The sequence below is a fragment of the Dietzia maris genome, from assembly GCF_036287335.1.
In the GTDB taxonomy this organism is placed as follows: Bacteria; Actinomycetota; Actinomycetes; order Mycobacteriales; family Mycobacteriaceae; genus Dietzia; species Dietzia cinnamea.
In genome coordinates this window covers 1,651,461-1,764,901 of the sequence record NZ_CP143053.1, presented here as the reverse complement: position 1 = coordinate 1,764,901, position 113,441 = coordinate 1,651,461, and the positions used below count along the sequence as shown (strand labels likewise).

At 71.2% G+C, this 113,441-nt stretch carries 105 protein-coding genes and 1 tRNA gene (2 of these 106 cut by a window edge); 67 read left to right on the top strand and 39 right to left on the bottom strand.

Annotated elements, in window-relative coordinates; all coding sequences use genetic code 11:
- The 8 genes from VYL96_RS08095 to VYL96_RS08060 all read left to right on the top strand — a co-directional run.
- A protein-coding gene (locus VYL96_RS08095) for a helix-turn-helix transcriptional regulator (protein ID WP_063973580.1) crosses the window boundary here: on the top strand, nt 1-695 show its 3' portion. It extends 43 nt beyond the left edge of the window; 695 of the gene's 738 nt are visible here — the last part of the coding sequence; its start codon lies off the left edge, out of view; the stop codon is at nt 693-695.
- On the top strand, nt 692-2,143 hold the full coding sequence (gene sufB / locus VYL96_RS08090) for a Fe-S cluster assembly protein SufB (protein WP_061915168.1): 1,452 nt from the start codon (nt 692-694) through the stop codon (nt 2,141-2,143). Before VYL96_RS08095 ends, sufB begins: the two co-directional genes overlap by 4 nt.
- Nucleotides 2,144-2,147: 4 nt before the next feature.
- Nucleotides 2,148-3,356: a Fe-S cluster assembly protein SufD gene (sufD, locus tag VYL96_RS08085; protein ID WP_131885015.1), complete on the top strand. Its 1,209-nt coding sequence runs from the start codon at nt 2,148-2,150 to the stop codon at nt 3,354-3,356.
- Nucleotides 3,357-3,417: 61 nt separating this feature from the next.
- Nucleotides 3,418-4,188 (top strand): Fe-S cluster assembly ATPase SufC, encoded by a 771-nt coding sequence (sufC, locus tag VYL96_RS08080; protein ID WP_131885014.1) that lies wholly within the window; start codon nt 3,418-3,420, stop codon nt 4,186-4,188.
- Between the two features lie 19 nt (nt 4,189-4,207).
- The gene (locus VYL96_RS08075; protein ID WP_063973583.1) at nt 4,208-5,470 is read left to right on the top strand and encodes a cysteine desulfurase; all 1,263 of its coding nucleotides are present in this window, start codon (nt 4,208-4,210) and stop codon (nt 5,468-5,470) included.
- A complete protein-coding gene (gene sufU, locus VYL96_RS08070; RefSeq protein WP_063935169.1) occupies nt 5,467-5,919 on the top strand; it encodes a Fe-S cluster assembly sulfur transfer protein SufU in 453 nt (150 codons plus the stop codon). The genes VYL96_RS08075 and sufU overlap by 4 nt, the downstream gene beginning before the upstream one ends.
- Nucleotides 5,920-5,925: 6 nt before the next feature.
- Entirely contained in the window at nt 5,926-6,396 is a 471-nt protein-coding gene (locus VYL96_RS08065) for a metal-sulfur cluster assembly factor (protein ID WP_007626475.1), read from the top strand.
- A 134-nt stretch (nt 6,397-6,530) separates the two neighbouring features.
- The gene (locus VYL96_RS08060) at nt 6,531-7,316 is read left to right on the top strand and encodes a DUF8692 domain-containing protein (RefSeq protein ID WP_243699576.1); all 786 of its coding nucleotides are present in this window, start codon (nt 6,531-6,533) and stop codon (nt 7,314-7,316) included.
- Here VYL96_RS08060 and VYL96_RS08055 read toward each other — a convergent pair.
- Entirely contained in the window at nt 7,278-8,486 is a 1,209-nt protein-coding gene (locus tag VYL96_RS08055; protein ID WP_131885013.1) for a lycopene cyclase family protein, read from the bottom strand. The two genes, VYL96_RS08060 and VYL96_RS08055, sit on opposite strands and share 39 nt — an antisense overlap.
- 34 nt (nt 8,487-8,520) lie before the next feature.
- Here VYL96_RS08055 and VYL96_RS08050 point away from each other — a divergent pair, with 34 nt between their 5' ends.
- The 3 genes from VYL96_RS08050 (at nt 8,521) to VYL96_RS08040 (ending at nt 11,948) form a co-directional block, all read left to right on the top strand.
- Nucleotides 8,521-9,303 carry a thioesterase family protein gene (locus VYL96_RS08050; RefSeq protein WP_131885012.1) on the top strand — a complete coding sequence of 261 codons (783 nt, stop codon included), beginning with the start codon at nt 8,521-8,523 and terminating at the stop codon, nt 9,301-9,303.
- A gap of 427 nt (nt 9,304-9,730) precedes the next feature.
- Nucleotides 9,731-11,362 carry an ABC-F family ATP-binding cassette domain-containing protein gene (locus VYL96_RS08045; protein WP_063973642.1) on the top strand — a complete coding sequence of 544 codons (1,632 nt, stop codon included), beginning with the start codon at nt 9,731-9,733 and terminating at the stop codon, nt 11,360-11,362.
- A 151-nt stretch (nt 11,363-11,513) separates the two neighbouring features.
- The gene (locus VYL96_RS08040) at nt 11,514-11,948 is read left to right on the top strand and encodes a universal stress protein (RefSeq protein WP_131885011.1); all 435 of its coding nucleotides are present in this window, start codon (nt 11,514-11,516) and stop codon (nt 11,946-11,948) included.
- A 41-nt stretch (nt 11,949-11,989) separates the two neighbouring features.
- Here the strand turns inward: VYL96_RS08040 and VYL96_RS08035 are convergent, their stop codons facing one another.
- Nucleotides 11,990-13,132: an IS630 family transposase gene (locus tag VYL96_RS08035; protein ID WP_061917901.1), complete on the bottom strand. Its 1,143-nt coding sequence runs from the start codon at nt 13,130-13,132 to the stop codon at nt 11,990-11,992.
- Here VYL96_RS08035 and VYL96_RS08030 point away from each other — a divergent pair.
- Both VYL96_RS08030 and VYL96_RS08025 read left to right on the top strand, forming a co-directional pair.
- Nucleotides 13,131-13,595, top strand: a complete 465-nt coding sequence (locus VYL96_RS08030) for a hypothetical protein (RefSeq protein ID WP_254425955.1) — start codon at nt 13,131-13,133, stop codon at nt 13,593-13,595. The two genes, VYL96_RS08035 and VYL96_RS08030, sit on opposite strands and share 2 nt — an antisense overlap.
- A gap of 100 nt (nt 13,596-13,695) precedes the next feature.
- Entirely contained in the window at nt 13,696-14,043 is a 348-nt protein-coding gene (locus VYL96_RS08025) for a hypothetical protein (RefSeq protein WP_131885935.1), read from the top strand.
- A gap of 58 nt (nt 14,044-14,101) precedes the next feature.
- Here VYL96_RS08025 and VYL96_RS08020 read toward each other — a convergent pair whose 3' ends face one another.
- The 5 genes from VYL96_RS08020 to acnA form a co-directional block, all read right to left on the bottom strand.
- Nucleotides 14,102-15,700 carry a pyridoxal phosphate-dependent decarboxylase family protein gene (locus tag VYL96_RS08020; RefSeq protein WP_131885936.1) on the bottom strand — a complete coding sequence of 533 codons (1,599 nt, stop codon included), beginning with the start codon at nt 15,698-15,700 and terminating at the stop codon, nt 14,102-14,104.
- Complete coding sequence (locus tag VYL96_RS08015; RefSeq protein WP_131885937.1) at nt 15,697-17,070, bottom strand: MFS transporter; 1,374 nt, start codon at nt 17,068-17,070, stop codon at nt 15,697-15,699. Before VYL96_RS08015 ends, VYL96_RS08020 begins: the two co-directional genes overlap by 4 nt.
- 62 nt (nt 17,071-17,132) lie before the next feature.
- Complete coding sequence (locus VYL96_RS08010; protein WP_070722531.1) at nt 17,133-17,975, bottom strand: aldo/keto reductase; 843 nt, start codon at nt 17,973-17,975, stop codon at nt 17,133-17,135.
- A gap of 30 nt (nt 17,976-18,005) precedes the next feature.
- The gene (locus VYL96_RS08005) at nt 18,006-18,575 is read right to left on the bottom strand and encodes a TetR/AcrR family transcriptional regulator (protein WP_070722533.1); all 570 of its coding nucleotides are present in this window, start codon (nt 18,573-18,575) and stop codon (nt 18,006-18,008) included.
- A 92-nt stretch (nt 18,576-18,667) separates the two neighbouring features.
- A complete protein-coding gene (gene acnA, locus VYL96_RS08000; RefSeq protein WP_131885938.1) occupies nt 18,668-21,469 on the bottom strand; it encodes an aconitate hydratase AcnA in 2,802 nt (933 codons plus the stop codon).
- Nucleotides 21,470-21,722: 253 nt separating this feature from the next.
- Between acnA and VYL96_RS07995 the strand changes: the two genes are divergently transcribed.
- The 8 genes from VYL96_RS07995 (at nt 21,723) to VYL96_RS07960 (ending at nt 29,911) form a co-directional block, all read left to right on the top strand.
- Nucleotides 21,723-22,253, top strand: coding sequence for an Rv1476 family membrane protein (locus VYL96_RS07995; protein ID WP_131885939.1), 531 nt, complete (start codon nt 21,723-21,725; stop codon nt 22,251-22,253).
- A 294-nt stretch (nt 22,254-22,547) separates the two neighbouring features.
- A complete protein-coding gene (locus tag VYL96_RS07990; protein WP_243699718.1) occupies nt 22,548-24,074 on the top strand; it encodes an NlpC/P60 family protein in 1,527 nt (508 codons plus the stop codon).
- 89 nt (nt 24,075-24,163) lie between these two features.
- Nucleotides 24,164-25,228, top strand: coding sequence for an AAA family ATPase (locus VYL96_RS07985; RefSeq protein WP_207913574.1), 1,065 nt, complete (start codon nt 24,164-24,166; stop codon nt 25,226-25,228).
- Nucleotides 25,225-26,208 carry a DUF58 domain-containing protein gene (locus tag VYL96_RS07980; protein WP_061915130.1) on the top strand — a complete coding sequence of 328 codons (984 nt, stop codon included), beginning with the start codon at nt 25,225-25,227 and terminating at the stop codon, nt 26,206-26,208. The genes VYL96_RS07985 and VYL96_RS07980 overlap by 4 nt, the downstream gene beginning before the upstream one ends.
- Nucleotides 26,205-27,185: a VWA domain-containing protein gene (locus VYL96_RS07975; RefSeq protein WP_131885940.1), complete on the top strand. Its 981-nt coding sequence runs from the start codon at nt 26,205-26,207 to the stop codon at nt 27,183-27,185. Before VYL96_RS07980 ends, VYL96_RS07975 begins: the two co-directional genes overlap by 4 nt.
- 65 nt (nt 27,186-27,250) lie before the next feature.
- Nucleotides 27,251-27,982 (top strand): 3-oxoacyl-ACP reductase FabG1, encoded by a 732-nt coding sequence (gene fabG1 / locus VYL96_RS07970; RefSeq protein ID WP_131885941.1) that lies wholly within the window; start codon nt 27,251-27,253, stop codon nt 27,980-27,982.
- A gap of 1 nt (nt 27,983) precedes the next feature.
- Nucleotides 27,984-28,841 (top strand): NADH-dependent enoyl-ACP reductase InhA, encoded by an 858-nt coding sequence (gene inhA, locus VYL96_RS07965; RefSeq protein WP_131885942.1) that lies wholly within the window; start codon nt 27,984-27,986, stop codon nt 28,839-28,841.
- 5 nt (nt 28,842-28,846) lie between these two features.
- Nucleotides 28,847-29,911, top strand: coding sequence for a ferrochelatase (locus VYL96_RS07960; RefSeq protein ID WP_131885943.1), 1,065 nt, complete (start codon nt 28,847-28,849; stop codon nt 29,909-29,911).
- A 10-nt stretch (nt 29,912-29,921) separates the two neighbouring features.
- On the opposite strand, the gene VYL96_RS07955 is transcribed toward VYL96_RS07960, so the two are convergent.
- Nucleotides 29,922-30,734 (bottom strand): Rv1486c family protein, encoded by an 813-nt coding sequence (locus tag VYL96_RS07955; RefSeq protein ID WP_131885944.1) that lies wholly within the window; start codon nt 30,732-30,734, stop codon nt 29,922-29,924.
- Nucleotides 30,735-30,810: 76 nt separating this feature from the next.
- Here VYL96_RS07955 and VYL96_RS07950 point away from each other — a divergent pair, with 76 nt between their 5' ends.
- A complete protein-coding gene (locus VYL96_RS07950; protein ID WP_131885985.1) occupies nt 30,811-31,623 on the top strand; it encodes a DUF3097 domain-containing protein in 813 nt (270 codons plus the stop codon).
- Here the strand turns inward: VYL96_RS07950 and VYL96_RS07945 are convergent.
- On the bottom strand, nt 31,607-32,242 hold the full coding sequence (locus VYL96_RS07945) for a TVP38/TMEM64 family protein (protein ID WP_243699719.1): 636 nt from the start codon (nt 32,240-32,242) through the stop codon (nt 31,607-31,609). The two genes, VYL96_RS07950 and VYL96_RS07945, sit on opposite strands and share 17 nt — an antisense overlap.
- Nucleotides 32,243-32,498: 256 nt before the next feature.
- On the opposite strand from VYL96_RS07945, the gene VYL96_RS07940 reads away from it, so the two are divergent.
- The 3 genes from VYL96_RS07940 (at nt 32,499) to meaB (ending at nt 37,629) form a co-directional block, all read left to right on the top strand.
- Nucleotides 32,499-34,244, top strand: coding sequence for a methylmalonyl-CoA mutase family protein (locus VYL96_RS07940; protein ID WP_243699724.1), 1,746 nt, complete (start codon nt 32,499-32,501; stop codon nt 34,242-34,244).
- Nucleotide 34,245: 1 nt separating this feature from the next.
- Nucleotides 34,246-36,519, top strand: coding sequence for a methylmalonyl-CoA mutase (gene scpA, locus VYL96_RS07935; protein WP_131885946.1), 2,274 nt, complete (start codon nt 34,246-34,248; stop codon nt 36,517-36,519).
- Nucleotides 36,520-36,582: 63 nt separating this feature from the next.
- Nucleotides 36,583-37,629 (top strand): methylmalonyl Co-A mutase-associated GTPase MeaB, encoded by a 1,047-nt coding sequence (gene meaB, locus VYL96_RS07930; RefSeq protein ID WP_243699720.1) that lies wholly within the window; start codon nt 36,583-36,585, stop codon nt 37,627-37,629.
- Nucleotides 37,630-37,696: 67 nt separating this feature from the next.
- Here the strand turns inward: meaB and VYL96_RS07925 are convergent, their stop codons facing one another.
- Both VYL96_RS07925 and VYL96_RS07920 read right to left on the bottom strand, forming a co-directional pair.
- A complete protein-coding gene (locus VYL96_RS07925; RefSeq protein WP_131885947.1) occupies nt 37,697-38,488 on the bottom strand; it encodes a class I SAM-dependent methyltransferase in 792 nt (263 codons plus the stop codon).
- Between the two features lie 148 nt (nt 38,489-38,636).
- Nucleotides 38,637-39,998 carry an acyltransferase family protein gene (locus tag VYL96_RS07920; RefSeq protein ID WP_131885948.1) on the bottom strand — a complete coding sequence of 454 codons (1,362 nt, stop codon included), beginning with the start codon at nt 39,996-39,998 and terminating at the stop codon, nt 38,637-38,639.
- A 169-nt stretch (nt 39,999-40,167) separates the two neighbouring features.
- Between VYL96_RS07920 and VYL96_RS07915 the strand changes: the two genes are divergently transcribed.
- Nucleotides 40,168-41,214: an NAD(P)/FAD-dependent oxidoreductase gene (locus VYL96_RS07915; protein WP_131885949.1), complete on the top strand. Its 1,047-nt coding sequence runs from the start codon at nt 40,168-40,170 to the stop codon at nt 41,212-41,214.
- A gap of 23 nt (nt 41,215-41,237) precedes the next feature.
- Here VYL96_RS07915 and VYL96_RS07910 read toward each other — a convergent pair whose 3' ends face one another.
- From VYL96_RS07910 to VYL96_RS07890, 5 genes are all read right to left on the bottom strand, one after another.
- Nucleotides 41,238-42,245, bottom strand: coding sequence for a nucleoside hydrolase (locus VYL96_RS07910; protein ID WP_131885950.1), 1,008 nt, complete (start codon nt 42,243-42,245; stop codon nt 41,238-41,240).
- Nucleotides 42,242-42,751 (bottom strand): mycothiol transferase, encoded by a 510-nt coding sequence (locus VYL96_RS07905; RefSeq protein ID WP_165928494.1) that lies wholly within the window; start codon nt 42,749-42,751, stop codon nt 42,242-42,244. The genes VYL96_RS07910 and VYL96_RS07905 overlap by 4 nt, the downstream gene beginning before the upstream one ends.
- Nucleotides 42,745-44,223, bottom strand: coding sequence for an SDR family NAD(P)-dependent oxidoreductase (locus VYL96_RS07900; protein WP_207913575.1), 1,479 nt, complete (start codon nt 44,221-44,223; stop codon nt 42,745-42,747). The genes VYL96_RS07905 and VYL96_RS07900 overlap by 7 nt, the downstream gene beginning before the upstream one ends.
- A 34-nt stretch (nt 44,224-44,257) precedes the next feature.
- Nucleotides 44,258-44,902: a hypothetical protein gene (locus VYL96_RS07895; protein ID WP_109148806.1), complete on the bottom strand. Its 645-nt coding sequence runs from the start codon at nt 44,900-44,902 to the stop codon at nt 44,258-44,260.
- Nucleotides 44,903-44,982: 80 nt separating this feature from the next.
- Nucleotides 44,983-45,068: transfer RNA gene (locus tag VYL96_RS07890), tRNA-Leu, on the bottom strand.
- A 187-nt stretch (nt 45,069-45,255) separates the two neighbouring features.
- On the opposite strand from VYL96_RS07890, the gene VYL96_RS07885 reads away from it, so the two are divergent.
- Nucleotides 45,256-45,798, top strand: a complete 543-nt coding sequence (locus tag VYL96_RS07885) for a YbhB/YbcL family Raf kinase inhibitor-like protein (protein WP_131885952.1) — start codon at nt 45,256-45,258, stop codon at nt 45,796-45,798.
- A gap of 35 nt (nt 45,799-45,833) precedes the next feature.
- Here VYL96_RS07885 and VYL96_RS07880 read toward each other — a convergent pair whose 3' ends face one another.
- Entirely contained in the window at nt 45,834-46,901 is a 1,068-nt protein-coding gene (locus VYL96_RS07880) for a quinone-dependent dihydroorotate dehydrogenase (RefSeq protein ID WP_131885953.1), read from the bottom strand.
- A 35-nt stretch (nt 46,902-46,936) separates the two neighbouring features.
- On the bottom strand, nt 46,937-47,968 hold the full coding sequence (locus tag VYL96_RS07875; protein WP_131885954.1) for a YncE family protein: 1,032 nt from the start codon (nt 47,966-47,968) through the stop codon (nt 46,937-46,939).
- Between the two features lie 171 nt (nt 47,969-48,139).
- On the opposite strand from VYL96_RS07875, the gene VYL96_RS07870 reads away from it, so the two are divergent.
- From VYL96_RS07870 to mshC, 5 genes are read left to right on the top strand one after another with little or no spacing between them, the layout of a single operon-like run.
- The gene (locus VYL96_RS07870) at nt 48,140-48,985 is read left to right on the top strand and encodes an undecaprenyl-diphosphate phosphatase (protein ID WP_131885989.1); all 846 of its coding nucleotides are present in this window, start codon (nt 48,140-48,142) and stop codon (nt 48,983-48,985) included.
- 33 nt (nt 48,986-49,018) lie between these two features.
- Complete coding sequence (locus VYL96_RS07865) at nt 49,019-49,723, top strand: histidine phosphatase family protein (protein WP_131885955.1); 705 nt, start codon at nt 49,019-49,021, stop codon at nt 49,721-49,723.
- A gap of 40 nt (nt 49,724-49,763) precedes the next feature.
- Entirely contained in the window at nt 49,764-50,351 is a 588-nt protein-coding gene (locus VYL96_RS07860) for an Rv2134c family protein (protein ID WP_061228711.1), read from the top strand.
- The gene (locus VYL96_RS07855) at nt 50,348-51,130 is read left to right on the top strand and encodes an Rv2133c family protein (protein ID WP_131885956.1); all 783 of its coding nucleotides are present in this window, start codon (nt 50,348-50,350) and stop codon (nt 51,128-51,130) included. Before VYL96_RS07860 ends, VYL96_RS07855 begins: the two co-directional genes overlap by 4 nt.
- 25 nt (nt 51,131-51,155) lie before the next feature.
- The gene (mshC, locus tag VYL96_RS07850; protein WP_131885957.1) at nt 51,156-52,409 is read left to right on the top strand and encodes a cysteine--1-D-myo-inosityl 2-amino-2-deoxy-alpha-D-glucopyranoside ligase; all 1,254 of its coding nucleotides are present in this window, start codon (nt 51,156-51,158) and stop codon (nt 52,407-52,409) included.
- A gap of 6 nt (nt 52,410-52,415) precedes the next feature.
- On the opposite strand, the gene VYL96_RS07845 is transcribed toward mshC, so the two are convergent.
- Entirely contained in the window at nt 52,416-53,342 is a 927-nt protein-coding gene (locus VYL96_RS07845) for a PAC2 family protein (protein WP_007629264.1), read from the bottom strand.
- A 49-nt stretch (nt 53,343-53,391) separates the two neighbouring features.
- Between VYL96_RS07845 and metH the strand changes: the two genes are divergently transcribed.
- The 5 genes from metH (at nt 53,392) to hisG (ending at nt 59,496) form a co-directional block, all read left to right on the top strand.
- The gene (gene metH, locus VYL96_RS07840) at nt 53,392-56,952 is read left to right on the top strand and encodes a methionine synthase (RefSeq protein WP_131885958.1); all 3,561 of its coding nucleotides are present in this window, start codon (nt 53,392-53,394) and stop codon (nt 56,950-56,952) included.
- Between the two features lie 31 nt (nt 56,953-56,983).
- A complete protein-coding gene (locus tag VYL96_RS07835; protein ID WP_131885959.1) occupies nt 56,984-57,547 on the top strand; it encodes a hypothetical protein in 564 nt (187 codons plus the stop codon).
- Between the two features lie 70 nt (nt 57,548-57,617).
- On the top strand, nt 57,618-58,325 hold the full coding sequence (locus tag VYL96_RS07830; protein WP_131885960.1) for an HAD family hydrolase: 708 nt from the start codon (nt 57,618-57,620) through the stop codon (nt 58,323-58,325).
- Nucleotides 58,326-58,330: 5 nt separating this feature from the next.
- The gene (locus tag VYL96_RS07825) at nt 58,331-58,594 is read left to right on the top strand and encodes a phosphoribosyl-ATP diphosphatase (protein WP_007629271.1); all 264 of its coding nucleotides are present in this window, start codon (nt 58,331-58,333) and stop codon (nt 58,592-58,594) included.
- Between the two features lie 50 nt (nt 58,595-58,644).
- The gene (gene hisG, locus VYL96_RS07820; protein ID WP_007629272.1) at nt 58,645-59,496 is read left to right on the top strand and encodes an ATP phosphoribosyltransferase; all 852 of its coding nucleotides are present in this window, start codon (nt 58,645-58,647) and stop codon (nt 59,494-59,496) included.
- A gap of 70 nt (nt 59,497-59,566) precedes the next feature.
- Here hisG and VYL96_RS07815 read toward each other — a convergent pair whose 3' ends face one another.
- Together VYL96_RS07815 and VYL96_RS07810 are read right to left on the bottom strand one after the other, a co-directional pair.
- A complete protein-coding gene (locus VYL96_RS07815; protein WP_131885961.1) occupies nt 59,567-60,334 on the bottom strand; it encodes a thioesterase family protein in 768 nt (255 codons plus the stop codon).
- Nucleotides 60,334-61,245 carry a RecB family exonuclease gene (locus tag VYL96_RS07810; protein ID WP_061915041.1) on the bottom strand — a complete coding sequence of 304 codons (912 nt, stop codon included), beginning with the start codon at nt 61,243-61,245 and terminating at the stop codon, nt 60,334-60,336. Before VYL96_RS07810 ends, VYL96_RS07815 begins: the two co-directional genes overlap by 1 nt.
- Before the next feature lie 56 nt (nt 61,246-61,301).
- Here VYL96_RS07810 and VYL96_RS07805 point away from each other — a divergent pair, with 56 nt between their 5' ends.
- From VYL96_RS07805 to VYL96_RS07760, 10 genes are all read left to right on the top strand, one after another.
- Nucleotides 61,302-62,141, top strand: coding sequence for a tRNA (adenine-N1)-methyltransferase (locus VYL96_RS07805; RefSeq protein ID WP_061228722.1), 840 nt, complete (start codon nt 61,302-61,304; stop codon nt 62,139-62,141).
- A 94-nt stretch (nt 62,142-62,235) separates the two neighbouring features.
- Nucleotides 62,236-63,936 (top strand): proteasome ATPase, encoded by a 1,701-nt coding sequence (arc, locus tag VYL96_RS07800; RefSeq protein WP_131885962.1) that lies wholly within the window; start codon nt 62,236-62,238, stop codon nt 63,934-63,936.
- Complete coding sequence (dop, locus tag VYL96_RS07795; RefSeq protein WP_131885963.1) at nt 63,933-65,420, top strand: depupylase/deamidase Dop; 1,488 nt, start codon at nt 63,933-63,935, stop codon at nt 65,418-65,420. The genes arc and dop overlap by 4 nt, the downstream gene beginning before the upstream one ends.
- A 44-nt stretch (nt 65,421-65,464) precedes the next feature.
- The gene (locus VYL96_RS07790; protein WP_131885964.1) at nt 65,465-65,641 is read left to right on the top strand and encodes a ubiquitin-like protein Pup; all 177 of its coding nucleotides are present in this window, start codon (nt 65,465-65,467) and stop codon (nt 65,639-65,641) included.
- A 6-nt stretch (nt 65,642-65,647) separates the two neighbouring features.
- Complete coding sequence (gene pafA, locus VYL96_RS07785; protein WP_131885965.1) at nt 65,648-67,054, top strand: Pup--protein ligase; 1,407 nt, start codon at nt 65,648-65,650, stop codon at nt 67,052-67,054.
- A 10-nt stretch (nt 67,055-67,064) separates the two neighbouring features.
- Nucleotides 67,065-68,033, top strand: coding sequence for a helix-turn-helix transcriptional regulator (locus tag VYL96_RS07780; RefSeq protein ID WP_131885966.1), 969 nt, complete (start codon nt 67,065-67,067; stop codon nt 68,031-68,033).
- Nucleotides 68,030-69,004: a helix-turn-helix transcriptional regulator gene (locus tag VYL96_RS07775; RefSeq protein WP_131885967.1), complete on the top strand. Its 975-nt coding sequence runs from the start codon at nt 68,030-68,032 to the stop codon at nt 69,002-69,004. Before VYL96_RS07780 ends, VYL96_RS07775 begins: the two co-directional genes overlap by 4 nt.
- A 97-nt stretch (nt 69,005-69,101) precedes the next feature.
- On the top strand, nt 69,102-69,542 hold the full coding sequence (gene tatA, locus VYL96_RS07770; protein ID WP_007629290.1) for a Sec-independent protein translocase subunit TatA: 441 nt from the start codon (nt 69,102-69,104) through the stop codon (nt 69,540-69,542).
- A gap of 114 nt (nt 69,543-69,656) precedes the next feature.
- Nucleotides 69,657-70,631: a twin-arginine translocase subunit TatC gene (gene tatC / locus VYL96_RS07765; RefSeq protein ID WP_083324392.1), complete on the top strand. Its 975-nt coding sequence runs from the start codon at nt 69,657-69,659 to the stop codon at nt 70,629-70,631.
- On the top strand, nt 70,615-73,275 hold the full coding sequence (locus tag VYL96_RS07760; protein WP_131885968.1) for a DEAD/DEAH box helicase: 2,661 nt from the start codon (nt 70,615-70,617) through the stop codon (nt 73,273-73,275). The genes tatC and VYL96_RS07760 overlap by 17 nt, the downstream gene beginning before the upstream one ends.
- 217 nt (nt 73,276-73,492) lie before the next feature.
- Here VYL96_RS07760 and VYL96_RS07755 read toward each other — a convergent pair whose 3' ends face one another.
- Complete coding sequence (locus VYL96_RS07755) at nt 73,493-74,422, bottom strand: 5'-3' exonuclease (protein ID WP_131885969.1); 930 nt, start codon at nt 74,420-74,422, stop codon at nt 73,493-73,495.
- Nucleotides 74,423-74,633: 211 nt separating this feature from the next.
- Between VYL96_RS07755 and VYL96_RS07750 the strand changes: the two genes are divergently transcribed.
- Nucleotides 74,634-75,740 (top strand): M24 family metallopeptidase, encoded by a 1,107-nt coding sequence (locus VYL96_RS07750; protein ID WP_131885970.1) that lies wholly within the window; start codon nt 74,634-74,636, stop codon nt 75,738-75,740.
- A 355-nt stretch (nt 75,741-76,095) separates the two neighbouring features.
- On the opposite strand, the gene VYL96_RS07745 is transcribed toward VYL96_RS07750, so the two are convergent.
- Nucleotides 76,096-76,503 (bottom strand): pyridoxamine 5'-phosphate oxidase family protein, encoded by a 408-nt coding sequence (locus VYL96_RS07745; protein WP_061228734.1) that lies wholly within the window; start codon nt 76,501-76,503, stop codon nt 76,096-76,098.
- A gap of 63 nt (nt 76,504-76,566) precedes the next feature.
- Between VYL96_RS07745 and VYL96_RS07740 the strand changes: the two genes are divergently transcribed.
- Both VYL96_RS07740 and VYL96_RS07735 read left to right on the top strand, forming a co-directional pair.
- On the top strand, nt 76,567-77,346 hold the full coding sequence (locus VYL96_RS07740; protein WP_131885971.1) for an SDR family NAD(P)-dependent oxidoreductase: 780 nt from the start codon (nt 76,567-76,569) through the stop codon (nt 77,344-77,346).
- A complete protein-coding gene (locus VYL96_RS07735; protein ID WP_243699721.1) occupies nt 77,343-78,554 on the top strand; it encodes a cobalt-precorrin-6A reductase in 1,212 nt (403 codons plus the stop codon). The genes VYL96_RS07740 and VYL96_RS07735 overlap by 4 nt, the downstream gene beginning before the upstream one ends.
- Here the strand turns inward: VYL96_RS07735 and VYL96_RS07730 are convergent.
- Nucleotides 78,546-79,568 carry a hypothetical protein gene (locus VYL96_RS07730; protein ID WP_165928497.1) on the bottom strand — a complete coding sequence of 341 codons (1,023 nt, stop codon included), beginning with the start codon at nt 79,566-79,568 and terminating at the stop codon, nt 78,546-78,548. The two genes, VYL96_RS07735 and VYL96_RS07730, sit on opposite strands and share 9 nt — an antisense overlap.
- A 118-nt stretch (nt 79,569-79,686) precedes the next feature.
- On the opposite strand from VYL96_RS07730, the gene VYL96_RS07725 reads away from it, so the two are divergent.
- From VYL96_RS07725 to VYL96_RS07715, 3 genes are read left to right on the top strand one after another with little or no spacing between them, the layout of a single operon-like run.
- Nucleotides 79,687-80,616 carry an amidohydrolase gene (locus VYL96_RS07725; RefSeq protein ID WP_131885973.1) on the top strand — a complete coding sequence of 310 codons (930 nt, stop codon included), beginning with the start codon at nt 79,687-79,689 and terminating at the stop codon, nt 80,614-80,616.
- A gap of 8 nt (nt 80,617-80,624) precedes the next feature.
- Nucleotides 80,625-82,232, top strand: coding sequence for an apolipoprotein N-acyltransferase (lnt, locus tag VYL96_RS07720; protein ID WP_243699722.1), 1,608 nt, complete (start codon nt 80,625-80,627; stop codon nt 82,230-82,232).
- On the top strand, nt 82,233-83,012 hold the full coding sequence (locus tag VYL96_RS07715) for a polyprenol monophosphomannose synthase (protein ID WP_061916832.1): 780 nt from the start codon (nt 82,233-82,235) through the stop codon (nt 83,010-83,012).
- A gap of 92 nt (nt 83,013-83,104) precedes the next feature.
- On the opposite strand, the gene VYL96_RS07710 is transcribed toward VYL96_RS07715, so the two are convergent.
- Complete coding sequence (locus VYL96_RS07710) at nt 83,105-83,449, bottom strand: RNA polymerase-binding protein RbpA (protein WP_007633930.1); 345 nt, start codon at nt 83,447-83,449, stop codon at nt 83,105-83,107.
- Nucleotides 83,450-83,577: 128 nt separating this feature from the next.
- On the opposite strand from VYL96_RS07710, the gene VYL96_RS07705 reads away from it, so the two are divergent.
- The 4 genes from VYL96_RS07705 (at nt 83,578) to VYL96_RS07690 (ending at nt 88,653) form a co-directional block, all read left to right on the top strand.
- The gene (locus VYL96_RS07705) at nt 83,578-83,994 is read left to right on the top strand and encodes a hypothetical protein (protein WP_007633928.1); all 417 of its coding nucleotides are present in this window, start codon (nt 83,578-83,580) and stop codon (nt 83,992-83,994) included.
- Nucleotides 83,991-85,721 carry an alpha/beta hydrolase gene (locus tag VYL96_RS07700; RefSeq protein ID WP_243699723.1) on the top strand — a complete coding sequence of 577 codons (1,731 nt, stop codon included), beginning with the start codon at nt 83,991-83,993 and terminating at the stop codon, nt 85,719-85,721. The genes VYL96_RS07705 and VYL96_RS07700 overlap by 4 nt, the downstream gene beginning before the upstream one ends.
- 67 nt (nt 85,722-85,788) lie before the next feature.
- A complete protein-coding gene (locus VYL96_RS07695) occupies nt 85,789-88,137 on the top strand; it encodes an ATP-binding cassette domain-containing protein (protein WP_131885975.1) in 2,349 nt (782 codons plus the stop codon).
- A 57-nt stretch (nt 88,138-88,194) separates the two neighbouring features.
- Nucleotides 88,195-88,653 (top strand): PaaI family thioesterase, encoded by a 459-nt coding sequence (locus VYL96_RS07690; protein ID WP_131885976.1) that lies wholly within the window; start codon nt 88,195-88,197, stop codon nt 88,651-88,653.
- A 597-nt stretch (nt 88,654-89,250) separates the two neighbouring features.
- Here VYL96_RS07690 and VYL96_RS07685 read toward each other — a convergent pair.
- Both VYL96_RS07685 and VYL96_RS07680 read right to left on the bottom strand, forming a co-directional pair.
- Nucleotides 89,251-89,718: a hypothetical protein gene (locus tag VYL96_RS07685; RefSeq protein WP_131885977.1), complete on the bottom strand. Its 468-nt coding sequence runs from the start codon at nt 89,716-89,718 to the stop codon at nt 89,251-89,253.
- 7 nt (nt 89,719-89,725) lie between these two features.
- A complete protein-coding gene (locus VYL96_RS07680; RefSeq protein ID WP_007633914.1) occupies nt 89,726-89,929 on the bottom strand; it encodes a sigma factor-like helix-turn-helix DNA-binding protein in 204 nt (67 codons plus the stop codon).
- Between the two features lie 255 nt (nt 89,930-90,184).
- Here VYL96_RS07680 and VYL96_RS07675 point away from each other — a divergent pair, with 255 nt between their 5' ends.
- Together VYL96_RS07675 and VYL96_RS07670 are read left to right on the top strand one after the other, a co-directional pair.
- Nucleotides 90,185-91,843, top strand: a complete 1,659-nt coding sequence (locus VYL96_RS07675; protein ID WP_198150779.1) for an ABC-F family ATP-binding cassette domain-containing protein — start codon at nt 90,185-90,187, stop codon at nt 91,841-91,843.
- On the top strand, nt 91,833-92,468 hold the full coding sequence (locus VYL96_RS07670) for a GyrI-like domain-containing protein (RefSeq protein ID WP_061916850.1): 636 nt from the start codon (nt 91,833-91,835) through the stop codon (nt 92,466-92,468). The genes VYL96_RS07675 and VYL96_RS07670 overlap by 11 nt, the downstream gene beginning before the upstream one ends.
- Nucleotides 92,469-92,489: 21 nt before the next feature.
- On the opposite strand, the gene VYL96_RS07665 is transcribed toward VYL96_RS07670, so the two are convergent.
- The gene (locus VYL96_RS07665; RefSeq protein ID WP_007633908.1) at nt 92,490-92,924 is read right to left on the bottom strand and encodes a MarR family winged helix-turn-helix transcriptional regulator; all 435 of its coding nucleotides are present in this window, start codon (nt 92,922-92,924) and stop codon (nt 92,490-92,492) included.
- Between the two features lie 61 nt (nt 92,925-92,985).
- On the opposite strand from VYL96_RS07665, the gene VYL96_RS07660 reads away from it, so the two are divergent.
- The 5 genes from VYL96_RS07660 (at nt 92,986) to VYL96_RS07640 (ending at nt 98,613) form a co-directional block, all read left to right on the top strand.
- Nucleotides 92,986-93,465, top strand: a complete 480-nt coding sequence (locus tag VYL96_RS07660; protein ID WP_131885978.1) for a DoxX family protein — start codon at nt 92,986-92,988, stop codon at nt 93,463-93,465.
- A gap of 57 nt (nt 93,466-93,522) precedes the next feature.
- Complete coding sequence (locus VYL96_RS07655) at nt 93,523-95,037, top strand: amidase (RefSeq protein WP_131885979.1); 1,515 nt, start codon at nt 93,523-93,525, stop codon at nt 95,035-95,037.
- 792 nt (nt 95,038-95,829) lie between these two features.
- Nucleotides 95,830-96,939 carry a tyrosine-type recombinase/integrase gene (locus VYL96_RS07650; protein WP_131885980.1) on the top strand — a complete coding sequence of 370 codons (1,110 nt, stop codon included), beginning with the start codon at nt 95,830-95,832 and terminating at the stop codon, nt 96,937-96,939.
- Complete coding sequence (locus VYL96_RS07645) at nt 96,936-97,286, top strand: helix-turn-helix domain-containing protein (RefSeq protein WP_131885981.1); 351 nt, start codon at nt 96,936-96,938, stop codon at nt 97,284-97,286. The genes VYL96_RS07650 and VYL96_RS07645 overlap by 4 nt, the downstream gene beginning before the upstream one ends.
- A gap of 40 nt (nt 97,287-97,326) precedes the next feature.
- Nucleotides 97,327-98,613 carry a hypothetical protein gene (locus VYL96_RS07640; RefSeq protein WP_165928498.1) on the top strand — a complete coding sequence of 429 codons (1,287 nt, stop codon included), beginning with the start codon at nt 97,327-97,329 and terminating at the stop codon, nt 98,611-98,613.
- Between the two features lie 11 nt (nt 98,614-98,624).
- Here the strand turns inward: VYL96_RS07640 and VYL96_RS07635 are convergent.
- Both VYL96_RS07635 and VYL96_RS07630 read right to left on the bottom strand, forming a co-directional pair.
- Nucleotides 98,625-99,823, bottom strand: a protein-coding gene (locus tag VYL96_RS07635) for an IS3 family transposase (RefSeq protein ID WP_407935076.1) whose coding sequence is annotated in 2 segments (ribosomal slippage) — nt 98,625-99,571 and nt 99,571-99,823 — 1,200 coding nt in all. Because the reading frame shifts where the segments join, the coding sequence is not laid out codon by codon here.
- 185 nt (nt 99,824-100,008) lie between these two features.
- The gene (locus VYL96_RS07630; protein ID WP_407935065.1) at nt 100,009-101,394 is read right to left on the bottom strand and encodes an IS1380 family transposase; all 1,386 of its coding nucleotides are present in this window, start codon (nt 101,392-101,394) and stop codon (nt 100,009-100,011) included.
- Nucleotides 101,395-101,850: 456 nt separating this feature from the next.
- Here VYL96_RS07630 and VYL96_RS07625 point away from each other — a divergent pair, with 456 nt between their 5' ends.
- On the top strand, nt 101,851-103,587 hold the full coding sequence (locus VYL96_RS07625) for an IS1634 family transposase (protein WP_207913617.1): 1,737 nt from the start codon (nt 101,851-101,853) through the stop codon (nt 103,585-103,587).
- 271 nt (nt 103,588-103,858) lie between these two features.
- Here the strand turns inward: VYL96_RS07625 and VYL96_RS07620 are convergent, their stop codons facing one another.
- Together VYL96_RS07620 and VYL96_RS07615 are read right to left on the bottom strand one after the other, a co-directional pair.
- Nucleotides 103,859-104,446: a hypothetical protein gene (locus tag VYL96_RS07620; protein WP_131886682.1), complete on the bottom strand. Its 588-nt coding sequence runs from the start codon at nt 104,444-104,446 to the stop codon at nt 103,859-103,861.
- Between the two features lie 299 nt (nt 104,447-104,745).
- Entirely contained in the window at nt 104,746-105,921 is a 1,176-nt protein-coding gene (locus VYL96_RS07615; protein ID WP_131886681.1) for an RtcB family protein, read from the bottom strand.
- Nucleotides 105,922-105,991: 70 nt separating this feature from the next.
- Between VYL96_RS07615 and VYL96_RS07610 the strand changes: the two genes are divergently transcribed.
- Nucleotides 105,992-106,516, top strand: coding sequence for a DUF309 domain-containing protein (locus tag VYL96_RS07610; RefSeq protein WP_007632270.1), 525 nt, complete (start codon nt 105,992-105,994; stop codon nt 106,514-106,516).
- A 61-nt stretch (nt 106,517-106,577) separates the two neighbouring features.
- Here VYL96_RS07610 and VYL96_RS07605 read toward each other — a convergent pair whose 3' ends face one another.
- Both VYL96_RS07605 and VYL96_RS07600 read right to left on the bottom strand, forming a co-directional pair.
- The gene (locus tag VYL96_RS07605) at nt 106,578-107,066 is read right to left on the bottom strand and encodes a pyridoxamine 5'-phosphate oxidase family protein (protein WP_007632272.1); all 489 of its coding nucleotides are present in this window, start codon (nt 107,064-107,066) and stop codon (nt 106,578-106,580) included.
- Nucleotides 107,067-107,171: 105 nt separating this feature from the next.
- Entirely contained in the window at nt 107,172-107,792 is a 621-nt protein-coding gene (locus VYL96_RS07600; RefSeq protein WP_279432752.1) for a DUF2071 domain-containing protein, read from the bottom strand.
- A gap of 373 nt (nt 107,793-108,165) precedes the next feature.
- On the opposite strand from VYL96_RS07600, the gene VYL96_RS07595 reads away from it, so the two are divergent.
- On the top strand, nt 108,166-108,663 hold the full coding sequence (locus VYL96_RS07595) for a hypothetical protein (protein WP_131886677.1): 498 nt from the start codon (nt 108,166-108,168) through the stop codon (nt 108,661-108,663).
- Between the two features lie 164 nt (nt 108,664-108,827).
- Here the strand turns inward: VYL96_RS07595 and VYL96_RS07590 are convergent, their stop codons facing one another.
- The 5 genes from VYL96_RS07590 to VYL96_RS07570 form a co-directional block, all read right to left on the bottom strand.
- Entirely contained in the window at nt 108,828-110,303 is a 1,476-nt protein-coding gene (locus VYL96_RS07590; RefSeq protein ID WP_329438638.1) for an IS1182 family transposase, read from the bottom strand.
- An 85-nt stretch (nt 110,304-110,388) separates the two neighbouring features.
- Nucleotides 110,389-110,955 (bottom strand): hypothetical protein, encoded by a 567-nt coding sequence (locus VYL96_RS07585; protein WP_131886331.1) that lies wholly within the window; start codon nt 110,953-110,955, stop codon nt 110,389-110,391.
- Nucleotides 110,956-111,019: 64 nt separating this feature from the next.
- Nucleotides 111,020-112,168 carry a zinc-dependent alcohol dehydrogenase gene (locus VYL96_RS07580; protein ID WP_131886330.1) on the bottom strand — a complete coding sequence of 383 codons (1,149 nt, stop codon included), beginning with the start codon at nt 112,166-112,168 and terminating at the stop codon, nt 111,020-111,022.
- A gap of 28 nt (nt 112,169-112,196) precedes the next feature.
- Nucleotides 112,197-112,940: an MBL fold metallo-hydrolase gene (locus tag VYL96_RS07575; RefSeq protein WP_131886329.1), complete on the bottom strand. Its 744-nt coding sequence runs from the start codon at nt 112,938-112,940 to the stop codon at nt 112,197-112,199.
- Nucleotides 112,941-113,441, bottom strand: partial view of a hemerythrin domain-containing protein gene (locus tag VYL96_RS07570; protein WP_131886328.1) — the 3' portion only. It continues 210 nt past the right edge of the window; 501 of the gene's 711 nt are visible here — the last part of the coding sequence; its start codon lies beyond the right edge, outside the window; the stop codon is at nt 112,941-112,943.

Here is a 113,441-nt window from a genome sequence, read left to right as displayed (position 1 = left end):
CCCGCTCGACGATCCGGGAACTCCTGCTGGAGCGCGGAGCGCTGACCGCGGCCGAGATCGGACAGGAACTGGGGCTCACCGCCGCAGGGGTCCGACGCCATCTGGACCACCTCGTCGAGGCCGGCGAGGTGGAGGCCGCACGCACCCGTCCGGCGGGAACCCGCGGTCGCCCGGCCAGGGCGTTCCAGGTGACGGCCACGGGTCGGAGCACCGCACGGCACGGGTACGATCACCTGGCGGTCGAGGCCATGGCGGCACTGCGTCGCATCGGCGGCGCGGAGGCTGTCTCGGAGTTCGCCCGCGAGCGGGTGCGCTCGGTCATCGGACACGTCCGACCGGCCGAGGGTGCCCACGACGTCGAGCGCGCCGCGACCGACATCGCCGTGGCCCTGTCGAAGGCGGGCTACGCGTCCTCCGTGGAGGACGCCGGGACGGGGCTGCAGATCTGTCAGCACCACTGCCCGGTGTGGAACGTCGCCTCCCGATTCCCCGAACTCTGCGAGGCCGAGCAGGAGGTGGTGTCCGAGATAGTGGGCACCCACGTCCAGCGTCTCGCGACCATCGCGGGCGGTAACTGCGCCTGCACCACGAACATCCCGACAGGGACCGTGACCGCGGAGGATCTCGCGGCCACGATCCCCGCACCGGCCGGCGCACCCGCGTCGGCACCGACCGCCGAAAGGACAGTGCGATGACCCTCACCCCCGACCAGGTGACGGCCGACGTCACCGAGCCGACCACCGATGAGGAGCGGATCGCCTCCATCGGCCAGTACAACTACGGCTGGCACGACTCGGACGATGCCGGTGCCGCCGCGCAGCGAGGCCTGTCCGAGGCGGTCGTGCGTGACATCTCCGCCAAGAAGAACGAGTCCGAGTGGATGCTCGACAAGCGGCTCAAGGCTCTGAAGATCTTCGACAAGAAGCCGATGCCGAAGTGGGGCTCGGACCTGTCCGGGATCGACTTCGACAACATCAAGTACTTCGTCCGGTCCACGGAGAAGCAGGCCACCAGCTGGGAGGACCTGCCCGAGGACATCAAGAACACCTACGACAAGCTCGGCATCCCCGAGGCCGAGAAGCAGCGGCTCGTGGCCGGCGTGGCCGCGCAGTACGAGTCCGAGGTGGTCTACCACCAGATCCGCGAGGACCTGGAGAGCCAGGGTGTCATCTTCATGGACACCGACACCGCGCTCAAGGAGCATCCGGAGTTCTTCGAGGAGTACTTCGGCTCGGTCATCCCCTCGGGTGACAACAAGTTCTCCGCCCTGAACACGGCGGTGTGGTCCGGCGGCTCGTTCATCTACGTCCCCAAGGGCGTCCACGTGGACATCCCGCTGCAGGCCTACTTCCGCATCAACACGGAGAACATGGGCCAGTTCGAGCGGACGCTGATCATCGTCGACGAGGACGCCTACGTCCACTACGTCGAGGGCTGCACGGCGCCGATCTACAAGTCGGACTCCCTGCACTCCGCGGTGGTCGAGATCATCGTCAAGAAGGGCGGCCGTTGCCGCTACACGACCATCCAGAACTGGTCGAACAACGTATACAACCTCGTGACCAAGCGCGCCCGCGCCGAAGAGGGCGCGACCATGGAGTGGATCGACGGCAACATCGGCTCCAAGGTCACCATGAAGTACCCGGCCGTGTGGCTGACCGGTGAGCACGCCAAGGGCGAGGTGCTCTCGGTGGCGTTCGCCGGCGAGGGCCAGCACCAGGACACCGGCTCCAAGATGCTGCACCTGGCCCCCAACACCTCGTCGAACATCGTCTCCAAGTCGGTGGCGCGTGGTGGCGGACGCTCGGCGTACCGCGGGCTGATCCAGATCAACCCCGGCGCCAAGGGCTCCAAGTCCAACGTCGAGTGCGACGCCCTGCTGGTGGACAACATCAGCCGGTCCGACACCTACCCCTACATCGACATCCGCGAGGACGACGTCACGCTGGGGCACGAGGCCACGGTCTCCAAGGTGAGCCAGGACCAGCTGTTCTACCTCATGAGCCGCGGGCTGGCCGAAGAGGAGGCGATGGCCATGATCGTGCGTGGCTTCGTCGAGCCGATCGCCAAGGAGCTCCCCATGGAGTACGCGCTCGAGCTCAACCGCCTGATCGAACTGCAGATGGAAGGATCGGTGGGCTGACCCCATGACCGACACGACCACCCCCGAGACCGGGTCCGCCCCGGCCCCCCTCACGGATCGCTACGGCGTCCCCGTCGACGCGACGAAGGGTGACCAGTTCACCTCGTACGACGTGGGCGCGTTCGAGGTCCCCAGCCACAAGGACGAGATCTGGCGGTTCACCCCGCTGCGTCGTCTGCGCGGTCTCCACGACGGCTCCAACGTCACCGCGACCGGTCGCCTGACGGCGTCCGTCGGCGAGCGCGAAGGCCTCACCGTCGAGACCGTCGCGATGGACGACAAGCGCGTCGGCGAGGCCGGGGCCCCCCGCGACCGCGTGGCCGCGCAGGCGTTCAGTTCGGCCGCCGAGGCCTCGGTGATCACCGTGGCCAAGGAGGTCGTGCTCGACGAGCCCGTGTACGTCACCGTCGACGGTCCGGGCGAGGGCCAGCTCGCCTACGGCCACACCCAGGTCCGCCTCGAGCCGTTCGCCAACGCGACCTTCGTCGTGGACCAGCGCGGTGGCGGCACGATCGCCGAGAACGTCGAGTTCATCGTCGGCGACTCCGCCCACCTCGAGGTCGTCCTCATTCAGGACTGGGACGACGACGCCCTGCACATGGCCGGGCACCACCTGCAGGTCGGCCGCGACGCGACGCTGACCTACACCGCGGTGACGTTCGGCGGCGAGGTCGTGCGTATCTCCCCGTTCGCGCGGTTCACCGCGCCCGGCGGCACGGTCACGCTCAACGGCCTGTACTACGCCGACGACGGGCAGCACCTCGAGCACCGCCTGCTGGTCGACCACTCGGTGCCCAACTGCACCTCGCGCATCCTGTACAAGGGCGCGCTGCAGGGGGACGCCTCGTCGAACCTTCCGGACGCGCACACCGTCTGGATCGGCGACGTCCTCATCCGGGCGGCGGCACTGGGCACCGACACGTACGAGATGAACCGCAACCTCGTGCTCACCGACGGCGCCCGCGCCGACTCGGTGCCGAACCTTGAGATCGAGACCGGCGAGATCGCCGGTGCCGGCCACGCCAGCGCCGTCGGCCGGTTCGACGAGGAGCACCTGTTCTACCTCATGTCGCGGGGCATCCCCGAGGACGTCGCCCGACGCCTCGTCGTCCGCGGGTTCTTCGGCGAGGTGATCAACCGCATCGGCGTGCCCGAGGTGCGCGAGCGGGTCACCGAGGCCGTCGAGCTGGAGCTGCAGTCCTCCGGCATCTGACCGAGCCCGCAGGCCCCCGATCATCCCCCGAAGACTTCTCACACAGATTGCGAGCACACCAATGACCACTCTCGAGATCAAGGGCCTGACGGCCCGCGTCGCCGCGACCGAGGACTCACCCGAGACCGTCGAGATCCTCAAGGGCGTCGACCTGACCATCGAGTCCGGGCAGACCCACGCCATCATGGGTCCGAACGGCTCCGGCAAGTCGACCCTGGCCTACGTCATCGCCGGCCACCCCAAGTACGAGGTCACCGGCGGCACCGTGACCCTGGACGGCGAGGACGTCCTGTCCATGGAGGTCGACGAGCGGGCCCGCGCGGGCCTGTTCCTGGCCATGCAGTACCCCACCGAGATCCCCGGCGTCTCCACCGCCAACTTCCTGCGCACCGCGGCCACCGCGGTCCGTGGCGAGGCGCCCAAGCTGCGCCACTGGGTCAAGGAGGTCAAGGAGGCCATGTCCGACCTCGACTTCGACCCCGCGTTCTCCGAGCGCAGCGTCAACGAGGGCTTCTCCGGTGGCGAGAAGAAGCGCCACGAGATCCTCCAGCTCGACCTGCTCAAGCCGAAGATCGCCGTGCTCGACGAGACCGACTCCGGCCTCGACGTCGACGCGCTGCGCGTGGTCTCCGAGGGTGTCAACCGCTACAAGGCGGAGGAGAACGGCGGCATCCTGCTCATCACGCACTACACCCGGATCCTCCAGTACATCAAGCCCGATACCGTCCACGTGTTCGTCGACGGCCGCATCGCCGCCTCCGGTGGCGCCGAGCTGGCCGACGAGCTCGAGGCGAACGGGTACGAGAAGTACCTGGCGCCCGCCACCGCCTGATCGGAACAGCTGGGAGAACATGACCTCGACCCTCGACCTGACAGCAGTCCGCGCGGATTTCCCGATCCTGTCGCGGACGGTCCGTGACGGAAAGCCCCTGGTCTACCTCGACTCCGGGGCGACGTCGCAGCGCCCGACCCCGGTGCTCGACGCCGAGCGGGACTTCCTCCTGCACTCCAACGCCGCGGTCCACCGTGGCGCGCACCAGCTCGCGGAGGAGGCCACGGACGCCTACGAGGGCGCCCGCGCGGACATCGCGCGGTTCGTCGGGGCCGACGTGGACGAGCTGGTCTTCACCAAGAACGCGACCGAGGGGCTCAACCTCGTGGCGTTCGCCCTGGGGGACCAGCGGTTCGGCGACCACGCCGTCGGCCCCGGCGACGAGGTCGTCATCAGCGAGCTCGAGCACCACGCGAACCTGGTGCCGTGGCAGGAGCTGTGCCGGCGCACCGGCGCGACCCTGCGCTGGTACGGCGTGACCGACGACGGGCGTATCGACCTCGACTCGCTCGAGCTCACCGACGCCGTCAAGGTCGTCGCCGTGACGCACCAGTCCAACGTGACCGGCGCGGTCACCGACGTGACCCGCGTGGTCGAGTCGGCCCGGAAGGTCGGCGCGCTGGTCGTGCTGGACGCCTGCCAGTCCGTCCCGCACATGGCCGTCAACTTCCACGATCTGGGCGTCGACTTCGCCGCCTTCTCCGGACACAAGATGCTCGGCCCCACCGGTATCGGCGTCCTCTACGGTCGTCGCGAGCTGCTCCACGCGATGCCGCCCGTGCTCACGGGGGGATCGATGATCTCCACCGTCACGATGGAGGAGTCGACGTTCGCCGAGCCGCCGCAGCGGTTCGAGGCCGGCGTGCCGATGGTGTCGCAGGCCGTCGGCCTGGCCGCGGCCGTGCGCTACCTCGAATCGGTGGGGATGGAGACCATCGCCCGCCACGAGGAGGCGCTCACCGTGGCCGCGCTCGAGGCGCTGCAGCAGATCCCGGGCGTCCGCATCGTCGGACCGGAGAACATGGTCTCCCGTGGCGGCGCGGTCTCCTTCGTCGTGGACGGCATCCACGCGCACGACGTGAGCCAGGTGCTCGACGACGACGGCGTCGCCGTGCGGGTGGGCCACCACTGCGCGTGGCCGCTGCACCGGCGTCTCGGCGTCCAGTCCACGGTGCGGGCATCGTTCGCGCTGTACAACACGCTCGACGAGGTCGAGACGTTGGCCCGGTCCCTGCGCCGTGCCCAGGAGTTCTTCGGAGTCGACGGGGGTGGTCTGAAGTGAAACTCGAGCAGATGTACCAGGAGGTCATCCTCGACCACTACCGCCACCCGCACCACAGCGGGCTGCGGGAGCCCTTCGGCGCCGAGGTGCACCACGTCAACCCGACGTGCGGTGACGAGCTGACGCTGCGGTTGCGCTTGTCCGAGGATCTGGCCACGGTGGAGGATGTGTCCTACGACGCACAGGGATGCTCGATCAGCCAGGCGTCGACCTCGATGATGGCCGACCTCCTGGTGGGCCGTCGGGTCGAGGAGTCACTGGAGGTCGTCGACGCCTTCCAGGCGATGATCTCCTCCCGCGGCCAGGACGAGGGCGACGAAGAGGTCCTCGACGACGCGGTGGCCCTGGCCGGGGTGTCGCGGTACCCCGCGCGCGTCAAATGCGCCCTGCTGGGCTGGATGGCGTTCAAGGACGCCCTCGGCCGACAGACCGAACACCATCAGGAGTGATGTGACATGACCGAGCAGATGACACCTGCCAACGATCCGACGGTCGACGACCCCATGTCGGCCGCCGAGAACGACACGCCCGCGGGCACCGCCTACAACGGGGAGTTCCGCCCGGACCCCAACCGGCCCGAGCAGTCGGAGGAGGACCTCGCACTGGTCGCCGACATCGAGGAGGCCATGCGTGACGTGGTCGACCCCGAGCTCGGCATCAACGTCGTAGACCTCGGTCTGGTCTACGACATCTGGGTCCGCCCCGGCGAGACGGAGGGTTCGACGATCGCGCGCATCGACATGACGCTGACGTCGGCCGCCTGCCCGCTCACCGACGTGATCGAGGACCAGGCCCGCTCCGCGACCATCGGCTCCGACCTGGTCAACGAGCTCGAGCTCAACTGGGTCTGGATGCCGCCGTGGGGACCCCAGATGATCACCGACGAGGGACGCGAGCAGCTGAGGGCCATCGGCTTCACCGTGTAGCCCTCCTCGCGGCGCCGCCGCCGCGATCCGCGTGCCCGCTGCTAGAGCGCCCGCCCCGTTCCGGACGGGGCGGGCGTCTCCGTGTCGTCGCCGGCGATTACGGTTCCGTTCGGCCGACATTTACGCTGGGGGACATGTCCGCATCCGCTGATCACATTGTTGGCGACCGGTCTGAGGCCGAGAGTGGGGGCGGGCGTGTCATCGAAGGAATCCGCCTCACCCGGGCGACGGCGTGGCTGGTGTTCCCCCCGTCGCTTCTGCTAGCCCCGCTGTCGGGTTTCCTGCTCTACATGGTGCACGCCACTGGCAGCGATCAGCCGTGGCACGTCTGGAACCTGCTGTGGACCGCCTTCGACATCGGTGCCGAGGGCAACGCGGCCGTGTGGTTCGCCTCGGCGGTCTGGCTCCTCGTGGGCGCCTTCGCGGCCCTCGCCGCCGTCACCACCGCCCGTTTCCGCTCGTCGTGGTGGCTCTTCTCCGCGGTCGCCGTGACCGCCTCCGTGGACGAGGCGGGCGCCCTCCACGAGCGGCTCTTCGTGGTGGGGGACCGGCTGGCCCCGTACCTGCCGTTCGACACCTACTACAACTGGGTGATCCCCGGCGCCGTGATCGCCCTGATCGTGGGCGGTCTGCTCATCAGGCTGGTCCTCGCTCTCCACCGCCGCGTCGCCGTCTCGTTGATCGCGGCGGCCGTGGTCTTCCTGTCCGGCTCGCTCGTGATCGAGAGCCTCACCGGGCTCGTCGACCGCGAGATCGGCGCGTCGTCGACTCTCTACCTCACACTGATGTACGTCGAGGAGACCTTCGAACTCCTCGGCGTTGCGGGGGCCGCGGTCGCGCTGTCGTCGATGTTCCGCGTCGCTCGCCGCCCGGGCGGCCTGTTACTCACGTTCGACGGGTTTCGGTCCCGCGACGCCTGACAGCGCCGCGGGACCGCGGGCAGAGCGCCGCAGGACCGCGGCCACCATCCCGGCCTTGTCGCGCACGGACATGGTCACCCACATGTCCCACATCGCGGCAGCGACCTGGTACGAGGGGCTCGCCCCGTCGAGGAACCACCGCTGGCGGCGGCCGTCGAGGCGCCCGAACGCCGCGAACAGCGCCCGGAGGGTCCGGTCGTCCGTACGGAGCAGCGCCCGCAGGCCAACACCGTGAAGGGTCGTGCTCAGGGGGGACCGCGGCTCGGGAAGCGGGTAGCCGGCCCCGAGCGCGAGGACGGCCGCGGGGACGGCCGCGAGCATCGCGGCCACCGAATACCCCGTCGCCGCGTGTCCGTGCCCGCCCGCGGTGCCGAACGCCTCGACCAGCGGGTTCCCGGGCCCGCCCGGCCGCGGCAGGAGCGGGATGTGCACCCGCTCGACCGATAGCGGGTCGTCGATCGCCGCGCTGGGCACCCCCCGGCCCGTCAGGCGCGAGCGCAGTCGGCTCGCCAGGACGGCGGGATCCGGGGCGGGCAGCCCCGCCAGACACGTCTCCTCCAGCAGAACCCGATCCGCGGACAGGGGGATGGCGTACAGGAAGCTGGGGCCGATCTCGTCGTCGTCGTTCCCGTCACGCGCGTAGTCGGTGCGCCAGTCCATGAACAGGGCCGCCTCCCCACCCAGCGCGGGGGCGGCATCGGCGGCGTCCAGCACGATGCCGTAGGCCGTCTGCAGCGGGCCCGAGTTGAGCCGGCCCCCCGCGCCGCGGCAGTCCACCACGCGGTGGGCCCGGGCGGTCAGGGCAGGCAGTGCCTCGTCGTCGATCGCCTTCCGCTCCACGGTGACCCCCGCCCCGAGCGGGAGGGCGCGCCGCAGTGCGTCGTTGTCGAGCACCGCGTACTCGCGGTGGAGCACCGCGCGCCCGGGCGCGTACAGGGCGGGGGAGGAGACCCGGTGCGCGAGCACGTCGATCCCACACACTTTCGGACGCAGCCACGGCGGCACCTGGTCGGTCCACACCGACAAGGTCTGATGCCACGGCGCGTCGGGCCGCGGGTCGAGAGCCAGGACCGTGAGACCGTCTGCGGCGCAGCGGGAGGCGAGCGCGCGGCCGGCGGGGCCGAGCCCGACGACGGCCACGTCGAACAACCCGCCACCCGTAGCCTTCATACGAACTGACACTACCGTCGCGCGAGAGGAACCCATGTCCGGCGCCTTCTACCAGCAGATGGACCACGGTCGCTTCGGGTCGACCGCGCTCACCGCGGGCCCGTGGTCCGCCGAATCCCAGCACGCCGGGCCGCCGAGCGCGCTGCTGGTGAGGGCGATGGAGAGGTTCGAGGCGGACGCGACGCTGCGGCTGGCGCGGATCTCGGTGGACGTGCTGGGCCCCATTCCCATCGCTCCGCTCGACATCGAGGTCCGCACCGTGCGCCCGGGACGCAGCGTCGAACTGCTCGAGGCCAGCGCCTCCGTGGCCGGCCGGCCCGCGCTCGTCGCCCGCGGGTGGCGCATGCGCCGGACACCCGACGACTTCCCGACGGTCGGGCCCCACGACGGGCCGCCCGTGCCCGCCACACGCGAACGCGGACCGATGATGAGCTTCGCCCACGCCGACGGCTACCTGTCCGTCGTGGACTTCTCCTTCGTCTCCGGCGGCGGCGACGAGCTCGGGCCCGCGCGGGCCTGGGGGCGTGCGCGCGTCGATCTCGTCGAGGGGGAGCGGATGACCGGGTGGCAGCACGCCGTGGTGGTGGCCGACTCCGCCAGCGGGGTGTCCCTGGCCAGCGATCCGCTGAGTCACCCGGCGGTCAACTGCGACCTCGTGGTCTCGCTGCACCGCGACCCCGAGCCCGGCTGGGTGCACCTGGACAGCGAGACCGTCGGCGGGCCCGGTCAGGGAGTGCTCACCGACACGCTGATCTCGGACGATCGAGGGCGGCTCGGCCGCTGTGTGCAGAACCTCTACGGGCGACGCGCGGGCTGAGCTTTCGCAGCCGCCCCTCACGATGGCGCCTGGCCTGCCCCGATGCGCGGGCGAGACGCCATCGTGAGGGGCGAGGAGGGCTGTCGTGGACATCTGCACGAGCGAGACGCCAGGCAGACGAGCGGCTGTGCGGAATCGCGACGCGGCCGCGCCGGGCGGGAATGCACGGGCGGGAGCGATGAGCCAGGGCCGGGAGCAGCTGCACACAGTGGACGCCTGGAAGGCCGCCCACAGACCGCAGCGAACGAAGCGCGGCGGGAGAATCCGCTCGAACGCCGACCCGGCGTGGTCGCTCTGCTCGCGGAGACCCACGTCACCGGACTCGTCGGCTCACTCGCGCCGCAGGTAGAGTGGCAGGTCGGCCCGGACCCGTCAGCGGGCGGGCCGCCGACTCTTCCCCGAAAGCTACAGCGAGGTACCCGCGCACGTGATCACCATCGACGACCTGGAGGTGCGCGCCGGTGTGCGCACCCTGCTCCACATGGACGGGTCCTCGTTGCGGGTCCAGCCCGGCGACCGGATCGGCCTGGTGGGACGGAACGGCGCGGGTAAGACGACGACGATGAGGATCCTCGCCGGCGAGGGTGAGCCGTACGCCGGGAAGGTCGTGCGGACCGGGGATCTGGGGTACCTGCCGCAGGACCCGCGTGAGGGCAACATGGACCAGCTGGCCCGGTCCCGCGTTCTCTCGGCCCGCGGGCTCGATGTCCTCATGGCGGACATGACCGCGGCCCAGCAGCAGATGGTCGACGCCCCCGACGACAAGGCGATGGACAAGGCCGTGCGCCGGTACGGCCGGCTCGAGGACGAGTTCTCCGCCCGCGGCGGGTACGAGGCCGAGAGCGAGGCGGCCCGCATCTGCAGCAGCCTGGGTCTGGAGGACCGGATCCTCACGCAGAATCTCGGCACGCTCTCGGGCGGTCAGCGCCGCCGCGTGGAGCTGGCCCGGATCCTCTTCGCCGCCTCCGACGGCGCCGGCAAGTCGCAGACCATGCTCCTGCTCGACGAGCCCACCAACCACCTCGACGCCGACTCCATCACGTGGCTGCGCCAGTTCCTGGAGAAGCACGAGGGCGGGCTCATCATCATCTCCCACGATGTGGAGCTGCTCGAGGCCGTGGTGAACAAGGTGTGGTTTCTCGACGCCGTGCGCGGGGAGATCGACGCCTACAACATGGGCTGGAAGAAGTACCTCGACGCGCGCGCCACCGACGAGGCGCGTCGCCGCCGCGAGCGCGCGAACGCAGAGAAGAAGGCCTCTGCGCTCAAGCAGCAGGCCGCCAAGCTCGGCGCCAAGGCCACCAAGGCCGCCGCCGCCAAGCAGATGATCCGCCGCGCCGAGACCATGATGAACGAACTCGACGAGGTGCGCGTGGCCGACAAGGTCGCGCACATCAAGTTCCCCACGCCGGCCGCGTGCGGCAAGACGCCGCTGTTCGCCAAGGGTCTGACCAAGATGTACGGCTCGCTCGAGGTGTTCGCCGGTGTCGACCTGGCGATCGACAAGGGCAGCCGCGTGGTCGTGCTGGGCTACAACGGTGCCGGCAAGACAACCCTGCTCAAGCTGCTCGCCGGCGTGGAGCGCACCGACGGCGAGGGCGGCGTGGTGACCGGCCACGGGCTCAAGATCGGCTACTTCGCCCAGGAGCACGACACCCTGGACATGGACGCGACCGTGTGGGAGAACATCCGCCACGCCGCGCCGGACGCGGGGGAGCAGGACCTGCGCGGCCTGCTGGGCGCGTTCATGTTCTCCGGCCCGCAACTGGAGCAGCCCACCGGCACCCTGTCCGGCGGTGAGCGCACGCGTCTGGCGCTGGCGGGCCTGGTGTCGTCCGCGGCCAATGTGCTGCTGCTGGACGAGCCCACCAACAACCTCGACCCGATCTCTCGTGAGCAGGTCCTCGACGCCCTGCGCACCTACGAGGGTGCGGTCGTCCTGGTCACCCACGATCCGGGCGCCGTGGAGGCGCTGGAGCCGGAGCGGGTCATCATCCTGCCGGACGGCACGGAGGACTTGTGGAGTCAGGAGTACATGGAGATCGTCGAACTCGCGTAACCGAGCGCAGCGAGGGCACGCGACGTTCGCGCATGCGACCGTCGAACTCGCGTAACTCCGCCCGTCCCTTCAATCCCGTCTACGGTGGGAGGTGTCGTCGGTGCACGACATGTCCAGCGCCGGCGACGAACTCGTCGAAGGAGGAGCGCTCATGGATACAGGACCAGTCGTCGTCGGAGTGGACGGCGGCCCCGATTCCCGGCGGGCACTGATCTGGGCGGCCGACTACGCCCGCACGGTCGATGCGCCGTTGATCGCGCTGACCGCGTTCGACGTCGCGCCGGTGTTCGGCCCGTACGCGATGTCCGGGGCGGAGTCGCCCAAGAAACTGGAGGAGCAGGCGCGGCAGGTGCTGGCCGACACCGTGCGTGACACGCTCGGGCCGGACGCCGTCGTGCAGCAGCTCGTCATGCGCGGCCACCCGGCCGAGTCGATCGTCGCGGCGTCGCGGGATGCCCGGCTCGTCGTCGTGGGGTCGCGCGGGCGCGGCGGCTTCGCGGGCATGTTGCTGGGATCGGTGAGCCAGCACGTCGTGCCGCACGCGCATTGTCCGGTGGTGGTTCTGCCGCGACGGGACGCCGACTGACCCTGGCCCGCTAGTGGGCATCTCCGTTAGTTCGTCGGGGGTCATGCTGCGCGGAGGGTGCCGTCGTTGTTGAGGCGGTCGAGGTGGCGGTTGAGGTCGTCGCGGGTGTACTTCCAGCCGAACGGTTCGGCGCTTCGGTTGTAGCGATCCTGGAACGCGAGGATGCGTGCGGCGAGATCGTCGAGGTCTGCGAAGTCGCCGGTGGCGATGGCTTTGCGCTGCAGGATCGAGAAGTAGATTTCGACCTGGTTGAGCCACGAGGCGTGCACCGGAAGGTGCACCAGGACCGCGTTGGGAAACGCATGACGCATCCGGTCTTTCGAGGCCTGACCTGCGTGGGATGAGCCGTTGTCGACGACCCAGAACACTCGCTTCGCGGATGCGTATGGCTCTTGGGTCATCACCTGCTCGACCAGTTCGGTGAACGGGGCGATCCCTGTCTTGGGTGCGGTCATCCCCATCACGCGGGCCTGGTGGACGTCGTAGGCGGCGAAGTAGGCCAACGTCCCACCGCGGCGGTACTCGAACTCCACGCGCCGCGGCTGACCGGGCCTGGCGGGAGTCTCGGCGTGACGGCGTTTGAGGGCTTGGAGCTGTGATTTTTCGTCCGCACTGATGACGTACTCATCGTCGCCGAGAGCAACGCCGTTCCAGCGCCGGTGGTACAGGTCCAGCACCCGGGCGGCCTTGACGGCGAAGTCGGGGTCGCGGGGAAAAATCCACGACCGGTGCTGCCACGGCTTGATCGCATCTGCGGCCAGCCAGCGCCCGATCGTCGCCGACGCCACGGGGCGCACCAGCCCTGTGGCCACGGCGTGGGCTCTCAACTCGGCGGCCGACCATCTGGTCAGTGGCAGACCGTGGTCAGCCGGGCGCGTACACGCCAACGCTTTGACCTGGGCGACCTCGACGGGGGTGAACACTCGCGGTCGTCCCGAGCGGGGCCGATCTTTGAGACCCTCCAGGCGCTCGGTGCAGAACCGATGCCGCCACTGGCGCACCGTGTCTTCGCACACCCCGACCTCGCGGGCGATCGCAGCGTTGGCATCACCGGCAGCGGCCGCCAGGACGATCCGGGCTCGCAGTACATCGCGGTGCGCACAACGAGCAGCGTGCGCGCGGCGGGTCAGCACGTCGCGTTCTTTGCCGGACAGGATGACGATAACGGCGCTGGTGGGAGGCATGTTCATTTCTGACGCACCCAGCGGCGCCCGCCAAGCCGCCACGCCGGAACAAGCCGAAAGTCGAGGGCGAGAAACGGCGGCGGCGATGATGGAGACCATGGCCAAGATCCCCGACTCGACACAGACCTCACTGCGACAGAAACTCCTGGCCCGCGCTGCCGAACGGTGGCCCCAGATCCAGGCCCTGCACACCCGCTACCGGGCCGGATTCGCCTACATCGATGCCACCTTGACCGACGGGGACGAAGTCAAGCTCTGCCGACTGCGCTACGCCGGATCAGCCAGCCAGTGGGGTTTTGCGATCTACCGCGCCAGCCACGACGACTACCAGCAAGCCGCCCTGCCAAACGGATGGCCCTCAGGCACTCCCGCAGAAGCCCTCGACACCGCCTGCGGCCTCTATCTCGGCGACCCCACCGCCTGGATCACCGACCCCCGACGAACTAACGGAGATGCCCACTAGCCCACTGCGCCTGTCCGTTCCGACGCAGGCCCGCCGAGACGCCGGTCACATAGGCCACCCTAAGCAGGCTTATGTCCCTCCGACCTGAGAGAATCGCCGTATGGACATCGTCTTCAACATCGTGCTCATCCTGCACTTCATCGGCCTGGCGGGCATCATCGGCGGCTGGCTGGCGACCATCAAGGCGCCCCACGTCAACAAGGCGATCCTGCACGGCGCAATCCTGCAGGTGGTCACCGGCCTGCTGCTGGTGGGCCTGCGGGAGATGGACGACGTGGATGTCAACCACATGAAGATCGGCATCAAGCTGGTCATCGCGATCGCCATCCTGGTGGTGGCCATCCTCGGCGTCCGCAAGGAGGCCCGCGCGCAGGGCACCACCGCGACGCTGGCCCACGTCGCCGGCGTGCTCGGCATCGTCAACGTCGCGATCGCGGTCTTCGTCTGACGCACCCCGCACGGCGCACCGCCCCTCGACCTCGAGTCGGGGGGCGGTTCTCGTCTGCTCACTCCATGACGGCCGCGAGGTAGGCGCGGACGAGCCGGGCCCCGACGTCGGCGGGGAGGCGTTCGATCGCCGCCATGAGCGGGGCCATCCCGCCGCCCGCTCCGTCGTCGGGCGCGTCCGAGAGGACCCCCGACACGATGGCGTGTACGTCGTCCTCCGGTAGCGCGAGCAGATCGCCGGGGGAGAGGGCACCGGAGTCCAGCGCGGCGAGGACGTCGCCGAACGCCGCCGCAGGCGTCGGCGCGCCCTGACCGCGTACCTCGTCGGCGGCCTCGCGCGCCACCAGGAGGATGTCGTCGACCAGCCGTTCGGTCACCGGGGTGACGGTGAGATGGGACGACGACGACAAGGCGCCCCGCTCCTGGCGGTGGGCCGGCTGCGCCTGGACGGAGATGCCCCTCCGACCGCAGGCGTCGGCCCAGAGGTGGGGGTGGACGCGTCGGCCATCATCGACGGTGTCGTCGGCGGCGACTGCGATGAGTGGGCCGGGGTCGCGGTCGAGAACACGGAGTCCCTCGATGGCGGACAATCCCTCGACCAGGCGATCGGTGGCGCGGGCGGTGCGGGCGACGAGTTCCCGCTGCCCGTCGTCGCCCAGGGCCTCGAGGACCGTCCACGCCGCGGCGGCGGGTTCGAGGGGCTTCGACCCGGCGAGCGTGGGGTTGACCACGGGGTAGCCCGGCCAGTCCACGGTGGCGAACCACGCGGCGCGGTGGCGCTCCCGGCCGCGGCTGAGCAGAACCGAGGTGCCCTTGGGGGCGAAGCCGTACTTGTGGAGATCCGCCGAGATGCTCGTCACGCGCGGGACGCGCATGTCCCACCGCGCGGCTCCGTCCGGCTCGGCCGACTCGGACTGTCCGGTCCTCTCGGTCGAGGGCCAGTACGGCAGCACCAGACCGCCGAGGCAGGCGTCGACGTGCAACCCGATCCGCGGATCGTGGTGCGCCTCGAGTCCGGCGGCGACCTCGGCGACCGGGTCGATCACCCCGTTCGGGTAGGCCGGGGCCGAGCACACGACCAGCAAGGTGTGCTCGTCGACCGCGGCGAGCAACTCCTCCGCGGTGACCCGCCCCGTCGACGGGTCCACCTCGACGCCCACGAAGCGCAGTCCCAGCAGGTGGGCGGCCTTGCGGAACGCGGCGTGCGCGGTGACGGGAGCGACGATCGTGCCACCGCTTCCGGGCTCGCGGCCCGAGACCTCGCGGGCGGCGAGACAGGCGAGGATGCAGCTCTCGGTCCCGCCGGAGGTGACGCTGCCGTAGACCTCACCGCCGTCGGCCGCATCGCCACCGGCCGCATCGCCACCACGTGCAGCGCCGCCGGGCGCACCACCGAGGATCGCGCGGACGCGGTCGACGATCCCGCCGTGGATCTCGGCGACCGAGGCGAACACCGTGGGATCCAGACCGTTGACGCCGTGCGCGAGCCGCGCCGCGCGGGTGGCCAGCTCGTCGAGCTCCTCGAGCCCGGAGTCGTAGACGTAACTGAGGACCCGCCCACCGGTCGTGGGTGGGTCCTGTGCCCGCAGCGCGGCCAACCGGGCCAGGGCGTGCTCTCCGCGGTCGGCGATCTCCAGGGCCAGGGGGTCGGGGGTCATGCGCGCTCCGTCCATCGGGGATAGGACCTGCCGAGGGTCCGGATCAGCAGCAGGCTCGCCGCCGCGAGGATCGCGGGGACCAGGGAGAACGCCAGGACGATCGCCCAGTGCGCCGACCCGGGCTGATCGGCCACCCCGCCGGAGCGGAAACCACCGACCGCCAACAGGGCGAGGACGACCACCGGACCCAACGCCATCGCGCCCGTCTCGGAGGCCGTCCACAGGCCGCTCATGGCGCCACTTCGTCGTCGTCCCCCCAAGGTGCGGTCCAGGTCGGTGCAGTCGGGCAGCATCGACATCGGCAGCGCCTGCATGCCCGCGTACGCGACGCCCGCCAACGCAACCGGCACGTGCACCCACCCACCGGGCGCGACGCCGGCCGGGACGAGCAGGAGGGTGGCCACCGTGAACAGGGCCGTCGCCGCGGCGAGCGCCGGCACCTTGCCCCGCGCGTGCGCGAGCCGCGCCCACAGCGGCATCACCAGCAACGCCGGCCCCACGAGCGCCAGGAACAGTCCGGTCAGCGCGGTCTCGTCGCCCAGCACGTACGTCGCCACGTACTGACCGCCCGCGAGCATCACCGCCGTGGCCACCGCCTGCAGGCAGAACACCACCACCAGCAGCCGGAACGGTCGGGTGGTCCGCAGCGCGTCGAGGCCGTCGCGGTACTCGTGGGCGAGGCCGCCCGCGGGCGCGTCGGCGCGCATGATCGTGCGGCGACCGGCCACGAACGTGGACCACAACATCCCCATCAGCATGAGCGCCGCAACGCCCGCGGCCATCACCACGTACCCGGTCGCCCCGCCGCCGGCCGCGTCCCGCAGTGCCGGGCCGCCACCGCCGGTGAGCAGAATCGCCGCGGCGAGCACCGCCACCCGCCACGCCAACACCGTCACGCGGGCGGCGGCGTCCTCGGTGAGCTCGGCCGGCAGCGCGAGGTACGGCACCTGGAAACACGAGTACGCGAGCGAGGCCAGCAGGAAGAAGCCCATCACCCACACGCCCGCTGCACCCGTGCTCCAGCCCGTCGGCGCGGCGAACGTCGCGACGAACAGCACCGGGAGCGCCAGGGCGCCGGACAGCATCAGGCCCGTGCGGTAGCCGGTGCGGTGCGACGCGCGGTCGGAGATCGCCCCGATGAGGGGATAGGCGAGCACGTCGACGACCTTGGGCACCAACACGAGCACCGTCGCCACCGCCGCGGCGACCCCGATCGAGTCGGTGAGGTAGTAGGCCAACACCAGGCCGGGCAGCGTGCCGAACGCGCCCGTGCCCAGGCTGCCCGCTGCGTACGAGGCCAGGACCGGGGCCGTGGTGGCGCGGTCGCGCGCTACCCGGTCGGGCGCGTCGGCCGCGTCGGTGGTGGTCATGGACCGACTCTAGGACCCGCGGCCGCCGTCCCGCCGGACTTCGCCGACGGATCCGGTGTGGTTCAGCCGCGCCAGTCGAAGACGTCCGGGTCCGGGCCGGAACGCGTGCCGTTGTGCAGCGCCGAGACCGAGGCCATCTGCTCGTCGGTCAGCTCGAAGTCGAACAGCTCGAGGTTCTCACGCATCCGCGCCGGGCTGGACGACTTGGGGAACACGATATCCCCGCGCTGCAGGACCCACCGCAGCACCACCTGGGAAACGGTGCGCCCGACCTGCTCGGCCAGAGCCGTGAGCTGCGGGTCGCCGAAGACCGATCCCTGGGCGAGCGGGCTCCACGCCTCAACGGCGATCCCGCGCTCGACACACGCGGCGCGGAGCTCGTCGTTGACGAAGTAGGGGTTCGATTCGATCTGGTTGACCGTCGGGGTGCTCAGCCCGGCATCGGCGAGACGGGCGAGGTTCGCCTCCGTGAAGTTGGAGACGCCGATCGAGTCGACGGGCAGGTCGGAGCGGATCTCCTCCATGGCCTCCCAGACCCGCGCGACATCGTCGTGCATGGCCAGCGGCCAGTGGACGAGGTACAGGTCGATCCGGCCGCCGAGCGCCTCGAGCGACCGCTCGGTGGCCTCACGGGCGGCCGTGCGCTCGTGGAAGGTGTTGTTGAGCTTGGTCGTGATCCAGAACTGCTCGCGCGGGATCCCGGAGGCGGCCACCGCCCGGCCCACGCCCTCCTCGTTGCCGTACATCTGCGCGGTGTCGAGGTGCCGGTACCCGACCTCGATGGCGTCGGTGACCACCTTCTCGGTGTCCGCGGGCGGGACCTGGAACGTGCCGAACCCGAGTTGCGGGATCGACCGCCCGTCGTTCAGTTCGATCGTCGGGACGTACGTCTGGGGTGTGCTCATGCGCTACAACGTACGCCCCGGCGCGCGGTGTCACCCCTGGCCGGTGCGCAGCGACGCCTCCACAAGGTCCAGCATCTCGCTGACGTGCTCGGTGCCGCGGCCGGTGGCCAGGTGCGTGATGAGTCCGTCGAGGATGATGTCGAGGTAGACGCGCAGAACGTCGGCCGGGATGTCAGTGCGCATCCGACCGGAGGCCTTCTGCTCGCGGAGTCGAGCGACGATCGCCGCGTCGACCTCCGCCTGCCGGTCCGTCCACCGTTCCCGGAACTCCGGGTCCGTCCGGATCCGGCGGGCGATCTCCAGCCGCGTGCCGAGCCAGGAGAACTCCTGGGGGTCGGCGAGGATCTCCCGCATGACCTGAACGAGGCCCTGCTCGGCGACGGTCGCGGCCATCGCCGCGGCGTCGTCGTGGGCCAGGGCGAGGAAGAGGGCGTCCTTGTCGTCGAAGTGGTGGAAGATGGCGCCGCGGCTCATGCCGGTGGCCTCCTCCAGCCGGCGCACGGTGGCCCCCTCGAACCCGTACTCGGCAAAACACTCACGGGCGCCGGACAGGATCTGCCGGCGGCGGGCGTCCATGTGGTCCTGGCTGACCCTGGGCATCTCACAACCTTTCTCGCGGATACACCGCGGCGGTGCGCAGTTCCTCGCCCGATTCAGGGAGTACCGCGCACCGCCGTCGATGTGTGAGGGGATCAGCCCTTGATCATGTTGCGCAGCACGTACTGCAGGATGCCGCCGTTGCGGTAGTAGTCCGCCTCACCGGGGGTGTCGATGCGCACGGTGGCGTCGAACTCGACGGTGGAGCCGTCCTCCTTGGTCGCGGTGACCTTGACCGTCTTGGGCGTGGTGCCGTTGTTCAGCTCCTCGATGCCCGTGATGTCGAAGGTCTCCGTGCCGTCCAGACCGAGGGTCTCGTGGGACTCGCCCTCGGGGAACTGCAGCGGGATGACACCCATGCCGATGAGGTTGGAGCGGTGGATGCGCTCGAACGACTCGGTGATCACAGCGCGGACGCCGAGCAGGCGGGTGCCCTTGGCGGCCCAGTCACGCGAGGAGCCGGTGCCGTACTCCTTGCCGCCGAGCACGACCAGCGGGATGTCCTTCTCGGCGTAGTTCTGCGCGGCGTCGTAGATGAACGCCTGCGGCGCACCCTCCTGGGTGAAGTCGCGGGTGTATCCGCCCGTCACGCCGTCCAGCAGCTGGTTCTGCAGACGGATGTTGGCGAAGGTGCCGCGGATCATGACCTCATGGTTGCCGCGGCGGGAACCGAAGGAGTTGTAGTCCTTGCGCTCCACACCGTTGGCGTCGAGGTACTGCGCCGCCGGGGTGCCCGGCTTGATGGTCGAGGCCGGCGAGATGTGGTCGGTGGTGACCGAGTCGCCGAGCTTGGCCAGGACGCGGGCGCCCTTGATGTCCTTGACGGGCTCCGGCTCCATCTCCATGCCGTCGAAGTACGGGGCCTTGCGGACGTAGGTCGACTTCTCGTCCCACTCGAAGGTCTTGCCGTCGGGGGTGTCGAGGCCGCGCCAGCGCTCGTCACCGGCGAACACGTCGGCGTACTTGGACTTGTACTCGTTCGACGAGATGGAGGCCTTGATGGTCTCCTCGATCTCCTCGGAGGTGGGCCAGATGTCCTTGAGGAACACGTCGTTGCCGTCGTGGTCCTTGCCCAGCGAGTCGTTCTCGAAGTCGAAGTCCATCGTGCCGGCGATCGCGTACGCGATGACCAGGGGCGGGGACGCCAGGTAGTTCATCTTGACGTCCTGGTTGATCCGGCCCTCGAAGTTGCGGTTGCCGGACAGGACGGCGGTCGCGGTGAGGTCGTTCTCCTGGATCGCGTTGGAGATCTCCTCCGGCAGCGGGCCGGAGTTACCGATGCAGGTGGTGCAGCCGTAGCCCACGAGGTGGAAGCCGAGGGCCTCCAGGTCCGGCCACAGGCCGGCGCGCTCGTAGTACTCGGTGACGACCTGCGAGCCCGGGGCCATCGAGGTCTTGACCCACGGCTTGGCGGTCAGGCCCTTCTCGTGGGCCTTACGGGCGAGCAGGCCCGCGCCGATCATGACCGACGGGTTGGACGTGTTGGTGCACGAGGTGATCGACGCGATCGAGACGATGCCGTGGTCGAGCACCATCTCCCGGCCCTCGATGGTGACCTCGACCGGCTTGGAGGGCCGGCCCTCGGCGCCGGCGGAGGCGTCGGCGCGGACGGAGCCCTCCTCGGCGTGGACGAGCGTGGCACCCTCGGCCGGGGCGTCACCGTACTGCGTGGAGCCCTTCTGGGTGTCCTCGAGCGTCGTGGCGTCGTCGCCGACGTAGTTGTGGATGTCCTTGCGGAACGCGCTCTTGGAGTCGGACAGCTCGATGCGGTCCTGCGGGCGCTTGGGGCCGGCGATCGACGGCACCACGTCGCCGAGGTCCAGCTCGAGGTACTCCGAGAAGGCGGGCTCGGGGGCCTCGGGGTCGAGCCACATGCCCTGCTCCTTGGCGTAGGCCTCGACCAGAGCGAGCTGCTCCTCGTCGCGGCCCGTGAGGCGCAGGTAGTCGATGGTCTCGCCGTCGATCGGGAACATGGCACAGGTGGAGCCGAACTCCGGGCTCATGTTGCCGATGGTGGCGCGGTTGGCGAGCGGCACGGCGGCGACGCCGGCACCGTAGAACTCGACGAACTTGCCGACGACGCCGTGCTTGCGCAGCATCTCGGTGATCGTGAGGACCACGTCGGTGGCGGTCACGCCGGGCTTGATCGAGCCGGTGAGCTTGAAGCCCACGACGCGGGGGATGAGCATGGAGATCGGCTGGCCGAGCATGGCGGCCTCGGCCTCGATACCGCCGACGCCCCAGCCGAGGACGCCGAGGCCGTTCTCCATGGTGGTGTGGGAGTCGGTGCCCACGCAGGTGTCGGGGTAGGCGACGCCGTCGCGGACCATGACCGTGCGGGCCAGGTACTCGATGTTGACCTGGTGGACGATGCCGGTGCCAGGGGGGACGACCTTGAAGTCGTCGAACGCGCCCTGGCCCCAGCGGAGGAACTGGTAGCGCTCCTCGTTGCGCTGGTACTCGATCTCGACGTTCTTGTCGAACGAGCTATGGTCACCGAACGACTCGATGATGACGGAGTGGTCGATGACCATCTCGGCGGGGGCGAGGGGGTTGACCTTGTCCGGGTCGCCGCCGAGCTTCTCGACGGCCTCGCGCATCGTGGCGAGGTCGACGATGCAGGGCACGCCGGTGAAGTCCTGCATGATCACGCGGGCGGGCGTGAACTGGATCTCGGTGTCCGGGTCGGCGTTGGGATCCCAGTTCGCCAGGGCGTCGATGTGCGCCTTGGTGACGTTCTTGCCGTCCTCGGTGCGCAGGAGGTTCTCGGTGAGGACCTTGAGGGAGTAAGGGAGCTTCTCCGCTCCCGGGACCGCCGACAGGCGGTAGATGTCGTAGGCCTCGTCGCCGACCTCAAGGGTCCCCTTGGCGCCGAAGCTGTCAATGCTTGCTGTCACGTCAGCTCCACTCGTGGTGTCTATGTCGATTCGTCATCCCACCCGGAGCCGTCACCTCGAGTGTGTCGGGCGGCGGCGCCGGGGCGGACACACGGTCCATTGTGGACCCTGCCATCCGTCTGCGGCCCCCAATTTACCAGTACGGACGTTCTGTATAAACTCGGCGCGCCCGAACGTGGGAACGGCACTGCGGTTGTCGCGCCGTCGGCGCGTGGGTTCGGTGCGACGACGACGAGATGGCACCATATCGGGCGTGGACAACCCCGACGATGCCGTGATGACGCTCGCCCGCGAGGCCGGGCCGATCCCGTCGTTGGGCGAGAACGAGGTCCCGCAGTGGCTGGACTTCCCGGCGGTCGTGGCGGATCTCGCCGACGACGGGGTGTCGGCCCCGGAGCCCTTCGTCGAGGGTCTGCGGACGGTGGTCGAGGAGGCGGCGGATCGCGGCCTCGACCTGAAAGTGGTCTACACGGAGGCCCCCGCGGCGGTCTACACGGACGCGCGCGACGTGGCGACGTTCCTCAACGAGGAGTACGAGGGCACGATCCTCGTCCGCACACCCGCCTTCATCGGCAGCTCCAGCGACACGATCCCGCGGCACCGGCTCGAGGCGGGCCAGGACGACGCGTGGGAGGAGTTCGACCCCGTCGCCTCCGCCGCGGTTTTCGCGCACAAGGTCACGGCGCCGACCCCGCCGTGGGGGACCGTCACGGCGGTGACCCTGGTGTTGGCCGTGGTGGCGATGGTCGCCTTCGCGGTCGCCTTGCGCCGACGCGCCCACTAACACGCGTCTACTGACACGCCGCGGACACGCCGCGGACACAACTGTGCATTGAGTTACAGCAGTGTATTTTGCTGCCCGCTGTTTCACATGTGTTCGCTGTGACTTACGGTGCATAAGGAACCATCGGTTCTCCCGAGGCGGTAACGAACTCCAGTGGCGCAGGGGAAGGCATCACCGGAGCCCGCGCCGCCCCGGTCACGCGTCCCGCCGTGCGGGGCGCGCGGTCAGCCGCACCCCGGTGCGGTCAGCGGAAGGTGAAACGTGGAGCCTGAGCATTCGTCCCGCCGTGCCCCGGTGGCACGGCCACCGAAGAGCCCGTCGAGGGCGGCAGGGCGTGCGGCCCTGGCCGCGGCGCTCGTGTTGGGAACGGCCTCCGGGCTGCTGCACCCCCCGGCCGCGGGTGCGCAGGGTGTCTCCGCCGTCGCCCCGGGCGACATCTCGGGTCTCATCCGGGCCGTCGCCGACGCCACCGCGAGGCTGGACGGCACCCGCGAGTCGATCGCGGTCAAGCGCGAGGGCGTGAACAAGACCCTCGTCGATCTCCAGATGGCCCGGGTCGACCTCGATCGCGCGATCGCCGAGGCCGATCGCACGTCCGCCGAGCGCGCGCAGGCCGACTCCGGTGTCGAGTCCGCCCGCAGCACACTCGACGACTACTCGCGACTGCTTCACCGGCAGGGCACAGCTCCCGGCGCCGCGTCGGCGATCCTCGACCCGGGCGGGCCCGGCGAGGCCGGCCTGCGCCAGGAGTACCTCCGTCGCGCGGCGGCCGACCAGCGTCACGTGGTCGGGGAGATGGTCGCCGCGGCCGACGAGGCCGCCCGCCGGGAGGCCGAGGCGGTCACCGCCCGCGACGCGGCACAGCAGCGGTACTCCGACGCCGCCGCCCGTCGCGACGCCGCCGAGTCGGAGGTGTCCAGGGTCGCCGCCGAGGTCGCCGGACTGGAGGAGCGGGTCGCGGCGCTGACCCGCGAACTCGAGAACCACCGCGCCGCGCTCGCGGAGTCCGGGGCCACGCCGGCGGGGCCCCCGTCGGGCCCCGCCCCGGGGATCGATGCCGAGGCCGAGGCGATGCGCGCCGAGGCCCTGCATGTCCTCGCCGCCGATCCGGGGGCGGGCGAGCAGGCTGCCGACATCGCGTCCGCCCTACCCGCCCACCTCGACCTCGGCGCCGTGCGCCAGTTCGCCGGCGGGTCGTCGGACCAGGCCACCCGCGCTCTCGGCGGGGCGGTGGGAGGCGCTGTCGACGCGGGCAGCGTGGGTGCCGCCGTCGACGCGGGCATCCGCGGCGACACGGAGGCGATCGTCCAGCAGGTCGCCGACGCGATCGGCCGCGCCGACCTCGGGTCGATCGCCCAGGGACCCGCGTCCCCGGGCACCGGCCACGGCGGGGACCCGGGCACGCCCTCGGGCAACGCCAGGGTGGAGACCGTCGTCAACCGCGCGCTCTCCCAGCTCGGCGTCCCGTACGCCTGGGGAGGGGGAGACGCGAACGGGCCCACCCGCGGCATCCGCGACGGCGGCGTCGCCGACAGTCACGGCGACTACAACAAGATCGGATTCGACTGCTCCGGCCTGATGATCTACGCGTTCGCCGGAATCGGGAAGGCCCTGCCGCACTACACGGGCTACCAGTACACCGCCGGCCCGCAGTACCCGGTGGCCACCCGCCAGCGGGGCGACATGCTGTTCTGGCCTGGCCACGTGGCGCTGTACCTCGGCGACGGCAAGATGGTCGAGGCCCCCCAGTCGGGGGACGTCGTGAAGATCTCGCCCGTCCGCATGGCCGGCATCTCGCCCATGGTGGTCCGGCTGGTCTGAGCCGCGCAGCGGTACTGTCGTCCCCAGCCCGTTCGGACGGCCCGGGCGGGGCGCCCGGACCACCCGACCACGCGAAGGAGCCCTCCGCGGTGAGCGATCCCCACCCCGACCACCCGACCCAGGCCGCCGCGTCCCCCGCGGTGAGCGCCTCGACCGCCGCCGAGGACGCCCGGCTCCTCGAGCGCGCGGTCTACGAGGTCAAGAAGGTCGTCGTGGGCCAGGACCGCCTGATCGAGATGATCCTGGTCGGCCTGCTCTCTCGCGGCCACATCCTGCTCGAGGGCGTGCCGGGCGTCGCCAAGACGCTGACCGTGGAGACTTTCGCCGCCGTGGTGGGCGGGAGCTTCCGCCGTCTGCAGTTCACCCCGGACCTCGTCCCCGCGGACATCGTGGGCACCCGCATCTACCGCCAGGGCCGCGAGGAGTTCGAGGTCGAGCTCGGTCCGATCCTCGCCAACTTCGTCCTGGCGGACGAGATCAACCGCGCCCCGGCGAAGGTCCAGTCGGCACTGCTGGAGGTGATGGCGGAGGGGCACGTCTCCATCGGCGGGCAGACCTTCCCCATGCCGAGCCCGTTCCTCGTGATGGCCACGCAGAACCCCATCGAGAGCGAGGGCGTCTACCAACTCCCGGAAGCCCAGCGCGACCGCTTCCTGTTCAAACTCGTGGTGGACTACCCGAGCCCCGAGGAGGAACGCGAGATCGTCTATCGGATGGGTTCCACCACGCCGACGCCCACGCAGGTCCTCGGCGTGGACGCGCTCGTGCGACTGCAGAGCGCGGTCCGCGAGGTGTTCGTCCACCACGCGCTGGTCGACTACGTCGTCCGCGTCACCGTCGCCACCCGCGAACCCGCCCGGCACGGACTCGAGGACGTCGCCCGGTGGCTGTCCTACGGCGCCTCGCCGCGCGCCACCCTCGGCGCCGTCACCGCCGCACGTGCCCTCGCCCTGGTGCGGGGCCGCGACTACGTCGTCCCCCAGGATGTCGTGGACGTCCTGCCGGCCGTGCTCCGCCACCGACTCGTGCTCACCTACGACGCGCTGGCCGACGAGGTCTCCGCCGACACGGTCGTCCGCCGGGTGCTCGAGGCGGTTCCCCTCCCGCAGATCAGCGCGGTCCCCGCCCAGGCCGGCCCGCCGCCGTCACGGTGACCACCGCGGACGAGGGCAGACGCGACGACCCGGTCGACGCGTCCTCCCGCGCGGCCCTGACCCAGCTCGAGCTGCTCGTCACCCGCCGCCTCGACGGCGTCCTCAACGGCGACCACCGGGGGCTGCTCCCGGGGCCGGGCACCGAACCGGGGGAGGCGCGCGCCTACGAACCGGGCGACGACGTCCGCACGATGGACTGGTCGGTCACCGCCAGGACCACCGTGCCCCACATCAGGCAGACCATCGCGGACCGCGAGCTCGAGACCTGGCTCGTCGTCGACCTCACGCCGAGTCTCGACGTGCAGGGCCGCCACGGCGTGAAGAGGCGCCTGGTCGAGGCGGCGGTCGCGACCGTCGGGTTCCTCTCCGCCGGCGGCGGCAGCCGCGTGGGGATGGTCCTCACCGGCGACGGGCGGCCGCGGGTCCTCCCGGCCACCGGAGGACGCGACCACGTCCGGCGGCTCCTCGAGGAGGTCTCCCGGGCCGCGACCGGTGTCTCGCCCGGGGGCGCGCTCGACGACTGCCTCCACGCGGTCCGCAACGCCGCCCGCCGCCACGGTCTCGTGGTGGTCATCTCCGACTTCCTGTCCGAGGTGGACTGGGAGCGCTCCCTGCGCGTGCTCGGCACCCGGCACGAGTTCCTCGCCGTCCACGTGGCCGACCCGCTCGACATCGCCCTGCCGGTCGTCGGCGCGGCCCTCCTCCAGGACCCCGCCACCGGCGAGGTCCTGGAACTGGACGTCGACGACGCCCTCGCGGCCGACTACCGTCGCGCGGCCGGCGAACACCGCGAGCGCGTCCACTCCGCGCTGCGACGGTGCGGTGCGCCGGTCCTCGCTCTGCGCACCGACCGCGACTGGATCCGCGACGTCATCGACTTCGTCGGCATCCGACGCCGGGGTGGGCTCCCGACCGGCGACAGCGTGACCCGTGATCTACCCGACGACCACCGCCCGGCGGGGGAGGTGACGAGCCGATGAGCCTGTCCGAGTTTCAGCACCCGCTCTGGCTGTTCCTACTGATCGTCCCGGTCGCCCTCGCTGTCGGGTACGTCATCGCGCTGCGCTCGAAGAAGCGGCGCACCGTCCGCTTCGGCAACTTCGGCACCCTGCGTACCGTCGACCGCCGCGGTCGCCGCTGGTTCACGCACGTCCCGGCGGTGCTCCTGGTGCTCTCCCTGCTGGCGCTCGTCGTGGCACTGGCCGGCCCACAGAGGGAACAGAAGGTCCCACGGAACCGGGCCACTGTCATGCTCGTCGTCGACGTCTCCCTGTCCATGGAGTCCACCGACGTCTCACCCTCGCGCCTCGAGGCCGCGCAGCGGGCCGCCACGACCTTCGCCAACAACCTCACCCCCGGCGTCAACCTGGGCCTCGTCTCCTACGCCGGGACCGCCTCGATGCTCGTGGCCCCCACCACGGACCGGGGTCCGGTCGTCCGCGCCGTCGACCGGCTCAGCCTCGACGAGCGCACCGCCACCGGCGAGGCCATCTACACCGCCACCCAGGCGATCACCACCTTCACCGAGAGCCTCGGCGGCCCCGACCAGGCCCCGCCAGCCCGGATCGTCCTCCTCTCCGATGGCAAGGAGACCGTCCCCGCCGACCCCACCGAGGAGCGCGGCGCGTTCACCGCCGCCGAGCGCGCCGCCGAGGCCGGGATCCCCGTCTCCACGATCTCGTTCGGCACCCTCTACGGCACCGTCGACATCCAGGGTCGGCCCCAGCCGGTCCCCGTCGACGACGCCTCCCTGCGCACCATCGCCGAACTGTCCGGCGGCGACTTCTTCACGGCGTCGACCCTCGAGGAACTGGACTCGGTGTATCGCACCCTCGAGGAGCAGATCGGCTACGAGTGGAAGAAGGCCGACGCCTCGCGGCCCTGGCTCATCGTCGGCTCCCTACTCGCCATGACGGCGGCGGCGGGCTCGCTGACCGCGCACCGGCGGATCCCGTGAGGCCCGGCGGGCCGGCGGAACGCACCAGCGCCGGGCCCGCCGGCCCGGCTCGCTAGGGTGGGGGCATGGTTTCCGAGAGCACGCACGGCACCACCCCACGGACAGTCCTCGTGACCGGGGGCAACCGCGGGATCGGACGCGCCGTCGCCGCCAGGCTCCACGCCGACGGCCACCGGGTCGCCGTCACCCACCGGGGCTCCGGCGCCCCTGACGGACTGTTCGGGGTGCGGTGCGACGTCACCGACCCCGACTCCGTCGACGCGGCGTTCACCGCGGTCGAGGCCGAGTACGGGCCGGTCGAGGTGGTCGTGGCCAATGCGGGCACCACCGAGGACACCCTGCTCATGCGCATGAAGGACGAGCAGTTCACGCGCGTGCTCGACGCCAACCTCACGGGGGCGTTCCGCGTGGCCAAGCGCGCCTCGCGCGGGATGCTGCGCGCCCGTTTCGGTCGACTGATCTTCATCGGCTCCGTCGTGGGCCAGTCCGGCACCGCCGGTCAGGTCAACTACGCCTCCTCCAAGGCCGGGCTCATCGGTATGGCCCGTTCGCTCACCCGTGAGCTGGGTTCGCGGAACATCACGGCCAACGTCGTCGCGCCGGGTTTTATCGACACCGACATGACAGCGGGGCTGGACGACAAGACGCAGGAGATGGCCGTCGCCGCCATCCCGCTCGGGCGCAAGGGCTCGGCCGACGACGTGGCCGGGCTCGTGAGCTTTCTCGCCGGCGACGACGCCGGCTACATCTCCGGGGCCGTGATCCCGGTCGACGGCGGAATGGGAATGGGGCACTGACATGAGCCAGACCGAGACGGACGCCACGGTCGCCTCCGGCGATACCACCACGACCGGCGGCGGACTGCTGGCCGGCCGGACGATCCTCGTCACGGGAGTCATCACCGACGCCTCGATCGCCTTCCACATCGCCAAGCACTGCCAGCTGCACGGCGCGAAGGTCATCCTCACCGCGTACGGTCGGCCCTCCCTCGTCAAGGCGATCGCGAAGCGCCTCCCCGAACGTCCGCCGGTGATCGAGCTGGACGTGCAGAGCGAGGACGATCTCGCCGCGCTGGCCGACCGGGTCCGCGAACACGCCGATTCGCTCGACGGCGTCGTCCACTCGATCGGGTTCGCGCCGCCCAGCTGCCTCGGGGACCCGTTCCTCGACGCGCCCTGGAAGGACGTGGCCGTCGCGCTCGAGGTCTCGGCCTACTCGTACTCCGCCCTGGCCAAGGCCACCAGGCCACTGCTCAACCGGGGCGCGTCGATCATCGGACTCGACTTCGACCCGCGGTTCTCCATGCCCTTCTACAACTGGATGTCGGTCGCCAAGAACGCGCTCGAGGCCGTCAACCGCTACGTCGCCCGCGAACTCGGCCCCGAGGGCGTGCGGTCCAACCTCATCGCCGCCGGCCCCGTCAAGACCCTCGCGGCCAAGGCGATCGCCGGCGAGGCGCTCGGCCCCGGCGGCGAGCTGGACAGGATGCAGGACGAGTGGGACCGGCGGGCGCCGCTCGGCTGGGACGTGGACGACCCCACCCCTGTGGCGACGACGGCCGTCGCCCTGCTCTCCGACCTCATGGCCGCCACGACCGGCACCGTCATCTACGCCGACGGCGGCGCCGGGACCGTTTCCTTCAGCGGACAAGAGTGATCTGTATGACCGCATCGACCGACGCCCCCTCCACCCCGGGCGCCACCTCCGGGCAGGTGGACGCCCTACTGGTGCTCTCGTTCGGCGGCCCCGAAGGCCAGGACGACGTCATCCCGTTCCTCGAGAACGTCACCCGCGGCCGCGGGATCCCGCGCGAGCGCCTCGAGGAGGTGGCCACGCACTACCGGCACCTCGGCGGTCGCAGCCCCATCAACGACCTCAACCGCGAGATCATCGCCAACGTCGAGGCCGAGCTGGCGGACCGCGACCGCGACCTTCCCGTGTACTTCGGTAACCGCAACTGGACGCCGATGGCCGAGGACACCGTCCGACAGATGGTCGCGGACGGGGTCCGCAAGGCCGCCGTCTTCGCCACCTCCGCCTGGGGCGGCTACTCCGGCTGCGCGCAGTACCAGGAGGACATCGCCCGCGCCCGCGAGCAGGTCGAGGGCGCGCCCACCATGGTGCGGCTCCGCCAGTTCTACGACCACCCGCTGTTCATCGAGCGGTTCGCCGCCGACCTGCTGGAGGCCATCGCCTCCGCCGCCCCGGGGGCCCGGGTGATCTTCACCGCCCACTCCGTGCCCACGTCGGCGGACGAGGCGGCCGGGCCACCGTCCCTCGGCGGCCGCCTCTACAGCCGTCAGGTCGCCGAGGCGTCGCGTCTCGTCGCCGAGGCGGCGGGCGTCGCCGACTACGACCTGGTCTGGCAGTCCCGCTCCGGTCCGCCGAGCGTGCCGTGGCTCGAGCCGGACGTCGTGGACCACGTGAGCGAGCTGGCCACCTCGAACGGCGTCACGGACGTGGTGATCGTCCCGATCGGATTCATCTCCGATCACGTCGAGGTCATCTGGGACCTGGACACCGAGCTCGTCGACGAGGTCCGCGAGCTGGGGGTCACGGTCACGCGGTGCGCCACGCCGGGTCCGAGCCGAGAGTTCGCCCGGATGGTGCTCGAGCTCCTCGACGAGGTCGAGACCGGGTCTGCTCAGGACCGCCCCGGTTCCGTACCCGCCCTCGGCCGGAACCGCGACGGCGCCCGTTGCGCCCTCGGCTGCTGCGGGGGCTGACGGCGGCCGACTAGCGCGCCCGGAGAGCGGCGTCGCCGGCCGCGGCCACGGCGGACCGGCGCGCCGCGTCCTTGACCGCGATCAGCCGCCGGAGCACCGGTTCGCGCGCGGCAGGGTCCGCGCCGACGTCCGGCTGGGCCAGGGCGACGGCGATGATCGCCTCGACCCGGTCGATCCGGTCGACGAGCTCCACCACCCGCGGGGGGAGCCCGGCCGGCAACCTCGAGACGTGGCCGTGAATGTCCACGTGCGTGCTCGGGCCGGTCCGCACCGCGGTCCGTTCGATGAGTTCGGCGGCGTCCATGACAGCGCGCCCGAGCTCGGCCAGCGCCTCGGACGGACCCGCCGGCTGGGGCGCCACCGGGCAGTCGAGCACCCCGCGCGCCCGCCAGCGCAGCACGTCCGGATGGGGCTGGATGCAGGTCAGACACACCGCCTCGCGGGAGGCGGGGTCGCGGATGAGCACACCCCAGCCGGCGTCGGCCACGTCCGCCCGGACCGCCGGGATCGGGGGCAGGCTCGACGAGTCACCGGGCGCTGTCGTGAGCAGCGACAGGACCTCGGGCGCCGGGTGCTCACGGCCGGCGCGCCGCAGCGTGGTGACCAGGTCCGGCAGCAGGCCCGTGGGACCGCCGGCGGGGGAGAGCCCGTCCAGCATCCGCACCGGCTCGCCGACGATGTCGAGCAGATGGGACCCGGCGAAACCGGAGACATACCCGGTCAGTTCGTCGAAGGGTTGATCCGCCCACGCGGTCCGGAGCAGGTGGAGGGGCAACGGCCACGCCGGGGACAGCACGGAGTCACGGGTGAGGGGTCGGGACATGATGATCGATCCTACCGACGGTGCGCCGCCGGTACCCCCGGCACGACTGCGGCTACGGTGTCTGGCCATGGCAGACATGTACGGCTCCGACATCCTGTCCGGGACGGCGCGGCGCCGCCGCCCGGAGGTCCCCGTCGTCGACGCCGAGCGGAACCTGGTGGTGGAGGACGCCGAGTCCGGGTTCTGCGGCGCGGTGGTGGGTTTCGACCGGAGTTACGACGGCGAGTTCGTCAAACTCGAGGACCGGCACGGTCGGGTCCGCCTCTTCGCGATGACGCCCTCGGCCTTTCTCATCGACGGCTCGCCGGTGACCCTGCGCAAGCCGGTCCCGGCCGCCCGTCGCGGGCCCGCGGTCACGGCCTCCGGGTCGCGGAAGGTCGAGGGTCTGCGCGCCCGCACGGCCCGGGCGGGCCGCATCTGGGTGGAGGGCATCCACGACGCCGCTCTGGTCGAGAAGATCTGGGGCCACGACCTCCGGGTCGAGGGTGTCGTCGTGGAGCCGCTCCACGGCATCGATGACCTGGCCGCGCTGGTCGCCGAGTTCGGACCCACACCCTCGGCGCGCCTCGGGGTGCTCGTGGACCATCTGGTCGAGGGCAGCAAGGAGTCGAGGATCGTCGCCGGCCTGGGCGAGAACGTTCTTGTCACCGGCCACCCGTACGTCGACATCTGGCAGGCGGTGAAGCCGTCCGCGGTGGGCATCCGCGAGTGGCCGGTGGTGCCACGCGGCGAGGACTGGAAGACGGGCATCTGCCGGCGACTGGGCTGGGGCGAGCCCGCCGACGGGTTCCGGCGGGTGCTGGCGTCGGTGAGTTCCTACCGTGACGTCGAGCCGGCGCTGCTCGGCGCGGTGGAGCGGCTGGTCGATTTCGTCACCGAGCCGGCCTGACCGGCAACCGGGCGTCGAGCACCATCCCGGCGAGTCCGACGGCGGCGAACCCGACCGTGGCCCACAGCGCGGCCGCACCATCGCCGGACGTGAGCGAGTCGCCCAGCAGGACCGCGGCGACGGTTCCCGGGGCGCTACCGATCACCGTGGCCGCGATGAACTGCGGGTAGGGGATCGAGGTCAGGGCGGCGGCGTAGTTCACCACCGAGAACGGCGCGGCCGGCACCAGTCGCAGGCTCCCCACGGACAACCACCCGCGTCGACGGAGTCGGGCGTCCACGGCGGCCACGCGGGGGTGCGCCCGCAGCGCGGCCGTCCGTTCGTGACCGAGCCGCCGCACCGCGACGAACGACAGTGCCGCCGCGACGCCGGTGGCGACCAGGGAACACGGGATCGCCACGGCCGGGGTGAACAACACGGCCGCCGAATAGGTGAAGGTCGAACGCGGGATCGGCGCGACGGTGACGACGGCGTAGGCGGCGAAGAACGCCGCGGCGAACCACGGCCCGAACTGCGCGGCCCACTCGCGCAGTTGCTCGAGGCCCGGCGTCGGCACGAAGGTAGCGACCAGCACGACGAGCGCCACGGCCCCCACCCACGCGATCACCCGTCCCCGCACGCGGGCGACTGTAGTCCACGCGTACCGGCCAACCCGTCCGGCGTGCGGGCGGACGCCTTCCCCAGCGTGCGGGCCAGCGGGTATTGCCGCGTTCCCTCTGCGAACAGGGCTCGGCTAGAGTCCGACAGTGACCCCCTTCACTCCACACGAGAACGAGGTACCGGTGACCAGTCCGACCACAGGTCCTGACCTTCACTCCTGGTACGCCTCTGTGGGAGCCGTCCTCGCGAAGGCCGCCCGCAAGGATCCCGCCGACATGCCGGTGGACGCGTGGCGCGCCCTCGTGGCCACCACCCGGGACGGCATCGAGATCAACCCGCTCTACACCCGGGTCGACGAGATCGCGGAACGCCCCGCACCGGGGCGGTTCCCGTTCGTCCGCGGCGGGGACCGGTCGGGCCTGCCGGAGAGCGGCTGGCACGTCAGCGCCCGCGTCGAGGCGACGGGGGAGGCCTCCGAGCTCAACACCGAGGTCCTGGACCTGCTGAACCAGGGCGTCTCGGCGCTCTGGCTGTCCGTGCCCGCCGCGGACCTCGCAGGGGTCCTCAAGGACGTCTACCTCGATCTGGCCCCGGTCACCTTCGACGCGGGCGCGGACCTCGACGAGGTCGCCGGCGCGTTCCTGGACCTGCTGGACCAGCGCCGCTCGGCCGGTGACGGGGTCGCCGACCGTGCCGCGGTCATCGCCGACCTGGGCGCCGCCCCGGTCACCGCCGCTTACGCCGGTGCCGACTCGATCGGACTCGAGGCCGCGGTCGCACTCGCCGCCCGGATGTCCGAGCGTGAGGAGACCATCCGCACCTTTGTCGCCGACGGCACGGTCTTCCACGGCGACGGTGCCGGTGACGCCCAGGAGCTGGCCTACGCGGTGGCCGCCGGGCTCGAGTACGTGCGCGCGCTCGTCTCGGCGGGCGTGCCCGCCGCGGCCGCGCTGCGCCAGGTCTCGTTCCGGCTGGCCGCGACCGACGACCAGTTCACGTCGATCGCCAAGTTCCGCGCCGGCCGCCTCATGTGGGCCCGCGTCGCCGAACTGCTGGACGCCCCCGAGTCGGGCGGCGCACCGCAGCACGCCGTGACCTCCGCCGCCATGATGTCGCGCCGCGACCCGTGGGTGAACATGCTGCGCACGACGCTCGCCGCGTTCGGCGCCGGCGTCGGCGGCGCCACCTCCGTGACGGTCCTGCCCTTCGACGCCTCCGTGCCCGGCGGGCTCGAGAGCACCTCCCGCTCGTTCGCCGAGCGCATGGCCCGCAACACCCAGCTCCTGCTCCTCGAGGAGGCCCACCTGGGCCACGTCGTGGACCCCGCGGGCGGCTCCTGGTACGTCGAGTCGCTCACCGACTCCCTCGCGGACGCCGCGTGGTCGGCCCTCCAGACCGTGGAGGCCGAGGGCGGCCTGGTCGCGGCGATCGAGTCGGGGACCGTGCGGGCGGCCATCGCCCGGGTCCGCGAGGCCCGCGACAACGACATCGCGCGCCGCGCGGCGCCCATCACTGGCGTGTCCGAGTTCCCTAACCTGGCCGAGCCGCCGCTCGACGCCTCCCGCCGTGGCGGCGACGACTACCGGTACGGCCGCGCGTTCGAGGATCTGCGTGACCGCTCCGACGCGCACCTGGAGGCGACCGGATCCCGGCCGACCGTCCTGTTGGCGGGTCTGGGCCCGCAGGCCGAGACGACGCCGCGCGTGACGTTCGTCGCCAACCTGCTCGCCGCCGGCGGCATCGAGGCACGCAACCCGGGCGTCACCGAGGCCGGCCAGTACGCCACCGCCCGCGAGGGTGAGGACATCGCCGTGCTCTGCGGCGCCGACAAGCGCTACGCCACCGAAGGGGAGGGCGCCGTGCGCACCCTCCGCGACGCGGGCGTGTCGACCGTCTACCTCGCCGGGGCCGAGAAGGGCTTCCCGGCGGACGCCACCGACCGCCCGGACGGCTACCTGGCGCTCGGCATCGACGCCGTCGCCGCCCTGACCACCCTCCTCGACCAGCTGGGAGTGAAGTGACATGACGACCTTCCCCGATTTCAGCACCGCCTCCCTCCGCGACACCGACGGCCCCGACGCCCGGGCGGCCGCCGTGGCTGTCGAGGACGGCATCGCCGCCGACGCGCACTGGGAGACGCCCGAGGGTATCGACGTCAAGCGCGTCTACACCAAGGCCGACCGTGACGCCGTCGAGGCCGGCACCGCCCCGACCGACGACGGCGAGAAGATCACCCCCTTCCCGTTGGACACCGTGCCCGGTCAGGCGCCGTTCCTCCGCGGGCCGTACCCGTCGATGTACGTGAACCAGCCGTGGACCATCCGCCAGTACGCCGGCTTCTCCACCGCCGCCGAGTCCAACGCCTTCTACCGCCGCAACCTCGCCGCCGGGCAGAAGGGCCTGTCCGTGGCGTTCGACCTCGCCACCCACCGCGGTTACGACTCCGACCACCCGCGCGTGGCCGGTGACGTGGGCATGGCCGGCGTGGCGATCGACTCCATCCTCGACATGCGGGAGCTGTTCGACGGCATCGACCTCTCGTCGGTGTCGGTGTCGATGACCATGAACGGTGCGGTCCTCCCGATCCTGGCGTTCTACGTGGTCGCGGCCGAGGAGCAGGGGGTGACGCCGGAGCAGCTCGCGGGGACCATCCAGAACGACATCCTCAAGGAGTTCATGGTCCGCAACACCTACATCTACCCGCCCAAGCCGTCCATGCGGATCATCTCGGACATCTTCGCCTACACCTCCCAGAAGATGCCGCGCTTCAACTCCATCTCGATCTCCGGGTACCACATCCAGGAGGCCGGGGCGACGGCCGATCTCGAGCTCGCGTACACGCTGGCCGACGGTGTCGAGTACCTACGTGCCGGCCTGGACGCGGGCCTGGACATCGACAAGTTCGCCCCGCGGTTGTCGTTCTTCTGGGCGATCGGCATGAACTTCTCCATGGAGATCGCCAAGCTGCGCGCCGGACGTCTGCTGTGGAGTGAGCTCGTCGAGAAGTTCGGTCCGAAGAACCCCAAGTCCAAGTCGCTGCGGACCCACTCTCAGACCTCGGGCTGGTCGCTGACGGCCCAGGACGTGTTCAACAACGTCGCCCGCACCTGCATCGAGGCCATGGCCTCCACGCAGGGCCACACCCAGTCGCTGCACACCAACGCTCTCGACGAGGCGCTCGCGCTGCCGACCGACTTCTCCGCGCGCATCGCCCGCAACACCCAGCTGCTGCTGCAGCAGGAGTCGGGCACCACCCGTCCGATCGACCCGTGGGCCGGCTCGTACTACATCGAGTGGCTCACGGCCCAGCTCGCCGACAAGGCCCGGCTCCACCTGCTGGAGATCGAGGAGGCCGGCGGCATGGCGCAGGCCATCGGCGAGGGCATCCCCAAGCTGCGCATCGAGGAGGCCGCGGCCCGCACGCAGGCGCGCATCGACTCCGGCCGCCAGCCGGTCATCGGCGTGAACAAGTACGTCGTCACCGAGGACCAGGAGATCGAGGTCCTCAAGGTCGACAACTCGCGCGTGCGCTCCGAGCAGCTCGCCAAGCTGGAGAAGCTGCGGGCCGAGCGCGACGAGGACGCCTGCCAGGCCGCCCTCGCCCGGCTGACGGAGGCCGCCTCCGGTGGCCCCAGCAGCGACCTGGAGAACAACCTCCTCGCGCTGGCCATCGACGCCGCCCGGGCCCACGCCAGCATCGGTGAGATCTCCGACGCGCTGGAGAAGGTCTACGGTCGTCATAAGGCCGAGATCAAGACCCTGTCCGGTGTGTACCGACAGGAGGTCACCAAGGAGGGCGCCGTGGACAACGTCACCCGGGCGATGCGGATGGCCGATGCGTTCGCCGAGCAGGACGGGCGCCGCCCGCGGATCCTGCTGGCCAAGATGGGCCAGGACGGTCACGACCGCGGCCAGAAGGTCGTCGGTACCGCGTTCGCCGACCTCGGCTTCGACGTGGACATGGGACCGCTGTTCCAGACGCCGGAGGAGGTGGCCCAGCAGGCCGCCGACGCCGACGTCCACGTGGTGGGCGTGTCCTCGCTCGCGGCCGGGCACCTCACGCTCGTGCCGGCGCTGCGTTCGGCTCTGGCCGAGGTGGGCCGCGAGGACATCATGGTCACCGTCGGCGGCGTCATCCCACCCGGCGACTTCCAGGAACTCTACGACGCCGGCGCCGCCGCGATCTACCCGCCCGGCACGGTCATCGCCGAGGCCGCGATCGGGCTTCTCGACGCCCTCGCCGGCGAGCTCGGCTACGACCTGTCGTCGGCGGCCACCGACGCCACGGAGGCCTGATCGGACGTGGCACGGCTCGGCTCGGGACCTGATCCGGCGGGTTCGGGGAACCCCCTGGGCGCCATGTCCACCACGGCGGGCACCGGCGCCCCGCGGGGTCCGGTGCCCAGGTCGACCGGGCCGCGCCCCCGCCGCGAGATCGACGTCGACGCGCTGCTCGAGGGAGTGTTGGCGGACCGCCGGCCCGTGCTGGCCCGCGCGATCACGCTGCTCGAGTCCACCAATCCTGCTCACCGTGAGAAGGCCCAGGAGCTGCTCCTCGGCGCCCTGCCGCACGCCGGCGGGGCGTTGCGGATCGGCATCACCGGGGTGCCGGGAGTCGGCAAGTCGACGTTCATCGAGTCGTTCGGCCTCTATCTGGTGGAGCAGGGCCACAAGGTGGCGGTCCTCGCCGTCGACCCGTCCTCCACCCGCACCGGGGGCTCGATCCTCGGCGACAAGACCCGCATGGCCACTCTCTCCACCGAGCCGCGGGCCTACATCCGGCCCTCGCCGACCTCCGGCACGCTCGGCGGCGTCGCGAAGGCGACGCGGGAGACGATGGTCCTGCTCGAGGCCGCCGGTTTCGACGTCATCCTCGTCGAGACGGTCGGCGTGGGCCAGTCGGAGGTGACCGTGGCCGGGATGGTGGACTGCTTCACCTTCCTCACGCTCGCGCGGACGGGTGACCAGCTGCAGGGCATCAAGAAGGGCGTCCTCGAACTCGCGGACGTGGTGGCCGTCAACAAGGCCGACGGGCCGCACGTGAAAGACGCCCAGCGGGCCGCCCGCGAGCTGGGGGCCGCCCTGCGCCTGGTCAGGCCGGCCGATGCGGTGTGGAAGGTCCCCGTCCTGACGATGTCCGGCCTCGAGGGCGAGGGCCTCGACGGCTTCTGGGACGCGGTCCGCAAGCACCAGCAGACGATGGCCGAGATCGGCGAGGTCGAGGCGCGTCGCGCCCGCCAGCAGGTCGACTGGACCTGGTCGATGGTGCACGAGACGCTCATGGCACGCCTGGCCGCGGATCCCGACGTCAAGAGGGTGGCGCCCGAGGTCGAGCAGCAGGTCCGCGACGGCACGCTCACGGCGGCACTGGCCGCACAGGCGATCATCGACGCCTTCGACTCCTGAAGCGCTCCCGCGTTCCCGCTGCGGTGGGTCGTGGCCGCCGCGGGTCCCGGCCGGGCAGGAGAGCGGCTCAGCGCGTGCGGAGAACGAACCCGACCGCGCGCATGTGCTCCTCGTATGTGGAGAAGGTCGTGCGCATGGCGAGGACGCGTCTGCGCGCGTCGGCGTCGCGCAGGAGGTTGAGCACGATCCGGAACACGCCGCCCGGGCCCTCGTCCGCGAGCATCCGCCTCGGTTGGAGCAACGCCATCGGGCGCAGCTCGGTGGCCTCGACCTCGAAGCCGGCCTCATCGAACAGCCGGGTCCACTCGGCCACGGTGAGCGGCCTCGCGTTGACGCGGATGGACCGGGCGAGGTCTCTGCGAATGCTCGTCTTGGTCTCGTCGTCCAGCGTGTCCGGCACCAGGCACAGCTCGTGGACCAGATACCGGCCACCGGAGTCGAGTAGGCGGCGGGCCTCCGCGACGATCTCCTTCTTGGTGGAATCGCCCTGCATCGTCAGCATCGCCTCGCCGACGACGAGGTCGGCGGACGCGGTGTCCAGACCGGTCTCCTGCGCTCGGGCGACCACGAGTTCGCCACGGTTGCCGACGACTCCCCGCGTGACCCTGACGGCATCGGGATCAGAGTCCACGCCGACGTAGGACGCGGGCCTCTCGTTCAGTAGGAGCTGCGCCGTGAGACCGAGGCCCGGCGCGAACTCGACCACCCGACGACCGGCCACCGGCGCCGCCGAGACCAGCCACTGCGACAACTGGCGTCCGCCCGGGCGCAGAACCTTCTTGCCGACCCGGGCCAGGAGCCAGTGCCCGGCGACCGTGTCGGAGTCGCGGTCGTGTTGGGGGAGAGGGCTGGAGGTCATGACGCACGTCCCTTCGGGGCCGGACGCTGAACGCCGACACCGTGCCGGACGCGAACCGGTTAGGTAATCATAACCTGACTAACGGGCCCGGTACACCCCCGATTTCTCCGCTCCCGCCCCGAGCGTTCGCCCGATTCCACAGCCGCGGTCAGCGTCGTTCGAGTACCCTGCGCGCGGGCTCCTCGAGGAATCGGTGACTCGCTGCGCCCGCCGCCAGTGAACCCGCGACGGTGACCGGCCAGATGACCGACATGCGCGGCGCCCACAGCGGGGTGCGGGTGAGGGGGAACGCGGCGTGCAGCACGAGTTGGTGCCACAGGAAGATCCCGTACGACCAGGTGCCGACCTTCTGCAGCGGAGCCGATTCCAGCACGGGGAACCGTGTGCCCTCCGGCGCCAGGACGACAGGGGCCAGGACGAGGAACGCCATCGTGCCCGCCAGCCCGGTGCGGGCGGCGAACTCGAGCGGTCCCGGATGGACGAACCCCTCGGAGAACCACGCCGGCACGGTGGTGACGACCAGCGCCGCCCCACCGGCGATCCACCAGCCCCAGCGCGCGAGTCGATCGCGACACGCCCGGACGAGCGTCCCGGGCGGGGCCGTCACGACCTCGGCCAGCAGCATCCCCGCGGCGAACCAGGCGGTGAACGACGGTGGGAGGATCTGCACGTTGACATCGGTCGGCAGGAGGCCGAGCGCGTGCCACGGGATCATGGGGAACACCAGACCGGACGCGCCGAACGCGGCGATGGCCGGGATCCGCCACTTCGCGGCGTCGCCGCGCAGGCCCCTCAGCGCGGTCCACAGCAGCGGGAACGCGAGGTAGTACGCCATCTCCACCGCGAGCGACCATGCATGGGTGAGGCCGGCGACGAGGAAGTTCGACGTGTAGATCTGCGTGAGGGTCAGGTTGGCGATCCACGAGGCGGGCCCGTTGACGTGGTTCTGCTCGAGCAGCAGCATCGCGGCGGCGACCAGCACGGCGTACGCCGGCATGATCCGCACGAGCCGCGAGCGCAGGTACTCGCGTGTGGGCCTCGCCGTTCCCGGCCTGTCCCGGCGGGCGTGATCGGCGTGCGCACGCCACAAGAGGAAACCGGACTTGGCGAAAAAGACCGCGACGGCCAGGTCGAGACGGCCGAACAGTCTCTTGATCGGCGAGCCGGTGGACGACCGCGTGACGAACGCGACGTGCGTGGTGAGCACGCCGACGGCGGCGAGGCCGCGAATCCCCTCGAGCGCCGGGACGAAGCCCTTGGCGCCAGCCGGAGGGCGTATCGCGCCGCCCGGGCCCGGGGTCCCCGGGGTGTGTCCCGCACGCGCAGAGCCGGACCCCGCGGCCGGTGTCGTGGTGTCAGCTGGGCGGACGGAGCCAGGGGTCGCGGCGCCCGGCCCAGCCATCGTGAACTCGCGCCGGCCCGCCCGGCGACGCGCGGCCACCCGCACCACAGCACGGGCGGCGATCGCTCCGCCCGCGACGACGATCAGGGCGGCGGCGACAGACCTCATGGACTCTCCCAGGGCGGTGACAGGGGACGACAACGCGTGTCCGGACCCCTTCTGAGCCGCCGGACATCCGGTGGAGCCTAGCACCGGTTCTAGTTCCGTCACCCGCCTACACGGTGGCCATCGGACCATTTCCGTAGGGTGGCGTCACCCGGCCCGCGAGAGGACACACATGAGCGACGCCCGCACCGGCCCCCTGCCCGAGTCCTCGGAAGAACCGGTTCCCGAGTCGGTGGACGTCCTCGTCATCGGCGGGGGCCCGGCCGGGCTGTCCGCCGCGACGTGGGTCGGCCGGTATCAGCGCTCGACCCTCCTCGTCGACGCGGGCCGGCAGCGCAACCTCGCCGCCACCGAGATCCACGGCATGCTCGGCACCGGACCCACGACGCCCGCCGAGTTCTATGCCGACATCCACGAGGGCCTCGGGCGGTACCCGACCGTCCGCCGGCTCGACGGCGTCGTCGCCGACCTGGAGAAGGAATCCGACGAGAAGTTCGTCGCCCGCATCACCCCGGCGAACGCCTCGAACGGCGGCGCGGACGACACGATCACCGTCACCGCTAAGCGGATCATCCTCGCCACCGGCGTACGTGACCGGCTGCCGGAGCTCGCCGGGATCGACGATCACTACGGGGTCGACGTCCACCACTGCCCGGCCTGCGACGGCCTCACCGCCGCGGGCCAGCGCATCATCGTGCTGGGCGTCGGCGCCCACGTGCCGGCGTACGCCTCCGAGCTGCTCGACTGGGCGTCCGAGGTCGTGATCGTCACCGAGAGCGACGCGGACCCGGCCTTCGACGACGACCAGCGCGCCGCGTGCGCCGAGCACAGCATCGAGGTGGTCGACGGCGTCGCCCGCGAGCTGGTCGGCGCCCCCGGCGCGCTACAGGGGGTGCGGCTCGACGACGGGAGGGTGATCGAGGGGTCGAAGGTGTTCTTCTCCTACGCACACCACCCGACCAACGAACTCGCGGAGGCACTGGGCTGCGAGATGGACGAGCACGGGGGCCTCATCGTCAACTCACTGCAGCTGACGAACGTCGGCGGGGTGTACGCGGCCGGCGACATCGTGACCGGCCTGCAGTTGGTGCCGATCGCCGTGGGCACCGGCGCGGCGGCCGGGGTGGCGTGCGCGACCTCGCTGCGCGGGCACGATACCGAGCAAAGCGTCCCGGATCCGGCGCCACCGACGCGGAACTTCACCCGGCCCGACAACTGACGCCGGCGGGCGGCCCAGCCGGCTCAGGCCTGTGGGCCGGCCAGCGAGGCGAGCGCCGCGCAGACCTCGTCGAGCACGGCGCCCGCCCCGCCCGGCAGGAGCAGGTCGGTCGCGACGCGCGCGTTGTCGACCCGCCCGCGCTGACCACGCACGTCCGCGACCGTCATCCCGCGCGTGTGCTCGCCGGTGCACTCGACCCGCACGTGCGCGGGCACGGACACCTCGGCCCCCGGATGCAGCGCGAGCCAGGCGACCAGCGGATCGTGCACCTGCGCCAGGTAGCCCTCGCCTACGGACTCGTGGAACTCGAAGTAGAACCGCAGCGCGTCCACCAGGGCGCGGGTCAGCGGCGTGTCGGCGGCGGCGAGCAGCCCCCGCGAGCGCTCTGGCGTCCACACGGCCCGCTCCGTGAGGTTCAGGCCGCACCACAGCGGGGCGGTGACAGCGGGATCGGCGGCCCGCGCGTCCTCCCACACCCGACAGATCCGATCGGCGGCCTCCGGGTCCACGTCGACGTTCCACTCGCTGACCGGCGTGGTGTTGCCCGGGTGCCCGCGGAACGTCCCACCCATCACGACCAGGCGCGCCAACAGACCGGGGAGGGCGGGGGCGAGCGCCACCGCCCGGGCCAGGCTGGACGAGGGACCGGTCACGATCCCCACCAGCTCACCCGGATGTGCGCGCGCCAGCTCCACCCAGAGGCGGGCGCCGTCGCGGGGATCGAGCGCCCTCGTCGTCGTCGTCAGTTCCGCGTGCCCCGCCCCGCGGGGGCCGTGCGTCTCGGGGGTCAGCACGTGGGGGACGGCGATCGGGCCGGGTGCACCGGCGGCCACCGGGATCGCCGGAGCACCGGCGAGGTCCAGCCACGCCAGGGCGTTGGCGACCGTGTCGTCGAGTCCGACGTTGCCGGCCGTGCACACCAGCCCGGCGAGGTCGATCCGCCCGGCCCGGTGCTCGGCGACCAGGTAGGCGATGGCCAGCGCGTCGTCGATGCCCGGGTCGCAGTCGAGCAGGACCGGGACGGGGCTCACCGCGAGGCGCCCCGCGAGGCCAGCACGTCGCGCGTCACCTGCAGCTGCCCGGTGTGCGCAGCGACCTCGTGGAGGATGTGGGCCACCACCCAGTCCGGGGTGAAGGTCCCCGCCGTGCGGGCGCGGCCGACGTCGACGGTGGTGCCGGCGGGATCGGCGAGGTCCCCGCGCTCGACCGCCGCGGCGAGCCAGCCGGGCAGCCGGTCGACGAGCGCGGCGAGGCGGTCGAGTTCGGGCTCCACGGGGCCGGTGTAGGCGAACTCCGCCCCGCGGTCGCGGGAGATGGTCTCGCCGCCGAGGCACGCCGCGCCCCACGAGGTCAGGACCCCGCACAGGTGGTGGACGAGCACGGCGGCGGAGTTGGTGGGCCACCCGGAGCCCGCGGGCGTGGGACGGGTGTGCACGAGCGAGCCGGGCTCGTCACCGCCGAGGTCGGCCACGGCGGCGCGGATCGTGGGCAGCAGGTCCCCGGCCAGGATCCGGTGGACGGCGTCGACGCTCACCACGGGCTCGGCTCGAAGTCCTTGAGGAAGCATCCGTAGAGGTCCTCGCCGGCCTCACCGCGCACGATGGGATCCACTACGCGGGCCGCGCCGTCGACCAGGTCCAGCGGGGCGTGGAAGCCCTCCTCGTGGAGGCGGACCTTGGTCACATGCGGGCGCTCGTCGGTGATCCACCCGGTGTCCACGGCGGTCATGAGGATGCCGTGCTCGGTGAACATCTCCTCCGCGGAAGTGCGGGTGAGCATGTTGAGGCCCGCCTTGGCCATGTTGGTGTGCGGGTGCCCGGCGCCCTTGTACCGGCGCGAGAACTGGCCCTCCATGGCCGAGACGTTGACGACGTACTTGCGGCGCGCCTTCGAGGCCGCCAGCGCCGGGCGCAGGCGCGAGACGAGGATGAACGGCGCGACCGAGTTGCACAGCTGCACCTCGAGCATCTCCATGGGCTCGACCTGCTCGACCGTGGCCACCCAGCTGTTGTGGTCCACCACATCCGGCAGTAGGCCGCCGGCGTCGATCGCGGTGCCGGCGGCCATGCGCTCCAGCGACGCCGAGCCGCCCTGCAGCGCGAGGGTGGCGATGTGGTCGGCCTCCCGCTCGGCCTCCTCGCTGCCGATGAGTGCCGACTCGCCGCCCATGAGCGCGGCGGGGTGCAGCTCGGAGGTGCGGCCCATCGTGACCATGGGGATGTCCGCGGCGCGGCCGGTGATCGGCGCGGACTCGCCCTCCACCAGGCCCGAGTACGAGCCGGGGGAGCGGCGCACCGTCTGGGCGGCGTTGTTGATGAGGATGTCGAGCGGCCCGGCGGCGGCGACCTCGTCGGCCAGCGCCACCACCTGCGCGGGGTCGCGCAGGTCCACGCCGATCACGTGGACGCGGTCCGCCCAGTCGGGGTAGTCGTCCATCGACGCGAAGCGGCGCACGGCGTCGCGCGGGAAGCGGGTGGTGATGGTGACGTCGGCGCCCGCACGCAGCAGCATCAGCGCGATGTACATGCCGATCTTGGCGCGGCCGCCGGTGAGCAGGGCCCGCCGGCCGGTGAGGTCCATGTGCGGGTCTCGCTTGGCGCGGTTGACCGCCGCGCAGGCCGGGCACAACTGGTGGTAGAAGGCGTCGACCTGGGTGTAGAGCTGCTTGCACACGTAGCAGGCGACCGCGCGCTGCAGGTGGCCGGCGACGGCGCCCGGCGTGTTGGAGACCAGACGGATGCCGGCGGTCTCGTCGTCGATGCGCGTGGGGGAGCCGGTCGCCGTGGCCTCGATGACGGCCTTGTCGGCCTCCTGGCGCGCGCGGCGTACCTCGGCGCGCCGCGCCTTCTTGAGGAGCTTGAACATGTGGCCCACCGACCGCTGCACCCGGATCGAGTCGGGATGGTCCTCGCCGAGCTCCGCGGCCCGGTCGAGGACGCGCAGGCACGTCTCGAGGTCGTCGGGGTCGATACCGTCTGCGGGGATACCGTCTGGGTTGGTGCCGGTCACGACAGATACGGTACGACGACGAGGTGGTCAGCCCCTAAACCGTCCGCCCCCGCAGGGTGCTCGCGTCACCGGCGCGCAGACCGGACAGTACCTCCTCGACCGCCCGCAGGTGCTCGTCCCGCCCGGAGAGGGCCGGCTGCCGGGGAGGGCCGTAGCGGGCGGCGTAGGCGTCGGACACGAGCTGGGCGTGGGCCTCCACCGGCAGAGCGGCCCGCTGGTCGAGCACGGCCCGCCAGTCGTACGCCCGGCGCCCGAGCCGGATCTGTTCGCCCAGGGCCCGCACGACGTACCGCGGGCCGAGGAAACGCCCCTGCCAGATGTGGACCAGCTCGTGGACCAGGGTCGGGGTCGCCCGTGGGCGGACGGTGCCGTCGAGGCCCGCGATGCCGACGACGCCGGGGTCGGCGCCGAGGTAGATCAGCCCGGGCAACGCGAACGCACGCGGGTGCGGGATCCCGGGGACGTGGCCGCGCCGGATCGTCACGGCCGTGGGGTCGACGGTTCCGGCGAAGAACGCGCGGAGATCGGTGCGGACCCCGGGCGGCAGGTCGAGCGGCGGCGGGGCCAGGCCGAGGGCGTCGAGTCGGCGGTCGGCCGCACGCGCGACCGCGGCCAGCGCGCGCCCCAGCGCGTCCGGGACGCGACCGGCTGAATCGACGGGTACCGGCGTCCGGGCCATCTGTCGGAACCTTCCCGTGAGACGAGAGCGGGCCCCGGTTCCTCGCGGATCCGGGGCCCTTCTACTGTCTCGACACAGTGTGCGCGAGGGGGGACTTGAACCCCCACGTCCGTTAATAGGACACTAGCACCTCAAGCTAGCGCGTCTGCCATTCCGCCACTCGCGCTCGCACACTGCCCGCCTTCGCCGGTTCTGGTCCGGCTTGGCCGTGCGAGGAATGACATTAGCCGATGCCCGGACCCGGGACCAAATCGCGGTCCCGCCGCGGGGCGCGCGGGGCGGTCATCGCTGGTAGACAGGGACGTGACCGGCTGGAGGACCACTCCACACCGTCCGATCGCAGGAGGAGAACGATGACCCAGTTCCGCGTGCCCGACCCGTATGCCGCCCTTCCGGATCTGCCCGCTCTGGAGGTGACCAGCGAGTCGTTCACCGAGGGCGCCACACTGTCGGCCGCGCAGCTCGGCGGGAAGATGGGCGTCGAGGGCGGCCAGGACAAGTCGCCCCAGGTGAGCTGGAGCGCCGGCCCCGAGGGCACCAGGACGTACGTGGTGACGGTGTTCGACCCGGACGCGCCCACGGCGTCGGGTTTCTGGCACTGGTCCGTCGCCAACATCCCCGCGGACGTGACGTCGCTGCCCGAGGGCGCGTGTACGGGTGACGACACCTCGGGCCTGCCGGACGGCGCCGTCGTGGTGCGCAACGACGCGGGCTTCAAGGGCTTCGTGGGCGCGGCACCGCCGGCGGGTCACGGCCCGCACCGCTACATCCTCGCCGTCCATGCGGTGGGCGACGAGATCGAGTTGGGCGACGACGCCTCGTGTGCGTTCGTCGGTTTCAACCTGTTCGGTCAGGGACTGGCCCGTGGCACCGTGACGGGCATCTACGAGCAGTAGCGATATAGCGCCACGGCGCTCGAGCGCTGCGGCGCTCAGCGCACCGCCGAGCCGACCGCCTCCGCCAGCGAGCCGAACCCGCCCTGGCGGAGGCGCCTGGCCACCAGGCGGTTGGTGCCGCGCACGAGCGACGGGCCGGTGAAGATGAACCCGGTGTAGGTCTGCACGAGGTGCGCCCCGTGGGTGATGCGGTCCCACACGTCCTCGGGGGTCTCGATGCCGCCGACCGAGATGATCACCAGGCGTCCCCCCGCGCGCGCGTGGATCCGGGCGAGCACCTCGCGCGAGCGCGCGGCCACCGGCGCGCCGGAGATGCCGCCCGCCCCCAGGGCCTCGACGTGCGCGGCGGGGGTACGCAGGCCGTCCCGCGAGATGGTGGTGTTGGTGGCGACGATGCCGGCCAGCCCCAGGTCGAGCACCAGGTCGGTGACCGCGTCGATGTCGGCGTCGTCCAGGTCGGGCGCGATCTTGACGAGCACGGGGATCGTCGCCACGTCCCGGACCGCGGCGAGGATCGGGCGCAGCGACTCGACGGCCTGCAGGTCACGCAGGCCGGGGGTGTTGGGGGAACTGACGTTGACGACGAGGTAGTCGGCCAGGCCCGTGAGCATCGTCGCCGAGGCCACGTAGTCGCGGACCGCGTCCTTCGCCGGCACCACCTTGGTCTTACCTATGTTGATCCCCACGGGATCGCTGCTGCGGCGCCGGCGGAGGTTGTTGGCCGCGTTGCCGGCGCCGTGGTTGTTGAAGCCCATCCGGTTGAGGATCGCGCGGTCCTCGACGAGCCGGAACAGACGCGGGGCCGGGTTGCCCGGCTGGGGCGACGCGGTCACCGTGCCGACCTCGCTGAAACCGAATCCGATAGCGCCCCACGAGTCGACGGCGGCGGCGTTCTTGTCGAACCCGGCCGCGAGGCCCAGCGGGCCGGGGAAGGTGCGACCGAGGACCTCCTGCGCGAGCACGGGGTCGCGCACGCCCAGGACCCGCCGCACGACGGCGCCCAGGGGCGGCACCAGGGTCAGCAGCTTGAGCAGGCCGAACACCAGGTGGTGTATCCGCTCCGCGGGAAAGCGGAACAGCACCTTCTTGAGCAGTGCGTACACGGTCCTCCTCGATGGGACGTGGGTCGTCGGTGCGATCAGCTCGCCGGCTCGGTGAGGGTCGGACGGAGGAGGTGCAGCCCTGCGCCGTCGGCGGACCCGACCACCACGGTGCCGGACTCCGTGACCGCCAGGGAATCCGGCTGGCGGACCGTCGGGATGTCCGCCCGCAGGATCCCCACGCCGTCGCCGAGATCGTACGCCTGGATGGTGTTCGTTCCAGTGGAGGCGACCCACACGACCTGACGGGTCGGGTCCTCGGCCACCGCCCACGGGGCCGGGGCGACGGGGAACTGCTGGTGCAGCCGGACGGGCGAGGTGGAGTAGACGAGCAGCGTGCCGCCGACGGTGTCACTGGCGATCACGGAGCCTTCCCCCAGCTCGTCGAGGAGCCCCGCGCCCTTGCCCGCGCGCAGGAGCGGCCCGGCGTGGTCCGCCTCGAGGTCGATGTTGGCGATCACGGTGTCCGGTCGGCTCAGGGCGGTGACGGACCCGTCGCCGGAGACGCTGATCTCGTCGACCGACGTCAACCCGTCGATGCGGTGCTGCTCCGCGCCGCCGGCGTCGCGCACGACGATCTCGCCGTCGGGGGTCCCCGTCAGCAGGCGGCCGTCGAGGGTGAGGGCGGCGGCCGAGACGGGCCCGAGGCCCGAGAGTTCGCGGACCCCGCCGTCGGGGGAGACCAGCACGACACCGTCGCCGTGGGGGACCAGCACGGTCCCGTCGTGCGCGGCCGAGGCGGACCCCGCCCCGGCCGGCAGGGGCACGGAGTCCTCCGCACTCCAGCTGGTGCCGTCGACCCGGCCCAGCTCGAGCGACGGTGGGTTCTCGACCTGCGCAGCCACCCGGTCGCCCGTGGCGACCAGGGCGCGGACCGACCCGGGCACCGGGATGAGCTCGCCCCCCGACGGGTCGGAGACCTGGGGGGACTCGGCGGGGGCCGCGTTGCCCTGCGCGACACGGTTCTGCTCCTCGAGCTCGCTCGTGGGCGAGGAGCAGGCGGTCAGGCCGATCGCGAGAGCGATGAGGGCGGCGGGCACGCCGGAACGGCGGAGGACACGTCGGTGCACGATGTTCCTTTCGACTGCCCGCCATTGTCCACCACGCGGGTCCGGGGTCCCCGTCCAGGTCCGGGCGACTACTCTCGCGGCGTGTCGTGACGCGACCGCGTCCGAGCCGCAGGCTGCCGAGAGGAAACCGCACACGTGAACACATCGGTCCTCGCCCAGGGCGCGGAGGGGATGTCCTGGCTCCAGGTCGTCGTCCTGTCCGTTCTCCAGGGACTCACCGAATTCCTGCCCGTGTCCTCGTCCGGACACCTGAGGATCTTCTCGACGTGGTTCTTCGGCGAGGACGCCGGCGCCTCGTTCACCGCCGTCGTCCAGCTCGGCACCGAACTGGCCGTCCTGGTCTTCTTCTTCAAGGACATCGTCCGCATCCTGGTGGCGTGGTTCCGTGGCGTGATCGACTCCGCCCGACGGGACGACCCGGACTACCGGCTCGGATGGTTCGTCATCGTGGGGTCGATCCCGATCGCGATCATCGGGTTCGTCGGCAAGGACTTCATCCGGGACGCCGCCCGCAACCTCTGGATCACCGCGATCGTGCTCATCGTGTTCTCGTTCGTGTTCCTGGCCGCCGAGAGGTTCGGCAGGCAGGACCGACCGGTCGACGCGAAGTCGCTCGAGGGACTGTCGATGAAGGACGCGATCGTCATGGGCCTGGCCCAGTGTCTGGCCCTCATCCCCGGCGTCAGCCGCTCGGGGGGCACCATCTCGGCCGGTCTCTTCCTCAACATATCGCGCGAGGCCGCCGCCCGGTTCTCATTCCTCCTCGCGATCCCCGCCGTGCTCGCCTCCGGGCTCTTCAGCCTGCCCGACGCGTTCGACCCCAGCGCCGGCCAGGCCGCGACCGGGTGGCAGCTCCTCGTCGGCACGGCCGTCGCGTTCGTCATCGGCTACGCCGCGATCGCCTGGTTCCTGAAGTTCGTCCAGAACCATTCGCTGGGCTGGTTCGCCGGCTACCGGATCCTCCTGGGAGCCCTGGTGATGATCCTGCTCGGCACCGGGACCATCCCCGCGACCTGACCGCACCGGCCGGGGCGTCGGTAACCTGCCGGTATGACCGTCATCCTGCTCCGGCACGGCCGCTCCACCGCCAACACAGCCCTCACTCTGGCCGGCCGCACCCCGGGCGTCGGGCTCGACGACACCGGTCACGCCCAGGCGCAGGACCTCTGCCGGCGGCTGGAGGGCTTGCCGGTCGAGGCCGTCGTCCGCTCGCCTCTGATGCGGTGCCGGCAGACCGTCGAGCCGCTCGCTGCACAGTTCGGAGTGGAACCAGAGGTCGAGGAGGACCTCGTGGAGGTGGACTACGGCACCTGGACCGGCCGTCCCCTCAAGGACCTCACCGCCGAGCACATGTGGTCCGTGGTGCAGCAGCACCCCTCGTCCGCGGTCTTCCCGGGGGGGGAGTCGCTCGCCGGGATGGCCGGCAGATCGGTGACGGCCATCCGCGGACACGATCGGAGGCTCGCCGAACGGGCCGGCCGGGACGTGCTGTGGGTCGCGTGCAGCCACGGTGACGTCATCAAGGCCGTGCTCGCCGACGCGTACGGGATGCATCTGGACCAGTTCCAGCGGATCGTCGTCGAACCCGCCTCGATGTCGGTCGTGCGCTACACACCCCACCGACCGTTCGTCCTCCGGGTCAACGACACCGGCGGCGACCTCGCCAGCCTGCGAGGGGAGCCGGCCGGCCAGGTCGGTGAGCCGACGCCCGGCCACGCCAGCTCGGACGCGGTGCCCGGCGGGAACGTACCCTGATGATCCGCAGCACCATCAAGCACCCGAGGAGACGACCGGCATGAGCAGGGCAGTCCACGAGTTCCGCGATCCGGCCCGGTTCGTGGTGGGCACGGTCGGCCAGCCGGGCGAACGCGTCTTCTTCGTCCAGGCCACCGAGGCGGGCCGGACGATCTCCGTCCGCTGCGAGAAGCAGCAGGCGCAGATCCTGTCCGAGCGGATGGGCGACCTGCTCGACGAGATCGCGGCCAAGTCCGACATCCCCGTGCCCCCGGCCGGAGGGGACGTCGACGACCTCGACCCGCTCGAGATGCCGGTCGACGCGGAGTTCCAGGTCGGCACCATGGGCCTCGGCTGGGACGGTGAGCGCAACCAGATCGTCGTGGAACTGCTGGCGATGGACCCGTCGGCCACGGATGAGTCGGTGGTGCTGTCGGACGCCGAGGACGCCCCGGACGCGTTGCGGGTGTTCCTCACCCCGCAGCGTGCCCGCCAGTTCGTCCTGCGCAGCGAGCGCGTGGTCTCCGCGGGCCGGGCGCCGTGCCCGCTGTGCGGCGAGCCGATCGACACCACCGGTCACCTGTGTGTCCGCCTCAACGGGTACCTGCCGCGGTCGGGGGAGGCGCTCACCGACCTCATCGACCCGTGACCGACCGTCCGGCGGGCCCCGAGCTCACCGTCCTGTCCCGGATCCCGTCCGGAAGCAACGCGGTCTACCACTGCGTCGACGAGCGGGGCGACAGCTGGGTGTACAAGCCGTCGGCGGGGGAGCGCCCGCTGATGGACTTCCCCGACGGCAGTCTCGCGGCGCGCGAGATCGCCGCCTACGCCGTGTCCGAGGCATCGGGCTGGGGCCTGGTACCGGAGACGGTCGCGGCTCACGGCCCCGGCGGGCCGGGCATGGCGCAGCGGTGGATCGAGGAGGTCGACCGCGAGCACGCACCCGGTCACGACCCGGTCGACGTCCACCCGGCCGACGCGGTGCCGCACGGCCGTGCCGTGGTGCTGCGCGGCGAGGGTTCCCGCGGTGAGGACGTGGTGGTCGCCCACGTCACCGACGGCCGGCTGCGCCGGATCGCGGTGTTCGACCACGTGGTGAACAACGCCGACCGCAAGGGCGGGCACGTCCTGGTCGACGCCGCGGGGGTGGTGTGGGCGATCGATCACGGTCTGTCGTTCCACACCGATCCCAAGCTGCGCACCGTCCTGTGGGGGTGGGCGGGCCAGCCCCTCGAGGGCGCCGAGGTCGAGGGTCTCGAGCTCGTGCGCCGCGGCCTGGAGGCGGGTGGGGAGCTGCGTCGCACCCTCTCCGGCCTGCTGTCCGCCGCCGAGATCGCGGCACTGTGCGAGCGGGTCGACACCTTGCTGGCGAGTCGGACGTTCCCCGTCCCGGGGCCGGGCTACCCGTTACCCTGGCCGCTCTTCTGACCGGGCGGTCTCTAGACTCGGCCCCATGCACTCGTGGTCTTCGCCTGTCGTCCCCTCGGTCCCCGGCGACGGCGTCCCCCTGAAGTTGTTCGACACGGCCGGGGGTGAGGTCCGCGAGGTGGCGCCCGGCCCGGTCGCGGGCATGTACGTCTGCGGGATCACCCCCTACGACACCACCCACCTGGGTCACGCGGCGACCTACCTGACGTTCGACCTCGTCTACCGGCAACTGCTGGACGCGGGTCACGAGGTCCACTACGTCCAGAACACCACGGACGTCGACGACCCGCTGTTCGAGCGCGCGGAGCGTGACGGGGTCGACTGGCGAGAGCTGGGAGACCGGGAGACCGACCTGTTCCGCGAGGACATGGAGGCGCTGCGGGTGCTACCGCCGCGCGACTACGTCGCGGCCACCGAGACGATCGACGAGGTGGTGGAGATGGTCGGCGAGCTGCTCGACCGCGGCCACGCCTACCGGATCGACCCCGACGTCGACGGCTACTCCGACGTGTACTACCGGCATAGAGCCACCGCCGACTTCGGATACGAGTCGGGGTACGACGACGACGAGATGGCGGTCGCGTTCGCCGAGCGCGGTGGCGACCCGGACCGGCCCGGCAAGGAACACCCGCTGGATGCCCTGCTGTGGCGGGTCGAACGGCCCGGCGAGCCGTCGTGGCCGTCCCCCTGGGGGGCGGGCCGACCGGGTTGGCACATCGAGTGTTCGGCGATCGCCCGCAACCGGCTCGGGATGGAGTTCGACATCCAGGGCGGCGGCAGCGACCTGGCGTTCCCCCACCACGAGTTCTCCGCCGCGCACGCGGAGGCCGCGGCGGGCCGGCGACCGTTCGCGCGGTTCTACGTGCACGCCGCGATGATCGGCCTCGACGGCGTCAAGATGAGCAAGTCGCTCGGCAACCTCGTGCGCGTGCAGGCGCTGCGCGAGCAGGGAGTGGATCCCGCCCTCATCCGGCTCGGGCTGTTCGCCGGGCACTACCGCGTCGACCGCTCGTGGTCCGATGAGCTGCTCGAGCGGGCACACGCCCGGTACGGCCTGTGGTGCCGGGCCATCGGCCGGGGGGTCGGCGCGGACGCGGCGCCCGTGATCGCGGAGATGCGCGAGCGCCTCGCGGACGACCTCGACACGCCCGGCGCGCTCGCGGTGATCGACGCGTGGGCGTCCGCCACGTTGGACGGCGACGACTCCGACCCGTCCGCCGGCGCCGGCATCGCGACCGCGCTGGACGCCCTGATGGGGATCCCGACGATCGCCGTCTGACGCCGGTCAGCCGGCGTCGGGCTCGTCCCGGTCACCCCGCAGGAAGCGCTCGAACTCGGCGGCGATCGCCTCGCCGTCGACCAGTGGCATCGCCTCCCCGCCGGACGCGCGGCCGCGGTCGGGCTCGGGGTCCACGCCCGGCGTGACCCCCGACTCCTCGTCCAGCCGGTCCTCCAGGGACCGGATGTAGTCGCGCAGGTCCTCGTCCTCGCTCGCCGCGGCGTCGACACGCTCGGCCCACGTCCGGGCCTGGACGCGGAGCGCGTCCATCGGCACGGCCATCCCGAGGTTCTCGGCGAGCCACGACAACATCGCCTCGGTCCCGCGCGGGTTGGGCGGGGAGGCCACGTAGTGGGGCACGCCCGCGAACAGGCTCAGGGTGGGCACGCCCGCCTCGGTGAGCAGCTGCTGCAGCACGCCCGACATCCCGGTCGGCCCCTCGTAGTCCGAGGGGGCCACGCCCATGGTCGTCATCCGCTGACGGCTGAACGCCGCACCGGTGAGCGGCACCGGGCGGGTGTGCGGCACGTCGGCGAGGTAGGCCCCCAGCAGCACGACCTGGGAGACGCCCAGGGTGTCGACGAGGTCGACGAACTCGGAGGCGAACCGCCGCCACTTCAGGGCCGGCTCGGGCCCGCGCACCAGCAGGACGTCGTTGGCAACGCCGTCCGGCCGACACGCCGAGACGACGATGCGCGGCCACTCCACCGAGCGCGAGACCCCGCCGGCGAACCGGACGACGGGCCGCTGCTCGAGGTAGTCGAAGAACTCGTCTCCGCCGACCTCGGCGATCTGGCGGGCCTCCCAGTTGAGCGCGAGGTGTTCGATGGTGCCGGTCGCCACGTCCGCCGCGTCGTTCCAGCCCTCGAAGGCCACGATCATCACCGGGTTCTCGAGATCGAGATGCCCGTCGGGACTCCATTCGACAGTCATCAGTACAGCCTACGTACCTCCGATCCGGAGACACCCATACACTGGGCCCATGTCTGTCGATTTCGATTCGCCCTTGTTGGACGCCGCCCGTCGGCGAGTACTGATCGGTGACGGGGCGATGGGCACGATGCTTCAGGCTGTCGATCTCGACGTGGATGAGGACTTCCTGGGTCTCGAGGGCTGTAACGAGATCCTCAACGCGACCCGGCCGGACGTGGTGGAGGGGATCCACCGTGCGTTCTTCGAGGCCGGAGCCGACCTGGTCGAGACCAACACCTTCGGGTGCAACCTGTCCAACCTGGGTGACTACGACATCGTCGACCGGATCGGCGAGCTCGCCGAGAAGGGTGCGGCGATCGCGCGCAGGGTCGCCGACGAGATGGGCCCGTCCGAGGACGGGACCCCGCGGATGGTGCTGGGGTCGCTCGGGCCCGGGACCAAACTGCCCTCGCTGGGGCAGACCACCTTCGAGGACATCCGTGACGCGTACTCCAAGGCCGCCGAGGGGCTGGCCCGCGGGGGAGCGGACGCGTACCTGATCGAGACGAGCCAGGACCTGCTGCAGGTCAAGGCCGCGGTCCTCGGGTGCCAGGACGGCATGGCGGCCGCGGGACGGCGTTTGCCGATCATCTCGCACGTCACCATCGAGACGACCGGCACGATGCTGCTCGGATCGGACATCGGCGCGGCACTGACCGCGCTGCAGCCGCTGGGCATCGACATGATCGGCCTGAACTGCGCCACGGGGCCGGCCGAGATGGTCGAGCACCTGCGCTACCTGTCGCGGCACGCCGAGATCCCGGTGTCGGTCATGCCCAACGCCGGCCTGCCCGAGCTGGGGGAGCACGGCGCCGTCTACCCGCTGGGTGCGGAGGAGTTCGCGCCCCAGGTGGCCGACTTCGTCTCCGAGTTCGGACTGTCGATGGTCGGCGGGTGCTGCGGCACCACGCCCGAGCACATCACCCGGCTCAAGGAGCAGGTGAGCGCACGGACCAAGGCCGAGCGCACGGTGGAGCCCGTCAACGCGGTCGCCTCGCTGTACACCTCCACGCCGCTGCGCGCGGACGCCGGCATCATCATGATCGGCGAGCGCACCAACGCCAACGGTTCCAAGCGGTTCCGCGAGGCGATGCTGGCCTCCGACTGGGACACCTGCATGGACATCGCCAAGGAGCAGATGCGCGACGGCGCCCAGATGGTCGACCTCTGCGTCGACTACGTCGGCCGCGACGGCTCCGGGGACATGGCCGAGCTGGCCGGCCGGATGGCCACCTCCTCGACGCTGCCGATCATGCTCGACTCGACCGAGCCCGAGGTCATCAGGGCCGGCCTGGAGAAGCTGGGCGGTCGCTGCGCGGTCAACTCGGTCAACTACGAGGACGGCGCGGGGCCGGACTCGCGGTTCCAGCGGATCATGCGGCTCGTGTCCCGGCACGGCGCGGCCGTCGTCGGCCTGACGATCGACGAGGAGGGCCAGGCCCGCACCGCCGACCGCAAGGTCGAGATCGCCGAGCGGCTCATCGCCGACCTCACCGGGAACTGGGGGATGGCGGAGGAGGACATCATCATCGACTGTCTGACCTTCCCCATCTCGACCGGGCAGGAGGAGGTCCGCCGCGACGGCATCGAGACCATCGAGGCGATCCGTCGGCTCACCGAGGCCCACCCGCGGATCCACACGACGCTGGGTCTGTCGAACATCTCGTTCGGCCTCAACCCGGCCGCCCGCCAGGTGCTCAACTCGGTGTTCCTGCACGAGTGCGTCCAGGCCGGTCTCGATTCGGCCATCGCGCACAGCTCCAAGATCCTGCCCATGAGCAAGATCGACGACCGCCAGCGGGAGGTGGCCCTGGACCTGGTGTACGACCGTCGCCGCGAGGGCTATGACCCGCTGCAGGTGTTCATGGAGCTCTTCGAGGGCGTCTCCGCGGCCGGAGCCAAGGACGCCCGCGCCGCCGAGCTCGCGGCGATGCCGCTCATGGAGCGCCTGGCCGCGCGGATCGTCGACGGCGAGCGCAAGGGACTCGAAGAGGATCTCGACGCCGCGATGGCGGAGATCCCCCCGTTGGAGATCATCAACGAGCACCTGCTCGGCGGGATGAAGACGGTCGGTGAGCTGTTCGGCTCCGGTCAGATGCAGCTGCCGTTCGTCCTGCAGTCCGCCGAGACGATGAAGGCGGCGGTCGCCCACCTCGAGCCCCACATGGAGGCGAGCGACGAGGACGGCAAGGGACGGATCGTCCTGGCCACGGTCAAGGGCGACGTGCACGACATCGGCAAGAACCTCGTGGACATCATCTTGTCCAACAACGGCTACGACGTGGTCAACATCGGCATCAAGCAGCCGATATCGGAGATCATCTCCGCCGCCCGCGAGCACAAGGCCGACGTGATCGGCATGTCCGGCCTGCTGGTGAAGTCCACCGTGGTGATGAAGGACAACCTCGCCGAGCTCAACTCCGAGGGCATCGCCGGTGAGTTCCCCGTGCTGCTCGGCGGCGCGGCCCTGACCCGCTCCTACGTCGAGGTCGACCTCGCCGGGATGTACCAGGGCGACGTGTTCTACGCGCGTGACGCGTTCGAGGGCCTGCGGCTCATGGACGAGGTGATGACGGCCAAGCGGACCGGCGTGCCGATGGCACAGTCCTCGGAGGCCGCGGCCAAGGCGGCCGAGCGGCGCGAGCGCCGTGCCCGCAGTGAGCGGATCGCGGCCAAGCGCGCGGCCGAGGCCGAGCCCGTGGTCATCCCCGAGCGCTCTGACGTCGCCGCGGACCAGCCGATCGCGACCCCGCCGTTCTGGGGCACCCGCATCGCCAAGGGCATCCCGGTGGCCGACTACCTCGGGCACCTCGACGAGCGCGCGCTGTACTTCGGGCAGTGGGGCCTGCGCGGCACCCGCAGCGGGGAGGGGCCGGACTACGACGAGCTGGTGGAGACCGAGGGAAGGCCGCGCATGCGTGCCTGGATCGACCGCCTCACCACCGAGGGCATCCTGTCGCACTCGGCCGTGGTCTACGGCTACTTCCCGGCGTACTCGGTCGGCGACGAGATCTGGGTGCTGGCCGAGCCCCGCCCCGACGCCGAGGTGCTGCACAAGATCGCCTTCCCGCGGCAGCAGCGCTCCCGCTTCCTGGCGATCCCCGACTTCGTGGCCTCCCGCGAGCGCTGCGAGGCGGAGGGGACCGTGGACGTCCTGCCGTTCCAGCTGGTGACGATGGGGTCGCCGATCGCGGACTTCGCCAACGAGCTGTTCGCCGGGGACAACTACCGGGACTACCTCGAGGTGCACGGACTGTCGGTGCAGCTCACGGAGGCGCTGGCGGAGTTCTGGCACCGACGCGTGCGCGACGAGCTCACGCTGCCCGACGGATCGGTCTCCGACGAGGACCCCGACAGCATCCAGGACTACTTCAACCTCAAGTACCGGGGAGCCCGCTACAGCTTCGGCTACGGTGCCTGCCCGGATCTGGAGTCGCGCAAGGTGGTCGTGGACCTGCTCGAGCCCGAGCGCATCGGGGTGGTCCTGTCCGAGGAGTTGCAGCTGCACCCGGAGCAGTCGACGGACGCGTTCGTGCTGTACCACCCGGAGGCGAAGTACTTCAACGTCTGAACCGTCGGACGAAGGGTCGGCCGGATCCCGGGTGGGTAAGATCACCTTCATCCGGCTGAAGGAGACCGTCATGCCCAGCATCCGCAAATCCGCCGCCCTCGCCGTGGCGGGTGCCGTCTTCGCCGGGGGCGCGGCCGTCGCCGCCGCCCCGGCGGCCTCCGCACAGGTGTGGCACGACTCGCCCGCCTGGGACGTCCGCATGCCCTACCCGTTGGGTGGCGAGCACACGATCCGCTTCGGCGTCTTCCCGAGCTGCCTGCGGAGTGGCGATGACAGATTCCACCAGGCGATCGCCGCCAACGCGAGGGATCTCGACCAGCCGATCGGATGCTTCGACTTCTCCGCGACCCTCTTCCCGTTCAACTCGGCGACGGTGGAGTGGCACAACCTGGACACCGACGCTCGGGGGACGCAGACCGTGCAGTCCACGGGACCCGAGGTGGGGATCGGTGCCACGCACACCGGTCGGGGATGGGTCGCGGTCACCGTCACCGCCAGCAGATCCGCCCTGCCCACGGCGGTACCCGGCTCGGTGGCGCCGTTCGCCTCCGCGACGCACACGGAACGGTTCATCGTCCCGCCGCAGGACTGCTGACGGAAGAGGGGCCGCCGTCGGGCTGCCGCGCGTCACCCCCGGTTCACCCGGTTCGGGTAGACAGGAGGCCGTGACCAGCACCTCTCCCGCCCAGCTCCCGGCCGCCGTGTGTCTCGACATGGACGGCACCCTCGTCGACACCGAGCGACTGTGGGACACCGCCGTCTTCGAGCTCGCCGAGCACATGGGGCGGCCGTTGGACGAGGCGACCCGCGAGCGGACACTGGGCAACTCCCTGCACGGGTTCTTCGAGATCCTCGGCGAATACACCGGACGCCGGATCGAAGGGGAGGAGTTCGACCGTCTCGCGCATCGCCTCAACTCGCGCGTCACCGAGCTGATGCGGACCGACATGCGGTGGCGGCCGGGTGCCGAGGAGTTGCTGGCCGACATCGCCGCGACCGGGGTCCCCGTCGCCCTGGTGACCAACACGACCGCCGACGTCGCCGTGGTGCCCCTTGAGTTCATCGACCGGTCCCGATTCGACGTGGTCGTCACCGGCTGCGTGGTGGCCGAAGGGAAACCGGCGCCGGACCCGTACCTGCTCGCCTGCGCCGAGCTGGGCGTCGAGCCCGGGTCGGCGGTCGCGGTCGAGGACTCGGTGACTGGGGCCACGGCGGCGGTCGCGGCCGGGTGCCGCGTCCTCTACATCCCGTCCACCGACGGTCAGCCCGACGTCGCCGGGGCCCACACGCACTCGACGCTCGAGGGGGTCGACGTCGCGGGGCTCCACGCGCTCACCTCGGGGTCACCCGTGGGCGCGGCTGTGGGACAATAGGCCGCGTGAAGACCTTCGACTCCCTGTTCGCCGAGCTCTCCGAGCGCATCACCGCGCGCCCCGAGGGGTCCGGCACCGTCGCCGCGTTCGACAAGGGCGTCCACCATCTGGGCAAGAAGGTCATCGAGGAGGCCGGAGAGGTCTGGATCGCGGCCGAGTACCAGTCGGACGAGGAGTTGGCGGAGGAGATCTCCCAGCTCATGTACTGGACCCAGGTCATGATGCTCAAGCGCGGACTGACCCTCGAGGACGTCTACCGACATCTGTAGGCGCCGCCCCGCCCACCACCCGCACGCACCGAACCTCCGGAGCCGCCATCATGCTGCGCGTCGCAGTGCCCAACAAGGGCGCCCTGTCCGAATCCGCCTCCGAGATGCTCTCCGAGGCCGGTTACCGCCGCCGCCCCGAGGGGAGCAAGGACCTCTCGCTCATCGACCGTGAGAACGACGTCGAGTTCTTCTTCCTCCGCCCCAAGGACATCGCCGTCTACGTCGGGTCGGGCCGCCTCGAGCTGGGGATCACCGGCCGCGACCTGGCGGCCGACTCGATGGCCGAGGTCGATGAACTGCTCGACCTGGGCTTCGGCCACTCCACGTTCCGCTACGCAGGCCCGGCCGGTGCCGGGTGGACCACCGAGCGTCTCGCCGGGGCCCGGATCGCCACCTCCTATCCCAACATCGTCCGACGCGATCTGCGCGAGCGCGGGATCGAGGCCGAGGTGATCCGGCTCGACGGGGCGGTGGAGATCTCGATCCAGCTCGGGGTGGCCGACTGCATCGCGGACGTCGTCGGATCGGGTCGCACGCTCAAGGTGCACGACCTCGAGGCGTTCGGGGACGTCCTGTGCGACTCGGCGGGAGTGCTCATCGGTCGCACCGACGCCGTGTCGTCCCCGGCGGTGGCGCGGATGCGGGCCCGGCTCCAGGGCGTCGTCTTCGCCCAGCAGTACATGATGCTGGACTACGACTGCCCCAAGGAGATCTTCGACTCCGTCTCGGCGATCACGCCGGGGATCGAGTCGCCGACCGTGTCCCCGATGGCCGACCCGGCCTGGGTGGCGGTGCGCTCGATGGTCCCCCGGAAGAAGGTCAACGCGATCATGGACGAGTTGGCGGAGGCCGGGGCGAAGGCGATCATCGCCACCGACATCCGCTCCTGCCGCATGGGCTGATCCGCCCCGGCGTACCCGAGAACCGGTCCGGCCGGCCCCGCGCTGCGTGTGCGGGGCCGGCCGGCGGCGTTCAGACCGGCTCGACGAGAAGCGCCTGCAGGGTGTCGCCGATCGCGCCCTTCTCGTCGAACAGCGTCCCGGAGGTCGCGCCGACCCCGTCCGGCCCGATCGACGCCCGGGCGGCCACGCCGATCCAGCGTCCGACGGGCGGTCGGTGCAGGTGCGTGACGAGGTCGGTGTTGAGGAACCGCCACTCGGCGGGCTCGAGGACCGCGCCGACCCCGTTGGCGATGTCGGCCACGCACATCACGTGCTGGACGGGCGTCGGCTCCTCCCCGGCGACCAGCGGCAGAGTGGGCCGGGCCCAGACGGTGCCGTCCTCGGCGCCGCGGATCTCGAGCGAGTCGATGTAGCCGCTCGTCCAGCGGGTGAAGAAGTCGCCGTTGTGATCGGTGTCCGGTAGTACGCGCGGCGCCTCTGCCGCCTGCTCGACGTGGGTGGTGTCGCCGGTGGCCAGCCGCCACGCGCTCGCCCGCGCGACGGTCCGTCCGCCGGCGACGAGCTCCGACTCCAGCAGCTGGATCCGGCGGCCCGGTCGGGCCACGCGGGCACGGGTCCGCAGTTCACCGAGCGGGACGGGCCCCAGCAGATCGACGGCCACGCGGGCGATGCGTGCGCCGCCGCCGGCGTCGAGGCGCTCCATGGCGCGGGTGAGGATGGCCGAGGGCGGCGCTCCGTGCTGCAGGTCCGGGCCCCAGGCGCTGACGGTGTGCGGGGTCGCGCGGAAGACCTCCCAGCCGTCGTCGGATCCCAGCGGCTCGAAGTAGGCCTCCGTCATCATGAACTCCTCGGTTCTCCTCGCCCGGTCAACAGATCGTGTGCGCCGGCGGGGACCACGCGGGTCCCCGGCCACCCCGGGTACTCGGGCGGGGTGCCGCCGAACGCCGGACACAGCGCCTGATGATTGCACCAGTCGCACAGGCGCGACGTGCGGGGGCGGAAGTCACCGGTCTGCCCGGCCCGCTCGATCTCCGACCACAGCGCGTCCAGCGACGCCTCGGTCTCGACGAGCGACGCGTGGTCCGGGGTGAAGGTGAGCCAGCTGCCGTTCTTGAGATAGATGAGTTTGAGCTGCGCGGGCAGCACACCGTGGATGCGCTGGTACATCAGGGCGTAGAACCGCATCTGGAACATCGCCTGGTCCTGGAAGCGCGGGTGCGGGGGTTTACCCGTCTTGTAGTCGACCACCCGGACCTCCCCGGTGGGCGCGACGTCGACCCGGTCGAGGAAGCCGTGCAGCGGGGTGCCGGCCGCGGTGGCGGTGACCAGGTACTGCTCGCAGGAGGCGGGGGAGAAGCGCTGCGGGTCCTCGACGCCGTAGAGCGCCGCGACCAGCGCCGCGACCTGCGCCTGGAAGTCGGCGCGGTCGGACAGCGGGACCACCGTCGCGCCGTCCTCCTCGGCGTAGAAGCGCTCGACGGCGGCGGGGACGAGTTCCGCGGCGCGCTGCGGCGCCCGCTCGGACTGCTCGAGTCCGTACAGCTCCTCGAGCACGGAGTGGACGACCGTGCCGAGGACCTGGGCGCGAGTCTTGGGCTCCGGGATGCGGTCCACGGCGCGCAGCCGGTACAGCAGCGGGCACTGCCGGTAGTCGGACGCGCGAGAGGCCGACAGGGCGAGGGGCTTGCGCTCCGGCAGGGGTACGTCGCCCGCTGCCGGGATGCCACCGATTTCGAGGGGATCCGTCACACCTGGCAGGGTAGACAACCGGTCGGACAACCGACCCCCCGTCCTCTGGAGGTCCCGTGCAGCGATCCGGCCCGTTCGTCGTGGGTGACCGCGTCCAGCTCACCGACACCAAGGGGCGCAAGTACACCGTCGTGCTGGTCGAGGGTGCGGAGTTCTTCACCCACCACGGCGCGGTGCGCCACGACGATCTCATCGGTGCGCCCGAGGGATCGATCATCACCTCGACCAAGGACGCGCAGTATCTCGCGCTGCGCCCGCTGCTCACGGACTACGTGCTGTCGATGCCGCGCGGCGCGCAGGTGATCTATCCCAAGGACGCCGCGCAGATCGTCCACGAAGGCGACGTGTTCCCCGGCGCCCGTGTCCTCGAGGCCGGCGCGGGGTCGGGGGCCCTGACGTGCTCGCTGCTGCGGGCGGTCGGCCCGGAAGGGAGGGTGTTCTCCTACGAGATCCGCGAAGACCACGCCGAGCACGCCGAGCGCAACGTCCGCACCTTCTACGGTGAGCACCCCGGGAACTGGGACCTCCGGGTCGCGGACCTGGCGGAGACCTCGGTCGAGGCGCTGGGCGGTCAGGTCGATCGCGTGGTGCTGGACATGCTCGCGCCGTGGGAATGCCTGCCGACGGTGAGCGAGGTCCTGGTGCCGGGTGGGGTGCTGGTGGCCTACGTGGCCACGACCACACAACTGTCGGACGTCGTCGAGGCGCTGCGGCGCCAGCAGTGCTGGACCGAGCCCCGCGCGTGGGAGTCGATCAACCGTGGGTGGCACGTGGTGGGACTGGCCGTGCGCCCCGAGCACCGCATGCAGGGCCACACCGCGTTCCTGGTGACCGCGCGTCGCCTCGCCGAGGGGGTGACGACCCTCAAGCCCAAGCGTCGCAGCGGTAAGGGCTGAGGGAGCGCGCGCCCACCCGCGTGGCACCCCGGCGATAGGGTGGAGGGGACGACGACGAGGAGACCCGTCGACGACCAGGAGGGCAGGTGATCGCGTGACCGAGGGACGTTCCCCGGCCAGCCAGGGCGAGGACAGGGTGGCGGTCGACCGCGCCGAACTCGCGCGGCTGCGCAAGGCCGTGGACGAGGGGGCCCGATCGGATCGGGAGAAGTCGATCAAGATCGACGCCCTCGGCGCCCGCAACGTCCGGCTCGCGGAACTGCTCAAGGACTCACGCGACCAGCTCGAGGCCCTCAAGGGCGAGGTGGAGCGGCTCGGTACCCCGCCCAGTACCTACGGCGTGGTCCTCACCCGTCCCGCCGGCGCGGACACCGTCGAGGTCATGGCCGCCGGCCGCCGCATGCGCCTGGCGATCGCCCCCGGCGTGGACGCCGCGGACCTGACCCCGGGCGTGACCGTGCGCCTCAACGAGGCCATGACCGTTCTGGAGGTCTCGAGCGAGCTCCCGGTCACCGGCGTGACCGCCGTCCTGCGGGACGTGCTCGCCGACGGCGTGCGGGCGCGGGTGGTCATGGGCAACGACGAGGAGCACATCGTGGTCCTCGCCGCCGCCCTGCGCGGTGCGCGCACGGCCGAGCACCCCGCACCCGTCCGCCCCGGCGACGCGGTGCTCGTCGATCCCAAGGCCGGCGTGGCCTACGAGGTGGTGCCCAAGGCGGAGGTCGACGAGCTCCTCCTCGAGGAGATCCCGACGGTCGAGTACTCCGACATCGGCGGTCTGGGGCCGCAGATCGAGCAGATCCGCGACGCGATCGAGCTGCCGTTCGTCCACCACGACCTGTACCGCGAGTTCCACCTGGCCCCGCCGAAGGGCGTCCTGCTCTACGGCCCTCCCGGGTGCGGCAAGACCCTCATCGCCAAGGCCGTGGCCCACTCTCTGGCGCGTGCGGCCGCGGTGGCCCGGGGTGACGACGTCAGCGACGGCCGGTACCCGAACTCGTACTTCCTCTCGATCAAGGGCCCCGAGCTGCTCAACAAGTACGTCGGCGAGACCGAGCGGCACATCCGGTCCATCTTCGAGCGGGCGCGGGAGAAGGCCACCGAGGGCAACCCGGTGATCGTCTTCTTCGACGAGATGGACTCGATCTTCCGCACCCGCGGGTCCGGCGTGTCCTCGGACATGGAGACGACGATCGTCCCGCAGCTGCTCGCGGAGATCGACGGCGTGGAGGACCTGCGCAACGTCATCGTGATCGGCGCCTCCAACCGTGAGGACATGATCGATCCCGCCATCCTCCGGCCAGGCCGCCTGGATCTGAAGATCCGCATCGACCGGCCCGACCGGGACGCGGCGGCGGACATCCTCGCCAAGTACATCACCCCGGACCTGCGCTTCGACCCGGTCGAGGTCGGCGACGCGGACCGTGAGACCCACGTCCGCGAGCTCATCGAGCGCATCGTCGACCGGCTCTACACGCGTGACGCCTCCACGACCTACGTGCACCTCGTGTACGCCTCCGGCCGGCGGTCGTCGCTGTACCTGGCCGACCTCACCTCCGGGGCGATGCTGCGCAACATCGTCGACCGGGCCAAGAAGCTGGCGATCAAGGACATCGTCCACGGCACCGGCCGGGGCCTGACCACCGACGACTTCCTCGACGCGGTCGACGCCGAGTTCGCCGAGAACACGGACCTGCCCAACACGTCCAACCCGCAGGAGTGGGCACGCCTGACCGGTGTCCGCGGTGAGCGCGTCATCGAGGTCTCCGTCCCCAACCGGGGAGCCGGGCAGTGAACCCGCGGGGGCGCGTCATCGGCACGGAGATCGAGTTCGGCATCGTCGCCGTCGGGCAGCCGCTGCTCAGCTCGGTGGTCACCTCGACCCAGGTGATCAAGGCCTACACCGACCCGGGCGAGACCGCGGGAGGAGCCGACGAGGCCCGCTGGGACTACGGCTCGGAGTCCCCCCTGCGCGACGCCCGCGGCTTCGATCTCGGCGCGGCCCGTGCCTACGACCCCAGCGAGTTCGGGGTGACCAACCGGGTGCTGACCAACGGGGCCCGCTTCTACGTCGACCACGCCCACCCCGAGTACTCGGCTCCCGAGGTCGACTCCCCACGCGACGCGGTGATCTGGGACAAGGCCGGCGAGGTGATCATGCACCGCGCGGGCGTCGAGTCGTCGGCCACGGAGGGCAACGCCGAGCTCAAGCTCTACAAGAACAACGTCGACGGCAAGGGCGCCTCCTACGGCGCCCACGAGAACTACCTCGTGCGCCGCGACGTCGACTTCGACGGGCTCACCGTGAGCCTGGCCCCGCACCTGCTGTCCCGCCAGGTGTTCTGCGGGGCGGGCCGAGTGGGGATCGGCCAGTCCGGGGAGACGGCCGGATACCAGCTCGCCCAGCGCGCCGACTACATCGAGGTCCTCACCGGGCTCGAGACCACGCTGCGCCGCGGCATCATCAACACCCGCGACGAGCCCCACGCCCCGGACGAGACGTGGCGCCGCCTGCACGTCATCATCGGCGACGCGAACATGTCCGAGCTGGCCACCTATCTCAAGATCGGCACCACCTGCCTCGTGCTGGACGCGATCGAGGCGGGGGTCGACTTCTCCGACCTGTTGCCCGTCGACCCCGTCGAGGCCGTCCACACCATCAGCCACGACCCGTCGCTCCGCGCGACCGTGCCCCTGCCCGACGGCCGGAACGTCACCGGCCTCGCCCTCCAGCGCGAGATCCTCGAGCGGGTCGCGGGCGTCGTCGGCGACGGCACGGGCCGCCCGGGCTGGGCGCTCGAGGTCCTGGACGAGTGGCGCGGGATCCTCGACGCGCTCGAGGAGAACCCGATGTCGTGCGCCGACCGACTGGACTGGCCCGCCAAGCTCCGGCTACTGGAGGGCTTCCGCACCCGCGACGGCCTGGACTGGGACCACGCCCGGCTCGCCCTCATCGACGTCCAGTACCACGACATCGACCCGCGGCGCGGACTCTACAACCGCCTGGTCGCCAAGGGCGCCATGCGCCGACTGGTCACCGACGACGAGGTCGAGGCCGCGGTCACGACCCCGCCCGCACGAACGCGGGCCTGGGCCAGGGGACGCTTCCTCGCCGAACTCGGCGACCGCATCCGCGCCGCCGGGTGGGACCACGTCGTCGTCGTCGACTCCCGCGGCCACGAACGCCACGTCGACCTCACCGACCCCTACCTCGGGTCCCGCGAGTACTGCGAGGCCCATCCCGACTTCCTCGGGCCCGACGGGCCCGACCCGTACTGACGGCCCGCACAGACCCGTCCCGCCCAGACACACGAGGAGACACCATGTCCCAGATCCAGACGAACGCCGGCGGCCCGGCCGACCCCGACGACGAGGCCGGGCAGGTCGTCAAGGCCGCCGACACCACCTCCGCCGACTCGCTGCTCGACGAGATCGACGACATCCTCGAGACCAACGCCGAGGAGTTCGTGAAGTCCTACGTCCAGAAGGGCGGGCAGTAGAGCCCCATGATCCGTCGCATCGTCGGGATCGAGACCGAGTTCGGGATCACCAGCGTCAGCGGTGAAGGCGCTCGTGGGCTCGGCGCCGACGAGATCGCCCGCTACCTGTTCCGCCCCGTCGTGGAGCGCTGGCGCAGCTCCAACGTCTTCCTCGACAACGGCGCACGCCTCTACCTCGACGTGGGCTCCCACCCCGAGTACGCGACCGCCGAATGCGACGGGCTGCGACAGATCGTCGCCCACGACAGGGCGGGGGAGCGGATCGTCGACGACCTCGCCCTGGCCGCCGAACAGTCCCTCGCGGACGAGGGCATCGACGCCCGCGTCTACCTGTTCAAGAACAACACCGACTCCGTGGGCAACTCCTACGGATGCCACGAGAACTACCTGCTCGACCGCAGCACCCAGGTGCGGGGCATCGCCAACACCCTGCTGCCGTTCCTCGTCAGCCGGCAGCTCATCTGCGGCGCCGGCAAGATCCTGACCGGCACTCCCGCCGGCGTGGGCCTGGGGGAGAGCTCCGAGCCGGTGTACTGCTTCTCCCAGCGCGCCGAACACATGTGGGACGGCGTGTCCTCGGCGACCACCCGCTCGCGCCCGCTCATCAACACCCGCGACGAGCCGCACGCCGACTCGACGCGGTTCCGGCGCATGCACGTGATCGTCGGCGACTCCAACATGATCGAGACCTCGACACTGCTCAAGGTCGCCAGCACCCGGCTCGTGCTGGAGATGATCGAGGCCGGCGTCGAGCTGCGGCCGATGGCCGTCGCGCACCCCGTGCGCGCGATCCGCGAGATCAGCCGCGACCTCACCGGCGCCCGCCCCGTCGCCCTCACCGACGGCACCACCATGTCCGCGCTCGAGATCCAGCGCGAGTTCCTCGGCGCGGTCCGGCGCTACCTCGACGCCGGCGGCTGGGAGCGCGACGACCGCCCCGACGTCGAACACTGCGTGGCCCTGTGGGAGCGCATCCTCGACGCCGTGGAGTCCGGGGACCACGACTCGATCGCCGCCGACGTCGACTGGGCCGCCAAGCTGCGTCTCATCCGGCAGGTGCAGGCCAGGACGGGTGCCGATCTCGACCACCCGCGCCTCGCGCAGATCGATCTCACCTACCACGACATCCGGCCCGGACGGGGGCTGCACTCCGTGCTCGAACGCCGGGGGATGGTCTCGCGCGTCGTCGACGACGCCGCGGTCGCGCGCGCCCGCGCCGTCGCCCCCGAGACCACCCGCGCCGCGCTGCGCGGCCGGTTCATCACCGCCGCACGGGAGGCCGGACGCGACTTCACCGTGGACTGGGTGCACCTCAAGGTATCCGACGGCACCATGCCCACCGTCGCGCTGACCGACCCGTTCGCCGAGGTCGACCCGCGTGTCGACGATCTCATCGCCGCGCTCGGACGATAGCGTTCCAGCAGTGTCCACCTCGAAGTCGCAACGCCTGGTCAACCTCGTCATCTGCCTGAGGTCGACCAACGCCTTCCTCTCGGCCGACGAGATCCGCCGGATGGTCCAGGGCTACGACGACTGCGAATCCGAGAACGCCTTCCTGCGGATGTTCGAACGCGACAAGCGGGAGCTGCGCGACGTCGGCGTGCCGCTCGAACAGGGCGCGTCGCTCGCGCCCGGCTCGCCCGCCGGGTACCGCATCCCCGCCCACGGGTACGAGCTGCCCGAGATCACGCTGACGCCCGAGCAGGCCGGCGTGCTCGCCGTGGCCGCCGAGGTGTGGCGTGAGGGGGAGCGGGCCGCCCGCGCCGGCGGGGCGCTGGCCAAGCTCACCGCCGCCGGGATCGACCCGGTCCACGACGCCGGCGCCACCGTCTCCGTGGCCGACCCCGCCGAGCTCGCCACCGCCGCCCTGGTGGCCGAGGCGGTCGCCGAGGGCACCGGCCTCACGTTCTCGCACACCCCGGCCGGCGCCTCCGATCCGACGACCCGGCGGGTGGAGCCGTGGTGGACCGGTTCCCGCCACGGGCACTGGTACCTCGTCGGCCACGACCTCGACCGCGGCGAGCCCCGCACCTTCCGGCTCGTCCGCATCTCCGACGTCAGGGCGACGCGCGCGACCCGGACCGTCCCCGTGCCGCCCACCGAGCAGGTCCTGGCGCTGCTCGACGACGCCGTCTCCCGCCTCAACCCGCTACTCGAGGCCACCGTGTGGGTGGCCGACGGGCGCGCCGCCGAGCTGCGCGCGATGGCCCGGTCCGCCACGCCCGCACAACGCTTCGGCAGGTCGGGCGCCGACCTCGGCCTCGCCGCGCCGCTGGGCGAGTTGTCCGCGCTGGTGGCCGCCCAGGGTCCCGACGCCGTCGCCCTCGAGCCGGCGGAGCTGCGGGTGCGCGTCGTGTCGATCCTCAGTGCCGCCGAGGAGGCCGTCCGATGAGTCCCCGCTCCGTCCCGCTCGCGACGCTGCTCAGCGTGGTCCCGTACTTCCACACCCGCGGTCCCGTCCGCGTGGCCGACGCCGCCCGCGACCTCGGCATGAGCGAGAAGCAGCTCCGCGACGCCCTGTGGCAGCTGTGGTCCTGCGGCCTCCCCGGCTACGGCCCCGGTGATCTCATCGACCTGGCCTTCTCCTCGGAGGACCTCGACGACGCCGAGATGGTCGAGGTGACGTTCACCGCCGGCATCGACCGCCCCGTGCGCCTCACCGCCGCCGAGGCGGTCACCCTGGAGACCGGTCTGGCCGTCTTCCTCGGCCAGCCCGAGGTGATCGACCAGACCGCGCTGCGCGACCTGCTCACGACGCTGCGCGCGGCCACCGGCTCCGACGCCCGCGTCACCGCCGCCGACGCGCGCCGCGAGTCGGCGGACTCCGACGCGGACGTGGTGCGGACCGCGGTGCACGACGGCCGGGCGCTGCGCTTCGTCTACCACTCGGCCAGCTCCGACACCTCCACCACACGCGTCGTGGACCCGGCCCGCCTGTCCGTCGCCGACGGTCACTCCTACCTCCACGGCGTGGACCGCTCGTCCGGTCAGTGGCGGACCTTCCGCACGGATCGGATGAGCGGGGTGGAGGAGGTGGGACCGCGCCGCGCGCTCGGCCCGGAGCCACAGGACGACGGCGAGGGGGACGTCCGCCTGGAGGCCGCCCGTGTCCCGGCAGCCGCGGCGTGGTTCCTCGACGAGTTCCGCTTCCACACGGTGGTCCGCCGCCCCGACGGCGATCTGGACGTCGAGATCGCCTATCACGACCGTGCGTGGCTGCTCCGCTTCCTGCTCGGGCACGCCGATGTGGTGCGTCCCGCGGACCCCGGGCTCGCCGCCGAGGTCGCCCGCCGTGCCGCTGAGGGCCTGGCCGTCTACGAGACGGGCGACGACTCTGGCGACCAGCGCGTGAATTCCCGGTGAACGACGAGGTCACGGGGGGTTTCCTGGGTTTGCGAGGTGTCGTCGCCGGCGGCGGGTGCGCTAGCATGGAAACGTTGTCAGACAAACGGAGGTTGACATGGGTGCGTTGAGCATCTGGCACTGGCTCATCGTCCTCGCGGTGGTGCTCCTGCTCTTCGGTTCGAAGAAGCTCCCGGACGCCGCCCGCGGCCTCGGACGGTCGATGCGCATCTTCAAGTCCGAGATCAAGGAGATGCAGAACGACGACAAGCCGGCCGAGGACCAGGAGCCGCAGGCGCTCACCCAGGGTCAGCCGAACCCCGCCCAGTACGCGCAGCCACAGGCGAACCAGTACCAGCCGCAGGCTCCGCAGCAGTACCAGGCACAGCCTTCGCAGCAGTACCAGGCGCAGGGGCAGCAGCAGGGACAGTCCCCGGCCCAGGGGTACCCGCAGGCTCCGCAGCAGCCGTACCAGCAGCCGGCCCCCCAGCAGGGTCAGCAGCAGTTCACCGACCCCACCGCCCCGTACCACGGCGGCCAGGGCCAGCAGGGGCAGTAGGCCGCCTCGTCCATGACACAGACCGGGACCACGGACACCGGCGCCACCCGTCAGGGCGGCGCCGGTCGCCTGCTGTCCAAGCGACGCCGCAGGCCGCGTAACCCCGACGGCACCATGCCGCTCATCGAGCACATCTACGAGCTTCGGACCCGCCTGCTCATCTCGGTGGCGGCGATCGTGGTGACCCTCGGCTTCGGCTTCTGGTGGTACGGCACCGGGTTCCTGGGCGTGCCGTCGCTCGGCGGCATCCTCACCGGCCCCTACTGCGACATCCCGCCCGGCGCCCGCCTCCAGCTGGGCGACGCCGGCGACGAGTGCCGCCTTCTCGCCACGGGGCCGTTCGAGCAGTTCATGCTCCGCCTCAAGGTCGCCGCCACCGCCGGCATCGTCCTGGCCAGCCCGATCTGGCTGTACCAGCTGTGGGCGTTCATCACGCCCGGCCTGCACAAGAACGAGAAGCGCTACGGCATCGTCTTCACGATCCTGGCCGCCGTCCTGTTCATCGGCGGCGCGGTCCTGGCGTACGTCGTGATCGTCCACGCGTTGGAGTTCCTGCTCTCGATCGGCGACAACGTCCAGACCACGGCCCTGTCCGGCTCGCAGTACTTCACGTTCCTCATCCAGCTCATCCTCATCTTCGGCGTGAGCTTCGAGATCCCGCTGCTCATCGCCATGCTCAACGTGGCCGGTGTCGTGAGCTACGAGACGCTGGCCCGGTCGCGTCGCGGCATCATCATGGGCATCTTCGTGTTCGCCGCCGTCGCCTCACCCGGCCAGGACCCGTTCTCCATGCTCGCGCTCGCGGTGGCCGTGTGCATCCTGGTCGAGGCGGCCATCCAGTTCGCCCGGCTGCACGACAAGCGCAGGAAGAAGTCCCGCGCGGACTGGCTCGAGGTGGACGACGAGTCCGCGTCCCCGCTCGCCCCCGCCGACGGCCTCGGCGGCGCAGGCCCGCTCGAACGCCCCGAGCCACTGACCCCACCCATCCCCTCCGCCGGCGCCGGCGTATCCGGTACCCGCGCGCCCGGCGACACCCGACCGCTCCAGGCCCCGGCGGGCGGCGGTTCGATCTATGACGACATCACCTGACGAGACGCACCCCGACGACCTGCTGGAGGGCTTCCTCTCCGGCGAGGGCTTCGCGCCCGATCCGTTCCAGCTCGAGGCCTTCGCAGCCCTGGACGCCGGCCGGAACCTGCTCGTGTCCGCGCCGACGGGGTCCGGCAAGACCCTGGTCGGCGAGTACGCGGCCTACCGCGCCCTCGCCGGCGGGGGACGCTGCTTCTACACCACGCCGGTCAAGGCACTGAGCAACCAGAAGTTCCGGCAGTTCCGCGAGCGATTCGGCCCCGAGAACGTCGGCCTGCTCACCGGTGATCACTCGATCGACGCCGACGCGCCCATCGTCGTGATGACCACCGAGGTGCTGCGCAACATGATCTACAGCGCCTCGTCGGCACTGCATGACCTCGACTGCGTGGTCATGGACGAGATCCACTACCTCGGCGACCGCTCGCGGGGCGTGGTGTGGGAGGAGATCATCCTCACCCTCGACCCGGCCGTCCTGCTGGTCGGGCTGTCCGCGACGCTGAGCAACACCGACGAGCTGGGGGACTGGATCACCGAGATCCGCGGCGACACCGCCGTCGTGCTCTCCGAGCACCGTCCCGTGCCGCTGGCCCACATGCTCTACACGGACGGCGATCTCGTCCCCATCCGCGCCGCCGCCGAGCAGCGCCGGCGGGCCCGGTCCGGGTATCACGACGAACGGATGGCCTCCCGCCCGCGCGCGCAGTGGGCCCGCCGTCAGGACGTCATCGAGCGGCTCGACGACGAGCACCTCCTGCCCGCCATCTACTTCGTGTTCTCCCGGGCGGGCTGCGACGGCGCGGTCGCGCAGATGCGCCGGGCCCGGCTGCGCCTCACGACCGGTGAGGAGGCCCGGCGCATCGCCTCGCACGTCGACTCCGCGGTCGCGCAGGTTCCGCAGCCCGACCTCGACGCGCTCGACTTCGCGGCGTTCCGCGCCGGACTGGTCAACGGGCTCGCCGCCCACCACGCGGGGATGCTGCCGCTGTTCCGCACGATCGTCGAGGAGTTGTTCTCGGCCGGGTTGATCAAGGTGGTCTTCGCCACCGAGACGCTGGCGCTGGGGATCCACATGCCGGCCCGCGCCGTGGTGCTCGAGAAGACGACCAAGTTCAACGGCGACACGCACATGATGCTCACGTCCGCCGAGTACTCGCAGATCACGGGGCGCGCCGGCAGACGCGGCATCGACACCAAGGGCACGGCGGTCGTGCTGGACCAGCCCGACCTGGACCTGGACGCGCTGGCCGCGCTCGTCGACACCCCCCGGTTCCCGCTGTACAGCGCCTTCACGCCGGACTACTCGATGGCCGTGAACCTCGTCGAGCAGCTCGGGGTGGAGGAGGCCACGACCCTCATCGGACGGTCGTTCGCCCAGTTCCAGACCGACCGCACGCTGGTGTCGCGGTCTCGCGCCATCGAGCGCCGCTCCGACGAGCGCGACCGGATGCGCGCCTCGCTGGAGGAGGCCGGGGGCGACGCGGACCTCGACGAGTACATGGGCCTGCGCGCCGAGCTGAGCAGGCTCGAGCGCAAGGCCGAGAAGGCCACGCGCGACGACCGGCTCGACTCCGTGCGGTCGGCCATGCTCAAGCAGACCGCAGGCTCCGTCATCACGGTGGGTCGCAAGCGGTTCGGCATGGTCGCGACCGTGCTGCAGGTGCGGACCGACATCCCCTCGGACCCCGCGTTGCTCTGCCTCACCGACACCGGGTGGACCGGCTGGCTGCGCCAACACGACTTCGCGGCACCGCCCGTGCCGGTGGGCCGCGTGGACCTGCCCAAGGGCCGCCGCAAGCTGGACGGCCGGGCCAAGCGCGCGCTGGTCCAACGTATGGAACACCTGCGGGGTAAGGCCAAGGGCCGCATGACGAACGCCGGCGGCAAGTCGGTCCGCAAGGATCCGCGGATCGCGGCGGCCCGCCGGGCCCTGCGCCAGCATCCGCTGCACGACGACCCGCGGATCGACAAGCTCGCCCGCGTGCACGAGCGGTGGGCCCGCGCCGACGCCGACGTGGCCGCCCTCACCGCCGAGGTCGACGCCGACGCGGACTCGTTGGCCCGACGCTTCCGCCGGATCGTCGACCTGCTCCGCCACCTCGGCTACCTCGAGAAGGTCGACGGCGTCCTGCGTGCCACCGACGCGGGCCACCTGCTCGCCGGGGTGCACACGGAACAGGACCTCTTCGTGGCCGAGTGCCTGCGTCGCGGCGTGTGGCGGGGTCTCGACGCGGCCGGGCTCGCCGCCGTGATAGCGACCATCGTCGCGCACCCGCGCACCGACTCGGCGATCCGCGAGCCCTCGGACGAGGTGCTGCGGTCAGCCCTCGCGGAGACAGAGCGGGTCGCGGCCGACGTCGCCGAGGTGGAGCGTGCCCACGGGCTGCCCACGACCCCGGACCTGGACGCCGGACTCGCGCCGGTCCTGCACCACTGGGTATCAGGGGGCGCGCTCGCCTCGATCCTCGCCGCGTCGTGGCAGGAGGGCGTCGAGCTCACCGCCGGCGACTTCGTCCGGTCCGCGCGACTCGTGGTGGACGTGCTCGCTCAGGTCGGCCAGGTCGCCGAGCCGGACCTCGCCCGGACCGCACGCTCGGCGGTGGGATCGCTGCGCCGCGGTGTCGTGCTCGACCACATGGCCTGAGCCCACCCGCCCCGGCGCGCCTCGCATCCCGCGCCCGTCATCGCGGCGCCGCGCCCCCTCATCGCCGCGCCGCGTCCCCCTCATCGCCGCGCCGCGCCCGGAACCCAAAGTGGTCGTGATCAGCGTGGTCCCGGTCGTCATGGTCGGACTGGATCGCGCGATTCACCGCGACCGTTACGACCAATCCCGGCGTACGAGCTTCCCCGGCGGGCGCGGATCAGACCTCGTCGAGGACCGCCGTCGCCTCCACCAGCCGGCCGATCGCGCGCGCCTGGCCCGTCGACTCGCCCAGCGACTCGATACGCCCGGAGTCCACCGGCCCGCGACGGCCGTCCACGTCGCCATCGAACCGCACGTCGAACGCGCGCCCGCCCAGCCGGACCACCCCGCGCGCCGCGGTCAGGTAGTCGGCGCCCTCGGTGATCGCCTTCCGCTGGCGGGCGCTCATCGCCGAACCGGGGTCGCCCGCGGCGGCGATGATCCCGTCCAGGTCGCCGTACTCGCGCAGCAGCATGGCAGCGGACTTCGCACCGATCCCCGCGACGCCCGGCAGGCCGTCCGAGGCGTCCCCGACCAGCACGGCATAGTCCGCGTACACCCGCGCGTCGTCGCCCGCCGGCAGGTCGAAGCGCTCGGCCACGACCTGCGGGGTGTACGCGAGCCGCTTCTTCATCCCCGCCCCCACGTACACGACGGTGGTCGTCGCCGAGGCCAGCTGGAACAGGTCGCGGTCGCCCGTGACGACCAGCACCTCGCGATCACGAGCGGACAGCGCTGCCAGCACGTCATCTGCCTCCGCGTCCTCCGCCCAGGCCTGGGCGAGGCCCGCCGCGCCGAGGACGTCGCGGATGGCGCCGACCTGCGGGCCCAGCGATGCGGGAGCGTCCTCCTCGCCGTCGTCACCCACCCGGTGCGCCTTGTACGACGGCAACAACTCCACCCGCCAGTCCGGGCGCCACTGCCGGTCCAGGGCGGCCACCAGGCCGGTCGGCGAGTACTCCTCGACCAGCACGGCGACCATGTCGCAGAACCCGCGCACCGCGTTGGCCGGGGCGCCGTCGGGCCCGGTGATCTTCTCGGGCACGGAGTGGAACGCGCGGAACCACAGGCCGGCGCTGTCGAGAACCATGAGCGGGCCCTGGGACACCGCGCCTCCTTATGGGTCGGGGATCATGCCGGCCGGGGATTATGCCGGTCAGCGGTCATGTCGGCCGGAAGTCATGCAGATCGGCGGTCATGCAGGTCGGGGGTCGCGGACGACCACCGCCCGTCAGGCTAGTCGCCCTCGGCCACCAGCGCCGACCCCCGCCGCGCGCGTCCGCCCGCGTCGCCCGCTCCGCCGCGCATAGTGTGGAGGCATGCCGACTCCCGACCCGCAGCTCCACTCCACCCGCCTGACCGCCGTCCGCGACCGCGCCGGCGCACTCGGGATCGACCACGTGGTGGTGTACTCCGGCGAGGACATGTCCTACCTCACGGGCGAGCGCATGGACTCCCACGAGCGACTCACCGCGCTGGTCGTGCCCGTCGCCGGCGGCGAGCCGCTGCTCGTGCTGCCCGCGCTCGAGCTCACCGACGTCACCCGTCGCGCCGCCGAGCGCGTGGGAGCGGAGATCCACCCGTGGTCCGACGGGACCGACCCGGTGCCGCTCGTGGCGGGGAAGGTCGCCGGGCGGGTGGCGGTCTCCAGCGCGCTACCGGCACTGCACCTGGTGCCGCTCCGTGACGGCGTCGACGGCGAGGTGGTGCTCGCCTCGGAGGTGATCGACCACGTGCGGGCCGTGAAGACCCCGGACGAGGTGGAGCAGCTCGCCGAGGCGGCCCGCCGTATCGACGCCGTGCACGCGCGCATGGGGGAGTTCCTCCGGGTGGGCCGGACGGAGGAGCAGGCGGGCGAACTCATCACGGCGGCGATCGAGGCCGAGGGGCTCACGCACGCCGAGTTCGTGATCGTGGGGTCGGGCCCGCACGGCGCCGACCCGCACCACGGCGTGTCGGATCGGGTGATCGAGTCCGGCGACATCGTGGTGGTGGACATCGGCGGCCCGCTGCCCAGCGGGTACCACTCGGACTGCACGAGGACGTACTCGATGGGGGAGCCCGCCGCCGAGGTCGCCGAGAACTACGAGGTCCTGCAGGAGGCGCAGCGGTTGGCGCGCGAGGCCGTGCGTCCGGGCGTCGCGATCGGCGAGGTCGACGCAGCGGCCCGCGAGCACCTCGCCGCCGCCGGCCTGGGCGAGCTGTTCATCCATCGCACCGGCCATGGAATCGGGCTGGGGCTGCACGAGCCGCCGTTCGTCATGCCCGGTGCCGACACCGTGCTCGAGGAGGGGATGACGTTCTCCGTGGAGCCGGGCATCTACCGGCCCGGGCAGTGGGGCGCGCGGCTTGAGGACATCGTCGCGGTGACCGCCGACGGCCGGCGCGACCTCAACACCGGCGAACGCGGTCTGCGGGTGCTCTGACCGCCGGCGGGGTCCGGCGCTCGGGCAGCCGCCCCGGTGCCTGGCGTCTCGCTCCCGCCGATGCACGCGAGAACCGCTGCCGCCCCTCTGCCTGGCGTCTCGCTCCCGCCGCTGTCCTCGCAGCCGCTCCCGTGCTTGGCGTCTCGCTCCCGTCGATGCACGCGAGTACCGCAGCCGCCCCTCAACATGGCGTCTCGCCCACCCCGCGGTGCGCGCGAGACGCCATGTTCGCGTGCGGCTGCGCCCGGAGGCCGCCCACCCAGCGCCCGCCCGGCATACCCACCCGCCCAGCGCCCGCCCAGCGCACGACTGCCCGAGCGGGCCCGCCCAAGCGACCGCGCCGGAGCGACCGAGATCAGGCGCCGGTGAACATCTGCGCCGAGCCCAGCACGCGGTCGACCTCGATGGCCACGACCACCCGCTCGGGGTTCGGCGTCGGCTCGCGGTAGCGCAGGGCGTACCGGCGCTCTCCCTCACGGACGGCGTCGGGGTCGTCGAGCAGCCGGGCGGTGCCCTCGAAGGTGAGCCACCGACCGCGGTCGACGTGTGAGACGGCAGCGCGTCCGCCTCGGGCGGCGTTGCGGGCCTTCTGGGAGCCGCGCCGGGTGATCACGCGCGCCAGCCCACCCTCGACGTCCACGGTGAAGCCCACTGCCACGACGTGCGGGGACCCGTCGCGCCGGAGCGTCGTGAGCGATCCCAGGTGGTACTCGGACAGGAACCGGTGCGCTTCGTCGGAGAGCTCTGCCAGGGTGTGCGCCATGCCGCCGAGCCTGCCACAGCGACACGGCGCCGGGCGCGCAGGCGTGCGTGGGAGACTGGGCGCATGCCCACACCCGCAACCCCGTCGTCCCGGCCCGCGTCCGGCGGAGAGGTCGTGGTGGTCTTCGGTGGCCGCAGCGAGATCGGCCTCGCCGTCGCCCACCGCCTCGCACCCGGCCGGACGGTCGTGTTGGCCAGCCGCCCCGGGGGCGACGTGTCCGCACTCGAAGCCCCGCTCGTCGAGGCCGGCGCGGCGGCGGTGGAGTTCGTGGATTTCGACGCCGACGACCTCGACGCACACGCGCGCGTCGTGGACGGGATCGAGGCCCGCGTCGGGCCGATCGACATCGCCGTGCTGGCCTTCGGGATCCTCGGCGACCAGGAGGTGGCCGAGCGCGACTCCCTGGCCGCGGCCCGGATCCTGCACACCGACTTCGTGGCGCAGGCCGCGTTGCTCACGGTGCTGGCCGAGCGGATGAAACCGCGCCGGACGGGTGTGCTGGTGGCGTTCTCCTCGGTGGCGGGGCAGCGGGTCAGGCGCGCCAACTACGTCTACGGTTCCGCGAAGGCCGGGCTGGACGGTTTCGCCTCCGGGATGGCCGATGTGCTGCACGGCACGGGTGTCACCCTGGTGATCCCGCGCCCCGGGTTCGTCATCGGCCGGATGACCGAGGGCATGGACCCGGCGCCGTTCTCGTCGACGCCGGACCAGGTGGCGGACGCGGTGGTCGAGCGGGTGCTCGAACGGCGGGCCGGGGTCGTGTGGATCCCGAGGCAGCTGCGGGTCATGTTCGCCGTGGCGCGGCTCGTCCCGCAGCCCGTGTGGAGGCGGATGCCGCGGTGAGCGCTCCGCCACGGCCGGGTCCCGACCCGGCGGTCGTCCACCTCGTCGGCACGGGCCCAGGACCGGTCGATCTGCTCACGGTCCGCGCGTCCCGGCTGATCGCGTTGAGCGGCACCTGCCTGTGTGACTCCGACGTCGGCGCGGCGTTGTCGTTGTGCCCGCCGACGGCCCGGGTCGTCGATGCGACCGATCTCTCGCCGGAGGACGCCGCGGCGCGGATCCACGAGGCGGTGGAACGCGGAGACCGGGTCGTGCGGCTCTACGCCGGGGACCCGGCGCAGCACTCCGCACTGGCCGCACACACGCGCGCTCTCGACGCCGCGGAGATCGAGTGGGAGCTCGTGCCCGGGATCCCGGCGGCCGGCCACGCAGCGCCAGCCGCGCCCACGACCGTCGACAGCCCGGCCACGGCGCAGACGACGCCCCCGTCCGGCGGGCTAAGCGGCGGACCGTCCGGCGACCCGGGCCTCATCCTCGTCCTCGGCGGCACCGGCGAGGCGCGGCGGCTGGCCGATCTCATGGTGACCGCCGGTCTGGACGTGGTGACCGCGCTGGCCGGCAAGGTCACGCGCCCGCGGCTGCCCCGCGGTGAGGTCCGTATCGGCGGGTTCGGCGGCGCCGAGGGCCTGGCGCACTGGCTGCGGGAGAACGCGGTGAGCGCGGTGATCGACGCGACCGACCCGTTCGCCGACGAGATCTCGACCGACGCGGTCCACGCCGCCACGGAGACGGGGATCCCGCTGCTGCGGCTGCACCGCCCGCCGTGGGCCGAACGCCCCGGCGACGAGTGGATCCGCGTCCCCGACACGCGGGCCGCCGCGCAGGTGGTGGCCGAGCGGTTCCGCCGCCCGATGCTCACCGTCGGCAAGCAGGGCGCGTCCGAGTTCGCCGGCGACACCCGCGGCTCGTACCTCATCCGCTGCTCGGAGCCACCGCCGGGACCGTTGCCGCACCGCTACCTGCTGGTACTCGACCGCGGGCCGTTCGGGGAGGACTCCGAGCGGACGTTGATGTCGCGGCACCGGATCGACGTCCTCGTCACGCGCGACAGTGGCGGCGACAGTTCGGCGGCGAAGCTGGCGGCCGCCCGGGACCTCCGTATCCCGGTGGTGATGGTCGACCGGCCGGAGGCGCCGCCCGCCCCCGAGACGGTGCACTCGGTCGACGAGGCCGCCCGCTGGCTGGTGGGGCGGTTCGGTTCACGCTGAGCCGGGCACCCAGGGCGAGGTCGCGTCGAAGATCATCCCCATCGGCGCCAGGACCCGCACGACCTGCTCGGCCATCCCCTCGGTGAGCCCGTGCAGTCCGATCACCCCGTCCGCCGAGACGGTGCCTGGCCGCTCCACGGCGCCGAGGAACTCGGCGAGCCGCGCGGGGATGACGCCCTCGGCGACCACGGCGAGGAGGCTGACGAGCCCGTCGGAGGTGTCGACCCACCCGACCGTCGGGGGAGCGGCCACGAGCCGCCGCTCTACCGGGGTAGAGGGGGACGTGGCCATCGCGCCGGCGTCCCGGGTGACCGTGGTGGTGAGTGGGTGGGAGTCCAGGGCGACGACGACGAGGTCGTGCACCTCCCCGGACGCGGGCACGTCGGCCGGCCCCGCGGAGCGTGCGAGGTGGGCCGCCACGTCCGCGAGGACGACCGCCGCGTGGTCGAGCCGGACCCGGACGGCGATCTCCCGGCCGGCGACGTGGATCCGCGCGGTGCCGTCCGTGCCGTCGACGACGGCGGCCAGGTCGGGGGAGTGCGCCAGCACGTCTCCCGAGCCGTCGTCGAACCCCAGCAGAAGGAGACCCGCGAGGGCGTCGATCCCGGGGTGGCCGGCCAGCGCCGCGGAGAGCCGGTCGGGCAGGTCGGCGAGGTCGTGGTGGCCGTCGAGCAGGCCGGCCAGCGGCGAGGCGAGGACGACGGGCAGGCGGCGCGGACCGCCCGGCGGCAGGAGGCCGGAATCCGTGGCGCGGTCCCAGAGCCGGCGCGCGGTGGGATCGGTACCGTCCTGCTGATCGCCGCCCGCGGGTCCGGAATCGATCCCGCGGAGCTCGAGCCCGCCGCCGGCGACCGTGTGGACGGCGCCACCGTGGTCGGCCGCGAGGGCCGCCAGTGCGGTCCAGTCGGCGGGGCGCAGTCGGCCGCCGGGGAAGTGCAGGCGGGCCCTGTCGCCGTCGGTGATCGCGGAGACGCCCCGGGGGCCGGGGAGGTGGTCAGCGGCGGAGTCGTCCATGGCGGACCACAGTATCGGCCGGCCCGGTCGCGGGGGACCCGACGCCCGGCGGTGATCCGTGACGCGACGGGGGGTGGGCGGGCCGGGCCTCCGGGCGTGCTCGGGGATAATCGGACGCATGACCGCATTCCTGGCCACCGGGGGCCGCGTCCTCACGCCCGCCTCCCGAGACGCCACCGCCCTGGCGCACGAGAACGGACTCATCGTGTGGGCCGGCTCGGACGCCCCGGGGCCCGCCCTCTTCCCGGACGCCGAACGGGTCGACCTGGCGGGAGACTGGGTCGCCCCGGCGTTCGTCGAGTGCCTCGCCGCCGGTCTCGACCTCGCGGCCGCCGCCGCCCGCGGGGTGGTCCCGGCCGCTCTGACGCCGGTACCAGGGCCGGACACACTCGACGACCTCGCCGCGGTCGAGGAGAAGGTGCGTGCGGGGGAGCGGGTCGTCCTCGACGCCGGGGTGGAGCCAACGCGCCTCGCCGCTTACCTCACGCGCCTGGCCGACGAACTCGGCGGGCCCGCGGTCGCCCGGTGCGCGCCGGTCCTTATCGGTGCGGTGTCCGGCGGGGCGGCGGCCCCGGACGACGAGACCCTCGCCGCCCTCGCCGCCGTCGGCGCGATCGTCCTGCTGCGTCCGCTCGTCGACGACCTGACGGGCACCGACCTCGTGCGCATCGCCGCCTCCGGAGTCGCCCTGGCGGCGTCGACCCGGGCCGGCGGCGAGGTCCGCCCGTGGGACGCCCTGCGGGCGCTCACCTCCGTCGAAGGCGGTCGCGGACTGTCCCCGCGCGCCGCCTTCACCGCCACCACCCGGGGAGCGCGCCGCGCCGCCGGAGCCCGCGACGGCGCGGCCGGCACCCTCACCCCCGGTGCGCCCGCCACATTCTCGCGATGGGAGACGGGCGAGCTCGCGGTGGTCGCGGCCGACGACGCCGTCCAGCGCTGGTCCACCGATCCGCGGTCGGGGGTGCCGCCCATGCCCGACCTCACCGGCCCGGACCCCGTCCTCCGGGCGCTCGTCGTGGACGGCCTGCCCGCCGGCCCCGCGGTCTGATGCCCCTGATGACGAGGCTGGCCTTCGCGGCCGCCTCCGGCGCGCTGCTGGCCGCCTCGTTCCCCCCGATCGGTCTGTGGTGGACCGCGGTTCTCGCGATCGCGCTCCTCGTCGTCGTCATGGCCCCCTCCGGCGACCACCCGCCCCGGGCACGCACCGGCGCCCTCCTCGGCCTCGTCTCCGGCCTGGCCTTCTTCCTCCTGCTGGTCCCGTGGGTCGGCATGTACGTCGGCGCCTACGCCTCCTGGGGCCTGTCGCTGGTCGAGGCCCTCTACCTCGCCGCGTTCGGCGCGGGCGCCGTGGTCATCCTGCGCGCCGGACTCGACCCCGGCCCGCGGTCCGCCGCACGCGCGCTCGGCGCGGTGCTCGGCGTGGCCGGCTGGTGGTCGGTGTGGGAGTGGGTCCGGTCGTCGTGGCCGTGGGGAGGCTTCCCGTGGGGCCGGTTGGCGTTCGGGCAGGCCGACGGCCCCCTGCTGCCGCTGGCCTCGCTCGGCGGGACGCCGCTGCTCGGGTTCGTCGTCTCCGCGGTCGGCGCCGCCCTCGGGGTGGCCGTCGTCCTCCTGCTGCGCCGCGACGCCGACAGCAGACGGCGAGGGGCCCGCGCGGCCGCCGGCCTCCTGTCGGTCCCGCTCGTCGCGGTGGGTCTGGTCGCCGGCGCCGCCCTCACCCCGAGCGGGGAGCACACCGACACCGTGGAGGTCGCGGTGATCCAGGGCAACGTCCCTCGCCTCGGCCTGGACTTCAACGCGCAGCGCCGCGCGGTCCTCGACAACCACCTCGACGTCACGGCCGGGTACGCCGACGACGTCGAGGCCGGCACCCTCCCGCCTCCCGACCTCGTGCTGTGGCCGGAGAACGCCTCCGACATCTCGCCGCTCGACGACCGCCTCGCCGGCGCGCAGATCAGTGCCCTGTCCCGGCGCCTCGACGCGCCGATCCTCGTGGGCACCGTCCTGCCCACGGGCCAGGGGCGCGAGGCCACCAACTCCACCCTCGTCTGGGACGCCCGCGTCGACGTCGGCGGCGGTGCCGGCTCCGACCGGGTCGCCGACCGGCACGACAAGAAGTACATCCAGCCCTTCGGCGAGTGGCTGCCGATGCGGGGCCTGTTCGAGGCGCTCTTCCCGATCGCGCAGGCCGCCGGTCACTTCGTCCCCGGGGAAGGTGACGGGCTGGTCACCGCGAACGGGGTCGAGCTGGGCGTGGCGATCTGCTTCGAGATCGCGTTCGACGCCGCCGCCCGCGAACCCCTCTCGCGCGGCGCCCAGATCCTCACCGTCCCCACCAACAACGCCACCTTCGGCCACTCGGCCATGACGTACCAGCAACTGGCCATGTCCCGGGTCCGCGCGGTGGAGCACAACGTGCCCGTCCTCATCGCCGCGACCAGCGGTGTGAGCGCCGTCATCGGCCCCGACGGGCACGTGCGGCAGGAGACCGACATCTTCGAGCCGGCGGTGCTGGCGGCTCGGGTCGAGGTCGGCGGGGCCGGTACAGTGGCAACCCGACTGGGCGGCGTCCCGCAGGCGGTGAGCTGCCTCGTCGGGCTCGTCGCACTGGCCTGGGCGCTGGCCCACACCCGCCGACGGCCCGTGACCCGACACGAGGAGACGTAAGTGACCGAACCGACGACTCCGGGCGGCAGCGCGCCCTCCGGGCGCACGCTGGTGATCATCCCCACCTACGACGAGCGGGACAGCCTGCCCGGCGTCGTGGAGCGCCTGCTCGCCTCGGCCCCCGACGTGTCGGTCCTCATCGCCGACGACAACAGCCCCGACGGCACCGGGGAAGTCGCCGACCGTCTCGCCGCCGACGACCCGCGCGGCCGTATCTCGGTCCTGCACCGCACCGGCAAGCAGGGCCTCGGCGCCGCCTACATCGCCGGGTTCCGTTGGGGACTCGAGCGCGGGTACACGGTGCTCGTGGAGATGGACGCCGACGGCAGTCATCCGCCCGAGCGCCTGCCCGCCATGCTCGAGGCCGTGGACGGCGGCGCCGACCTGGCGATCGGGTCCCGCTACGTCCCCGGCGGCTCCGTGGTCAACTGGCCGTGGCAGCGCCACGTCATCTCCCGCGGCGGCAACATCTACTCCCGCGTCATGCTGGGAGTCGGCATCAAGGACATCACCGCCGGCTACCGCGCCTACCGCGCCGACGCGCTGGCCGAACTCGACCTGGACGCCATCGAGTCCAAGGGCTACTGCTTCCAGATCGACATGAGCTGGCGGCTGCTGAACAACGGGCGGCGTGTGGTGGAGGTCCCCATCACCTTCACCGAGCGCACCGTGGGGCATTCCAAGATGAGCGAGTCGATCTTCCGCGAGGCCGCGGTCAACGTCGCCCGCTGGGGCTGGGAGAAGCGCCGCGCCCAGCTGCGTGCCCTGCTCCGGCGCTGAGATCCGAACGCCCGGGGGGCCTGACGCGCCCGTCAACGGCGGACGCCCCGGCCCCCTCGGAAGGGGACCGGGGCGTCATGCCACCGGGTGGATCAGCGAGCGCCAGCGCGGCGCCGCTTCTTGAGCAGGTCCATCCGCTCCTTGAGAAGCTCCTCGAGCTCCTCCAGGGAACGCCGCTCGAGCAGCATGTCCCAGTGGGTGCGCGGCGGCTTGCCCTTCTTCACCTCGACCGCGGGGCCGTCGATGAGCTGGCCCTCCTGGCCGTTCTTACACATCCACGTGCCGGGGATCTCGGCGTCATCGGCGAACGGCACCTCGTAGACCTCGCCGTTCGGCGTCTGGTACCGGGCCATGCGGCGGGGCGCGAGGTCGTGGTCCCGGTCGGTCTCGTAGCTCACCGCTCCGAGGCGGCTGCCCCTGAGGACTCGATCTGCCATGCGAACTCCTTCTGCCGTGTTCGTCTGCGTCAAAGCACTGCGGTCACATCACCGCGCTGCGGTCAATTCTGCGGATCGACACGACGCTGCGTGGTTCCTGCTCGTATCAACGCCAGAGGAACCCCCAAATGTTCCCACGGCCCGACGCCGCGGGCCACCCCGGGGGCGACCTGGGTACCCTTTCCTCCGTGGATTCCGACGTCCGGGCAGAGCCCCCCGCCCCCCGGCGGGGCGAGGCGTCCTGCGCGTGGTGCGGTCGGCCCGTCGACGAGGGCGGCACCGGACGGCGGCGGCGGTACTGCCGTCGCTCGTGCCGACAGCGCGCCTACGAGCAGCGCCGGTCGCTACGGATGCAGGACCTGCCCGAGGGGACGGTCGTGCTGTCCGAGGCCGAGTCCACCGACCTCATGGACCGGATGTTCCAGCTGCGCTGCGCGTGCGAGGACCTGCGGACCGCGATCGCCGAGGGCGAGGACCCGGCGGAACTGGCGCGCATGTCGGAGGACCTCGTGGCCGCAGCGCGCCGGGCCGAGCGGCTGCGGTGAACCGAACAGCTGCGGTGCGCAGTGTCGGCGAGGTCCTGCGGACGTGGTGGGATCGGTGGCGGCCCTCCGTCACGGGTCTCATCGTCGCCGCGCTCGCGGCGTGGGTCTCACTCATGCCGTCGCTGCTGCCGCGGGCGTGGCACTACCAGGGCATCGTCACGGGGGTGTCGATGCTGGTCGGCTACGGCGTCGGCGTGGCGCTCCGGACCCTGTGGCGGCGCGTTGTTGCCCCCCGCATCAGCCTGCACCCCGACCTCACCGCGTTGGGGGACCGCCTGCTGGCGTTCGCGCGGTTGTCCGCTCCGTACGTGCTGGTCGTCTACCTCATCACGGCCACCGCCACGGCGATCCGCTGGCAGGACCAGGTCTCCGACCTCGTCGAGTCGCCGCGCCCGCCGTGGGCGGACTACATGCGCATCCCGTGGGTCGCGCTGGGGCTCTTCGTCGCGCTGCTGATCGCCGCCCGGGGTCTGCGGGCGGCGTACCGGGCGTTCGTCCGCGCGGTGCGCCGCCGGTTCGGGATCGGGGAGTACACCGCGCGGCTCGCGGGGGTCGTGGTGGCCGCCGCGCTGCTGCTGGGCATGGTCCAGGGCGTGGTGCCGCGCCTGTTCTTCGAGGCCGCCAACCAGATCTTCAGCGCCCAGAACAACGAGGACCTGCCCGACGCGCGCCCGCCGCGCGAACCCGAGAAGTCAGGGGGCCCGGGTTCGCTCGTGGACTTCGAGGACCTGGGCCTGCAGGGTCGGCGGTTCGTCAGCGGCGGCGTCGACCGGGAGACGCTGAGCGACCTGCTCGGCGAGGAGGCGAAGGAGCCGATCCGGGCCTACGCGGGCCTGGAGTCCGCGCCCACGAACGACGAGCGCTCCGACCTCGTGGTGGCCGAGCTCGACCGGACGCGGGCCTGGGAGCGGGAGTCCGTCGTGATCGTGCCGACCACCGGCACCGGGTGGATCAACCCGCACGCCGCCCAGGCGATCGAACTGCTCTCCGGCGGTGACGTCGCGATGGTGGGCACCCAGTACTCGTTCCTGCCCAGCTGGATCTCATTCCTCGCCGACCGCGAGAAGGCGGAGGCCGCCGGGCGCTCGCTCGTCGAGTCGGTGGTGGAGTGGCGCGACTCGCTGCCCCCTGACCTGCCGCGGCCGGCACTCTACGTCTATGGCGAGAGTCTCGGCACCCAGGCCGGGGAGGCGGCGTTCTCGGGGATCCGGGACATCCGCGCCACCGTGGACGGCGTGCTGTGGATGGGCCCGCCCAACTCCAACCACATCTGGCACTCGCTGGTCGAGCGCCGCGACCCGGGCACGCCGGTCACCGAGCCGGTGTACGCCGATGGCCTGCTGGTGCGCTTCTCCGAGGACCCGGCCGAGTTCCGCGGCGACGACAGTCCGTGGATCCCGCCGCACGTGTTGTACGTCCAGCACGCGACCGACCCGGTGGTGTGGTGGACGCCGGATCTGCTGTTCGACCGTCCGGCGTGGCTGGCCGAACCCCCGGGTAAGGGCCGCCACCCGGGCATGTTCTACATGCCCGTGCTCACGTTTTTCCAGGTGACGGCCGACCTCGGCAACGCGGTCGGCGGGTCCCAGGGCTACGGCCACCTCTACGATCATCAGATCCTCGACGGGTGGGCGGCCGCGACGGGCCGCGAGGGGTGGGACGACGACGAGTTCCAGCGGTTCGCGGAGCTGCACGCCGTCGCCATGCTCAATCAGGACCGCGGCTGACGCCTTCCCCGTCCCGGGTCCGTGTTCTAGCGTTGCCTCGGAGAGAACCGGCCGAGGAGACCCGCGAATGAGCACCCACACCGCAGACATGCACGACATCATCCGCGTCCTCGGCGCGCGGGAGAACAACCTCCGCTCGGTCGACGTGGAGCTGCCGAAGCGGCGGTTGACCGTCTTCACCGGTGTCTCCGGGTCGGGTAAGAGCTCGCTGGTCTTCGCGACGATCGCCGCGGAGTCGCAGCGGATGATCAACGAGACCTACAGCGCGTTCGTCCAGGGGTTCATGCCGACGCTGGCCCGGCCGGACGTCGACGTGCTGGAGGGGCTGACCACCGCGATCGTCGTGGACCAGGAGCGGATGGGCTCCGACCCGCGGTCGACGGTGGGGACCGCGACCGACACCGGGGCGATGCTGAGGATCCTGTTCAGCCGGCTCGCCCGGCCCGCCATCGGCGGCCCCAAGGCGTATTCGTTCAACGTAGCGTCGGCCTCCGGGGTGGGGACGCTGAAGAAGGCCGACGGCACCCGGCAGAAGGCCGAGTTCACCATCACCGGCGGCATGTGCGTCCGGTGCGAGGGCCGAGGGTCGGTCTCCGACTTCGACATCGACGCGCTCGTGGACCGCTCGAAGTCGCTGGCCGAGGGGGCCATCACGGTCCCCGGGTACTCGATGGACGGGTGGTACGGCCGCATCTACTCCGGGTCCGGGTTCTTCGACATGGCCAAGCCGGTGGGCGAGTTCACCGAGCGCGAGATGGACGACCTCCTGCGCAAAGAGCCGGTGAAGATCAAGGCCGACGGCATCAACGTGATGTTCGAGGGGCTGATCCCCCGGATCCAGAAGTCGATGTTGTCCAAGGACGTCGAGGCCATGCAGCCGCACATCCGGGCGTTCGTCGAGCGGGCCGTGGTCTTCACGACGTGTCCGGAGTGCGACGGCACGCGGCTCAACGAGGGCGCCCGTTCGTCACGGATCGGCGAGCACAACATCGCCGACGTCTCGGCCATGCAGATCACCGACCTCGCCGAGTGGCTGCGCGGACTCGACGAGCCGTCGGTGGCCCCGCTGTTGGGGTCGTTGCAGCACACGCTCGACTCGTTCGTGGAGATCGGGCTGGGGTACCTCTCGCTCGACCGGCCGGCGGGCACGCTGTCGGGCGGCGAATCCCAGCGGGTCAAGATGATCCGCCACCTCGGGTCAGCGCTGACGGATGTGACCTACGTGTTCGACGAGCCGTCTATCGGCCTGCACCCGCACGACATCGACCGTATGAACGGGCTGCTGCTGCGCCTGCGGGACAAGGGCAACACCGTCCTCGTGGTCGAGCACAAGCCCGAGACCATGGCGATCGCCGACCACATCGTGGACCTGGGCCCCGGGGCTGGGTCCGAGGGCGGGGAGATCTGCTTCGAGGGCACGGTGGACGGGCTGCGGGCCAGCGGCACCGTCACCGGCCGGCACCTGGACGACCGCGCCTCGCTCAAGGACTCGGTCCGCGCGCCGGCGGGGTGGATCGAGGTGCGCGGGGCGAGCGCGCACAATGTGCGGGACGTGGACGTGGACATCCCTCTCGGCGTGCTGTGCGTGGTGACGGGGGTGGCGGGCTCGGGCAAGAGCTCGCTCATCCACGGCTCGGTGTCCCCGCGGGAGGGAGTCGTCGCGATCGACCAGTCGGCGATCCGGGGCTCGCGCCGCAGCAACCCCGCGACCTACACCGGTCTGCTCGAGCCCATCCGCAAGGCGTTCGCCAAGGCGAACGGGGTCAAGCCCGCGCTGTTCAGCCCGAACTCGGAGGGCGCGTGCCCGACGTGCAAGGGCGCGGGGGTCATCTACACCGATCTCGGCATGATGGCGGGTGTCGCCACGACGTGTGACGACTGTGAGGGCCGCCGGTTCCAGGCCGAGGTGCTCGAGTACCGGCTGGGGGAGCGCAACATCGGCGAGGTGCTGGCGATGTCCGTGGCCGAGGCGGAGGACTTCTTCTCGGCGGGCGAGGCGCGCATCCCTGCGGCCCACAAGATCCTGGTACGCCTGCGGGACGTCGGGCTCGGATATGTGCGGCTCGGGCAGCCGCTCACGACGTTGTCCGGGGGCGAGCGTCAACGCCTCAAGCTGGCCGCCCAGATGGCGGACAAGGCCGACGTTTACGTGCTGGACGAGCCGACGACCGGCCTGCACCTCGCGGACGTGCAGAATCTACTCGGCATGCTCGACCGGCTCGTCGACGCCGGCAAGTCGGTGATCGCGATCGAGCACCACCAGGCGGTGATGGCCCACGCGGACTGGATCATCGACCTCGGCCCCGGCGCGGGCCACGACGGCGGTCGCGTGGTGTTCGAGGGCGCCCCTGCCGACCTCGTCGCCGACGCGTCGACGCTGACCGGGGAGTACCTGGCCCGCTACGTCGGCGGGTGACACCCGTCTCGGGGGCCGGGCGCCGTCCATCGCGACACCCGGAGGTAGAAAGACGTCATGTCCGACTCCCGCGCTGTCCCTGATTCCTCGTCCTCCGCGAGCACGTTCGTCCGCGTCTCCGGCCTCGTCGTGGACGAGGTGAGCGCCACGTCCCTGCGCGGACACGCGGACCTGGGCGCCGACCATCTCACCGACTGGGGGACCGTGCACGGTGGCGTGTACGCGAGCATCGTCGAGTCCGCGGGCGGGGCGGGTGCCGGGTACGCCGTTGCCAACCGGGGTCAGGTCGCTGTGGGGGTCCACAACGGGACCGACTTCCTGCGCGCCTCGGCCGGCGGGCGGGTTGAGGTGACCGCCGAGGCCCTGTTCCAGGGCCGTAGTCAGCAGCTGTGGGACGTGGTCATCACCCAGTCCGAGACCGGGAAGGTGCTGGCCCGCGGTCAGCTGCGTCTCCAGAACGTCGACCGCCCGGGCGACACCGGGGTCGCCGACGCCACCGACCCGGCCGCGGGCTGAGCCACGCCGGCAGAGGGGAGCGGCGGGCCGGCACCCGGAGGGCAGCTCCAGGTCGGCGAGGTCCGTCCACTCCTCGGCCGTGCCCGTGACGGCGTCGCTGTCGCGTGCGCCCAGCATGAGATACCCGGCGTAGGTGACCGCTTCCGCGGTCCGCGACTCGGGGGAATCACCGTGCCCGTCCGCGATCAGCAGAGAGGTGCTGCTGTTGAGGTCCCGCAGCGCTGACGCCAGCGTCGGTTGGTCCGGGGCCTGCTCGTCGCCGCGCGAGTACTCGGCGATCTCGCGGAGTGCGCGCCGGATGTCGTCGCGGACGAACTCCCGCTCGGCCCGGTCGGCCGCGGCGGCGGTCGGCAGCTCCACATCTGCGGACCCGGGTCCCCCTCGAGCCATCGGCCGGCGTCGGGATTGCGGGGATCGCAAGCGGGGTCGTCGCCGGGCACGATGTGCCGGCTCGCCCGCGCCGCGCGGGCGTCGTACTCGCGGTGGGCGGCGGCGAGCTCAGTGCTGATCGACTCGGAGGGAGTCCACATCCCCTCGGCGACGGCCTCTTCGGTGTCGGCGAGCGCGTGGGGCGCGGCGTGGTGCTGCGGTCGGCTGTCAGGCCCCGGTTCGGTGGCCGCGTAGGCCGCTACCGCGTCCCGCGCGCGGCGCACCGCTCGACGTTCCGGTCGGCGGGGATCGGGGAGGAGATCTGCCATGGCCACCAGCCACGCCACGGCGGCTCCGACAGCGGTCATGGCCGGGACGAGGACGGGTTCGGTGCCGTGCTCGCCGACCGAGGTGGGAGCCCGCGGTGAACGCGCCGAGGGAGGTGGCGACGACCAGGCCCAGACCGATGCCGGCGACGGTCGCGGCGCGACGACGCAGCGGGGCGGCCGGGGCGTAGAGGACGGCGAAGGTCCCGGTGACGGTGAGCAGCCCCAGGTCGAAGCGCCCCAGCAGCGTCGGGACCGCCAGGCACAGCAGGACCGTGAGCCCCGCCTTGGTCGCATTGGGCAGCCGCGGGGGGCTCGGGGCCAGCGTGACGAGTGGTCGCAGGAGTTCTCCGGTTCGCGTCCTCGCCATGTGCTCCTCAGGCCGTCCTTCCGAATCGCTTGTGCAGTGCCTGCCTGCTCACCCCCAGGACCGTGCCGATCTCCGCCCAGCTCAACCCGTGCACTCTGGCGAATCGCACCGCGGCCGCCTCCTCGCGGGCGATCTCGGCCTTGGCCCGCGCGATGGCGGCCAGTCTGTCGACGGGGGAGTCCTCCGCGCTGAAGTCGAACGTCGTCTCCATTGTCACCACCTCATCCGTCAACCTACGTTGACACTACCGGCGATGTCAACCAGAGTTGACGCCAAGGGTGCGTCCCGGGGCGGTCCCGGGATACACTCCCGGGCATGTATCCCGGTGCCATCACCATGAAGCCCTGGCCCCGCCGCTGACGGCGGCGGAGACCACCTTCACCCCTCTCTCTGCACGCCGTCCACGGGCACACGCCGGGCGGCCATCTCGTGCTACCCGGCTCCACGACGAGCCGAAGAGGGCACCGTGCACCACGACCAGCATCATCACCAGCACCACCGACTCCCCGCGGGCCACCGCGCACACATCCGCCTGACCGACGTGGCGGTGACGCTCGGCGACCGCACCGTCCTGACCGGCGTCGACCTCACCGTCTCCGCGGCATCGCGGCTCGCCGTGGTGGGGGAGAACGGTCGGGGCAAGACGACGCTCCTGCGCGTCCTGGCCGGGCGGCACCGCCCGGACTCCGGAACCGTCTCACGGGTCGGACGGATAGGGACCGTCGACCAACACCTGGACGCCCCCGCGGCGCGCACGGTCGGCGACCTCGTCGCCGAGGAGATCGCCGACAGCCTCGCCGCCCTGCGCGCGTTGGACGCCGCCGCCGACGCCATGGGAGCCGGGAAGCCCGGCGCCGAGGACGAGTACGCGGCCGCACTCGAGCTGGCCACCGCACTGGACGCGTGGGACGCCGACCGCCGCGTCGACGTCGCGCTCGCCGGGCTCGGCGCGTGCGACGACCGCGCGCGCCCGCTGGCGTCGTTGTCCGTGGGGCAGCGCTACCGGGTCCGCCTGGCCTGCGTGCTGGGCGCGCACCACGACCTGCTGCTGCTCGACGAGCCGACCAACCACCTCGACGCGTCCGGGCTGGAGTTCCTCACCGCCCGGCTGCGGGCGCACCCCGGCGGGGTCGCCGTCGTCTCGCACGATCGGGCGCTCCTGCGCGAGGTGGCGACGCATTTCTGCGACCTGGACCCGAGCCCGGACGGGAAGCCTCTGGTGTTCGGCGGCGGCTACGAGGGTTGGCTCGAGGGGCGCCGTCGTGTGCGCTCCGCGTGGGAGCAGGCCCACGCCGAGCAGCTCGACGAGCACCACAGACTCGCCCGCGCCGCGGACGAGGCTCGGGACCGGCTCCGCGACGGGTGGCGCCCCGCGAAGGGACACGGCAAGCATGAGCGGTCGACGCGCGCGGGCGGCACCGTCCGGGCGTTCGTCCGCCGCCGCGAGGAGCTCGAGCGCCACCGCGTATCCGTGCCGCCGCCTCCGCCGCGGTTCCGGTGGCCGGCGTGGGACGTCCCGGCCGGGCAGCGGGTGTTGACCTGCCGTGAGGTCGTCGTGTCGGGGCGGCTGCGCACGCCGGTTTCGTTCTCGCTCGACACCGGCGACCGACTACTGGTCACCGGCCCGAACGGGGCGGGCAAGTCGACGCTGCTCGCCCTGCTCGCGGGGGAGCTCGTCCCGGACCGTGGGGCGGTCGATCGTCGTCCTGCCGCGCGGGTCGCGTACCTGTCCCAGGAGGTGCCGGAGTGGGATCCGCTGCGGACCGCGGCGCAGATCTACACCGAGCACGTCAGTCGGCTGGGCCGTGCCGACGCGCCGGGGCTGACGTCGACCGGGCTCCTGGACCCGCGCGCCGCCGCCACCGCGGTGAGCCGGATGTCGCAGGGCCAGCAGCGTCGCCTCCACCTCGCGCTGTGCCTGGCCGCGCGGCCCGCGCTGCTGATACTGGACGAGCCGACCAACCACCTGTCGTCAACCCTGGTGGACGGGCTCACCGAGGCGCTGGTCACCGCGTCCTGCGCGGTGGTCGTGGCCACCCACGACCGTCAGCTCCTGCGGGACCTGTCCTCGTGGCCGGCCCTCGCCCTGACGCCGTCGGGAGTAGATTCTGCGCATGTCCGCTAACGCGAACCCCGGAAGCGTCGACATCAAGCGGCTGCGACGCGACCTGTACTCGGGCCGCGTCGGGCGCATCGACACGGTGGAGGTCCCGCCCATGTGGTTCCTGCAGGTCGACGGCCGCGGCGACCCCGACACCGCGCCGGCCTACCGCACTGCCGTCGAGTCGCTGTACGTCCTGTCGTACGCGATCCGGGCGATCGCGAAGTCGGAGCTCGGGCGGGTCCACACCGTGGGCCCGCTCGAGGGGCTCTGGTACGCCGACGATCCGCGGGTGTTCACCGCGCGGGACAAGGACGCGTGGAACTGGACGATGATGATCTGGCAGCCGGAGTGGATCACGCCGGAGGTCGTCGCCGCCGCGGGGGAGAGGGTGACGACGACGAGGGGCTCGGACGCCGGGGAGCGTGTGCGGTTCGCCCGGTTCGCGGAGGGTACGGCAGTGCAGACGCTGCACGTGGGGCCTTATGACGAGGAAGGGCCGGTCATCGCGCGGATGCACGCGGAAGCGATCGCGGGCCGGCGCGCGGCGCTGTCCGGCCACCATCACGAGATCTATCTCTCGGATCCGCGCAGGGTCGAGCCCGCGAGGCTCAAGACGATCCTCCGCCAGCCCGTCGCGTCCGGCTGAGCCGCCGCCGCGCCGGGTCCGCTACGCGCCGGCCTCGAGAGAGTCGACGAGGCGCTGGGCGAGCGTGCGCAGTTGCAGCAGGTCCTCCTCCGACATGTCCAGCCTGCCGAGCAGGGAACACTGGATCGTCTCGGCCTCCGCGCGCAGCTTTTCGCCGGACTCGGTGAGGTGGACGTGGACGCTCCGGCCGTCGTCGGCGGACCGCGAGCGGGCGACGAGCCCGGCGTTCTCGAGGCGCGCCAGGAGCGGGGACAGTGTCCCGGAGTCCAGGTGGAGGCGGTCGCCTAGCTGGCGGACCGTGAGGCCGTCCTCCTCCCACAGGGCGAGCAGGGCGAGGTACTGCGGGTAGGTGAGGCCGACCGAGGCGAGGGCGTGCCGGTAGGCCGAGGTCGAGGCGCGCGAGGCCGCGTAGAGGGAGAAGCAGACCTGGTGGTCGAGGCGGAGATCGGCGGGCATGGGTCCCAGTATCCCGGACATACCGGTTGCGCTCAACTCAGTTGTGCGCAACACTTCCGGAATGGACGATCTCACCCAGTCACACCGGACCGCACCCACGCAGTCGTCGACCCGCAGGGGCCGGCGCATCGGGGAGGTGGCGCGCCACGTCGGCCGCTGGGCGCTCGGCGCCGCCCTGCTCGGCGCGGGCACCGGCCACCTCACGACCATGCGGCAGGAGTTCCAGGCGCAGGTCCCGACGTGGGTGCCGCTCGACCCGGACTTCGTCGTGGTCGCGTCCGGCGTCGTCGAGCTGGGCCTCGGCGCCTCGCTCATCCTCGCTCCGGCCCGCTTCCGTCCCGCGGTGGGCGGGGTGGCCGCCGCGTTCTTCGTCGCGATCTTCCCGGGCAACATCTCGCAGTACGTCACCGGCACCGCGGCCTTCGGGCTCGACACCGACCGCGACCGGTTCGTCCGACTGTTCTTCCAGCCGGTCCTCGTCGCCTGGGCCCTGTGGTCGACCGGTGCGTGGCGCGCATGGCAGGCCCGGTCCCGCCGCTGACCGCCTCGGTCGCCAACGGGCGCGCGGCGAGGGCGGCCGTGCGTAGACTCGGCGTCCATGCGCTTCGACGAGTACCGGAGTCATGACGCCCTGGGTCTCGCCGCCCTCGTCCGCGGCGGTGAGGTGACGCCGAGGGAGCTGCTCGACGCCGCCACCCAGCGGGCCGATCTCGTGGCCCCTCGGCTCAACGCCATCGTGCGACGGATGGACGGCGCGGCGCGGGCGCGGGTCGCCGAGGACCTGACGGGGCCGTTCGCCGGTGTGCCGTTCCTGCTCAAGGACCTCGGCCAGGACTACCGGGGGATCCCCACCAGCGGCGGGTCCCGCGCCCTGGCCGAGGTTCCGGCGGCCGAGCACGCGACCGTCGTCACGCGGTGGCTGGACGCCGGCCTGGTCGTCTTCGGCAAGACCAACACCCCGGAGTTCGGCGCGAAGGCCGTCACCGAACCGGAGCTGTTCGGGCCGGCCCGCAATCCGTGGGATACGCGCCGCACTCCCGGCGGGTCCTCGGGAGGGTCGGCGGCCGCCGTCGCGGCGGGTGTCGTGCCCGTCGCGGGCGCGAGCGACGGCGGCGGGTCCATCAGGATCCCGGCGGCCTGCTGCGGACTGGTCGGCCTCAAGCCCGGCCGCGGCATCGTCCCGATGGGCCCGGTACGCGGGGAGGCGATGCACGGCGCGGCGACCGACGGTGTCGTCTCGCGAACCGTCCGCGACACCGCCGCTATGCTGGACGTTCTCGCCGGCGGCGACCCGGGCGGCCCGTACCTCCCGGCGATGCCGTCAGAGACGTTCCTGTCCCAGGTGGGCGCCCAGCCGGGCCGTCTGCGGATCGGGGTGTGCACGGCGTCATCCATCAACGCTTCGCCCCACCCGGAGGCGCTCGCGTCGGTCGCGTCCGCGGGCCGTGTGCTCGAGGGGCTCGGCCATCACGTCGAGGTTCTCGAGTCGCAGCCCGTCAACGATCTCGCACTGGCCCGCGACTTCCTCACCAGCTGGTTCGCGTACCTCGCGTGGACGGTGGAGAGCACCCGGCAGCGGACGGGGTGCCGCGACCGGAACTTCGAGACGGACACCCGGATCGTCGCCGCGCTGGGCAGGTCGCAGAGCAGCGTGGACTACCTCGCCGCGGTGATGCGTCGCGACGACCACGTGCGCGAGTTGACCGCCTTCTTCTCGGGGTACGACCTGCTCATGACGCCCGGCCTCGCGGATCTGCCACCGCTCGTCGGCGCCCTCGAAACCCCGCCGTGGGCCGTCCGGGGTGCGGAGGCGCTGCTGGCGACCCGGACCGCGCCGCTACTACGCCATTCGGGGCTCGCGGAGTCGATCATCGACGACAACTTGAGCTGGGTCCCGTACACGCAACTGGCCAACCTCACCGGGCGGCCGGCGATGTCGCTTCCACTGCACTGGACGCCGGAGGGCCTGCCGATGGGGGTCCAGTTCGTCGCGCCCCTCGGCGGGGAGGGCCGGTTACTGCGGCTCGCCGGACAGCTCGAGCAGGCCGTGCCTTGGGCCGATCGCCAGCCGGCCGCGATCGACGGGGTCGGCACCGCCGCGTCGACGAGGTGACGCCCCGAATCGGGGCGGGCGCGATCGGCGACCGGCGACCAGATGACCCCCGTGGGGGCCGCCGAGACTCGTCCCGACCGCGACCTCGGACCTACCCGTGTTTCGTCACCCGTGACGTTTCGACTGCATTGTCGAAGCACGCACACGGCCGGCACACCGGGGCCGGGGACGCCGGCGCCGACCCGGACCCGGCGCAGCGCCAGTCGTCGCCCGTCGGCCGGGCGACGCGAGACACCGACGACGCAGCAGCCGGGTGGCACGACGACGCAGTGCGCGAGCGCGCCGTGGCGCGGTCCGGAGCCGACGTCGGCGGGCTCGGCGGCGTCGGAAGGTCCGGAGATATCAGCAGTGTCGCCGACGACAAGTCCGAGGCGGACGAGGGCGGGCGCAGTCACGTCGAGGCCGCCGGTCGAGAACGGTGGGACAACGCCAGCCCGGAGGATCACGGCCTGCGGCCATGTCACGTCGCGCGTCGTCGACCCCTTCTGGCCCGGCCGCCGTATCCGCCAAGTGCCGATAATCTACATTATGTAAAGTAGAAAGGACTCTATCTGCGCTCACCGCACATAGTGAAGGTTCGGATAACAGCCTGACCCCTCCCCGGAATCGGCCCCGACCTGCGCATTGCCTGCGCTACTGCGGCAGGCCGCGGTGACGTATCCGCCATGGGCGACGTCTGTTTCGAGCGATTCCGGAGCGCCCCTGAGCTGGCATTTCCTTGACAGGCATTGCGCTTGAAGCAATCTGTGTGCGAAAATCGCAATCACCTTCGGGGCAGCGAGGAGGGTCACTATGACCCACGACGACAACGTCACGTTCGCTGTTTTCGGTGACCAGGCCCCGGATCCGGACGTCTTCCTGGAAAGCGTCCTGGACGGGTGGGCCCGCCAGCAGCGGGCAAAAGACTTCGCGGCGGCCACGATCGGCACCCGCCGCAAGGCCGTGATGAATCTCGTGGACTTCTCGGGGCATTATCCGTGGGAATGGACTCTGGCTGACGCCGACGACTTCTTTTCTCACGCCCGTGCGGTACGGAACCTCTCGCACGGGACTGTGCGCTCCTACCAAGGCGCGATCAAGCTGTTCTGCGATTTTGCTTGCGATCCGCGCTACGACTGGTCCGAACTAAGCGCGACCCAGTTCGGTCGAGTCTTCGCCCAAGTCGTGACCGAACTCAACCGCGTCACTCACTCCGAACCCACCGAGGCACGCCCGGCCAAGCGCCCATTCACCCAGCACGAGCTGCAGGCCCTGTTCGATCTGGCCGACCTCGAGGTCGAACGCATCCTGGACTCCGGGCGCAAAGGAGCCCTGGCAGCGTGGCGCGATGCCATCGCGTTCAAGACCGCTTACAGCTGGGGACTGCGATCAAATGAGCTGCGCCATCTCCAGGTGGTGGACTTCTCCCGCAACAGCCGCGCCCCCTATCTCGGTGACCATGGCGTCCTACGCGTGCGCTGGGGAAAGCCGCACCGCGGCTCTGCGAAGAAGGTGCGCTCCGTGCTGACCGTGTGGCCATGGTCGGCCGAGATGATCGACCAGTGGATCCGCCACGGCCTACCGCGGTATGGGCACCCGGTCACCGACTGCTTCCCCACCAGTAGCGGCGCCCTGGTCGGTGCCTCGCACCTGATCGGCCGGCTGAGGTCCTTCGTCGACGAACTCGGTTTCCCTCCCGGACTCGACCTGCATTCCTTCCGCCGCTCGTACGCGACCCAGCTGATCACCGGCGACAACTTCGACGTCACCTTCGTCCAGCTCCAACTCGGCCACGAACACGCCGCAACGACGTCCATCTACTCGCTGCCCTCCCCCGACTACCAACGCCTGGCCCTGGAACGGGCGCACGAGCGCACCATCAGTGCAGCGCTTGGTCTACCCGCAGCGGAGAAGAACTCATGAGTAAACGCGAAATCAACTACACCTGGCGGGTCCGCGAGATCATGGCACGCCGCGGCGTACACACCGCCAAAGACCTCGCCGCGCTCCTGCACGAACGCGGCATCACCCTGACCCCCAACGCCGTCTGGCGCATCGTCGCCCAGGAACCCGAGCGCATTTCCTTCAAGGTGCTCGTCGCTCTCTGCGACGCCCTCGACGTCACACCCAACGACCTGATCACCTACACCGCCGCCGACGCCAAGACCCGCCGTCAACAGCAGGCCGCATCCGGCGACGACGTCGCCGACCTGCGCGGATTCCGGCCCGTCCGTGCCCGCATCCTCGACGACGATGGCCCACACCGGTAGGCCCGCCACCGGCGGCAACGGATCCGCACGGCCACCGACCGTGACCGGACTACGCGAGCAGCACAAACGTGGCCGCCCCCGCTCGACCGGGGACCACCGATGCGACCGCTGCCACCAACAGGTCGCCAAGATCCGCCTTCGCTCGCCCGACGGAGCTATCTGCGGACGCTGCTTCACCGAAGCCACCCACACCTACGGCACCTGCCCAGATTGCGGTGAGCACCGCATGCTCCCCGGCCGCTCCGCCGACGGGCAACCCCTATGCCGTGACTGCGCCGGCATCACCACGGCCCTGACCTGCACCCGCTGTCATCGCGAGGCCGAACGGTTTCGCGCCGGCCTCTGCATCCGTTGCGTCCTGCACGACGACCTCCAAGAGGTCCTCAAGCCTGGCGACGACCTCCGGCTCCACCGTCTCATCGTCCTGTTGACCAGCAGCGATCGGCCCGAGAGCATCTACACCTACATGCGGGGAACCAAGGCCAGATCCCTCCTGGAGGCGATCGGTGAGCGCGAACTTCCACTGACCCACGACGCCTTCGACCAGCTTCCCGCCTCCAGAGCCGTCGACCACTTGCGTGCCCTGCTCACCCATCACCGCATGATGCCCGAACGCGGCAACGAGACTCTCGTGCGTTTCGAACAATGGCTGGCCACCAGATTCGCCGATCTCCCCGACGACGGCACCAGCCAGCTGATCGAACGCTACGCAGCCTGGCGGCACCTCAAACGCATCCGCGCCAAAGTCACAGACCCCGACACCAACCTCGAGACCGTCATCCACGCCGCGAAACAGGAGATCACCCAGGCCGGGGAATTCCTGATCTGGCTGCGCAAACGCCACAACGTACCGGCAGGCGAGATGCGCCAGCACCACATCGACGACTACCTCAGCGACGGCCCCAGTACGCGCAAACACATCCGCAGCTTCGCCCGATGGTTCAATAACCAGCAAGGACACCCCAACGGCACACTTGATGTGCCGTTTCGCAAGGCCCAGACCACGCCCATGATCACCCAGACCGAGCGTATCCAGCTCGTTCGGAACTGCCTCGAGCACCGCAACGTCATCCCGGCCACCCGCGTCGCCGGACTCATCCTCCTGCTCTGGGCCCACCCCTTGAACAAGATCGTCATGCTCCGTCGAGACCGCCTCATCGCCGCTCCCGAAGGAATGCGCATCACACTCGGCACGCACGCCGCGCAAGTCCCCGAAGCCCTCACTGAACTGTTCTGGGAACAGCTCTCCAACCCCGGAAATCAGAACACCATCAATGCCGATACACCGTGTGGGCTGTGTCAAGGATTGTGGACAGGTCCTCGGTGATTTCTGGTGTGTCAGGCCGCCTCGGGTAGGTCCTCGGCGGTGGTCTGGTGCGCGTCGGCCCATGCGCGGGCCGGAGTGCGGTAGCCGAGGCTGGAATGCGGTCTACGACGGTTGTAGAACACCTCGATGTACTCCGCCACGGCGAACCGTGCCCGGGCTCGGGTGTGGAACACCTGCTGGTGGTACATCTCGTTCTTCAAGGTGGCGAAGAACGTCTCGGCGGCGGCGTTGTCCCAGCACACCCCGGTCCGCCCCATCGACTGCACGAACCCGTGCTCGGTGCAGTAGCTGACGAACTCATCGGAGGTGTACTGCGACCCATGGTCCGAGTGAAATATCGCTCCTTCGACGGCTTGTCCCTGCGTACGCGCCATTTCCAGGGCGTCGACCACCAGGCTGGCACGCATGTGCTCGGCGGTCTGCCACCCGAGCACCTTGCGGGTGGCCAGGTCGATCACCGTGGCCAGGTACAACCACCCCTGACCAGTGCGTAGGTAGGTGATGTCGCCGACTAGCGCGGTGCCGGCGCGGTGACTTGCGGGGGCGAAGTCGCGGCCCAGCTTGTCGGTGAAGACCTGGGCGTTCTCATCGCTGATGGTGGTGCGTTTGTAGGCCTTGCGCTGGATAGCCGCCAGTCCGAGCTCACGCATCAGGTCCGCGATCAGCCCGACCGAGGCCGGGTGCCCCTCGTCATTGAGGATCGCGGCGATGCGCCGGCATCCGGCCGTGCCGCGTTGCTCGTCGAAGATGCGCTGGATCTCGACCTTGAGTGCCTCGCGGCGGGCCTGGGTGGCGGTAACCTGCCCAGCGCGGGCACGCCAGGCGTAGAACGACGAACGGGGCACGCCGAGCTGCGCGCACATCCAGTCGATCGGGAAGTTCGCCTTCTCCGCCTCGATCAGGGCTGATTTCTCGCTCAGTCCTGCTCCCGGGCGAAGAAGGCCGCGGCTTTTTTTAGGAACTCATTTTCCATCTTCAACCGGCGGTTTTGCTCTTCCAGCTCCGCCAACCGACCGTGGTCTGCCGGGCTCATATCCGGAACTGGATCCGGGTTGGCCTGCCGGTGCTTATTGACCCAGTTGCCCAGGGTCCCGGGGTTGATCGCCAGCTCCCCGGCAACCTCGGCGATCGAGCGGTCACTCTGCAGGACCAGCTGCACCGCCTCGGCCTTGAACTGCGGACTGAACCTCCGCCTCGAACTCGTTGCCATGTTCTTAACCTCGATTTTTCATCCGGCAGTTGAGCGGAGTGAAGGCGCCGTCAACTCGTGATTCTGCCCGATTTTCGGTGTGTGGGCGTGATTGTTCGGCCGGTGTCGCCCGGGTGGGCGTCGGGGTTCCACGTCTCCCGCGTTTTGCTACGTCTGTCGAGGGCCTGCAGGGTCTTGCCGGGGTGCTAGCCAGGGTCTTCGAGTCGGGCGAGGCCGCGGGTGATCAGGTGGCCCCATGGTGCGGTTTCGTCGAGGTGGAGGCGGGTTTTTCGGGCGTGGCGGGCCAGACTCGCGGCCACGGAGAGAAGCCGCAGGCGCAGGCGTTTGGGTTCCCAGGTCGCGGCTGGGGTGGCGTCGAGGGCGATGAGCTGGGACCAGGCCAGGAGAAGCTGTGCGAGTTGGCAGATGAGGATCCAGATCCGGTTCTGCGCGGTGGTCTGCAGGGGAAGTTTGGCCAGGCCGGTGTCCTTGGCGGTGCGGATGCGATCCTCGCATCGGGCCCGTTGGCGGTGGCGGAGCTCAAGTGTCTGGATGTGGCCGCGGCGGGTGTTAGTGACGAACGCTGTCAGGCGGCGTCCGGAGGCGTCGGTGAATCGCAGTTGAGCGCCCGGATGGGGTCGTTCTGCTCGGACTATCAGCCGCATTCCGGCAGGCCAGTGGCTCAAATCGGCCACACCGGTCAGTTCGACGACTTCGGCGCCCTCGCGGGTGTCGCCGTCTGAGGTCAGTGCGGACTGCCACGCCTGGTCCGGCATATCGTCGACCAGGGCGGCCAAGGCCGGGGTGAGGGCAAATCCGATGGAGTACTGGACCCGCTTGCGGTGCAGGTGCTCGAGGAACTTATGCGATGCGCCGGCTCCGTCAGTGCGGACCAGTACTCGTTTCCCGGGCCGGGGGGTGTTGATACCCGGGATCGACTTCAGCGCCGTGGCCAGGAGTTTCTTGTGGTCGGCGGCGGTGTTCGCGCCGGCGTTGCCCGGCCGCAGCAGCGCGGCCACTGGTTCTCCGCCCCCGCCGGGCCCGTGGTCGCAGTACGCCAGCAGTGGGTGGTGACCGTAGCCCTTCTTATAGGTCGGGGCAGCGTGTTCCTTGTCCGAGTGCGCGGTGATCAAGGTGGCGTCGATGTCGATGATGACCGGGTTCTCCGCGCTCGGTGCCCGCAGCGACGGCCTGTTCTCTGCCCGGTTCCACACGTGCTCCCGTGCACGAGATATTGCCTGCTGGACGACTGATTCGACGCGGTCGACATCGTCAGCGAGCACGGCCAGCAGGCGGGAGATCGTGGCAGGGGAAGGCACGGGGCCGACGATGGTGTCGGCACCGGCGAGTTCGCGGATATCGACCAGATGATCTCCGCCGGCGGCGACCGCCAGTGCCAACTGCGTCAGCATGTGGCCGGGGTCGAACACCGCGGTCGGCGCCCGCCATGGCGCCAACGCCTGCGATAGGCCTTCCACCAGGCCTGATGTTTCGGCGACCCGGGCGGGAAGCACAATCCCGGCGTGGGAGACGACCCCCTTCCCGGCGTGGTCAACCTCCAGGCGGATGGGCGAGAGGGTAGAGTTCTTCACCAGAAAGGTGCTCCTTGACTGGATACTTTGCGAGCTTCAACACCCCGCATTATTCCAGCTCAGAGCACCTTTCTTTATGCCCGACACGCACTACCGAGGCCGCCACCATGAAATCTCGAGGTTAATCCTCTCCCATCAAGAGGCCTGTCTAAGAACCTTGGTACACCCCAGTGGCTTTTCCCCGGTCGAACCGCAGGTCAACACCTACATGCGGGAACACTATCCGCACGCCTCAAAGTCCTCGGAATCGACGCTCTTCGGGCCCGCAACGCCACCCTCCGGGACCTAAACCGGCGTTCCGCAGAATTCGGCGGTTCTGGCGTGATTTCGGGGTGCCCGTAACTCTGTGACCTGCCCGGACGTATTCTGGGCTAGTCATACGGGCACGATTTCCTAGATACACGCTTTTCGTTTTTCGACTGTTGTGCACTGGCCTGTATGCGTTAGGGTCTAGGTGTGTACATTCGGACGGCGAAGCGGCGCACCCGCACGGGCGAGGTGTCGTATGTGCAGTTGGCGCACAACGAGTGGGACCCGGTCAAGGCCCGCTCGGTGGCCAAGGTGCTGCACTCGTTCGGCCGCGCCGAGCAGGTCGACGAGGCCGGACTCCGCCGCCTGGTGTCCTCGGTGCGCCGCTACCTCGGCGAGGAAGACCCGGACCAGGCGGGCGGGCCGGGTTTGGAGCCGACCGCCTCCCGTCCCGCAGGGGGCGCCCTGTTGTTGGATGGGCTCTGGCGCCAGCTCGGCCTGGATGCGGTGATCACCTCTGCGGCCCAGTCGGGGCGGGGCCGCAAGCGTGACCTTCAGGCGTTGGAGCGCACGGTGTTCGCCCTGGTGGCCTCGCGGGCACTGGCGCCCTCTTCCAAGCTCGCCGCCGCAGACTGGGCCAACCATGATGTGGCCATCCCCGGACTGGCCGACGCCGCGGGCGAGGTCGATGAGGACTCCTGTTACCGGGCGATGGACTGGCTCCACGACGCCGGCACCGGGTTCGACAAGGCGGTGTTCGACCAGGTCGCAGACCTGCTGAACCTCGAGGTGGACCTGCTGTTCTTCGACACCACCTCCACCTACTTCGAAACCGATCCCGACGAAGCGGTACTGCGTGATGAGGCCGGCCACCCGGTTGACCCCGATAACACCGGCGCCAATGCCGACGACTCCGGCGGGGTGGGGTTTCGCACGCACGGCAAGTCCAAGGACCATCGCGATGATCTGCCGCAGATCGTGATCGGGATGGCCGTGACCCGCACCGGCATCCCGATCCGGGTGTGGTGCTGGCCCGGCAACACCGCCGACTCAGCGCTGATCCGGCAGGTGCGCTCGGAGCTGCGGGACTGGTCCCTGTCACGGATCATCTACGCCGCCGACCGCGGCTTCACCTCCAAGACCAACCGGCATGAACTCATGGCAGGTGGAGACGGCTACATCCTCGGCGAGAAGCTGCGCGGCAACTCCCCCGAGGCCCGGGCGGCCCTGTCTCGTCCGGGAAAGTACCGGCAGGTGCGCCAGAATCTGCACGTCAAAGAGGTCAACATCGCCGCCACGACCGGGGCCACGGACCGGTTCGTGGTCTGCTTCAACCCCGCCCAGGCCCAGCGGGATGCCCACACCCGCGACGAACTCGTCACCAAGCTCTCCAAGATGATCGCCGGCACCGACAAGCGCACCGAGACCAAGAGGGCTGAACTCAAAGGGCGGATCTCCACCATGCCCGGGCTGAACCGCTACCTGCGCACCACGCCAGGTGGGTTGCTGCGTATCGACAACAAGGCCATCGAACGGGAAGCCAACCTCGATGGCAAGTACCTGCTGCGCACCTCGGATCCGCACCTGAGTGCCGAGGACATCGCCCTGTGCTACAAGCAGCTCCTTGAGGTCGAACGCGGCTGGCGGGACATGAAATCGACCCTGGACCTGCGGCCGGTGTACCACCGCCGCGAGGACCGCATCCGCTCCCACGTCAAGCTCTGCTGGCTCGCCCTGCTGATGATCCGCCTGGCCGAGAACCGCACCGGCCACACCTGGGCCCACATCCGCCGCCACACCCAACGCCTACACCAGGTCACCCTCACCGGCCCCGACGGCACCGCCGAACACCTCACCCGCCCCACCGCCGAACAAAACGCCCTGTTCACCGCCACCGGACTGGCTGCGCCCACACGACTGACCGGATTGACCCCCGCCGCCTGACCAGCACCCCCGCACGACGCTAGATACACGCGCTACACCAGCGCACACCCGCATCACCGCAGGCCAGCATGCCTATCCGTGCATCTAGCCGCGACCAATTCTGCGGAACGCAGGCTAAATCAAGAACTCGACGCCCGCAGCCTGATCGACCTACTCGGCTACAGCCCCGGCATCATTGCCCAGCACGCAGCACGCTCCAGAACGCCCATGTCCGACTACATCACCCTGAAACAGCGACATCAACAGCCCTAACGCCCCGGCATTACCGGAACTACAGCACGTAGCGGTACGCGTACCAGGGCCCATCCAGGTGATTGACCTCCAACTCTTTTACTCCGGGATCAAACGTGGGCTGGCCCTGCGGCGAGTGGGCCCAGCCACACATTTGGAATCCAAACACGTAGTCGGCATCGCTGATCACGACCACCCCGTCGTCCCGGTGGCTCAACTTCCACACCTCCACATGGCCGACTTCCCGAGGAGTATCGAAGCCGTATAGCTCCGACCACCCCGGCGGATGGGAACGCACCTCGACAACAACCTTCTCCATCTCCGAGCGCGAAGAACTGAACCCGTCCGACGGCTTTGCCACTGCGATCGCCAGCATTCCGCTCACACCGGCGGCCACGACGAGGGCGGGAGGAACGAAGAGCCACCGAGTACGCAGGTGCCGCTTGCGCCATGCCAACAACAGCACGACCAACCACGCCAGACCCGCAATTGCCAGGGCCCAACCGGAAAACACGACACCGATTATGCGCTCGCCGTTCGTCACGTTGTATTCGACGAATGGCAACCAGTCGACGGCAAGCAGGCTCAGCGCCACGATGACGACCACCACAATGACCGCAGCGAACACGCAGACCACTCGGATAGCGCGCGAGGCTATCCGGGCCCCACGATCACCAATAGGGGGCGAGTGCGAGGCAGCCATAGCAACAGCGTAAATGCCTGGAATAGACGCCGTCTCCGATACGACTGCAAGGTGAGCGTCGAAACAACCGCGTGGCGCTCGCCCGCCCCCGGCAAATAGCTACTCGACACCGGCCGACGCGCTGCGAACTACGGTCTGCCCTGCCCGACGGCGGTTCCGCAGCCCTTGATTCCCGAGGAATCGGATAACGCTCTTTCCCATCAAGGCGCTCCCCGGGATTCCCTCTAGGTCCCCTTGAGGTTCATCACCTGCCGCAGGGTGTGCACGATCTCGACGAGGTCGTCGGCATCCTCCATCACCCGGTCGATGTCCTTGTAGGCGGCGGGGATCTCGTCTACCCACGCATCGCCGGGCCGGTAGACGATTCCCTGCATCGCCGCGTCCAGGTCGGCTGCTGTGAACCGCTTCTTGGCCTGTGTGCGCGACATCCGACGACCGGCGCCGTGCGGCGCGGAGAACAACCCGTCTGCGTTCCCCTTGCCTCGGACGATGTACGAGCGGGTGCCCATCGATCCCGGGATGCATCCCACGCGGCCCTCGCTCGCGTCGATGGCGCCCTTGCGGGTGAGCCACACTTCCCTACCGTCAAGTCCGATCTTCTCGGTGTAATTGTGGTGGCAGTTCACGCGTTCCGATTCGCCGGCGTCGTCGTCGCGGAAGATGCGCGCCAACTCCGCGAGGAAGCGATCCATCATCTCGTCACGGTTGAGCCGCGCGAAACGCTGCGCCCACCGCAGTTCCGCGAGGTACTGCGAGAACTCGGCGGTGCCCTGCTCCAGGTACGCATGGTCTCGATCCTCGAGCCGGATGCCCCGCTCCGCGCACTGCTCCTGGGCGATCCTGATGTGTTTCTGGGCGATCTTGTTGCCCACTCCTCGGCTCCCGGAGTGCAGGAAGCACCACACCACTCCGGAGTCGTCGAGACACAGCTCGATGAAGTGGTTCCCCCCGCCGAGGCTTCCGAGCTGCTCGCGCCACTTCGGCGAGTGGGACAGGTCGACGCCGCCGGAGTCGGCGAGCATCTCGAGCTCCCGGACCCGCTCCCGCGTGTGGTCGTGACGGACGGCCTTGTTGTAGTTGCCCGGCGACAGCGGAATCGCGCGCTCGAGCCTGTCGCGCAACGTGCTCAGATTGATGCGCTCGAGGTCGGACTCCGTGTACCGGGTACGCGCGGCCACCATCCCGCATCCGATGTCGACTCCGACCGCGGCCGGGATGACCGCCTCGACGGTCGGGATGACCGTGCCGACGGCGGACCCCTTGCCGGCGTGCGCGTCCGGCATGAGTGCGATGTGTGGGTGGATGATCGGCAGCCGCGCGAGGGCCACCGCCTGGTCGACTGTCGTCTCGTCGATCGCCGACGCCCAGGACAGCACATTCGGGGCGAGAGTGACTGGCATACCTCCATTGTCCCGGTTCCGGGCCGCCGCGTGGTGGCACTCGTGCGGCACCGGGTGAGACCATGGCGCCATGTCCACCCCTCCCCGTTCGGATCGTGACCGCGATGAGGAAGGTCGCGCGCGCAACGCCCGCCCACGCGACGAGCTCGGTCGCCCGCTGCCGCCGGGCAGCGTGGGGGTCGAGCGCATTCCCGAGGACCTCGACCTACCGCCCGCCGAGTCCCTGGCGTGGGCGCAGGACCTGCTGGACCGGGGCCGCGCGTTCCACGCCCACGAGGTCCTGGAGGGCGCGTGGAAGAGCGGTCCCACCGATGAGAGACTCCTGTGGCAGGGTCTCGCCCAGTTGGCGGTCGGTATCACCCACATCCAGCGCGGCAACGCCAAGGGAGCCATGGCGTTACTCGAGCGCGCGGCCGAGCGCCTCGCGCACGGTGACGGGCCGGCACCGCACGGGGTCGATGCGACGGGGCTGGTCGCCTACGCCCACGACATCATCGCCGGCCTCCGAGAGGGCGTCTCCCCTGCTCCAGACCGGTTGAGGCCGCGACTCGTCGTACGTCGCGATCCGGACGGCGGGACACCGGCGCAGGGGTGAGCGTCACTCCCCTCCCAGGAGGTCCGGGGCACCGGGCGGAGAGAGTGGTCGCGGGCCGGCTCTATAGTTCGACGGTGCCGCTGTCGCCCATGTCGGGAGTCCGGTCGTCACGGGACACCGCCGCACGGACGAACGAGGCGATATGGGCGATGCTCGAACCACTCGAGTCCCAGTACTCGGCCGAGTCGGCGTGCACGAGGATCGAGGTGGCCTGCTCCGGACCGTCGGGGAACCACGCGTCGACCGCAGGGCTCCAGTTCTCGGCCACCGCGTTCCGGTCGTCGTCCACGACCGCTCGCCCCGCCACCGAGACGAACCCGTCCGACGACTGCACCGAGACGTTGACCTGCGCGTTGGTCGCGATCTCCGACACGAGGTCGCCGTCTCTGGGAGCGAGCAACCGCAGCGTGCCGTCGAAGTCGGAATTCTGGCGGGTCATCGGGCGGCTCAGCAGGCGACCGTCGGGGCCGACGGTGGTGATCATGCAGATCGGCGACTTCTCGATCAGGTCCGCGACGATCTGCTCGGGCGATCTGGTGTCATCTGACATGGAGCATGCCTTTCCACGGTGGACATCGGTCCCCATCCAACGTACGCGCCGGCGATCCGTGCGGGTCGTCACTGAGAGCCGTCTTCCAGTGCCCGCCTTGGGATGTCACCAACCGTCCGACCGAACTCGGCGCACAGGGCGCGGCGGTCCGAGCGAGGTGTGGACCACCGGGGCGGCATGCACCAGCGACGGTTCCGCCGGCTCGGGTAGGCCCGACCACCGCAGCGGTGGGGTGAGGTCACCGTCGGCGGTCGCCGAGAGGAGCGGCCACGGCTCGTGCGCGATCGGCGTCCGCAACAAGATGCCGCCGCGCCGGTGGAAGCCGGACCACCTACCGGTGATGCTGTCCACCAACGGCGTTCGCCTGTGCTCGGAGAGCTCGTCCCCCACGTCCACCACCGCCGCGAAGGGGTCGGCGCCGAGCCGCCGCATCCGACGCGGCGGGTCGAAGCGGTAGGACCACCGGGAATCGACGATCGAGACCTCCGAGCGCGACCGCTCGTACGGCAGCCCCGCAGCGCGCATAGGCGCGAGGAACGACACGCGGGGCACCGCCATGCCCAGGAACCAGATCCCGTCCCGCCCATCCGGTGCCCGCACATAGGCGCGGACGTTCAGCTCGGGGAAGTCACGCCATGCTGGCGGGGGCGGAAGTACCGGTAACCGTACGTCGACCATGCGGAACGGCGTGATCCCCACCCAGGTCGAGCCGTCCCAGCCCTGCACCCCGCAGACTCGGCGGGATCAACGCCTGCACCGTCTCCGCGTCGTAACGCCAGTGGAGGAAGGTGAGGTGCTCCCAGCGCTGGCGGCTCGCCGGCACGCGAATCGGCTGGTCCGGGAGTCTGCCACTCACCAGCCTCAGCCTAATGAGTGGCAGCGCGCAGCGGCCACCATTGGCGCAACCCATGTCCACTCCGACCGCAGCCCGGATCACAGCGTCGGTCGTCCGATCGCCGGCGGGCGCCCCGGGAAAGAGCGCTTCTGAGCAAGGTGGTTCGTCATGACGCGGATCTCCCCGGTCGGCGTGTGGTGGACGCCCCGTTCGCCCCGGTTTACGGTGGCGCCACCACCCCACCTCACCACCGGGAGGCACCGCATGCAGTCAGAGACCAGGACCCGCACCCTCCTACGCGCCGCCGGAACGGGCGCCCTCGCCGGACTCGCCGGAGCCGGCGTGATGACGGCCGGCGAGAAGGCAGAGCAGGCGATCACCGGCCGCCCGAACTCTTTTGTGCCCGCCCGGACGCTCCTGACCCTCGTGGGTCGCTCGCCGGGAGACGACGCCAAGCCCACCGCCTGGAACCACGCGATGCACTACGGCACGGCGGCCTCGCTCGGCGCGCTCCGCGGCATCTGGGCGGCCACCGGCATCCGCGGCGCCCACGCCACCGCGTGGCACACCATCATCCGCCTCGGCGTGGACCAGACCCTCGAGAACGCCACCGGGGTCGGCGCTCCCCCGGCCACCTGGCCACGCCGGGAGTTGGCGGTCGACGTGCTGCACAAGGCGGTGTTCTCCGCCGCCACCGGGCTCATCGCCGAGCGGGCGCTCCGCCCGACGCTGGTGTCACGACGGGGTCGCCACAGCCACTAGGAGCATGGGTCAGTAATGGCTCGAAGCGCGCCGAGAGTACGGCGGAGTGCGTGAGAGCGTTGCGCTCGGGCCGGCGTCACTGGCGGCCAGGTATTCGGTTTGCGAAGCCGCGGTGATGGCGTTCAGTCCGCGGGTCAGCCTGTAGGTCGCCCGGGCCTGCCAGTTCAGGCGATCTGGAGGCCGCCGAGCCCGGTGGCGCCGATATGACCGTGGAGCTTTCGCAGGTTGTGGCAGGCAGCGAGCAGTAGCCATTCACCGCGGGCGGCGTCCAGACCGCGAATCAGGAGTTGCTTGCCGTTCTGCAGGGTGCTCATCTGTCCGAAGACCGGTTCGACGATCGCTTTGCGCCGGGCGTAGACCGCTCGGCCTTTCTTCGTGGCGAGCTTGCGGGCCATGCGCTGCTTGTCCGTGGCGCTGGCCGGGATCGGTCCCCGGGGGGCGATCGGCGCCGGTTCCCCGCTGCGCTGTCGTCCGGTGGCGATGAAGAACTCGGTGCCCTGCTCGCCGGTGACCTCGGCGGAGGCGGCGAGGTTCGCGGCTGAGCAGTACCCGGCATCGGCGAGCATCTGCTTCGGGGCCTGCCCCGTGTTGCTGATGGCCTGCTCGGTCATGGGGATGAGGTTGCCGACGTCGGCGGCACAGTCGTTGACCTCGGCCGCCACGATGATCTGATGGGCGGCATCGACCACGGCCTGGCCGTTGTAGCACTGAGCGAACGACCCGTCCCCGGTGAGCATGATCTTCGACTCCGGGTCGGTGAAGTTGCGCTGGGCCTTCGGCCTGGGCGTGGCGCGCTCGGCGGCCTCAGCGGCCTTCTGCGCGACGGTGTCTTCGTCTTCGCCCTTACCGCGGGCCTTAGCCTCAGCCTTCTCCGCCGCATCGGCGGCGGCGTCGGCTTCCAGAGCAGCTTTGGCCTGGCGCAGCTTGACCAGGCGAGACTCTCGGCGGGCCAGCTCATCGGGCAGCTCGTCCCCGCGCCGGTTCTTGCCGAACTTGGCGTCCTCGGCCTTGTCGATGGCCTCGGCGGCGGCCAGCAGATCGGAGACCTCCTGGGCCAGTACCTTCTCCCTGTCCGTCAGCCGCGCGTACGACATGGCCTTGCGTTTGGAGGCGTTCGCCCGCAGCTTCGTCCCATCCAGCGCGACCTGTCCAAGCGTGACCATCCCGGCGGCCTGGCACAACGCCAACGCCTGCAAGAACAGGTTGCCCAGCGCGGCCAGGTGCCTCTTGCGAAACCTGGCGATCGCGCGGTAGTCCGGGGCCGCCCCGGCCGCCAACCACCGGAAAGCGACGATGTCGGTGCAGGCCTTCTCGATCCCGCGGGAGGAGCGCACCCCCGTGGTGTAGCCGAAGATCAGCAACCGCACCATCAACCGCGGATCGTACGGCGGGGCCCCGCGCCCCTCCTGGTAGGAGACGTAGATCCGCGATAAATCCAGGTGCTCATCGACCAGATCCGCCACGAACCGTGCCAGATGATCGGCCGGAAGCCAGTCATCCAGCGACGGCGGCAGCAACAACCCCTGGCCCGGGTCGAACGCCCGAAATGTCTTGCCTGCGCCCACCGGCTCGACCTCGCCCTGCCGGTCAGCCCGCTCGACGCGGAACTCCTCGGCGGCGAACAACCCTTCCTCGCCCATGACGACAATTATCCCGCCGAACCCGCCCCATCAGCGGACCTGAACTGGCGTGTTACTGACCCACGCTCCTAGCGGCGGCGCCCCCTCAGTCCTTCAGCGCGCGGAGCGCGGCGATCCCGCCCGCCGCCGCGCCCGCCGCGAGCACCCACGGTCCGCCGACCAGGATCGGGTCGATCCAGTGGTGCCGCACGTCGTAGCGCTTCTTCCCCACCCGTGAGGAGAGCCCGCCCGCAGTGAACTCGGTGACCACCCCGGTCTCGGTGACGGGGTTGTCGGGCCGCAGCGTGACGAGCGACCGGACGTGGCTCCCCACCGCGTCCACCCGGTCGGCGCCGAGCAGCATCAGCCACCGGTACGTCTTGTCCTCCCCGTACCGGTAGGCCCTGCGCCGGATCATCCCGGACACCCCGTGCAGCGGCTGGGCCGTCCCGAACACCGGGGTCAGATGGCGATGCTCGATCGAGCGCTCCCGGGGAGTGTGCTCGGGCTGACGCTCGGGGAAGTCCCAGTGCGCGCCGGTCTCCAGGTCCCGGCGCAGTTTGGGGTACGAGGGGCGGTCGGCGGGGTCCAGGTCCGCCCCCCACCCGGGGATCCGGGCGCGCAGCTCCTCGCTCGACCTGTGCGGGGGTCGATCGTCGGCGGCGTACGGCATGTCGGCCTCCTGTGGTCTCTGCGGCGTTCGGTTCAGCCGGCGTTCGATCTACCTGGCATCCGATTCAGCTGGCACCGGGCAGCACGATCGGCTTGATGCAGCCGTCGAGCTTGCCGGAGAAGATGTGGTACCCCTCCGCGATGTGCTCGAGCGGGATGCGATGGGTGATGATCTCGCTGGGCGTGAGATACCCGTTTCGGACGTGCTCGAAGAGCCTGGGCCACTGCCGCTTCACCGGGCACTGGTTGCCCCGGATCGTCAGGCCCTTGTTCAGCGCGTCGCCGAACTTGATCGAGGTCTGCACCGGGCCGTAGGCACCCATCACCGAGATGGTCCCGCCCTTGCGCACGGAGTCGATCGCCCAGTTGAGCGCGATCGGCGAGCCGCCCTGGAGCTTGAACTTCGCCGAGGTCACGTGCTGGATGACGTGCCCGTCGGCCTCGGCGCCCACGGCGTCGATCGCCACGTCCGCACCGAGGTGGTCGGTGGTGCGCTTCATCTCCACCACGATGTCGCGGTACTCGGTGAAGTTGTACGTCTCCGCGTGGGCGAGGGTCCGCGCCTTCTCCAGGCGGTACTCGAGGTGATCGACCACGATCACCCGGCCCGCGCCCATCAGCCAGGCCGACTGGGCGGCGAACAACCCCACTGCCCCGGCCCCGAACACGATCACCGTGTCGCCCTCGACGATGCTGCCGAGCTGCGCGCCGAAATACCCGGTGGCCACGGCGTCGGTGAGCAGGAGCGCGTCCTCCTCGTCCATCCACTCGGGAATGATCGAGGGGCCCACGTCCGCGAACGGCACGCGGACGAACTCGGCCTGTCCCCCGTCGTAACCGCCGCAGGTGTGGGAGTAGCCGTAGATCGCCCCGGCGGCGGTCGCGCCGGCGTTGACGTTGTGACAGTTCGAGTACAGCCCGCGGGCGCAGTAATAGCAGGAGCCGCAGAAGATGTTGAACGGCACCATCACGCGGTCCCCGGGCCGGAGGTTCTGTACGGACGGACCGACCTCGTGAACCGTGCCCACGAACTCGTGACCGAAGGTGTGACCGACGCGGGTGTCGGGCATCATGCCGTGGTACAGGTGCAGGTCGGAGCCGCAGATGGCGGCGAGCGAGACCTTGATGATCGCGTCGTTGGGGTGCTCGATCGCGGGGATCGGCTTGTTCTCCACTCGGACCTTGTACGGTCCGCGGTACGTGGTGGCTCGCATGTGAGTCCTCCCGATCTGCGTGCGGTGATCAGTGCTCCCCGACCCTGCGGGCGTGCGCCACCGCGGAGTCGGCCCCGTCGGTCCAGGGCTCGCCGTGGCCGGTCAGGACGGTCGAGGCTCCGGTGTCGGCCACGGGCTGCAGCGACTCCATCGCCCGCGCGGTGTCGGCCGTGGCCGCGGACGCCACTATCTGCGGTCCGGTGGCGCCGGTGTACGGGTCGAGGGTGACCAGCGCGTCGCCGCTGATCACCGTGTCCCGGTCCGGCAGGTGCAGGATGCAGTGGCCGCCGGTGTGGCCCGGCGCGAACAACGGCACCGGCCGGCCCGGGACGTCCAGCGCGCTGCCCACCGCCAACTCGTCGGTGTCCTCGATCCCCCTGACACTGAGCGCGCCCGCGGCGGCCATACGCCCGAGCACCGGGAGCGACCGGGGGTGCAGAAGCGGGTACAGCAGGCGGTTGCGCTGTGGCTTGTAGCTGTAGGGGTGCGCGGCCAGGTGACCGTCCGCCGGATGCACCAGGACGGGGATATCCAGTTCGACGCGAGCGCGGCGGGCGAATCCCACGTGGTCGAAGTGACCGTGGGTGAGCACCAGCGCCCGGACGTCGCCGGGGCCGCGTCCCAGGCGGCGGAGGGTGTCGGTCATCAGGTCCCACATACTCGGCAGGCCGGCGTCGACGAGGGTCACTCCGTCGTCGTCGTCGATGACATAGCAGTTGACGTGGGCGTGGGCCAGGCGGTGGACGCGGTCGGCGACCTCGGTGGCGTGCATTCATTCTCCTCTCGACGTGCTGGGATCCTCGCCGCGCCGCATGATCGGCAGGTGTTCGATCGCGCCGGCGGCGCGCGCCAGCACCCCGCTGGCGGCGGTCATCGCGGGGCCGACGGCGTCCGGCCCGCGGAGGGCCGCCGTCTCGAGCCCGTCGCGCAGGCGGTCGGTCACGGTCAGCGGGAGCGCCGCCGCGACGTTGCCCGGGGGCCGGCGTGCGACCACCGGGTGGGGACGGGTGGGCGCGGTGCGCCGGACCGCCTCCCACGCCACGCCGAGGGCCCGGAGCCGGGCTGGGCTCAGCTTCTCCTGCAGCCGCGGCAGCAGCTCGTCCTCCTCGTCCCGGACGTCGTCGCGCAGCACGGTGATGAGGCGACGCAGCACCTCGTCGCGCTCCGGGTGGGCGTCACCGAGGTTCTCCAGCAGGGTGACCAGCTCGTTGACCTCCTGGTGTTCCTGCTCCACGCGCAGCGTCAGCTCGTGCCCGTCGGGCAGCTCCGCCCG

What these genes read in the sequence shown, in the direction of transcription:
- meaB (WP_243699720.1), top strand. Translation starts at nt 36,583, where the DNA reads ATGTCCACCACGGCGGGCACCGGCGCCCCGCGGGGTCCGGTGCCCAGG.
- VYL96_RS08075 (WP_063973583.1), top strand. Translation starts at nt 4,208, where the DNA reads ATGACCTCGACCCTCGACCTGACAGCAGTCCGCGCGGATTTCCCGATC.
- metH (WP_131885958.1), top strand. Translation starts at nt 53,392, where the DNA reads ATGTCTGTCGATTTCGATTCGCCCTTGTTGGACGCCGCCCGTCGGCGA.
- scpA (WP_131885946.1), top strand. Translation starts at nt 34,246, where the DNA reads ATGACGACCTTCCCCGATTTCAGCACCGCCTCCCTCCGCGACACCGAC.
- mshC (WP_131885957.1), top strand. Translation starts at nt 51,156, where the DNA reads ATGCACTCGTGGTCTTCGCCTGTCGTCCCCTCGGTCCCCGGCGACGGC.
- VYL96_RS07580 (WP_131886330.1), bottom strand. Translation starts at nt 112,168, where the DNA reads ATGCGAGCCACCACGTACCGCGGACCGTACAAGGTCCGAGTGGAGAAC.
- VYL96_RS07660 (WP_131885978.1), top strand. Translation starts at nt 92,986, where the DNA reads ATGGACGATCTCACCCAGTCACACCGGACCGCACCCACGCAGTCGTCG.
- VYL96_RS07975 (WP_131885940.1), top strand. Translation starts at nt 26,205, where the DNA reads ATGAGCCTGTCCGAGTTTCAGCACCCGCTCTGGCTGTTCCTACTGATC.
- VYL96_RS07690 (WP_131885976.1), top strand. Translation starts at nt 88,195, where the DNA reads ATGTCCGACTCCCGCGCTGTCCCTGATTCCTCGTCCTCCGCGAGCACG.
- VYL96_RS07925 (WP_131885947.1), bottom strand. Translation starts at nt 38,488, where the DNA reads ATGACCTCCAGCCCTCTCCCCCAACACGACCGCGACTCCGACACGGTC.
- VYL96_RS07575 (WP_131886329.1), bottom strand. Translation starts at nt 112,940, where the DNA reads ATGCACGCCACCGAGGTCGCCGACCGCGTCCACCGCCTGGCCCACGCC.
- pafA (WP_131885965.1), top strand. Translation starts at nt 65,648, where the DNA reads ATGATCCGTCGCATCGTCGGGATCGAGACCGAGTTCGGGATCACCAGC.
- VYL96_RS07590 (WP_329438638.1), bottom strand. Translation starts at nt 110,303, where the DNA reads ATGGGCGAGGAAGGGTTGTTCGCCGCCGAGGAGTTCCGCGTCGAGCGG.
- VYL96_RS08050 (WP_131885012.1), top strand. Translation starts at nt 8,521, where the DNA reads ATGTCCGGCGCCTTCTACCAGCAGATGGACCACGGTCGCTTCGGGTCG.
- VYL96_RS07865 (WP_131885955.1), top strand. Translation starts at nt 49,019, where the DNA reads ATGACCGTCATCCTGCTCCGGCACGGCCGCTCCACCGCCAACACAGCC.
- VYL96_RS07650 (WP_131885980.1), top strand. Translation starts at nt 95,830, where the DNA reads ATGACCCACGACGACAACGTCACGTTCGCTGTTTTCGGTGACCAGGCC.
- sufC (WP_131885014.1), top strand. Translation starts at nt 3,418, where the DNA reads ATGACCACTCTCGAGATCAAGGGCCTGACGGCCCGCGTCGCCGCGACC.
- inhA (WP_131885942.1), top strand. Translation starts at nt 27,984, where the DNA reads ATGAGCCAGACCGAGACGGACGCCACGGTCGCCTCCGGCGATACCACC.
- VYL96_RS07750 (WP_131885970.1), top strand. Translation starts at nt 74,634, where the DNA reads ATGCCGACTCCCGACCCGCAGCTCCACTCCACCCGCCTGACCGCCGTC.
- VYL96_RS07790 (WP_131885964.1), top strand. Translation starts at nt 65,465, where the DNA reads ATGTCCCAGATCCAGACGAACGCCGGCGGCCCGGCCGACCCCGACGAC.
- VYL96_RS08005 (WP_070722533.1), bottom strand. Translation starts at nt 18,575, where the DNA reads ATGCCCAGGGTCAGCCAGGACCACATGGACGCCCGCCGCCGGCAGATC.
- sufD (WP_131885015.1), top strand. Translation starts at nt 2,148, where the DNA reads ATGACCGACACGACCACCCCCGAGACCGGGTCCGCCCCGGCCCCCCTC.
- VYL96_RS07895 (WP_109148806.1), bottom strand. Translation starts at nt 44,902, where the DNA reads ATGGCCCGGACGCCGGTACCCGTCGATTCAGCCGGTCGCGTCCCGGAC.
- VYL96_RS08060 (WP_243699576.1), top strand. Translation starts at nt 6,531, where the DNA reads ATGTCCGCATCCGCTGATCACATTGTTGGCGACCGGTCTGAGGCCGAG.
- VYL96_RS08055 (WP_131885013.1), bottom strand. Translation starts at nt 8,486, where the DNA reads ATGAAGGCTACGGGTGGCGGGTTGTTCGACGTGGCCGTCGTCGGGCTC.
- VYL96_RS07920 (WP_131885948.1), bottom strand. Translation starts at nt 39,998, where the DNA reads ATGAGGTCTGTCGCCGCCGCCCTGATCGTCGTCGCGGGCGGAGCGATC.
- VYL96_RS07960 (WP_131885943.1), top strand. Translation starts at nt 28,847, where the DNA reads ATGACCGCATCGACCGACGCCCCCTCCACCCCGGGCGCCACCTCCGGG.
- VYL96_RS07760 (WP_131885968.1), top strand. Translation starts at nt 70,615, where the DNA reads ATGACGACATCACCTGACGAGACGCACCCCGACGACCTGCTGGAGGGC.
- sufB (WP_061915168.1), top strand. Translation starts at nt 692, where the DNA reads ATGACCCTCACCCCCGACCAGGTGACGGCCGACGTCACCGAGCCGACC.
- VYL96_RS07730 (WP_165928497.1), bottom strand. Translation starts at nt 79,568, where the DNA reads ATGGACGACTCCGCCGCTGACCACCTCCCCGGCCCCCGGGGCGTCTCC.
- VYL96_RS08010 (WP_070722531.1), bottom strand. Translation starts at nt 17,975, where the DNA reads ATGAGCACACCCCAGACGTACGTCCCGACGATCGAACTGAACGACGGG.
- VYL96_RS07680 (WP_007633914.1), bottom strand. Translation starts at nt 89,929, where the DNA reads ATGGAGACGACGTTCGACTTCAGCGCGGAGGACTCCCCCGTCGACAGA.
- tatA (WP_007629290.1), top strand. Translation starts at nt 69,102, where the DNA reads ATGGGTGCGTTGAGCATCTGGCACTGGCTCATCGTCCTCGCGGTGGTG.
- VYL96_RS07670 (WP_061916850.1), top strand. Translation starts at nt 91,833, where the DNA reads ATGTCCGCTAACGCGAACCCCGGAAGCGTCGACATCAAGCGGCTGCGA.
- VYL96_RS08015 (WP_131885937.1), bottom strand. Translation starts at nt 17,070, where the DNA reads ATGACCACCACCGACGCGGCCGACGCGCCCGACCGGGTAGCGCGCGAC.
- VYL96_RS08065 (WP_007626475.1), top strand. Translation starts at nt 5,926, where the DNA reads ATGACCGAGCAGATGACACCTGCCAACGATCCGACGGTCGACGACCCC.
- VYL96_RS07775 (WP_131885967.1), top strand. Translation starts at nt 68,030, where the DNA reads ATGAGTCCCCGCTCCGTCCCGCTCGCGACGCTGCTCAGCGTGGTCCCG.
- VYL96_RS07940 (WP_243699724.1), top strand. Translation starts at nt 32,499, where the DNA reads ATGCCGGTGGACGCGTGGCGCGCCCTCGTGGCCACCACCCGGGACGGC.
- VYL96_RS07645 (WP_131885981.1), top strand. Translation starts at nt 96,936, where the DNA reads ATGAGTAAACGCGAAATCAACTACACCTGGCGGGTCCGCGAGATCATG.
- hisG (WP_007629272.1), top strand. Translation starts at nt 58,645, where the DNA reads ATGCTGCGCGTCGCAGTGCCCAACAAGGGCGCCCTGTCCGAATCCGCC.
- VYL96_RS07740 (WP_131885971.1), top strand. Translation starts at nt 76,567, where the DNA reads ATGCCCACACCCGCAACCCCGTCGTCCCGGCCCGCGTCCGGCGGAGAG.
- VYL96_RS08020 (WP_131885936.1), bottom strand. Translation starts at nt 15,700, where the DNA reads ATGACCCCCGACCCCCTGGCCCTGGAGATCGCCGACCGCGGAGAGCAC.
- VYL96_RS07745 (WP_061228734.1), bottom strand. Translation starts at nt 76,503, where the DNA reads ATGGCGCACACCCTGGCAGAGCTCTCCGACGAAGCGCACCGGTTCCTG.
- VYL96_RS07695 (WP_131885975.1), top strand. Translation starts at nt 85,789, where the DNA reads ATGAGCACCCACACCGCAGACATGCACGACATCATCCGCGTCCTCGGC.
- VYL96_RS07845 (WP_007629264.1), bottom strand. Translation starts at nt 53,342, where the DNA reads ATGACTGTCGAATGGAGTCCCGACGGGCATCTCGATCTCGAGAACCCG.
- fabG1 (WP_131885941.1), top strand. Translation starts at nt 27,251, where the DNA reads ATGGTTTCCGAGAGCACGCACGGCACCACCCCACGGACAGTCCTCGTG.
- VYL96_RS07860 (WP_061228711.1), top strand. Translation starts at nt 49,764, where the DNA reads ATGAGCAGGGCAGTCCACGAGTTCCGCGATCCGGCCCGGTTCGTGGTG.
- VYL96_RS07665 (WP_007633908.1), bottom strand. Translation starts at nt 92,924, where the DNA reads ATGCCCGCCGATCTCCGCCTCGACCACCAGGTCTGCTTCTCCCTCTAC.
- VYL96_RS07655 (WP_131885979.1), top strand. Translation starts at nt 93,523, where the DNA reads ATGCGCTTCGACGAGTACCGGAGTCATGACGCCCTGGGTCTCGCCGCC.
- tatC (WP_083324392.1), top strand. Translation starts at nt 69,657, where the DNA reads ATGCCGCTCATCGAGCACATCTACGAGCTTCGGACCCGCCTGCTCATC.
- VYL96_RS07725 (WP_131885973.1), top strand. Translation starts at nt 79,687, where the DNA reads ATGACCGCATTCCTGGCCACCGGGGGCCGCGTCCTCACGCCCGCCTCC.
- VYL96_RS07685 (WP_131885977.1), bottom strand. Translation starts at nt 89,718, where the DNA reads ATGGCGAGGACGCGAACCGGAGAACTCCTGCGACCACTCGTCACGCTG.
- VYL96_RS08025 (WP_131885935.1), top strand. Translation starts at nt 13,696, where the DNA reads ATGGACATCGTCTTCAACATCGTGCTCATCCTGCACTTCATCGGCCTG.
- VYL96_RS07615 (WP_131886681.1), bottom strand. Translation starts at nt 105,921, where the DNA reads ATGCCAGTCACTCTCGCCCCGAATGTGCTGTCCTGGGCGTCGGCGATC.
- VYL96_RS07955 (WP_131885944.1), bottom strand. Translation starts at nt 30,734, where the DNA reads ATGTCCCGACCCCTCACCCGTGACTCCGTGCTGTCCCCGGCGTGGCCG.
- VYL96_RS07815 (WP_131885961.1), bottom strand. Translation starts at nt 60,334, where the DNA reads ATGACGGAGGCCTACTTCGAGCCGCTGGGATCCGACGACGGCTGGGAG.
- VYL96_RS08040 (WP_131885011.1), top strand. Translation starts at nt 11,514, where the DNA reads ATGGATACAGGACCAGTCGTCGTCGGAGTGGACGGCGGCCCCGATTCC.
- VYL96_RS07705 (WP_007633928.1), top strand. Translation starts at nt 83,578, where the DNA reads ATGTTCCCACGGCCCGACGCCGCGGGCCACCCCGGGGGCGACCTGGGT.
- VYL96_RS07595 (WP_131886677.1), top strand. Translation starts at nt 108,166, where the DNA reads ATGCAGTCAGAGACCAGGACCCGCACCCTCCTACGCGCCGCCGGAACG.
- VYL96_RS07610 (WP_007632270.1), top strand. Translation starts at nt 105,992, where the DNA reads ATGTCCACCCCTCCCCGTTCGGATCGTGACCGCGATGAGGAAGGTCGC.
- VYL96_RS07950 (WP_131885985.1), top strand. Translation starts at nt 30,811, where the DNA reads ATGTACGGCTCCGACATCCTGTCCGGGACGGCGCGGCGCCGCCGCCCG.
- VYL96_RS08035 (WP_061917901.1), bottom strand. Translation starts at nt 13,132, where the DNA reads ATGCCTCCCACCAGCGCCGTTATCGTCATCCTGTCCGGCAAAGAACGC.
- VYL96_RS07885 (WP_131885952.1), top strand. Translation starts at nt 45,256, where the DNA reads ATGACCCAGTTCCGCGTGCCCGACCCGTATGCCGCCCTTCCGGATCTG.
- VYL96_RS07710 (WP_007633930.1), bottom strand. Translation starts at nt 83,449, where the DNA reads ATGGCAGATCGAGTCCTCAGGGGCAGCCGCCTCGGAGCGGTGAGCTAC.
- VYL96_RS08030 (WP_254425955.1), top strand. Translation starts at nt 13,131, where the DNA reads ATGTTCATTTCTGACGCACCCAGCGGCGCCCGCCAAGCCGCCACGCCG.
- VYL96_RS07605 (WP_007632272.1), bottom strand. Translation starts at nt 107,066, where the DNA reads ATGTCAGATGACACCAGATCGCCCGAGCAGATCGTCGCGGACCTGATC.
- VYL96_RS07870 (WP_131885989.1), top strand. Translation starts at nt 48,140, where the DNA reads ATGTCCTGGCTCCAGGTCGTCGTCCTGTCCGTTCTCCAGGGACTCACC.
- VYL96_RS07585 (WP_131886331.1), bottom strand. Translation starts at nt 110,955, where the DNA reads ATGCCGTACGCCGCCGACGATCGACCCCCGCACAGGTCGAGCGAGGAG.
- lnt (WP_243699722.1), top strand. Translation starts at nt 80,625, where the DNA reads ATGACGAGGCTGGCCTTCGCGGCCGCCTCCGGCGCGCTGCTGGCCGCC.
- VYL96_RS07915 (WP_131885949.1), top strand. Translation starts at nt 40,168, where the DNA reads ATGAGCGACGCCCGCACCGGCCCCCTGCCCGAGTCCTCGGAAGAACCG.